Origin of the sequence: Alkalimonas cellulosilytica (genome assembly GCF_036325985.1) — a bacterium.
Lineage (GTDB): Bacteria > Pseudomonadota > Gammaproteobacteria > Enterobacterales > Alteromonadaceae > Alkalimonas > Alkalimonas cellulosilytica.
The window spans coordinates 57,672-173,014 of record NZ_JAUHLI010000003.1 but is presented as its reverse complement, the minus strand read 5'-3'; the positions used below and the strand labels follow the sequence as shown (position 1 = coordinate 173,014).

The window sequence follows — 115,343 nt, the reverse complement described above, 5'->3', positions numbered from 1 at the left end:
CATCTCGATAGTCGATGGTCCTCAGGGAGAGGCTTTCTTGCCAGTTTGTTATATCGCCAGCGATTCAGAATTAAGCCGCCTTGGCAGAGAAACCGACTGGCGTCAGCTCGGAGATCATCTGGTGACCGGCGTTGGACAGAAAATGCTGTTGGTCGATGAGCAGGCTTTACCATTAACCCAACTGCGCCAGTGGCATGCTGTCAGCGCCGTAAGTCATTGAGCTTGTCATCGTGGTAAAAGTTCGCAACAAGCAACCGCTGCAGCAATCATTGCTGGATCGGTTAATTGACGAAGCTCCGGGTGAGAAAGAGTCAAAACGTGTTCGGCGTGGCTTTGATCTGCGGGCATTGCGGGCCAGTGTGCGACGGGATTTACAAAACTTATTGAATACGCGCGTGCAATGGAATATTTGGCCGAAAGAGTTTACCGAACTCTCGCAAAGCTTGATGAATTATGGACTGCCGGATTTTTCAGTGATGGTGGTGGACTCTCAGCATGGTCGCGAACAGCTGTGCAAAACAGTCGAGCTGGCTATCCGTCGGTTTGAGCCGCGCTTTGTCGATGTCGAAGTGCTGCCGCTTGAACCGCGCAATGAGGTGGAGCGGGTTGTTCGCTTGCGGATCCAGGCGCTGTTGCACGCAGATCCTGAGCCTGAGCACGTCTTGTTTGACTCCGAGGTTGAACCGGTCAATTTAGGCCTCAGAATTGTGGAATCTGCCTGATGAACGAAGATTTACTGAAGTACTACAATCGGGAGCTCACTTTTATTCGGCGGATGGGCACTGAGTTTGCAGAAAAGTACCCCAAAGTCGCTGGCCGGCTCAGGATCAGTGATGAGCAAGTGGAAGATCCACATGTTTCACGATTAATCGAAGCCTTTGCATTGTTAACGGCGCAAATTCGCCAAAAGCTGGATGACAGTTTTCCAGAATTGACCGATGCCTTGCTGGGACAGCTATACCCAGATTATCAGGCTCCGATCCCGTCTTTTTCTGTGTTGCAATTAACCTCGCAGAACTTGTCTGACTCCGGCATCACGATTAAGCGAGGAACCGAGTTTAAAACGAAAGTCGATGGAATGAAGCCGTGCATGTTTCGTTCGTGTTACGATACCGACGTGTGGCCTATGACAATAGACCATGCCGAGTATAAGAACAGCCCTTTCAATGCACCTCAGCCACCAAGCCATCAGTCAGCTAAAGCGCTGCTACGGCTGCAATTAACGACCGAGTTTGATAATACGGCCATCGATGAGCTTGGGGTGGGTAAGTTGCGCTTTTACCTCAATGGTCAGCGACATCATGTGTATAGTCTGTATGAAATGTTGAACCGGCAATTACTGCGGATAGGCATTGCAGCGAAAGAAACGCCGAATGATGTGTGTTATCTGGCGCCAGAACAATTAAAAGCTGTTGGTTTTGATGATGCTGAGCGTGTCGTGCCATACACGCACCGCAGTTTCACGGGTTACCGACTACTGGTAGAGCAATTTCTGTTTCCGGAGAAGTTTCTATTTGTCGAGCTTTCTGGCTTAGAACAAACATGGCCAGAGAAAGCCAGTAGTTGCTATATCTATCTGTATTTCAGCGAACCGAATGCCGAGTTAGAGCGGCATATCACCAAAGACAGTCTGCTGCTTGGCTGTACTCCAGTATTGAATATTTTTGAACAAAAGCTCGAGCCTATCAATTTTGAGCGCTCACATTACGAGTATCGGCTTGCCCCGCAGTATCTGGATGCGGATATCTGTGAAGTATTGCAGATAGAACAGGTGCAATTACTCGACTCAGATGGGCAAAAGACATCGGTACATCCTTATTACAGCCAGGGGCATCCAAACTATGTTCAGCAAGAGAATATGTTTTGGCATAGCCGGCGCGAATTCGCCGACTGGGCTGGTGGTTACAGTGAAGCGGGAACGGAAGTATTTCTTTCGCTGGTAGATAGAAGCTTTCAACACAGTCAGGGCCAAGGCGGACGACATGATCAAGTGATCCAGGTGACGGCCTTATGTAGCAATCGAAACCTGCCTAATCACTTGCCATTTGGTGGTGGCGAACCAGGTTTCCAGATTCTTCAGCATGCGGATGTTATCAAGCAAAGTCGATGCTTGTTGGCACCAACGATGCCGATCCGTCCAGCGCTTGGCGATAGTAGTCGTTGGCAGCTGGTGAAGCACTTGACCCTGAACTACTTTACTGCCGAGGATGCTGAGCAGCGTCTGAAAGAGACACTACGCCTGTATGATTTTCGTTGTACCCCCGAATCAAAAGCTTTGATCGATGGTATACACAAAGTTCACATTCATCCAGGAACAGCGCGGGTCAATGACAAAGGCCGTGTTGCGGTATGCAGTGGCAGTGAGATCCTCATTGAAATGACGCAGGCTGCTTATGCTGGTAGCAATGTGTTCTTTTTTGCCTCGGTGCTGGATCATTTCTTTGCCCAGTTTGCTGCCGTTAATTCGTATACACGATTAACAATCAAACTAAAAGAGCATGAGCAGCACTATCACACCTGGCCAGCCAGAGTTGGTAACAAGGTGCTGTTATGAGTGTTTGGCCTGCCACAATCAACCCAGCGGATATGGATTTCTATCAAGCTGTTTTTGCCATAGAACAGCAATTGGGAGCAGAGCAAAAGCATTGGCATGGCGTGGGGCGTGATAGCTTTCCACGCGATGAGCTGATTCGGTTTAAAGCGGTGCAAAACCTTGGCTTTCCGGGAAATCCTATTACGGCAGTACAGCAAAAAGCCTGTCAGGATGCAAGTCTGGCTGCTTTTGAAATGGTGGTAAGTTTTTTTGGCCTTACCGGCCCGAGTGGCGTGTTACCCATTCATTACAGTGAGCTGGTACTGGAACGTTTAAAGCAAAAAGATCCGACCATGCGTGATTTTTTTGATCTGTTTAATCATCGATTGATCTCTTTGTTTTACCGGGCTTGGGAAAAGTATCGTTTTGCCTGCCAATACCAGGCCAGGCCAGACAGTATTGACCCTTTTAGTTTTGTACTGCAGCAACTGACCGGCCAGGAAAGCAACCCCTGTCTGTTTTATGGTGGCTTTTACAGCCGAAGTGTACCAAGTGCACAGCAGTTAAGTTTGCAACTCAGTCACTTGCTATCCGCTGAGGTTGAGGTTTTGCCATTAACCGGTCGTTGGATTCATCTGGCTCGTACTGAGCAAAGCCGTTTAGCCAGTGTGCATCAACCAGATGGACAATATGGCCAATTGGGCCGTTCCAGCATGCTTGGCAGCAAAGTGTGGGATATCAGCTCGGTGGTGGAACTCTGTATTCAAGCCGAAGCATCCATCATTCAGTCGCTATTACCTGGCAAGCCGGGTTATCTGCGCATGCAGCAACTTCTTAGTCACTATCTGGAGCCGTCCATGCAATGTCGGGTGCGATTAAAAGCCCGGGTTGCTGATTTTCTGGTGGCGAGCCTGAATGGGCGAAGCCAGTTAGGGATGGGGGGCGTGTTAATGGCAGCCGATGCCAGAAGCAGTTCTACTACGCATGTCAGCTTCAGGCTTACACGCAAACATGATCATTAAGGTAAATAACTATGTCCAACACCTCTTTGAAAAGCTTGGTTGAAAAGCTAAATCCTGTCTGTCGCCAGGCACTCGAGGCGGCAACGGCGCGTTGCCAGTCCCGCAGCCATTTCTCTGTCGAAATAGAGCATTGGCTTGATGCCATGCTGGACATGCAGGCAGGGGATTTGCAGTTAATTTTAGCTGCATTCAGTATCGATCCGGATCAGCTTCGCCAACAGCTGCACCGTGCGTTGGAAGGCTTAAAAACCGGCAACAGTAGCTTACCAAGCATCTCTACCAACCTGGTGGGTTTATTGCGTCAAACCTGGCTAAATTGCACCATTGAGTTTGGTGATCAGCAGATCAGAAGTGCATATTTACTCTACAGTGCTTTAAAAGATGAGAGCCTGGCTGCTTTGTTATTACGCCGCCTGCCCATGCTGGAGAAGCTTGATACTGCTCAGCTGCTGGCAGCCTGGCCACAGTTGCAACAGCGTTCTACCGAGCAAAGCAGTTCCGGGCCAACCAGTGCACCAGCAGTCGCAGCGAATGGTAAAACTCCGGCTTTGGATCAATTCACCCAGGATTTAACCGCGCAGGCTCGGGCCAACAAACTCGATCCAATTATCGGCCGCGATTACGAAGTACGGCAAATGATTGACATCCTGACCCGACGTCGTCAGAACAACCCAATACTGACCGGTGAGGCTGGTGTTGGTAAAACGGCAGTAGTGGAAGGATTAGCACTGCGTATTGCTTGTGGCGATGTGCCAGACAAGTTGAAGTCGGTCTCACTTCGGGTACTGGATTTGGCATTGTTGCAAGCGGGTGCCGGCATGAAAGGTGAGTTTGAGAATCGCCTGAAAAATGTGATTGCCGAAGTAAAAGCATCCCCTGTTCCTGTGATTCTATTTATTGATGAAGCCCATACCATGATTGGTAGTGGTGGTCAGGCAGGACAGAACGATGCCGCAAACTTGCTAAAGCCTGCTTTAGCCCGGGGTGAGTTAAGAACCATAGCGGCCACGACCTGGGCTGAGTACAAAAAATATTTTGAAAAAGATGCTGCATTAACCCGGCGCTTTCAGGTCGTCAAGGTTGAGGAACCTGAGCCTGAAAAAGCAGTGACCATGTTACGTGGACTCTTGCCGGTGATGGAACAACACCATGGTGTACATTTGTCTGAAAACGCCTTGGTGGCCGCTGTACATTTGTCACATCGTTACATCAATGGCCGGCAATTGCCTGATAAAGCGGTAGCACTGCTTGACACAGCTTGCGCCCGTGTAGCCATGAGCCAGGATGCTATTCCGGGTAAACTGGAAGATCAACAGCGGTTGGTTGAGCAATTACAAGCCAAACTGCAGGTCGCAGCGCGTGAGCATAAGCTGCATGGCACTGAGCAGGCCACCATGGCTGCATTGCAAGCAGAGATTGAACAGGCCCAACAACAGTTGAATACCTTGCATGCCGAATGGCAACAACAAAATGAGTTGGTGGCTCAGGCTAAAGCGCTGATGCTTTCTATTCAGCAGCAAACGGATGAACAGGAATTGCAGGTACTGCAGGCTGATTTGCAAGAACTTCGTTCACGTTATCAAGCCATAGCTGAGCCGATGGTGTTTTGGCAAGTTGATGACCAATTGGTTGCTCAGGTGGTCGCGGATTGGACTGGTATTCCGCTTGGTAAAATGCAGAACGATGAAATCGCAGCGGTACTCAATCTGAAGCAGGTGATGCAACAACGGGTGATTGGTCAGGATCATGCACTGGAGTTGATTGCGAAAACCGTGCAGACATCCAGAGCACAATTGGCTGATGAAAAAAAGCCGAATGGGGTTTTTCTGCTGACAGGCCCAAGCGGCGTTGGAAAAACAGAAACTGCCTTAGCCTTGGCTGAGCAGGTGTATGGCAGTGAAGATCACCTCACCGTGATCAACATGTCTGAATTTAAAGAAGAGCATAAAGTCTCAATGCTATTGGGCTCTCCGCCAGGTTATGTCGGCTATGGTGAAGGTGGGGTATTAACCGAGGCGGTCCGTCGTAAGCCATACAGTGTCATACTGTTGGATGAAATGGAAAAAGCTCACCCCGGCGTGCAGGATATTTTTTATCAGGTCTTTGATAAAGGCTTGATTAAAGATGGTGAAGGCCGTGACATCGACTTTAAGAATACCACCATCATCATGACATCCAACGTGGGCACGGATAGCACGATGCGGCTGTTTGAAGACCCTGAAACTGCCCCCTCCATTGCTGGCTTGTCCAAAGCATTGCAACCAGACTTACTGGAATATTTTAAACCTGCATTCTTAGGTCGGGTTAATGTCATTCCTTACCTGCCACTTGATAACAGTAAGTTGCAGCATATTGCAACCTTGCAATTAAACCGGATTGCAAATCGCTTGCAGGAAAACCATCAGATAGCGCTTAGTTATGGGGAAGAACTGCTCAGCCTGATCACCGATCAATGCCAGGATGCGGGTTCCGGAGCCCGAACTATCCATAATGTATTGCAAAATAAGTTATTGCCAGAGTTGTCGGTCCTGGTATTAGAGCAATTAACTCAGGGCCTAAAACCTAAAGAAGTTCAAGTTGTTACAGATGATGCTGCCATCGTTTGCAAGGCAATATATTAGCAACGATATAAATTAACAAATAATAAATTTATAAAATATATATTTAAAGCGTTGAGTCATTAAGTTTATAAATTTATAATGATAGTGGTTTGAGGTAGTTAATTAGGTTAATGCACGGTTGATTTATGTTTCGATGGATGCAGAGCCTTCATTCACCTGAGACACTGCTTTAAACAGCTAAAAAACCAGGTCCTGTTGGACTATTTCTTAATATGCATAAGGAGCATAGCATGCAAGCGAATACGTATCTGCAGTACGCAGGCATCAAAGGTGAAGCGACTGCCGAAGCCTTCAAAGACATGATTACAGTCTTAAGCATGGAGTGGGGTGCGCACCGTGAAGTCAGTTCTTACACGGGTACTTCTATGGATCGTGAAGCGAGTTCTACGCGTCTGAACGATATCGTAATTACCAAGCTGCAAGACTCAGCTTCACCGGATCTGTTTAAGGAAGCAACCATCGGTAAAGGTGAAAAAGCAGTATTCCACATCACCAAGCAAGGCGATGAAATCGAAGAGATCATGAAGATAGAGCTGACCGATGCAATGATCAGCAGCTATCAGATGTCTGTCTCAGGCGATCGTCCTATCGAAACTATCGTGATCAGCTACACCGAGCTGATGATGACAGTGAAGCCTTCTGATGATAAGAACAACATCACTGCACCTCTGGTTTATGGTTACAGTGGTGCTAAAGGTAAAAAGCTGTAAGTAGTTGTCAGCCCTGTCACTTATGGTGGCAGGGCTTTCTGTATACCCCGCTAGGCAGAGTTGAGGCGAATGGATGCAAAAAGCGACCCAAGAAGAAAACAGCATTGAAATCATGACTCCTCTCGGTAAGGATGCGCTCTATCTGACGCGTTTCTCCTTAAAAGAAGGAATTTCAAAACAGTTTGTCGTCACATCCGATGTTTACACCAACGGTCAGACCATTGCTGCTGCCGATTTAATTGGCAAAGAGGTGACTATCCGTCTGGAGCTTGGCTCTCATCAACAGCGGTATATTCACGGTAAAGTTGCGGATTTGCATGCGCTTGGACTTCGGGTTAATAAAGATGCAACCGGCAATGATTATCGGGATTATCGACTTACCATAGTACCCGCCAGCTGGTTTATGCAGCACCGGGTCAACAGCCGTATCTTCCGTGAAAAGAATGTACTGCGGATCATTGAGCTCCTGGCGGCTGAACATGGGGTGGATATAGATACCACCACGCATACCTCAAGTTACCCGGATTACGATTTCAAAGTGCAGTATCAGGAGTCGGATTTAAACTTCTTACAGCGCTTAATGGAAGAAGAAGGCTTGTTTTACTTCTTTGAACATACAGACAGTAGCCATACCATGGTGCTTGCCGATAAAGCATCGGCATACAAGCCTTGCCCCAAAAATGCCAGCGTTAAGTTTCATACCGGCTCTCTGGCAGACGATCATATTGTCAGCTGGCAAAATCAACTAACCATGGTTCCCGGGCAGTATATTCAACGGCACTATGACCTGCAAAAGCCTAAAGCTTTGCCTACGGGTCAGTACCAGCATGGCAATTTGGTACCCGGGCATGCAAATTATGAAATTTTCTCTTACGGCGCAGAAGCTGAGTCGTTGGACAGGGCCCAGGCCATTGCCAGCATCCGCCTTGAGAGCCTGCAAAAAGATATGGAGGTTCGTGCCGGAACCAGCAATTGCCGTGACTTTGCAGCAGCCAAAACCTTTACCATCACTGAGCATGAAGATGACGCTGAGGTAGGCAAACACTATGTGATCACTGACGTTGAATTGATTGCTGCAGTCAGTAATCAATCCGGAGCAGCCCAGGCTGGCCAGTGCAGTATTCACAACAGCTTTAAATGTGTTCCTAAAAAAATTGTCTACCGGCCTTATGCATCAGCCTACAAGCCACTCATTACCGGTGTACAGACCGCTACGGTCACTTGCAAAGGCGATGAAGAAATCTCTGTCGATGAGTTAGGGCGCGTCACCGTCAAATTTCATTGGGATCGTAGTGACATCACAGATCATGAAAGCTCATGCGCCATTCGGGTAAGTCAGCATTGGGCGGGTAAGAACTGGGGAGCATTTTTCTTTCCCCGGCGTGATCAGGAAGTATTGGTCGAGTTTATTAACGGTGATCCTGATCAGCCTATCATCACCGGGGCTGTTTACAACTCAGATCACATGCCACCTTACAATTTGCCGGATGATAAAACCCAAAGTGGTATAAAAAGTCGCTCCAGTAAGAAGGGAGGGGCTGACAACTTCAACGAAATTCGGTTTGAAGACAAAAAGGGGGAAGAGCTGTTTTACCTGCATGCAGAAAAAGACATGTGCACGCAGGTTGAGCACGATTTCACTTTGCATGTCGAGAACGATCAACATGACACCATTGATAACGACCGTACGACCCTGGTCAAAGCAAACGACAAGCTGGATGTGAAAAAAGAGCGGGTCAGTAAAATTGGTCAAACCGATACACTGGATGTTGGCAAGGAGCTGCTAATCAAGGCCGGCAATAGTATTACCTTAAAAACCGGTGCCGCCTCCATCACTCTGAAAAGTGATGGCAGTATTGATATTAAAGGTGTCAACATCAGCATAAAAGGTGCCAAGATCGGTCTTAACTGATTTGCACTTGTTACTTCATGCCAGGAGGCTGAATATGTCAAAACCTGCAGCTGTCATTGGTTCTATGCATCTATGTCCGAAAGTGACTTCCAAAGTACCGCATGTTGGTGGCCCGGTGGTGCAGGGTTCGCCCAATGTTTTTTTTGGCAATATTCCGGCTGCCCGGGTGGGTGATAAATTAGTCTGTGTTGGACCGCCAGACACTATTTCACAAGGCTCGTCTTCAGTATTGATTAATGGCAAACCAGCAGCCAGGTTGGGAGACTCTACCCAGCATGGTGGAAAAATTATTGTTGGTAACCCTACGGTTCTGATTGGTGGTTAGCCATAAGTTATGTTGACCACCACATCAATACCAGACCAAGCCAACCTGCTGCTGTTGCAGCGAGAGCAAATGAGTCGTAGCCGCTACGTTGGCTTGCAGCAATTGCGGCAGCAGGATCAGCGGCTGGTCTCGCATTTACGCATCCTGCAACAAGATCAGAATGTCATCGACCACGCAGAAACACCCTGGTTGCACTGGCTGCTGCAACCAGGTGAACAGTTAACCGTGTTGTTTCAAGCGGAATTATCGGCTTGCTTTCGTGCCTATTTGTGGCAATTAAAAGCATACGTTCAGCAATTTCCTGTGACGGCAGCGATACAGCAGTTATTGCTACAAGAGCCAGCCAGTGCCGTAGGCTGGTCGTTGGTCCAACATTGCCCGGAACATTTTCAGCCCATGATGGATCAGCTGCCATTGACGCAGGCACCCGTTCATTTTTTGACTACTTATCGACCACAGCATGCATTGCAACAGATCAGCAACTGGCAGGTTTTTGTTGAGCAACTCTCTTCACAACGAAGTGATAGCCTGTCTCAACTAAGTATTCTGATGATGCATGCGAGCCCACCACAAAAACTAGCCATGATTAATCTGCTCTCCAAGCAACAAGATCATGGCATGACCATGCTGGCGATGGCATTAAGCGGCCAGTTCAAGTATTTGCCTGTACTGGTTGAGCTCGCATCCGATGCTACCTGGTCTGAGGCTGCAGCCAATAGTTTAAGCATTCTATTGGGGGTGCTTGCAGCCGATGCGGTCATCGCCGATGGCTTGACGGCATCAGATCCAGCCTATTTGCAGCATGCCTTTTTACAATCAGGGGCCGTTTATGCTCAGGCTCATGCTGAAGCATCACAGCTGCAGCAGCTCTGGCAACATGGAAATCAGTGGCAACGGCAACTGGCAGCCATCAAAGCAGCTTTGCAGTGGCCAACGGTGCCTGTTCTGAATGGATCAGCTTTATGGGGTGGTACATGGCACACTGCTTTCGCCTGAAAGACTATGGTGCCGTGCTCGGCAAAGCCCCCGATACAGATAGCGCTATGCTGTTGCCGGATCTGAGGCTGGCACCTCAGCAATGGCTGAGTGAAGAACTTTGGTCGGTTGGGCTGGACCCGCTTATTGATCAAAGCGATTCGATGGCCGTGCAGCTATTTCGTTTACTGTCTTTTCTGCTGGCAAAATTACCACAGCCTCTGAGTGCTCAGCCTGTGTATCTGTTGTTGCCTGAGAGCATGGAGGATGCCGGTCAGCTGGCTGCTTTCACCCGCTTAATCCGGCAACAGTATCCGGAATTACTCACGCACAAGCGCAGCAGGATTTTCCCTTACGGTGCCTGCTCTGCATTAATGGCTCTGAAAACAATCCAACAAGACTGGCAGCACGATCCTACTCTGACACCATGGATGCTTGCCATTGATAGTCCACTGCAACAATTCCGGCTATCGAATCAGCAATTAGCGGCTGAGCCCAACAGCTGTTTGCCAGTTTCACTCAGTGAAGGGGCTATCGCGGCTCAGTGGTCGGCAGACAGCGCTGGTTTGCATTATTGCTTCAATGAAACTGAGTTAACATCTCAACAAGCACAACACGATGAAGGGATGCAGGCTCTCTTTGCGCACATTGCACAGCAGTTGGACAGACCACTAACCACAGTGTACCGACCGGACAATGGCAACGCTGCTGTAGCAGAGGCCTGGTTATCCGCCTGTGGCAAGCTGCATCCATGGCTGAGCGCAGAAACCAGTTATGAATTTTTAGCTTACCAGACGGGTGAGCTTGGCAGTTGTGGCGGGCTCTATCGCTTGTTGCATCTTTATCTGGCACAACAAAATCAGGTGAATACTGCTTTAAGCCTTCAGTCAGAGCAAGGTCAGCTGGGCTTTCGTTCAGCGGCTGTATTTTGTTGGCACCCGGCCGCGGTTATTTAGCAAAGGACGCTTACCTCCATGTCAGAAAAGCAATTAAAACTAAAAGGGATCCATGGCAGTCAGATTATCGTTTGCGCCACTCCGGCCCCTGGCATTGGCAAAGCCATCCATTTTGACAATGTACCGGCTGCTCAGCAGTATTTAAAGCAAAACTTCAGATTGCAGGCGGCTACATCGGGCGGACTACTTGAGCTGTACAGTTGGCTGGGAGGGCAGCAAAGCCCTGTTGCTATTAGTGCCAGTCGGGCAGACAGCATTCGTGAAGCGATTGCCAAAGCGCTGGTTGATAAACAGCTGCACGCTTATGAAGTACCGGCCGTCACTCGCCCAGAGCCGGCCAATAGTTTGTCAGCGGGCTCGGCGGCAGCGGCCAGGAAAAAATCATCCCAGCAGCAAACAGCTTCATCGCAAGGGCAGGCCACAGCCAATGAAACCAGCTCGACACTGAATGACAGCCAGAGCAGCAATGCAACGGGCGGCCCGGATTTACCGAACAAAGACAAAGCCACTTGTGGCGATCCGGTTGCGATGTGCAACGGCGAAGAAATTCTGGAGCTGACCGACTTTATCCTGGATGGCCCGATGCCATTGCACTGGGTACGCTGCTACCGATCCAGTCAAAGCAATCAGGCGGTAGGTTTAGGCTATGGCTGGCGTACCCCGTTTCATCAATCCATTGAACGCAGAAAAAATGAAGATGGTACTTCGTCTTTAGTACTCATCAATGACGAAGGGCGGCATATTTATTTTGACGATATCCAAACAGGGAGTAGTTGCCATCAGTTAACTGAATCGTTAACGCTGCACCATAAAGACAAAGGCAGCCTGGTGCTCTATCAGCAGGATCAGCATTGGGAGTTTGCTCCTTTAGCAGGCAAACCCGGACGCTGGGTGTTGCATAAAGTACTGAACAGTCTGGGGCACAACCTGCAATGCTTTTACGATCAGCAAGGTCGGCTTAGCCGGATAGATTATACCAGTAAGAAAGGCATTGAGTTCTACTACGGCGCTCATCACCAGCTGGAGCGTATTGAAGCGGTAGAAAAAACCTCCGAAGGGCTGAAAGCGCTTGGGTTAACGCTGGCACAGTATCAATACAGTGAAGCCGGCGACATGGTGTCTGCCATCAATCGGCAGCAGCAACAAGAGCTCTACCGTTACGATGGGCATTTACTGGTAGAGCGTCAGCGCGCCAGCGGTTTCCGCCATTATTTTACCTGGGATAAAGCAGGCCCCTCAGCACGCTGCCTGCGTAACTGGGGCGATGATGGTTACTACGATTACCACTTTGAGTACCTGGACGATAAACGTCTGGCCATCAGTACCGATAGCCGCGGCCAGCGCTGGGAATACTGGCACAACGCCCAGAACCGCTTGATCAAAAAAGTTGCGCCGGATGGCGCTACCTGGCACTACCGCTGGACCTTGCACGGACAGAAGCAAAGCGAAGTGGCGCCGGGCGGCGCTGAAACCAGTTACCGTTACAACCGGCAGGGCCAATTGGCGGCAGTTATTGCAGCCGATGGCGCCACCACCCGATTTGAATACAACGCTTTGGGCCAGCGGACCACCATCATCGATGCGGAAGGCGGTGTTTGGCAACGTGAGTTTACCGCTGCGGGCTTGCTTCGTTTAGAACGTCGCCCCGATGGCTCTGAAGTACGTTACCGTTACAATGACAAAGATCAACTGATAGAGCTGTGTCAGCCGGATCAGAGTGTCGAGCAGTTTGTCTGGAGTGATGAAGGCCATTTACTGGCTCGCAAACTGGGTGATTCGGTAACACGTTACAGCTATGATCACCTTGGACGGTTAAATGGCAGCATCGATGCTGTCGGTTTGGTGACCGAGTACATCCGGGATGCGCAAGGCCAGCTCACAGGACAAAAGCACTATCCAAAAGATGCACCAGAGCAAGCCGAGCTGCAGCAGTATCAATACGATGCAGCCGGGCGTTTGATCAAAAGCACCAATGTGCTGGGCCAAAGCACCGAGTGGCGTTATGAAGGGTTAAGTCAACCGGTCGAGCTTCGGCATGCGGATGGCAGCAGCCTGAACTACGAATACGACAAAGAGCGTAACTTAACCGCCATTATGCGCAGCGATGGTGCCCGTTACCAACTCGAATACGATGGCCAGGAGCGGCCGGTGCGCTTGCAGGGCTTTGATGGCCGCGAACAACGGTTTGAGTACGATGCCGATGGCAAGGTAAGCAGCCTGCGTGACAGCAATGAACGCTTTATCAGGGTTAAACGTGATCTGCGCGGCCGTATCATCGAGCAAACAGCGCAGGTGCAGCAGCGGATTGATAGCAACCACTTTCATTACGATAAAGTAGGGCGTTTACTTCGGGCCAATAATGCCCAGCGTAAACTGCGGTTTGGTTACGATAAAGCTGGCCAGTTAACCGATAGCTGGCAGGGCGACTGGCGGCTGCAGCATCTGTACCGTGAAGGCAAGCGTAGCCAGACCATCCTGCCCGATGGCACCCGCCTGGATTACCACTACCATAACAGCGGCCAGCTCAGTCAGCTGGCTGTCAATCAGCAGCCGGTATTGTGGCGTAATTTTGATGCCGCCGGTCGGGAAACCCACCGCGAGTACAGCAGTGGCCTGCAGCAGCATCAAACCTTCAATGCGTTTGGTCAACTGACTGAGCAGCGTTGGCAGGGGATTCAGGCGCAACAGAGCGGCCAGCTACCAAGCCGTGAGCGCCATTACCACTACAGCAGCCTGCACCAGCTTACCGAGGTTCAGGATAGCCAGGAAGGTGATACGCGTTACCGATACAACGCCATTGACCAGCTCATTGCCAAAGAGTACAGCAAAGATACAAGCCTGAACGAAACGCACCAATGGGATAGCTTTGGCAATCCGGTTGGTGAAGACATCGAGCTGCAGCAAGACCGTTTAACCCGTTATCACGACCACAGCTACCAGTACGATGCCAGTGGCAACCAAACGGTGGTGATCCATCCACAGCACAGCCAGCGGCGTGAGTTCAATGGCTTTAATCAGTTGCTGTCTTTAAGTCATAAAGACGGCCTCAGCCGTTATGAGTACGATGCACTGGGCCGGCGCAGCGCCAAAATCACCAGCCAGGGACGGATCGATTACCTGTGGGATGGCGATACGCTGCTGGGCGAATACCAGAATGGCGACTTTAGTTGGTATATTTTTGAACCCGGCACGCACAAACCGCTGTTCCTTATTAAAAACGGCGAGCTGTACAGCTATCAGCTGGACCAACTCGGCACGCCACTATCCGTAACCGACAGCAACAACCAGGTTGTCTGGCAAGCGCAGTACAGCAGCTTTGGTAAAGCGACGGTAACGCTTAACGAAATTGATAATCCTATCCGCTTTCAGGGGCAGTATTTTGATGCGGAGAGTGGTTTGCACTACAACCACTTTAGATACTACGATCCCCATACCGGCCGCTTTATCAGCCAGGATCCGATAGGGCTGCTCGGTGGCATCAACCACTACCAATATGCGCCAAACCACATCAACTGGGTAGATCCGTTGGGTTTAACATGTAAAGAGGGGTATGCTGTTATAAGGCAGTTTGAGAATGGATATGCTGAAGGACACTTTACTGTTGAAGTAGTTTGGAATGACTTAAATTATGCAACGCATCAAGTTATTACTTCAAGCGATAAGTCTACTACTACAATCATTAGAGCTGGTAGTTATAACTCAGGTAAAACACCGGCTCATGAAAGTATCGTAAAACTAGAAGATGCTGAATCTGCTATGAAACTCCAAAAAAATCTGATTAATGAAGAACTCGGTATTTATGATCCTATCGAAAATAGTTGTGTCTCTCACGTCGTAGACATATTGAATGCCGGTAATACCTCGCAAATAGGGAAGTCACCTTTAAGTTATGCAAAGTTCTTGCGTAAAAGTGGATTTAGTCAGCTACCGTCTGACGCGAAAATTTTTGGAGACTAATGCTATGTCACTTTATCCTTGCCCTGTTCATGGTGAAGTTGCTTTATATCCTTACGCATCAAAACAGCTATCAGAACAACTCAACTCACCTGAAACCAGCATTGTGGATGTCCATGAAATAAAAGTTGAATTCTTCGATGGTGATGAACTGATTCAACGCAGCAGCTTTTTTTTCCTTAAAAGAGAACTTTCAGAGTTGCCGACCTATCTTGTTATTCGTAATGAGCAAGACGAAAAGGATCTTTTGGGAAATCTATTGCCGAAATTTAAAGGTGGCGGTTGCTGCCCTAAATGTTTAAATCGATTGTTAGTGAAAGATCGGGCTTAACCATTGCTGCGGTAGATCACTTATCATTGAGCTGATTGTGTAAGAAATCTGCCTTTTAATTAGTTACTGCTGTTAGGTAATCCCTTGCTAACATCTCATGCTGCAAATGAATGTTAATGGTTAAATTTAACTCAATTTATCGTTTCAATTTCTGGTATCCTGGGTTAATATTAGGTATTGTTTTTTGCTGGAAGTCCCATGAAAACCTTGGCTTTGTCTCAAAGTGGTTGGTTGCATCGCTTCGGCTGGCTAGGTCTTGGCGTGCTGTTTCTTTTCTCAACGCAGGTGCAAGCAGGTATGTTTGGATGGTTTAAACGCTACGATGTTCATTTATGCCCTGAAGTGCAGGGGGTGCTCACCCACAAAGGGGAGCCTTTAGCGGGCATCACTGTGTATCGGGAACTGGATTACGACAAATCCTATATGGAGAGTGTAGTCACGGATGCGCACGGTCGTTTTTACTTTTCCGAGAGAAATATCCGCTCCCGCTTACCCGGCAATATGCTTGATCAAAGCACGGTGCGTCAGGTGCTGTCGATTGAGTATCAGCAAAAGAATTATGTCCTTTGGTACAGCTCTACACCCAGTCTGAAACCTCACTCTAGTTTCCGCCGTGCTTTGGCCGGTCTGCAGTGCGAAGTGACCGATCCAGAGCAGCGATACGTGCTGGAAAACGAAGAGTATCCGCAACATCCGCTTGGGGTCGTTGGTATTTGTAAGTTGGACGCCCCTGTCGCCGAGTATTAAATGAAGGAACTGAGTTCATGCAAGCGATCACGCCCAAAATTGCCTCGGATTTAGCTAGTCTGGTTTATGATATTCGCACGCCAACCGCTCGTGGTATTTACCGTTTTAACCGTCACTCTGAAAGCACCCGTTATTTCGATTTTGATTTGTCCGATGGTCCAGTCACAGGCGTTACCGGTACCTGGTTTGACCGGCTGATGAATCGCCGCACAGGCTTTGCGATTATCGGCAAGGGCAAAGACTATTATCGTGATCATATTGCTGTTGCTATCCGTGGTACCAAGATGACCAGTGGCCGGGACTGGTTAACCAATGGCAATGTCGGTATTTCCGGCTCGGACACTGGCTCTTCAGTCCATGCAGGCTTTAATCGTGCCTTTCAGAGTATGAAGCCTTTGTTTGAGCAGTCTCTCTCTCCGTTGGTACAGGCCAGAACCACGGTGCACTGCGTTGGCCACAGCTTAGGGGGCGCTCTGGCTTCATTAACCGCCGATTGGGTGAAAGCCCGCTATGGTTGCAATGTGAACTTGTATACTTTTGGCGCGCCCAGGGTAGGCTTGCGCAACTTTGCCATGAACCATACCGGCAGCCTTGGCGCCAGCAATATTTTCCGCTGCACCCATGGCGCCGATCCAGTACCTTTGGTACCACTGTGGCCATTTCATCATGCCCCTTTGGATGGGCTGGAATACCGGCTGGACTATGGTCAGGGCATTGATGCGGCGGCACATGGCATGCACGCAACGGACACCCCTGGCTATGTGAACACAGCCAATAGCGATGACTGGGGCATTCTGAATGCCCGCTCCAATGAAATTTTCACCCCGGTGGTACTCGATTACGAGCAACGTCATCAGGCTTCTTTTACGTCCTACTGGGCGGAAAAAATAGGTAATGCATTGCTTACGCTGCTAAAAAATGCAGGCAAGTTATCCGCCATCATGGCGCAGGCAACCATCGGTACCGGCCTGACATTTTACGATTTACTGGCAAGAACCTTAGAAGAAGTGGCAGCTGCCTCTGTGCAGTTTGCGGAGCAAACCAGAGGCTTGCTTGGTCATATGCTGGTATTTGCCCGTCAGGCGGTGACCACAGTACGCGACCTGTCGTTTTCATTTATTCGTTGGGTTTTTGACCGCACCTTAGGTTCACTCTATCGTGCCGCCAGAAATGCCATTGATTACCTGAGTTAGTACACCATTTGCTGCAGCCGAGCCGGCGCTTAGCCGGCTGTCTGCTTTTACCCAAGTAACCTCAGAAGCCCAGTGCTTTAAAGTCATCGCCGCTGTGGCGTTCAGGCAGGGTGCTGCCATCCTCCGAATTGCGGTTCACCAGGCGGCCACGTTGCACCGCAGGGCGCTTATTGATTTGTTTAGCCCAGCGCTGCAGGTGAGCGTAGCTTTGCACATCCAAAAACTTGGCAGCATTCTGTTCAGCCGAGCTATACACTTGCCCCAGTGCCAAAGCACCATACCAGGGCCAGATCGCCATATCGGCGATGCTGTATTCTTTACCGGCTATATAGGGCCGACTTGCCAGCCATTGATCCAACACATCCAGTTGACGCTTGGTTTCCATGGCGTAGCGGTTGATGGGGTACTCGTATTTTTCCGGTGCATACACATAAAAGTGACCAAAACCGCCACCGACAAAAGGAGCACTGCCCATTTGCCAGAACAACCAGTTGAGAATTTCGGTGCGCTCCGCCGCCGATTGTCCTAAAAAGCACTGAAACTTTTCAGCCAGGTACAACAAGATAGCACCAGACTCAAATACCCGCTGCGGCTGTGTGGGCTCACTGCGATCCAGTAGCGCTGGGATCTTGCTGTTCGGGTTTAGCTCGACAAAGCCACTGCCAAACTGATCGCCCTGACCGATGTCAATCAACCAGGCATCATACTCAGCTCCTTGGTGGCCCAAAGCCAGTAACTCTTCCAGCAGAATGGTGACCTTAATGCCATTGGGTGTGCCAAGTGAATACAATTGCAGTGGATGCGCTCCGACAGGCAAGGCTTTTTGATGGGTTGCGCCGGCAACCGGGCGGTTGATGGACGCAAATTTACCGCCATTTGAACTGGGTTGCCAGACTTTTGGGGGATGGTACGTGCTCATGAGTTCCTCCTTCTTTGAGTGGGCCAGACGCCAGCGAATGACGTATGCACAAGGTGTTGTTCCGATAGTAAAACAGGAGAGCTATGTCTTCCAGTAGTAAAGTCCCAGCCGGTCGGCTGGCACGCTTGGGTGGATTCGCCAGTTTGGCCGGTAAGCTGGCCGGTGGCATGTTGGCCGAGGGGGCTAAACGTTTGGCAAAAGGTGAGCCCGGTAGCCGGATGGAATTGCTGCTGACTCCTGCCAATGTGAAACGCTTAACCAGTCAGCTGGCGCACATGCGTGGTGCTGCCATGAAGCTGGGACAGTTGTTGTCGATGGATGCAGGGGATTTACTGCCCAAAGAGTTAGCGGATATGCTGGCCCGGTTACGGGATAATGCCAATCCAATGCCTCCCAAACAGTTGGCTGCGGTACTTAGATCAGAGCTTGGCGAAGACTGGCAGCGTCATTTCGCCGATTTTACCTTCAAACCCATGGCTGCAGCCTCAATAGGTCAGGTGCATCGAGCCGAGCATGATAACGGCACACAACTCGCCGTTAAAGTGCAGTATCCAGGGATTCGGCAAAGCATCAGCAGCGATGTGGATAATGCGGCAACCTTGCTGCGTATCAGCGGTTTGCTGCCTCAGGGCGTGGATTATCAAGCCTTGCTGAATGAAGCCAAAGTGCAGCTGAGTCGTGAAGCCGACTATCTGCAGGAAGCGGCCTTTATGGAGCGGTTTCAACAGGCCCTTAGTGATTCACCCTATTTTTTGCTGCCTGAACCATTGATGGACTTGTGCCGCCCGGGTGTACTGGTGATGCACTATGTTGAAGGAGTGCCGGTAGAAAGTCTGCAATCTCAGCCACAGGCAGTGCGAGACAGGGTAGTGACACAACTTTTTAGCCTGCTGTTTCGAGAGCTGTTTGAGTTTAAGTTGGTGCAAACCGACCCCAACTTTGCCAATTACCGCTACAACGAAGACACAGAGCAGCTGGTACTGCTGGATTTTGGTGCTTGTCGTGAGTACAGCCAGGAATTTAGTCAGGCGTATCGACAATTATTCACAGCCAGCCTGCAGCATGATCAGTCAGCTATGGATCAAGCACTGACCATCATTGGCTTTTTTAGTGAGCGGATTGCTGCTGAGCAACGTATGCGGGTATTAGCGCTGGTGGAGCTGGCTTGCGAGCCGTTGCAGCAGGATGCTCCGTTTGATTTTGGCCAGAGCGATCTGGCTGCACGAATACGCGAAGCAGGCACCGCACTGAGTTTGCAGCACAATTACTGGCATACGCCACCAGCGGATGCGATCTTCTTGCACCGGAAAATAGGCGGCTTGTACTTGCTGGCAGCCCGGTTGAAAGCCAAAGTCAATGTACGGGCGCTGCTGCAGCCTTACTTGCTGTAACGAAGCCGCTGTATTTCTGCTGCCAACAGGCTGGCCCACTGTTTGGCGCCTGCAACGGATGGATGAAAGCCATCTTGTGCCAGCATCTCGGGTGTCAGCTCGATGGTGGAGCTGAGCACCCTGGCATTGGGCCATGTTGCCAGCGTATTGACCAACTGCTGATTGAGCTGACTGGCCTTCAGGCCAAGCCAGTGGTTCAGGGGTGCGGGCAGGGCACTAAAATGCTGCATGGGTGGAATGGCACTGAATATGATCTGAGGTGTTGAAAATCGTTGATTAATCAGCTGCACTAAAGCATTGATCTGCGCTCTGAATTGGCGGGCAGAACTAAGCCCGGTCACATCATTTACCCCGATGGACACAACCACCCAGCTCAGTGGTTTTGCTTCCAGCTCCAGCAGGTGCTGCCTGAGCTGTGCACTGTTGATGCCCGTTTGCGCATGCAGTTGCCAGTGCACTTCGGCTTGTTGTGCCAGCAACCCAACTAACTGGCCTGATAAGGCTTGTTGCTGATGGTGGCAACCGACACCTGCCGCTGCAGAGTCGCCGCAAATCAGCAACTGCTGTTTTGGCCCGTGCCCCAGGATACCTGAACGCTCACCGCCTGCCTCCGGTAAACGCAGTGCCAGCTTTCGTACCCGTTTGCCTTGCCAAAGCAGTAACGGCCAGCAACACAGAGCCAATAACCAAAAACGCCAATGCATGAATTTGTCCAATTGCTTGTTATTACAGCATCTTAGCAAAGAGCCAGCTTGCTTTAGAAGCTCAATTCGATACAATCAGAACGTAAATTAAAATTTTCCACAAGGATTTAGGTATGAACGAGCTGTTTTGGTTGTTACCTGCAGTTATCCTTACCGTCGGGCTGGTCATTCTGGTACGCCGTTATCAGAAGTAAACGCAAGCCCGGCGATTGCATATAACCCGGAGCTTGTGATGTTCGAACTCACTATCATAACGGTGGCAGCCTTGCTGCCCATCGTTAATCCTTTCAGTACCGCACCACTTTTTCTGGCAATTACCGAAGGTTACGATCAGCGTACCCGTAACGAGCAAGCGTTGCGGGGCGTATTGTACATGGTCGGAATTTTAACCACCTTTTTGGTGGCCGGTAGTTTGATCATGAACTTCTTCGGCATTTCGCTGCCTGGCGTGCGTATTGCTGGTGGCATTCTGATTGGCCGGGTGGCTTTTCGCATGTTGTATCCACCAGATACAGTGGATTTAACCCCGGATGAAAAGCGTGAAAGCCGCAAGAAAGATGATATTTCGTTTTTCCCATTGGCGATGCCCAGCTTAAGTGGGCCGGGTTCCATCGCTGTAACCATCAGCCTGGCAACCTTATCCACGGCCTGGTGGCAGTATCTGGGTATTTTTATCGGTATACTGGTACTTGCTGCCATTGTGCTGCTGACTTTACGCTTATCCGGCAGGTTACATAGCTTGTTGGGAGTAAATGGTACTCACGCCATGACCAAGATCATGGGCTTTCTGATGTTCTGTATTGCCATCCAGTTTATTGTTAATGGCATTACCGATCCGGAGCTGCTGCAGTTATTCCGCGCTGGCTTGGCTGTGGATGCTGCCGCTTAGTTTTTCAGGGAAGCACCCGGTGCGTGGTAGCTCGGCTAACAATGAGTGCGTCCATCTGGCCAAGCCGTTTCAGGTCTTTGTTAGGATAATCAAACTGGCTAAGCACATAGCGCATCGCATTCAGCCGGGCTCTTTTTTTGCAGTCGGATTTCACCACAATCCAGGGTGCTTCGGCCGTGTCGGTATGCAAGAACATCGCTTCTTTTGCTTTGGTGTAGTCATCCCATTTATCAAGGGATGCCCGGTCAATGGGGCTTAGCTTCCACTGTTTCAATGGGTGCGATTCGCGCTCAATAAAGCGACGTTTTTGCTCATCGCGGGTTACCGAAAACCAGAATTTTATTAGATGGATACCAGAGCGCACCAGGTTTTGCTCAAAACCGGGTGCCTGACGGATAAATTCGCGGTAATCCTCATCACTGCAAAAGTTCATCACCCGTTCAACGCCGGCCCGGTTGTACCAGGAGCGGTCAAACAACACAATCTCACCAGCCGTTGGCAGATGCTGCACATAACGCTGAAAATACCACTGGCCTTGTTCTGCCCGGGTGGGCTTTTCCAGAGCAATCACCCGGGCACCCCGGGGATTTAAGTGCTCCATAAAACGTTTGATGGTGCCGCCTTTACCCGCGGCATCACGGCCCTCGAACAAAATCACCACTCTGGCGCCTGTTTCCTTCACCCAGTGTTGCAGTTTCAGCAGCTCCACTTGCAGGTTGTATTTTTGCTTTTCATAGCTTTTGCGGCGCAGGCGGTTTTTATAAGGGTAGGGGCTTTCCTGCCAATCGGGTAACAGTTCATCATCCGAGCCACTATCAAGGTTAGCGGTTTTTTCAAACTCTTCACGCAGCAGTACTTTACGCAATAAGGCCACATCATCCGGCGATGCTCCTTGCACTATGGATTGCAGCTGCGTGCTTAGCACGTCTACCGATTGATCATTCATCGTCGCGTTACTGCGCTCAGAGATGTCCCGCAATACCACCTCCAAAGAGGCCTGGGCACCGCTCATTTTCTGTTTACTGGTTTCTTCTGCGATCGCTGCCGGCGCAAGATCAGGCAGGGTATCGCCTCTTAAGATGTCACCTCGTTGCTTGATGCTTGATATTTCGTTTTCTGCCACAGATACCCTCCTGTTGTAGACTTCCATTATAGAGCAGGATGTCGGGTGTTGTTTGATCTGAAGCAGATTTATGAGCGATATGTACCAGCTTTACAATGGTTTAGGGCGGTGTTCAAGGCTTGGGAATACATGTTCACGATAGGCGGTATTAAGCATTGAGTGTGTCATCATCGCAATATCATTGGCAAAGAACAGTCGTCTATGGGCATTGGATAGCATATGTGGGTGATCTTTGTCAGCTATTGTAGCCCACACCGAGAAGGCACCGTTTTTCTTATTTTGCTCGGAAGGGCAAAGGTAGGTGATATTCACGTGATAGCCGGTTTGCTCAGCACCTGCCAGTGTTGCTTTAAGCTTATTGCGCAGGTGAACACCTGAAGGATCCTGCCCATTCGTAAAATCCTCGAATGTGTAGATGCACCAGATTTTATTCACATTAATGCCCACCCATAGGTATGCCAGATAATCCCCACTGCGGATTTGTATCGTTTTGCCAAAAATACCAGTCCAGTTTTTATCGACCTCTACCTGGGGGCATTGGTTGTTGGCAAAGTGCAGCTCAATTTTTTCCAGTGAACGCTTTACCTCCTCAGAGATAAACTTATCAGACATTTTGCGAAGTGATGCCGTGGAGTGATCGCGCTCAGAGAAAAAATAAATGAGTAAAAATACAATGCCTGTTAATGCAATTTGTGCCAGGGAAATGGCTACCAGGATCCAATCATGGCGGTTCTTATCCATGTACTGTACAACAACCCAGGCGGCTAACATAAAAGCTGCTACCAACAACAACAAGGAAATCAATTTCACCCAAGCAGGTGCATGCAGCTTGGTACTGTCCTGATTCATGGCTGAACTCCAAGTTTTTTAGAAAATACAGGAAATGAGCAGGGACCAAACTCTGCGACATAATCAAAGAACACTTTGTTCAATGCGCGTTTCAGCCAGAAGTGCTGATAAATCAACTGCTTTTGTTGTTCACTGGCTTCAGTTATACAGCGCACTCGGGTAAGCAACTCAGTATAACCTTGCTCAATTACTTCATAGTTTTGGCTGGTTAGTGAGGTGGGACTTAAATAGTAATGATAACTAGTGTCTGCCAGTACATAAAGCGGAGTGTTAAAAAAACAAATAGCACGAGCATTAAACAAAGTATCTTCAGCAAAACGGACAGTCTCATCAAAACGAAGATCTTTTTGGTTTGAATGGGCAACTTTAATCGGAAAATTTAGCCGCAAAAAGTCAGCTAAGCCAAGCGATTTATCCTGCGACAAATAGGCTGGAATGCGCGTTCCATGAACATCAAAAGTCAGTGGGTAGTCACCAACTAACTTATGGTCCTGTAATGCTTTATAAAACGAGGCCAAACGGTTAGCGGAGAAACAATCATCCGCATCAAGATAACAAACATAATCTCCTTGAGCGGCATCCAGCCCAAGATTTCGAGCCACTGAGGGGCCTGAGCGTGAAGTTGTTGTTCGAAGATAACGGATGTTTAAGTCAAAGGAGCTACCCAAGGGCTCATAATCATAATTATCATCCGCAACTAGTACTACTTCAAAGTCAGAAATACTTTGTGCTGCAAGACTTCGCAAACAACGTTCCAGAGTTGCCCCGGCCTGATAAGCAGGAATGATAATACTAAATTTCACCAGTTGCGCCTGTAAAAAATACTGGAAAGACAATGGGGATGATATCAGACAGGGATACGAACGCAATAAAGCATCAGTTTACCTCCCTTTGTATACTAATTAAGTTGGCGGTACAGGAGCGAAGCCTCGTTATGCTTAAAGAATCTTTATCTTCTTTTGTCTCATCCTGTTTTCAAAGATTACTGGCTGGGCAGGCAGTCTTGATTGATAATAAATCAAAGCTGACAATAGCTAGAAAAGTATCTGTTTGCGGCTAACCCATAGCTGAATGCGAAAGCACGATTTGAGTCTACACAAGATAGTTAAAAGGAGTTAAGCAACCATGGCACGCAGTAAAAACAGCTCCGCTTTTGAAGATCTTTTTAGTCTTGCAACTATGCTGCCCTGGTGGATAGGAGTGACGCTGGCCATCGCGGCTTATGCATTTATCAGTAGCTATGCAGTTATGCCAGAAATAGACCCACAGCGGCCAACCGCTCATATTCAACAGTCGATGATCTACCCGCTAGCATTGTATGGTCAGTACATCGTACCAGGCCTTTTACTGATGAGCGCTGCGAAGTCATTTTATGATCGCCACAAGCGCAAAAAACTACTATCCAATGTGCGTGAGAGCACTGTTTCAACATCTGAGCCATTATCGCCAATAGACTGGCGCGAGTTTGAAATGCTGGTAGGGCAGTACTTTCAGGAGAAAGGTTATCAAGTTCATGAAACGGGCGGTGCCGCAGACGGTGGCGTTGATTTACGCCTTACCGCCAGTGATTCAAATACCTACCTGGTACAGTGTAAACACTGGAAAGCAGGCAAAGTACCGGTGAATGTAGTACGCGAACTGTTCGGAGTAATGACTGCAGAAAACGCTCAGGGTGGCTTTGTGGTAACCTCCGGGCAATTCACTGCAGAAGCTCAAACTTTTGCAGATAAAACCAACATCAAACTCATTGATGGCAAGCTGCTGGTAGGCTCAATAAAAGGGCACTCAACTGACGAAAGCACACAAAATACGAGTAAAACAGAACCAAGCTGTCCGGTTTGCAATAGCAGCATGGTCCTCAGAACAGCACGTAAAGGAGTAAATGCAGGCAATCAATTTTATGGTTGTTCACGCTTTCCTGATTGTAGGGGAACAAGAGCTTATGAGTAACCCAATCAACGGCGGTGGATAGCTTGGGCTGTTGCTTATTTAACTTAAATACTCAATTTAACATAATATACATTATGGGATATTATGTGTTAGGCCGAATAAGCCTGTTTTTAGACTAAATCGGTCCAAAGCTTAATGTGCTTCGTATTAAGGCAATACCTAATGACAGGATTAAACAATGCCGGAGCACTACTGCCATGACACTTTTGCTTCGATGGTTTGGCCTTGCTGCATTGTGGATTTGTTTTGCTTTGCAGGCGGGAAACATATTGATGTCCGTGCATCCTAATCAGCCTGGTACTGTGCGTTTGCAATTTGCCAGTGCTAACGACTTTAGTTATGTGCAATTGGTGCATGATACGGTTATGGGTGGTCGTTCGCGCGGGACTTTGCAGACAGAAACCACAGCGCTGCGCTTTAGTGGTCATCTATCGCTGGCGAATAACGGTGGCTTTGCCTCGGCGCAATTTAATTTAAAGCAGCCATTACCTGCTTTGAATTTCCAGCAGATCAGATTGCAATTAGCTGCCGATGGCCGTCGCTATCAGTTGCGGCTTAAAACACCATTTATCCCGGACGGTGTTGCTTATGTCGCGCACTTTGATAGCCAACCCGGCAAAGCCAGTTATGAATTTACGGCCAGAGATTTCAATGGGCAGTTTCGTGGCCGTGCTGTCGCGAATATGCCGGTACTTCACTTTGCCGATGTGTATCAGGTCAGCATAATGCTGGCGGATAAAACCACAGGTAACTTTGACATTTTGCTCTATGACATTGAGTTCTCAGCGCTGCAGTCCATTTAAAAAACACTTGGAAAATCAACTGTCACCGGGCTTGATGCCAACCTGTTTAACATTACCCTGATCGTCTAACTGACGGACTGTAAGCACCAGAGCATCCAGTTTTACCTGATCGCCGACCACAACCCGGCGGTGAAAGCGTTCGGTAATGTAATCAGCCAGGGTGACGTGGCTCTCATGCTCTGGCAAGGTAATGCTGTAAAAGGCATCCAGTTCATCCAGCGTGATTTGCCCGTTGAGGACAAAATCTCCAAAGAAATCACTGGCGGTCATACTGCGGCTGCTGGCGGCACTGGCCAGCACGGTACTGATCGCGGGTACATCGACCATTTTGCACAAGACCAGCACGCTGTCTTTGAGTTTGAATACTGGTTTCTCGCTGCTTAACAGCCATTCGCCGTTACGGATCACGCCTAAAAACTCTGCATTGTGTGGCACGGTAAAGTCCTGCCATTGCTTATCCAGCATCGGCGAGTCGGCTTTAAGATTGAATGAAATCACTTCAATCACATCATTGCTATCGATAGCATCCAGCGGCATGGTTTGATCCGGCCCGGACTCTTTTGGTACTTCCAGTTTTAACCAGCGTGCGACCGGTGAAATACTCCAGCCCTGGAACACCAGCGAGACGATCACAATTACAAAAGCAACGTTAAAGTACAGGTGCTCATCCGGTACACCAGCCAACCAGGGAAAGAGTGCCAGAATAATCGGCACGGCACCGCGAAGACCTACCCAACTGATAAACAGCTGATCTTTTGCCGGGAAGTGAAATGGGATCAAGCTTAAAAGAACGGCTAACGGCCGGGCGATGAAAATCAGTATGCCAGCGATGGCCAGTGCTGGCAGCAGATGCTCCAGCAACTGGCTGGGCACCACCAACAAGCCGAGCATTAAAAACATCACAATTTGGCTGAGCCAGGCCAGCCCATCGTGCACCCGCAAAATATAAAGCACCTGTGGCAAACGGGCGTTACCAACAAAATAGCCCATTAAATACACGGCCAGAAAGCCACTGCCTTCAAATTGGGTGGTGACGGCATAAACCGAGATACAGCAAGCCACCGCCATTAATGGAAAGAATGCAAAACTAAGCGGCAGTTTGCGGCACAAAAAGACGAACAGGCGCCCTGCTCCATAGCCTACGGCACCACCGATAATCGCTTGCTTTAAAAATACCATCAGCACCGACCAATCCAGCGCGGTGTATTCTGCCAGAACACCGACCAGGGTGACCGTAAGCATCACCGCCATAGGATCGTTGCTGCCGGACTCAATTTCTAAGGTCGATGCCACCCGATCTTTGATGCGAATACCGCGGGATTGAAAAATGGAGAAAACAGCTGCGGCATCGGTCGAGCTGAGAATAGCGCCTAGCAACAGCCCCTGCAGCCAATGCAACCCCAGGATCCAGGCTGCAGCAAGACCAGTCACGGTGCAGGTAATCACCACGCCAAGGGTGGCGAGCATAGCAGCAGGTGCCAACGCCACCCGGAAGCGCTCTGGATGAGTGCGCATACCACCATCAAACAGAATAATCACCAGCGCGATGGAGCCAATCAGAAATGCGACTTGCGGGTTATTGAACGTGATGCCAAGCAAGCCCTGCTCACCAGCCAGCATGCCGATAATCAGAAACACCAACAGGATAGGCGCTCCAAGGCGGGCAGAAATCAGTGTGGCAATAATGCTGATTAAAAACAAAGCCCCGATAACCAGGATGGTAAGATTAATGGCCTCCACGCGCTAAGATCCCCTCCCCTAATTATGCCAGCTCGTTCAGTATAGCCTGCAAAGCAGCTGCAGGATCCACTGCTTTGGTAATGGGCCGGCCAATCACCATGTAATCCACTCCCACGGCTTTGGCTTCAGCTGGGGTCATGATGCGACGTTGATCGTCCTGGCTGCTGCCTGCAGGGCGAATGCCCGGAGTGACCAGACGAAACCCCTGCCCCAGTTGCTGCTTGAGCAAACTGGCTTCTTGTGCCGAGCAGACGACACCATCCAGGCCAGAGCTTTGTGCCAAAGTGGCTAAACGCATTACTTGCTGCTCAGGCGATTGCTCAATACCAACCTCCAGTAAGTCGCTTTGCTCCATACTGGTGAGCACCGTCACCCCAATCAGCAAGGGTTTATCACTGCCAAACGACTGCAAGCTTTGAACCGCAGCGTCCATCATTCGACGACCGCCACTGGCGTGCACATTCACCATCCAGACACCAAGATCAGCGGCTGCGGCAACCGCTTTAGCGACCGTATTTGGGATATCGTGAAACTTCAAATCGAGGAAGACATCAAAGCCCCGCTGGTGCAGCTGTTTCACAAAAGCAGGACCAAAGTGAGTGAACATTTCTTTGCCAACTTTCAAGCGGCACAAGGTGGGATCCAGTTGGCTGACAAAATTCAGCGCCGCTGGTTGCTCGGCAAAATCCAGTGCAACCACCACCGGGCTAAGTGAAGACATGAGAACTCCTGTTTAACGACCATCGATGCCACTGATTGGCTCCACCGTTTCCCATTGCTGGCACGATGGACACAACCAGTAGTGCTGCCGGGTTTTAAAGCCGCAGTTCCGGCAGCTATATAATACTTTTTTATTCAGATAGTTAGCAACCAGCTCTGTCACAGAGTCCAACACCTCAGCCGCTTCCTTTGAACTCTGCTTGCGCTGCTCCAGCAACGCCTGGAATAAACGGATATTAGGCTGCTGCTGCAATTTTTCCAGGAGCAATTGTTCCGCCGCTTTGTCTGAGCCGTGCTGCAGCAACCAGCAGGCCAGCTCAATATGGGCACTGATGTTGTTGTGCTTGTGGCTCAGCTGAGACAACAGCTGGTACCAATCTTCATCCGGCTGCTGGCAACTTTTGGCCAGAGGCAGAATATCTGCGCTCCACTGTGGCTTTTCCAATACTATGGCTTTGTACAACACAAAGGCTTGTTGTGGCTGCTGCTCTGCCAGAGCCACCCTCGCCAGCTCAAATCTGGGCCGAATAGCCTTAGGATAACGGGTTGCCAGCTGCTGATAAGCCTTCCATGCACTGGCTGGCTCTGCCTGCTGTTGCTGTTCACAGCCGATATTTGCCAGCGCCAATCGTAAACTGCCAGAGTTGGTTTGCTCCACCGCATCACTCAGCAACATGGCTTTTTCCCATTCATGGGTACTGATGTACAATGCTACCAGATGCTTCAGAGCCAGTTCACGCAGTGCTTCTTGCTTAACCAGCGGGGTCAGTAATTTTTCTGCCCGGTCATACAAACCGGCCGATTGATAATCTTTGGCCAGTTCGAATTGTATTTGCTGGGCCTGAACTTTGGGTAATTTCAGCTGATGCAGCTTTTCATGAATACGAATGGCTTTGTCCCAGTCACCGCGGCGGCGAAATAAGTTAGCCAGCGCCAGGTAGGTGTCGATGGTGGCCGCTTCGATGTCCAGTAAGTGCAACAATTGTTCAATGGCTTTATCTTCCTGATCGGTGAGCAGAAAGTTTAATCCGGACGATAAGTTTTTGGTGATATGGGTACGGTCTTTCAGTTCCTGGTGCTTTACGCTATTGCGCCCCATAAACCAGCCATAGGCAGCGGCAACAGGAAGCAGCAAAAACAAAAGTTCGAGCATAGGTCAGCTGGTCGAAGTTGGCTGCTGGCTATTTCTTCTCAGCCGGCGGCGTATACGGAACAGCATGGTAAGCAGAAACCCTGCGAGTAGACCGATCAGTAAAAACAATACGGCTACATCAACCAGTCGCAATTGGTACTGCGTATAAAGAAGATCAAGTTCAACCTGTTGTTGATTGGCTGCACCAAACAAAAAACCAGCCACCATCACAATTGCAATTACAACAGCATAAACAAGATTAACCAAGGTTCACTCCATGGCATAAGATGGTAAAGCAAGCACAGATTAGCGGATGTTGTCTTTTACTCTGTCGCGCAGCTCTTTACCTGGTTTAAAGTGCGGTACGTATTTGCCATCCAGATCGACACGTTCGCCGGTTTTTGGGTTGCGACCAATACGGGGGGCACGGTAATGCAGTGAAAAACTACCAAAACCACGGATTTCGATGCGTTCGTTGGAAGCCAGCGAGTGCACCATTTGCTCCAGAATTTCTTTGACCGATGACTCCATATCCTTGACCTGGATATGAGGAAAATCCGTTGCCATTTTCTCTATCAATTCAGATTTAGTCATACTATCTCCTAGGCGGTCATAGAGTGGGCTGACACTTTGCCAGCCCACACATCAAGCCAGATTACTGATCTTTTTGAGCAGCTTTAAAGGCTTCAGCCATGGCATTGGCACCAAAGTCAGATTCTTCCTGCTTATTGATGCTATCCAGAGCTTCTTTTTCTTCCGCTTCGTCTTTCGCACGGATTGACAGGCTGATCACACGGTTTTTGCGATCCACACCCATCAGGCGAGCTTCAACTTCTTCACCCACTTTCAGGGCAGAAGTTGCATCTTCGATGCGCTCACGAGCGATATCAGAAACACGGACGTAGCCTTCAACGCCACCTTCCAGTGCAACGGTTGCGCCTTTGGCATCAACTGCGGTCACTTCACCTTTAACAATAGCACCTTTCTTGTTGTCAGCAAGGTAGTTATTGAATGGATCGTCATCCAGTTGTTTGATACCTAAAGAAATACGCTCGCGCTCTGGGTCAACTTGCAGCACAACGGCGTGTACTTCGTCACCCTTTTTGAACTCACGAACAGCTTCTTCACCAGTGGCATTCCAGGAAATGTCAGACAGGTGAACCAGGCCATCAATACCACCGTCCAGACCGATAAAGATACCGAAGTCCGTGATGGACTTGATTTTACCGCTGACACGATCGTTCTTGTTGAAGCCTTTCGCAAACTCTTCCCATGGGTTTGGTTTGCACTGCTTCAGGCCCAGAGAAATACGACGACGCTCTTCGTCAATTTCAAGTACCATCACTTCCACAGAGTCACCCAGGTTGACAACCTTGGATGGGTGGATGTTCTTGTTGGTCCAATCCATCTCAGACACGTGTACCAGACCTTCAACACCTTCTTCGATTTCCACGAAGCAGCCGTAGTCAGTCAGGTTGGTGACGCGACCAGTGATTTTTGCACCTTCAGGGTAACGTGAAGCGATAGCGGCCCATGGATCTTCACCCATTTGCTTCAGACCCAGAGAAACACGCTGCTTCTCACGGTCAAACTTCAGGACCTTCACCGGGATTTCGTCACCAACATTGACGATTTCGCTTGGATGCTTCACGCGCTTCCATGCCATATCGGTGATGTGCAGCAGGCCGTCAACGCCGCCCAGATCAACGAACGCACCGTAGTCAGTCAGGTTCTTAACGATACCTTTGACTTCCATGCCCTCTTCCAGGTTTTCCAGCAGTTGCTCGCGCTCTGCGCTGTTCTCAGACTCGATCACGGCACGACGTGAAACCACCACGTTGTTGCGCTTCTGATCCAGCTTGATTACTTTGAATTCTAGCTCTTTGTTCTCCAGGTGCAGGGTGTCACGTACCGGACGGACATCAACCAGAGAACCAGGCAGGAATGCACGAATACCATCAACTTCAACCGTGAAGCCACCTTTCACTTTACCGGTGATTACACCGTGTACAGTGACTTTGTCTTCACAGGCTTTTTCCAGGCGCAGCCATGACTCATGGCGTTTCGCTTTTTCACGAGACAGCAGAGTTTCACCGAAGCCGTCTTCGATAGCGTCCAGAGCAACGTCGATGATATCGCCGACATTGACTTCCAGCTCACCACTGTTGTTCTTGAATTGCTCAACTGGGATGGCTGCTTCAGACTTCAGACCAGCGTCAACCATAACGACGTCTTTCAGTACAGCAACAACGGTGCCTTTTACAATGGCGCCCGGGCGAGTTTCGATGGCTTTGAGGCTTTCCTCAAATAATTGTGCAAAATTTTCAGTCATAGGTTAGTTTTCAACATGTTTGCTCCACATTACATCCTGTGCAGTGGGGTTACCAGTTTGTCCCGGCCGGTTCCGTGGCGCGGGATTTTCACTCAGAAATTAGCCAGCTTGCAGTTTGCTTTTGGCATACTGAAAGACTTCATCCAATACCTGGGTAATGTCTTTATCTGACGAGTCCAGTTGAAGGGCATCAGCAGCGGGAACCAGTGGCGCTGTGGCTCTGTTGGTATCACGCTCATCCCTTGCCTGGATATCGTGCAAAAGGTCGCCGATTTTAACATCGAACCCCTTATTTTTCAACTGCAAAAAGCGTCGCTCGGCACGAACTTCAGCACTTGCTGTTAAAAATATTTTAACCTTGGCTTGTGGAAACACCACAGTGCCCATATCGCGGCCATCCGCCACCAGGCCTGGTGCTTCACGAAACGCACGCTGACGGCGTAATAAGGCTTCACGTACCCTGGGTAAAGCGGCTACTTTCGAAGCTACCGCCCCTACTTCCTCGGTACGAATGGTGGAGCTGACGTTCTCGCCTTCCAGAATAATTTTCACCTCACCGTCTTCATCGGTGTCAAATTGCACATCCAGGTGAGCTGCCAGCGGTTGTACCGCATCTTCATCTTCCGGATCAATTTGATGGTGAATCGCAGCAAGCGCCAGTACCCGATAGATGGCGCCGCTATCCAGAAAGTGCCAGCCCAGCTTCTGAGCCAGCAAGCGGCTGAGGGTTCCTTTGCCGGAGCCACTTGGACCGTCTATGGTAATGACAGCAACGTCTTGTTGCATTCAGGCCTCCAGGGTCATATCTCGAAATTCAGCGACGTAGTATACAAGCTTTTATAGCAAAAAGCCTGTGAAGTTTTTAAGCAAACCATTTAGACCCTGGCATGAACCAGGGCCTAAATGGTTGAAATAATGAAATAACTAGCTTGAAAGCGACTGAAATAACCGGAAGTAGTCAGGAAATGTTTTACGGGTGCACTGTGGATCTTCAATGGTAACCGGGGTATCACTCAGCGCTACCAATGAAAAGCACATGGCCATACGATGATCATCATAAGTTGCAATACTGGCATGTGTCAGCCGGGCTGGTGGCGTTATTTTCAAATAATCCTGGCCTTCCTCTACCTCAGCGCCCACTTTTCTAAGCTCAGTTGCCATGGCAGCCAGCCGGTCCGTTTCTTTCACCCGCCAGTTGTATACATTGCGGATGCAGGTCGGTCCTTTGGCAAACAAGGCTGTGGTGGCAATGGTCATGGCCGCATCGGGGATGGCATTAAAATCCTTATCGATGCCATGCAGCTGGTTACGCGTGACTGAAATGAAGTCATCGCCCCACTGCACATCCGCGCCCATCTCGGCCAGCGCATCAGCAAAGTGAATATCACCCTGTACGGCATTCTTACCAATACCGGTTACGGTAATGGTACCGCCGCGAATCGCTGCTGCAGCCAAAAAATAAGACGCCGAAGAGGCATCGCCTTCCACCAGTATACTGCCCGGGCTTTGGTAACGCTGGTTACCACGAACCACAAAGCGCTGATAATTGTCGTGCTGAACCTGCACGCCAAAGCGCTGCATCAGCGCCAGGGTTATATCGATGTAGGGTTTTGATACCAGTTCGCCAACAATCTCGATGCTGCTGTCGCCGTTTAGCATCGGCGCTATCATCAGCAAAGCGGTTAAAAACTGGCTGGAAATACTGCCATTCACCCGCGCCACCCCACCTTGCAGCGCCTGCCCACGAATGGTCAAGGGGGGAAACCCAGGCTCTTTTTCGTACTCAATATCCGCCCGCCATTGCTGCAAGGCTTCTACCAAATGGCCAATCGGCCGCTCGTACATGCGGGGCTCACCTTTGAGGTGTGCTGTGACATTGGAGGCTGCTAAAGCCGCGGTAAGCGGTCGCATGGCTGTGCCGGCATTGCCTAAGAACAACTCAACCGGCGTGCTCGCCTGAAAGAAACCACCCAAGCCATCGACCACACACTCGGTGCGATCCGGACTGAGTTGGTAGCTCACCCCCAGGGCTTGCAGTGCATTGAGCATATGACGAATGTCGTCACTGTCCAGCAAGTTGGTGATCCGGGTCTGCCCTTTTGCCAGCGCAGCCAGCAATAACACCCGGTTGGAAATGCTTTTCGAGCCAGGCAAATGCACCGTGCCTTCGACCCGGCCAATGGGTTGCAATGTTAAGGTGTTCATCCATGGCTCCGTTCAAAGGCTTGCATAAAGGCGATCAAGGCTTCGACACCTGCCATCGGCATGGCATTGTAAATACTGGCGCGCATACCACCCACCAGGCGATGCCCTTTTAATGCCAACAAGCCATTCGCTTCGGCTTCTTTGACGAAACGGTCATTGAGGCTGTCATCGGCCAGCAGAAAAGGCACGTTCATCCAGGAGCGATTGGCTGGGGCCACATCGTTGCGGTAAAAGGCGCTCTGATCGATAAACTGATACAAGCGCTCGGCTTTGGCCTGGTTGTGCTGGGCCATTGCTGCAACACCACCTTGCTGTTTTAACCACTGAAACACCAGGCCGGCCAGGTACCAGGCAAAGGTGGGAGGGGTATTGAACATGCTGTCGTTACCGGCTGTCAGCGCATAATCCATAATGGAAGGAATGGCTTTGCCTTGCCCGCGCGCCAGTAAGTCCTCCCGTACAATAACCAGAGTCAGGCCAGACGGGCCTATGTTCTTTTGCGCCCCGGCATAGATTAGACCAAAGCGGCTGACATCAATCGGCCGGGATAAGATGGTGGAAGACAAATCGGCCACCAGCGGTACATCCGTGTGCGGTAGTTCGGTGAACTCCAGACCATCGACCGTTTCATTCGGGCAAAAGTGCACATAATCGGCGGTTGGATGAATGTCCCAGTCCTTCGCAGCAACCAGGCTGCGCTGCCCATCCTGATTGCGGCGAATATCCAGCGTGCGGACCTTGCCAAATTTTTGCGCCTCTTCAACGGCTGCTTTGGACCAGGAGCCGGACACCACATAGTCTGCTTCGCCGTCTTTGCTCAGTAAATTCAACGGCACCGCTGAGAACTGGCCACGGCCACCACCATGCATGAAAAGTACTTTGTAACTATCCGGAATGGACAACAAATCACGTAAATCCTGCTCGGCTTTCGCTGCGATTGCCATAAAGGATTTACTGCGATGGCTTACTTCCATCACAGAGCAGCCATGCTGCTGCCAGTTAATTAATTCAGCTTGCGCTTGTTGCATTACCTCGACCGGCAACATAGCCGGACCGGCACAAAAGTTATAGGTGGTCATGCTGTGTTCTTACTCCACACTCTGCACTGTAAACAGAAACGAGCGCTGCTGCGCTCGTTCATTTGAGTGTTATACCTGTTCGTTATCCGCCGCTTGGTCCGGCGTTGTGCCTGTATCAGCACTGTCTTCGGCTACCTCAGCTTCATCAGTGGGTAACTCTTGCTCTTCAATTTCATCGATGCGCTGCACCCCTACCACAGACTCATCGTCTGAGGTGCGGATCAGGATCACGCCCTGGGTATTACGACCGACCTCCGACACTTCCTGTACCCGGGTACGAACCAGCGTGCCTTTGTTGGAGATCAGCATAATCTCATCGGACTCATTCACCTGTACGGCACCAACCACCAGTCCGTTGCGCTCCGATACTTTGATCGAGACCACACCCTGGGTTGCCCGGCTCTTCGCCGGGTATTCTTCCAGCGCGGTTCGTTTACCGTAGCCGTTCTCGGTCACCGTCAGTACAGCCCCTTCACCGTGCGGGATGATCAAGGAGACCACAGAGCCATTTTCACGCAGCTTGATACCGCGAACACCGGTGGCGGTACGGCCCATGGCACGGACCTGGCCTTCATCAAAGCGCACTACTTTGCCATCGTCTGAGAACAGCATAATCTCGCTGTTGCCATCGGTCAGGCCGACACCAATCAGCTGATCACCTTCATTGAGGTTCACCGCAATGATGCCGTTGCTGCGAGGCCGTGAGTAATCGGTCAATGGGGTTTTCTTCACCGTGCCTTTGGCGGTGGCCATAAAGACAAACTTGCCTTCTTCGTATTCACGTACCGGCAGAATGGCTGTAATACGCTCTTCCGCTTCCAATGGCAGTATATTCACAATCGGCTTACCGCGGGAGATGCGGCTGGCTTGTGGCAACTGGTATACTTTTAGCCAGTACAGACGACCCCGGTCTGAGAAGCACAAAATGGTATCGTGGGTGCTGGCCACCAGCAGTTGATCGACGAAGTCTTCATCTTTCACTTTGGTTGCTGCTTTGCCTTTACCACCACGGCGCTGCGCTTCGTAATCGGTCAGCGGCTGATACTTTGCGTAGCCCAGGTGCGACAAGGTAACCACCACGTCTTCTTCGGTGATCAAATCTTCTAAATTGATGTCCAGTTCGTTTTCTAAGATTTCGGTGCGGCGGGCATCACCATACTGCTCTTTGGCGGCAAGCAACTCTTCGCAAATTACTTCCATCAAGCGCTCTGAACTGGCCAGAATATGCAGTAGCTCGGCAATCAGCTCCAGCAGATCCTTATATTCTGCCAGAATCTTCTCGTGCTCCAGGCCGGTAAGCTTGTGCAGGCGTAGATCCAAAATGGCCTGAGCTTGTTGTTCAGTCAGGTAGTAATGGCCATCACGAATGCCAAAGTGCTCTTCCAGCCACTCAGGCCGTGCTGCATCTTGCCCCGCCCGCTCCAGCATCGCGCTGACACTGCCCAGTTGCCAGCTGCGCTCGGTCAGGCCAATTTTTGCTTCTGCCGGGCTGTTGGAGGTTTTAATCAGCTCAATGATTTCATCGATATTGGCCAGCGCTATCGCCAGACCTTCTAAAATATGTGCCCGGTCGCGAGCCTTGCGCAAATCATAGACAGTACGGCGGGTAACGACTTCACGGCGGTGCAGTACAAAGCACTCCAGCATCTGCTTTAAGCCGAGGATCTTAGGCTGGCCCTGATCCAGTGCCACCATATTGATACCAAACACCGTTTGCATCTGGGTATTGGTATACAGGTGATTCAGCATCACGTCGCTAGACTCGCCACGCTTAAGCTCAATCACAATACGCATGCCGTCTTTATCGGACTCATCACGCAGTGCCGAAATGCCTTCAATGCGTTTTTCTTTCACCAGCTCGGCGATTTTCTCAATCAAACGCGCTTTATTTACCTGATACGGCAGTTCATTAACGATAATGGTTTCGCGGCCGGTTTTCTCATCGGTTTCAATTTCGGTACGGGCACGGATGTAAATTTTACCCCGGCCTGTACGGTAGGCTTCTTCAATGCCCTTACGGCCATTGATAATGGCGGCCGTTGGAAAGTCTGGGCCTGGGATCAGCTGCATCAGCTCAGGAATGCTGATTTCCGGGTTAGCGATTAACGCCAGACAGGCATCAATCACTTCGGTTAAGTTGTGCGGCGGTATATTGGTCGCCATACCAACGGCAATGCCTGAGGAACCATTGATCAGCAGGTTCGGTAAACGGGTTGGCAAAACGCCCGGAATTTGCTCGGTGCCATCGTAGTTCGGCACAAAATCGACGGTTTCTTTGTCGAGATCGGCCAACAGCTCGTGAGCAATGCGAGCCATCCGCACTTCGGTGTAACGCATCGCTGCCGCAGAGTCGCCATCGATGGAACCAAAGTTGCCCTGACCATCCACCAGCATATAACGCAATGAAAATGGCTGAGCCATCCGGACGATGGTGTCGTACACGGCACTGTCACCATGCGGGTGGTATTTACCAATGACGTCACCGACTACACGGGCAGATTTTTTGTAGGCTTTGTTCCAGTCATTGCCCAGTTCTTTCATCGCAAAAAGAACTCGGCGATGCACAGGCTTGAGGCCATCCCGGACATCCGGCAGCGCACGGCCGACGATGACGCTCATGGCGTAGTCCAGGTAGGAATTCTTCAGTTCGTCTTCAATATTGATGGGAACGATTTCTTTTGCCAGCTCAGTCATATTCGCGCTTTTTCCCTTAAATCATGGAGATAACCCGCATTTATCGCAGTTCTTAGTTGCGGGGCAACGTCGGATTCTACCACATAAAATGGCAGTTGCCATGGCCGATCGGTGCTGTTGTACGAAAAGTAAACTGAAGCGGTAGCTCTGCTTGCAGTGATGCTGCATCGCCCTATAATAGCGAAAACTTTTTGGAGACTTCCCCGATGGCCGATATCCCTGTTCAGCCGCTGCCTGCCAATGTAGATGCCGCTGAAATTGCCAAGTTTAATGACATCGCCTCACGCTGGTGGGATCCGGACGGTGAATTCAAACCCTTGCATCTGCTAAACCCTACCCGGCTGGGTTACATCAGTGATCAGCTGGGTGGTTTATTTGGTAAAACGGTAATTGATGTGGGTTGTGGGGGCGGTATTCTGGCTGAAAGCATGGCCCGTGCCGGCGCTAAAGTCACCGGCATTGATATGGCCGATGAAGCTTTGATGGTTGCCCGGCTGCACGCGCTTGAAGCTGGCATTGCCGTCGATTACCAGCAATCAACCGCCGAGCACTATGCGTTACAGGCAGCCGGCCAGTTTGAGCTGGTAACCTGCATGGAAATGCTGGAGCATGTGCCCGAGCCTGCTTCTGTAGTGCAGGCATGTGCAGATTTAGTAGCACCCGGCGGCACGGTGGTGTTTTCTACCATTAATAAAAGCTGGAAAGCCTATGCCATGGCCATTGTAGGCGCGGAATACCTGCTACGATTGGTCCCCAAAGGCACCCATGAATACGCCAAGTTTATTCGCCCTTCGCTGTTGATGCGCTATGCAGAACAGGCAGGCCTTACCATCACAGGTGCAACCGGCTTGCACTTTAATCCGCTGAGTAACACCTTCAAAGTAGGCCCCGGGCTGGATGTGAATTACTTTGTGGTGGCGAAAAAACCGCTGAATTGATGCTTATTTAACTGGTCAGAGGGGCTGATAAGAATAGTTTTTTTCAGTAAAAAAAAACTTGCATTCCAGCGAAGCCAGTCAGGCTTTGGCCTCGCTGCGTATCGCCCCAAAAACATAGCAAACCCCGTACCAAAACTATGGTTTTTTGTGACTTGCAAATCGGCCAAATCCACACTATCTTGTGATCCAGTTAGCCGCCAACCCTATATATTGTGTATCGAAGCAGCAATCAGGGTGTAAAAAATAATCAAGTGCTTAACAAGGCAAGGTCGGGCGGCGGCATCAATTTAAATGGACGCAACAAAGTGGGTACTACAGCATGACGACATTGTATGTTACGAAGCGGGATGGCAATCGGGAGCCATTGGATTTAGATAAAATTCATCGCGTCATCACCTGGGCTGCCGAAGGCTTGCAAAGTGTTTCGGTGTCGCAGGTTGAGTTAAAATCGCATATTCAATTCTACGATGGCATCAAAACCGAAGACATCCACGAAACCATCATCAAAGCTGCCGCCGATCTGATTTCGAAAAACACCCCGGATTACCAGTATCTGGCAGCCAGGCTGGCGGTATTCCACTTGCGCAAAAAAGCCTATGGTCGTTTTGAACCACCGGCCTTGTACGATCATGTGGTGCGTATGGTGGAAAATAGCCGCTACGATGCGCACTTGCTGCAGGATTACAGCAAAGCCGAGCTGGAGCAACTGGATACTTTCATCGACCATAGCCGGGATTTGAATTTCAGTTATGCCGCTGTGAAGCAACTGGAAGGTAAGTACCTGGTGCAAAACCGGGTCACCGGCCAGATTTTTGAAAGTGCCCAGTTCCTGTACATGCTGGTAGCTGCCTGCTTGTTTGCCAATTACCCGAAAGAAACCCGCTTGGGCTATGTGCGCCGTTTTTACGATGCGATTTCTTTGTTCAAGCTGTCGCTGCCTACGCCTATTATGGCTGGCGTGCGCACCCCTACCCGTCAGTTCAGTTCTTGCGTGCTGATTGAATGTGGTGACAGCCTCGACTCCATCAATGCCACCTCCAGCGCCATTGTTAAATACGTCAGCCAGCGCGCTGGTATTGGTATTAATGCCGGTCGCATCCGGGCATTGGGTAGCCCTATCCGCCATGGTGAGGCTTTCCATACCGGTTGTATTCCGTTTTACAAGCACTTTCAAACCGCCGTCAAAAGCTGCTCACAAGGTGGTGTGCGCGGTGGTGCTGCCACCTTATTCTTCCCGCTGTGGCATCTGGAAGTAGAGTCGTTACTGGTTTTGAAAAACAACCGCGGTGTGGAAGAAAACCGGGTCCGCCACCTCGATTATGGTGTGCAGTTTAACCGTCTTATGTATCAGCGCCTGATCAAAGATGAAAGCATTACCTTATTCAGCCCATCCGATGTGCCGGGCTTGTACGATGCCTTCTTTGAAGATCAGGAAAAGTTTGAACAGCTGTATGTGCAATACGAAGCGGATGACAGCATCCGTAAAAAGCGCATTAAAGCGGTGGAGCTCTTCACCCTCTTTATGCAAGAGCGGGCCAGCACTGGTCGTATCTACCTGCAAAACGTCGATCACTGCAACACCCACAGCCCCTTTGATCCGAAAGTGGCACCAGTGCGTCAGAGCAATCTGTGCCTGGAAATTGCGCTGCCTACCAAACCGCTGCGTGATGTCAATGACGAAGAAGGTGAAATCGCCCTTTGCACCCTTTCCGCGTTTAACCTGGGCGCGCTGGATAGCCTGGACGAACTGGAAGAATTATCGGACTTAATTGTACGGGCACTGGACAGCCTGCTGGATTATCAGGACTACCCCATTCCGGCAGCCCGTAATGCCACCATGGGCCGGCGTACCCTTGGGGTTGGCGTGATCAATTACGCCTATTACCTGGCGAAAAATGGCGTGCGCTACTCCGATGGTTCGGCCAATGGGTTGACGCACCGTACTTTTGAAGCCATTCAATATTACTTATTAAAAGCCTCGATGCAGCTGGCGAAAGAGTTTGGTCCTTGCCCGAAATTCAACGAGACCACCTACTCGCAAGGCATTATGCCGATTGACAGCTACAAAAAAGATTTGGATAAAGTCTGTACAGAAGCGCTGCAACTCGATTGGGATCGGTTGCGTCAGGATGTGATGGCCTTCGGATTACGGAATTCCACGCTATCCGCGCTGATGCCATCGGAAACCTCGTCGCAGATTTCCAATGCCACCAATGGCATTGAGCCACCACGCGGCCATGTCAGTGTCAAAGCCAGTAAAGACGGTATTCTAAAACAGGTAGTGCCAGAGTACGAACGTTTAAAAGCTCAGTACGAGCTGCTGTGGGATATGCCCAGCAACGACGGCTACCTGGCGCTGGTCGGTATTATGCAGAAGTTTGTTGATCAAACCATTTCTGCCAATACCAATTACGATCCAAACCGTTTCGACGGTGGTCGGGTCCCGATGAAGCTGTTGCTAAAAGATTTGCTAACCGCCTACAAGCTTGGTGTCAAAACCCTGTATTACCACAACACCCGTGATGGTGCCTCGGATATGCAGGAAGACATGCCAGAAGCTGAAGACGATGGCTGCGCAGGCGGCGCCTGTAAGATTTAATCTGTACCGCGGGCTTAGCAAGCCCGCTTTTTTCGGTTATTGGACTTAGGAAGAGAATCACGCCATGGCGTACACCACCTTTAATCGCGAGATTAATGATCAAATGAAAGAGCCGATGTTCTTCGGCAATCCGGTCAATGTTTCCCGCTACGATCAGCAAAAGTACCCAATCTTTGAAAAGCTGATTGAAAAGCAATTGTCTTTCTTCTGGCGCCCGGAGGAAGTCGATGTCAGCAAAGACCGCATCGACTTTCAAAATCTGCCAGAGCATGAAAAGCATATTTTCTTAAGCAATTTAAAGTACCAGACCTTGCTGGACTCAGTGCAAGGTCGCTCACCGAACGTGGCGCTGCTGCCGCTGGTGTCTTTGCCGGAGCTGGAAACCTGGATTGAAACCTGGGCCTTTAGTGAAACCATTCACAGCCGCAGTTACACCCACATTGTGCGCAACATTTCGTCCGAGCCGCACAAGGTGTTTGATGACATTATGCTCAACCAAAACATTATGGAGCGGGCGGAAGATGTTACGCGTTACTACGATGACCTGATTGAGTCCTTTAACCTGTACAATCTCTGCGGCAACGGAACACATAGCGTCAATGGCGTCAGCAAAAGTGTTAGCCTGCGCGACTTAAAAAAGAAGCTCTACCTTTGCCTGATGTCGGTCAACGTGCTGGAAGCCATTCGCTTCTATGTCAGCTTTGCCTGCAGCTTTGCCTTTGCCGAACGCGAACTGATGGAAGGCAATGCCAAAATCATCAAACTGATTGCCCGCGATGAAGCCCTGCATTTGACCGGCACTCAGCATATGCTCAATATCATTGCTGCCGGTGAAGACGACCCGGAAATGGGCCAGATCGCTAAAGAGTGTGAACAGGATGCCATCGCTATTTTCAAAAAAGCAGCCGAACAGGAAAAAGCCTGGGCCGCTTATTTGTTCAAAGATGGTTCCATGATCGGGCTGAACAAAGATATTTTGTGTCAGTATGTCGAGTACATCACCAACAACCGTATGCAGGCCATTGGCTTGAAACCGATTTACAGCACCAATCAGAACCCTATCCCCTGGATCAATGCCTGGCTGGTATCCGATAACGTGCAGGTTGCGCCACAGGAAGCTGAGATCAGCTCTTACCTGGTTGGTCAGATTGATAATCAGGTCGACTCGGGTGACTTTGGTGATTTCGATCTCTGATGTGATCTTTCATGCCTAAAGTGCAGGTAAACTCAACCACACTTCTTGAGTACAACAACCAGGGCAATCTGCTGACTGCCCTGGAGCAAGCAAAGTTCGATGTACATTACCAGTGCCGGCAAGGCTACTGCGGGGCCTGCCGCTGCCGTTTGGTCAGCGGCGAAATCCGCTACCTGCAAGAGCCGCTTGCCTTTGTCCGACCTGGTGAGTTCTTGCCTTGTTGCAGTGTACCCACCAGCGATATTGCTATCGAGCTACCCGATTAAAATCGCTTTATTGCCGGATCCCTTCTACTGTCAAATCCAGGTAGACATGGGTTGCGGCCGGTCCCAAATCGTAGTTAATGCCAAAATCTTTTAAAGCAAACTTAGTGGTACCAGCAAAGCCAGCGCGGTAACCGCCCCAGGGATCAGTGCCCTCACCCATTTTCTCTGCATCAATCACCACGGCTTTGGTGATGCCATTCAACGTTAATTCACCATGGACAGCCAGCCTGCCATTCTCAGTCGCTTTAATCTGTTGGCTACGAAAATGCGCTTGCGGGTGCGCTTCGACATTTAAAAAATCAGCACTACGCAGATGTTGATCACGTTCCTGATGGTTACTATCAATACTGTTGGTATCAATCGTCAGAGCGATATGGGCACTGCTAAGATCGTTGGCATCGTAATGGAAGCTGCCTTCAAATTGATTAAATCGACCATACAACCAGCTGTACCCCAGGTGATTCACCCGAAACTGAATAAAAGCATGAGCTCCTTCAGTATCGATTTGATAATCAGCGGCCTGGCTGGTAGTTGACAGGAAACTGGTAGCGGCACCAAGCAGAATTGCTGAACTAAATAAGGCAACTTTCATAAAATTCTCCGTGATTAAAAGCTCGGAATAAGCTTAGCCTACGGAAAAATAGATAAATAGCGCAAAAATAAACAGGTTTTATTCTAAAAAATAGCATGATAAGCGATCAAATGACTCATCATGCCGTAGTCGCTTAAGGCAGAATGATCCGCTGAGTGCTATGCAGACTGGGATCCGGTCGGATCAGTACCTGCTGCTCACGAGCAAAATCAATAAAAGCCTGGGCATAATTGATGTAAGTATCCTGATACCGCTCCGATGCCATCACCTTGCCAAAAGTGGTCCAGCCATCCTGACCTGAGGCAATAAAGCTGTTGGTCACCACGATATAGCTTTCATCCATCAGCAGAGGTTGCCAGCTTCCATTACGCTGCACTTCCAGCGCACTAACCCGTTGGTTCACTGGCTTGGTCATATCGACCGTGAAACGGATCCCTGCTCCATGTGGATAGCCCCCAGTCGAAGCGCCCGGTGTAATGGAGTACTCAATGGCATCTTCCAGCACTTGCCTGATTTCATGGCCATGCATTTGCAGATGGATCAAGGTATTGGAAAAAGGCAGTAACTGATAGACCTGAGCAATACTCAACTCGCCAGCGGGTAAGTCCGTGCGAACGCCACCGGCGTTTTGCAGTGCTATATCGGCATGACGACTCTGATTGAGGAATGCCTTGCTGACTACATAATGCAAATCGGATTGGCTGGCATCGCCGCAGCTTTCTTCACGAACCTCGCCCGGGTCCATCCGACACAAACGCTCGGGTATATAGGCAATACGCTGGGCGGACAACTCATCAATGCGGGTGCTGTAGTCCTCCAGCAGTTGTTGTAGCTTTGGCTCAGGTTCAACCAGACTCAGCACATCGGACGTAGTGATGTAATGGAGCACTTCAGCACGCTCAGTGCCTGTTAACAGTTCGCCGTTTCGGTTAAAGTTATCACCAACCAACAGATGGGGCCGGCCCTCGCAGCGCTCGACTATATCACCACGAAAGTGCACCACTAACTCACCAACCACTTGAGCGTAATCTTTGCCTTGCACAATACACACTGGATCACCGTCCAGGTTGGTGACCATGGTTGGGTAATCGCCATCCGCTGTCAAACCTACCTGAGCAAAGTCACCCAGCAGGCTGTGTGAGTCGCCACCGACAATCACATCCACTCCAGGTAAACGCTGCGCCAGCAGGATGTCATTGACATAGCCATAGTGCGTTAACAGCACGATTTTACCAATGCCTTGTTGCTGCAGTTTATCGATGTAATAACGGGCGGTTTCCAATTCATCCAAAAAATGCGTACTTGGCAGTGGCTGCGACGATTGCCGGGTTTTCTGCGCGATAGTCAGGCCAATAATGGCAACCTGATGACCGGCAATATCATGGATCACATACGGCTGGAACAGCTCCCAGTCATGATTGGGAGCCAAGGGGGTGCCCACCTCAGGGCGTACATTGGCAGATAATACCGGTATCTGGCACTGCTCATCCTGTAGATTGCGGATAAAGCCAGCCAGATGTGCATCGCCATCATCAAACTCGTGATTGCCAATGGTGAAGGCATCAAAGCAAATTTCACGCATCAGGTGCGCATCTGCATCGCCCTGAAACAAGCTGTAATACAGATCACCGGTAATAGCATCACCGGCATGCAGTTTTAATAAATCAGGATGGCGTTGCTGCAAACGAGCCATTTTAGTGGCTACCCGCGGAAAGCCACCGACCTCAACATCGGTAAACTCACCGGCGATACGCAGTGAAATTTGCTGCTTAGCAGCCAGGTTGGAGTGATGATCGTTGATATGAGCTATGGCCAGGGTTAAATCGGTACTTTCTTGTTCATGATGAAGCGTGCTCTGGCTGCAGCCAGTCAGGGCAAATAACAAGGTGCATCCAAGCAAAGTGGTATGTCGCATAGAACCCTCAGAACAATAAAAGCCAGCAAAGCTGGCTTTTATGACAAAATAAAGACAGTTGCATTATGGCTCAAGTTTACCATCACGGATATGTTTTTCACCCCGTTGTTTTGCCAGCTGGACCTGTTTTTGTCGCTCAGCAAAAGCTGCTTTTTGTTCTGCCGTGGTTTTATCATGGCAATGCGGGCAACTTAACCCTTTAATGTAATGCTCCGACTGCATATCTTGCTGCGACAGTGGCATACGGCAGGCATAGCACTGATCGTAACTGCCCTGCTCCAGGCCATGTTTTACAGCAACACGTTGATCGAATACAAAGCACTCGCCTTGCCACAGACTTTGCTCAGCCGGCACTTCTTCCAGATACTTCAGAATGCCGCCATCCAGATGATAGACCTCTTCAAAACCCTGTTCTTTTAAATAAGCGGTGGACTTTTCGCAGCGGATGCCGCCGGTACAAAACATGGCGACTTTCTTGTGTTTAGCCGGGTTTAGGTTGGTCGCCGCCCACTCAGGAAACTCGCGAAACGAGGTGGTGTTAGGGTTCACCGCATTTTTAAAGGTACCAATCGCCACCTCGTAATCATTGCGGGTATCAACCACTATGGTATCAGGATCACTGATCAACTGATTCCAATCGTCGCCTTTGACATAAGTTCCGACAATATGCTTTGGATCGACACTCGGGACCCCCATGGTAACAATTTCTTTTTTAAGCTTCACTTTGGTGCGGTAAAACGCGGGTTCATCGGCAGTGGACTCTTTGTAACTTAAGCCATCAAAGCGCCCTTCAGCGGCAAGCCAGGCGCGAACGGCATCAATACCGGCTCTGGAGCCACAAATGGTACCGTTGATGCCCTCTTCGGCCAGCAACAAAGTGCCTTTGACCTGATTTTCTACCAGCAATTGATAGACTTTGTCTCTGAGTTGCTGATAATCAGCTAAATGAACAAATTTATACAGTGCCGCTACTACGTACATAAACAACCTTTTTTGCCAGTCTGGATCGCAAATCCAGCGCAAGTTGAACGAGGGCCGGCATTATAGCCACTTTTGGGGCGGGAGAAAAGAAAGCACAACTTAGTGTGGGTGCTGACACTGAACCGTGAGTTCAAGATGTTGCTTGCCATCGGTCAGCAAAATAGTGTCGTCTTCGCGCCAAACACTGAGCTCCATATGGGATTGGAACATGGTGCATAACTGCTGCAACTGCTCAGGCTGAAACACACAGCTACTGGACTTGGCAGAATACGGCATGGAAGTGAGTTGTCGTTGCTCATCGGGGCTTAAAAAAAGCACCACCTGATCGGCCAGGTGACAAGCCCGGCGCAGATATTTCTCTTCTAATAACTCAACACTGGCCCATAATTGAAAGTGCTGTTGTTCATCCTGAATGAACACGTCCGGATCTTTACCTGTCCGATGCAAACCAGCCATCACCGGCTTACTTTCATACAAATGCAACCAGGCCAATACCCGTCGGGCAAAGTGCTCGGCAGGCTCTTCCGGATAGGGCGCCAAATAGTGACGCTGCTGCGCAAAGTGATGATGCTCAGCGCAGCTGTAATTCAAATCCAGTTTGATGACCTTGGCATTCATCAACATCGTATTTTCCTTCCCGCAGAATTCTGCGGCCTTATCTAGGTTGTCATTCAACCGATGCAACCATTTAAATCAGGCTCCAAATCAGATGCAAAGCAAGTGCCAACAAAGCAATACCCATCGCCCGATCAAACCAATAGCCTTTTAACAGCAAAAAACCCCGAACCTTTGCTTGTGTTAACAAAAAAGATAGCAAACAAAACCACAAAGCGGTAGCAACGGCCATATAACCACCGTAGAACAATTTAATACTTAATGGCGTATCTGCGGATATCACCACAGCAAACAGCGACAAGAAAAAAAGCGTTGCTTTGGGATTTAAGCCATTGGTAATAAAACCTGTAAGCAACGCCTTCCTGGTGCTTAACTGCTCTGAGACCTGCTCTTTCGCTACGGCGTCGCTCACGGCCGGAGGCTTCGCCCGAATGGCTTGCTGGCCAAGATACCCCAGATAAAAAGCTGCCAATACACTAAATGCCATATACAGCCAGGGCGTGGTTTGGATCAATAAACCGATGCCAACCAATGAATAGGTGACATGCAGTAAAATACCAAGCCCTATCCCGAAGCTTGCGGCTAAGGCTGCTTGCTTACCGAAACGAACCGCATAACGAAGCACTATGGCAAAATCGGGCCCGGGGCTGGCTACAGCCATAAAATGGACCACAGCAATCAAGGCAAACTCAGACCAAAAACTCATTACTATCACGCCTATGTCTATGTGAGCTGCATTGTACGCTGCTGGCAAAGCGCAATTCAAATAAATGCTTACGCTGTATTTCGTGGTTATCTATGTAAGGAGCTAGTTTGACTGAACGCGAAAAATACGCCATTCGTCCAATTTCAGCAAAAGCCAAACGGCCTAAGGCTTGATGCGAAGCCAGAAAACTGTAAAATGTTATAACATAACAAACATAACATCGATTGAAAGAAGGAAAACCGATGCGCAATTCGAAGTCGATCCTCAAACCCTCTGCTCTGGCCATGATGATAGCCTGCTCATTTTCTTCCCAAGCTATGGCAAACCAGCAAGTCAGTGGCACTGTGCTGAATGCTCAGGGGGAACCGGTCAAAAATGCCCGCATCCATGTGCACGGTCGTCAGCAGTACATTTACACCGATGCCAATGGCCGCTTTCAGTTAAATGCGCCTGCCAATGCCGAGCTGCACATCAGTGCGCCAGGCTTCGATGGTCAATACTTGCAAGTCACCGACCCTGGCAGTGCACTGGCAATTACTTTGCAGCCAGGTGGTCAGATTGAGCGAATGATAGTATCGGCATCTGGCATTCATAAATACAATCTGGATATGGCCACGCCGGTCACCGTGTTATCCGGTGAGCAACTATCCCGTCGTGCTGAGCCAACCATTGGCGAAACCTTGAAAAAACAACCGGGAGTCCATGCCAACTACTTTGGTCCTGTCGCTTCAAGCCCGGTGATCCGCGGCCTGGATGGCCCGCGCGTGCGCATTCTGAACAATGGTCTGGATACCGGCGATGTCTCCCGGATTGGTCCGGACCACGCCATCATGGCTGATGCCCTCACCACGGAGCAAATCGAAGTACTGCGTGGCCCTGCCACCTTGTTGTATGGCAGTGGCGCCATTGGTGGCGTGGTGAATGTGGTGGATAACCGTATTCCCCGTCAGCTTCGTCCACAAGCCGATACCGTGGTTGAAACCCGTTACAACACTGTATCCGATGAAAAAACCGTCGCTCTAAACCATGATGGCAGCCGTAACCAAATCGCCTGGCACCTGGATGGTTTGCATCGCAACGCCGATGATTACAAGGTGCCGCACTTTACCAACAGCGATGGTGAGCATGAAGATGAAATCGAGAACAGCTGGGTAGAAACCACAAGTATCAATGCTGGTTTAAGTTACATTGGCAATCGCGGTTTGATTGGTTTTCATGCAGGACGTACCGACTCCGAGTACGGCATCCCCGGCCATGACCATGCACACGGGCATGACGATCATGATGATCATGATCACAGCCATGGGCACGACCACGGACATGGGCATCATGACAGCCACGGTGGCCATGACGATGATGTCTTTGCCAAAGCCCGCCAGAACCGTTTTAACCTGGCTGGTGAGTATTACGATCCCTTTGCCGGTATTGAAACCATCGCTTTTAACCTGGGCTACACCGATTACAAGCACAGCGAGATTGAAGATGGCCATGTGGCTACTTTCTTTGGCAGTAAAACTCTGGAGTCACGCCTCACGCTGGAGCATGAACCGCTGGCAGGTTGGCATGGTATTTTCGGCTACCACCTGACGCGAAATGATTATACCGCTTCGGGCGAGGAAGCTTTTACACCGGATACTGAAACCACCAGTCATGCGTTGTTTGTGCTGGAAGAAAAGCGCTTTGGTGATCTTACCCTGCAACTGGGAGGTCGTTTAGAGCGGGTAAAATACCATGCCGATGGCATTGAGTTCGGCCACCAGGACCACGATCACAGTCATGGACACGATCATGGTCATGGTCATGGCGATCATGATGATCATGAGCATGTAGAAGCTAGCTTCACCGCATACAGCCTGTCGGCTGGCCTGGTGTGGGAGTTTCAACCAGGTTTCTCCTGGGCTTTGGCAGCCAGTCGCTCAGAGCGGGCTCCAAGCGCGGCAGAACTCTATGCCAATGGCGCGCATTTAGCTACCGGTACCTATGAACTCGGCTTGGCTTATGTGCTGGATCATCACGATGGCGATATCGAACCAAACCGTGAGCGCTTCCATAAAGAGGTGGCGAACAACCTGGACCTGACCTTCCGTAAGTTTGATGGCAACCTGAGCCTGACCTACAACTTCTTCTACAACCGGGTCAATAACTACATTTATCTGGCCGATACAGGGCTGCACCTGGATGATTTAGGTCATGGTAACCATGGCCACGATCACGGGCATGATCACAGCCATGGCCACGATCATGGGCATGACCACGGCCATGACGGTCACAGCGACCATGGTTTCCCGGTACTGCACTACCGTCAAGACAATGCGGTGTTGTACGGCTTTGAATTTGAACTTGGTTATTATCTGGATCAAGCGCAATCAGTGCATCTGTTTGCTGACCAGGTTCGCGCTAAAGTCCGCGGTGGCGATGACTTACCGCGTATCCCGCCAATGAAGTTGGGCGCCGAGTACCGCTATCAGGCCCAGAACTGGAGTGGTGAAGTCGGCTTAACCCGTTATGCTCGTCAGAACCGGGTTAGCCCGCTGGAAAGTCGTACTGCTGGTTACACCTTGCTGGATGCAACCTTCAGTTACTTCTTTGATTTCAGTGATGTGGAAATGACGGCCTTTGTCCGCGGTACCAACCTGACCAACCGGCTTGGTTTTGTCCACAGCTCCTTTATTAAAGAAGATGCGCCTTTACCTGGCCGAGCGATCACCGTAGGTGTTCGCGCCCGCTTCTAATGGCTGGCTGTTAAACCCAAAGGCCTCGCTCTTCGTGAGGCCTTTTTTATTTGAACTCCAACACCATCTCTGCCGCAGTGCAATGGCACTGATGGCCACAAACCGGACAATCATAGCCACTGCTTTGCAAAGACAACTCCAGCCACCTATCCTGATGCACTGCCAGCAAGCGCCCACCCGCCTTGGTAAAATAACGTACCGCGCTATTCCCCGGGCTTTGCATCCACAAGTGTGCCAAACCAGCTTTTGCACCTTGTTGCTGCAATACCTGAATAGAAGCCTGCAACAAGCTGCTACCGATGCCCTTCCCTTGCACTGAGGGATCAACCGCAACCGACTTAAAATAAGCCATTTCATTGGCTGCAACAGGCCATAAACTCTGGCTACACCACTCATCGGTTTGCCATTTTCCGGCAGAAAAACTCAGACGATAGCCAACCAGCTGCCCATCCAGGTAGGCAACAAAACTGGCATTAAGCCCTGCTGACAAACCACGCTGCAGATAATCCTGCAAGGTGGCTTTATTCAGATAGCCAGCACCATGGACTTTGTTTGCCAGAATCAACAGTGATTTTTCATCCACTGCCCGATAGGGCCGAATTTGCATGACATGACCTCTTATCAAAACCTAGCAATGCAATCGATTGCTTAACTTTTAACCATTACCGTACCTAAATAAGCAAATTTCATACCCATAACAGGGAAAATGCGACTAATGACATTTAAAATAGGATAGGCAATGAATTCTAAATCACCTATGTTAAATCCGGGAATAATAACAATAAGCCCAAAGTACTATAAACAATAATAGAAACCAGGAAGAACTACTATGCAAACTAAGAACTATAGTCGTTTATCGACCTGTATCCGCTGTGCCATTGCCGGTGTTACCTCACTGGCTTTGACAGCACCTGTGTGGGCAAACACAGAGGAACAAACCGAAGCTGCAACGCAAGAACGCGTCGAGCGTATCGCTGTGGTCGGAAGTCGTTCGGCACCACGTTCGGTAGCCGACTCACCAGTACCAGTGGATATCATTGGTGGTGATGAACTGATGAAAACTGGCAGCACAGACATGCTTAATATGATGGCGACCACAGTGCCGTCGATGAACGTGCACTCTCACCCTATCAGTGATGCAGCTACTTTGATCCGCCCATTGAATCTTCGAGGTCTCTCTTCAGACAGCACCCTGATTCTGGTCAATGGCAAGCGCCGTCATCGCTCAGCCGTCATCACTATGCTTGGTGGCGGTCTGAATGATGGTGCTCAGGGACCGGATATTTCTGCCATTCCCGGCGCTGCCATCAAACAGGTTGAAATTTTGCGCGATGGCGCTGCCGCACAGTATGGTTCCGATGCCATTGCTGGCGTGGTTAACTTTGTGCTGAATGATCGGGATGAGGGTGGTCATATTGAAGTGCGCCGTGGTGAATTTTACGCCGGTGATGGCACTTCGAATGAAATCAATGCCAACATCGGCATGCCGCTGTCTGATGCAGGATTCTTTAATGTCAGTGCACAGTATAAATCGTCCGATCCAACCAGCCGCAGCGTCCAACGTGGCGATGCATTGCAGCATATCGCCGATGGCAATCCCAATATTTTGCAGCCAGCAGTCCAGATCTGGGGCTCACCCAAGATCAGCGATGATATCGCTATTTTCGCCAATGCGGGGCTGGATTTAGGCAATGGCCGCGATGCTTATTTATTTGGTAACTACTCTGAGCGTGATGTACTGGGTGGTTTTTACTACCGCGATCCTTATACCCGTGGCGGCGTATTCTCCAATGATGGTGGTGAAACGCTGCTAGTCGCGAATACCAACCCTGCCTTAGGGGGGTGTCCGACCGTTTCATTGGCAGATCCAAGCTTTAATGCGGTCAACAGTCAGGTCAATGCCCTGCCGGCGCATTGCTTTACCTTCTTTTCCATGTTCCCTGGCGGCTTTACCCCGAACTTCGGCGGTAATATCACCGATACCTCGCTGGTTGGTGGCACCAAGGGTGAGTTTTTATCCGGCCCGCTGCAGGGCACCATGTATGATTTTAGTGCCACCGTTGGTCGCAGTGAAGCCAGCTTTAGCATTGTCAACACCGTCAATGCCTCGCTTGGCCCGGATACACCAACTGAGTTTGAACCTGGCAAATACATCCAGCTGGAAAAGCACTTCAATGCCGATTTCTACCGCTTTGTACCGGTTGGCTTGTACGAAGATCTGGCGGTTGCCGGTGGTTTGCAGTGGTCTGAAGAAAGTTTTGAAATCGTGGCTGGTGATGTTGCCTCCTGGGAAATTGGGCCTTACATCGACGATGGCATGAGTATCGGCTCCAATGGTTTCCCTGGCTTCAAGCCTGACGATGCCGGTGTTTATACACGCCGGCACTGGGCGGCTTATGTAGATTTGGAAGCTGAGTTTTCAGAAAACTTCCTGGCTGGCTTTGCGCTTCGCCATGAAGATTATGAAACCTTTGGTACCACCACCAATTACAAGCTAACCGGCCAATACCGCTTAACCGATGATCTGGCGTTCCGTGCATCGACCAGTACCGGTTTCCGCGCACCAACCGTTGGTCAGGCCAATATCAGTAACGTGCGTACTGCGGTTGCCGAAGGTGAGCTGGTTGATATTGCCCTGTTGTCACCCACCAACCCGGTATCGCAGTTATTTGGTGCCACTGAGCTAACCCCTGAAACCTCCACCAGCTATGCTCTGGGTGTAGTGTATTCAGGCTATGACTTCTTTATGACTGCAGATCTGTACCGTATTGACGTGGATGATCGCATCAGTCAATCTGCTGAGATTCCAATCACCGAAGAGCAAAAAGAACAACTGCGTGCTACCGGCATTCGTGGAGTAGACTCTTTGTCACTGATTTCATTTTATACCAATGATTTCTCGACCAAGACCACTGGCCTAGATGTGGTGATGAACTATGGTGCCGATTTATTCAATGGCCGCTCTACCTTCAGTTTGGCGTACAACTGGAATAAAACCGAAGTGACTAAGTTCTCCGACATTACCGGAGCGTTTAAAGTGTCACGTCTGGAGCAGGATTTGCCACGGCACCGTGCTACGCTGGGCTGGAACCAGCAGTGGAATGATGTATCGATGTTCGTTCGAGGAAACTACTTCGGTAAGTACCAGGGGGTCCATGCCGACTCCGATGGTCTGAATGTGAATGCATCGGCAAAAATCACTTTTGACGTCGAAGTGAACTATGCCATTAATGATGCTTTCTCGGTTGCTGTCGGTGCACAGAATGTGTTCGATACCAAGCCTGAGCGCTTGCCTGCTGATATGCAAAGCATTCTTGGTGCCAAGTACTTTGAGACCTCACCCATGGGGATCAATGGTGGCTTCTGGTATGTTCGGGGTCGCTACAGCTTCTAACGCGAATCGAAGCTAAATCAAAAAAGCCTCCGGACCGGAGGCTTTTTTATCAGACAGCAATATTTACACTGATGCCAGTAGCTTCACCAAAAATATTGATGGCAGCTGGCTCTGATGGTTGTTGTTCTTCCTGCGGCTCATTGGTATTGCTTTGAATAATGGCGCTAAATTGCTGGTCCAGTCGTTCAAACAAATCTTCCGGCGGCAGACTAGCCCGCGCTCTATCCGCACGATTTTGTGCCTGACCAGACTCCAGTTGCAATTCACGCGCTGTTTGCGCCATCTCACGCGCTTCTTTGCGCTTATCATCCGCCTGAGACTTTAACTGCTCCGCCTCGCGTTCAGCCTGATCCGCCACACGTAAAGCCATTTGCTGCTTCAGTTCAGCAAAAGCAGCTGAACTGACCGCATTCGCTGTGTTGATCATAAAGCCCCCTTAGCATCTGCTTGAGACCAGCCTCAACTTAATAGATAGCTAAAGTATACTGCAAAAATAGCCGCTGTTCAAAAATTAAGCAGTCGATGCATTGAAAGCCTGCAGCAACTGCTGCAACGGATGTTTAGGTTTCTCCCCTATCAGTCGTTTAACCTGGCTGCGGCAGGAAAAGCCAGTGACCAGAATCGCATCGGTACCATGTTGCTCCACAGGGGTTTGCCAACTCATGGCAAAGAGTGCCTTGCTGTTCGCCAGATTCTGCTTTTCATGACCATAAGTACCCGCCATGCCACAACAACCGACACTAATCGGCTTTAACTCAAGGCCAGCTTTGGCAAAAATCTGCTGCCAGCTTTTTTCAGTCGCCGGCAAGGCGGTCTTTTCGGTGCAGTGTGCCAATAACGCAAAGCTGCCACCCTGGCTTGCTTTTGGCAGAGCTTGCTGCTGCAGCCACTCGTGAAACAAAGCCACCTCGTAGTCACCGCGTTTATCGCCCAACAGTTTGCGATATTCATCCCGGTACACCAGCACCAATGAGGCATCTAAACCCAGCATCGGTACCCGATACTGATGCAGTTGCTGTAAAAACTGCGATGCTTTGCTGGCTGTTTTGACAAAGTCACGCAGGAAACCTTTCACATGCTGCGGTTTACCATTGGGTAAAAATGGCAATAGCATCGGTTTTTTACCCAGCTTTTCCAACAGTTTGAGTGCATCATCAACCAGTTCGGCTTCATAAAAGCTGGTAAAAGGATCCTGCACCAACAATACCATCTGCGCACGCTCTTTATCGGTTGCCTGGGCCAGTTTTTGCAGATCAAAAGAGTATCGTTGTTGCACCCGCTCAGCCAGGGTGGGCGAAGATAACAATGGGGTATCGACATAACCTAACGTATGGCCCAGCAGGCGCTGCAGCCAAGACTGTTGCAGAAAGAAATTCACGGCCCGGGGCATTTTTGCCAGCAAAGGTGCTGTACGCTCAATATTGCCAACCACATAGTCTTTTGCCGGTCTCAAATAACGGCTGTGGTATAGCTGCAAAAACCGGGCGCGAAACGAAGGCACATCCACGTTAATGGGACACTGACTGGCACAGGCTTTACACGCCAGACAACCTTCCATCGCTTCTTTGACTTCATGGGAAAAGTCCTGTTCACCTTGTTTGTGTGCCCAGCTATTGCGGATCCGCTGCCAAAGGTTACCAAGCCCAGTCCCTTCGGTCTGTAACCGCTGCTCCATTTTTAGTAAATCCAGCTTCTGCTGCTCGGCCAGCCGCAGCCATTCCCTCATCAAACCGGCACGGCCTTTGGGGCTATGACGCCGGTCTTTTGTGACCTTACTGGATGGACACATTGGTGAATTGGCATCAAAGTTAAAGCACAGGCCATTGCCGTTGCAATTCAAACTGCTATCAAAGCTTTCTTTCACCTGCAGCGGAATTTGCTTATCAAACCAGGCCCGTTTGGGACCATCCACACTGACCAAAGCATCAGGGCTTTGATACGGTGTGCAAATTTTGCCCGGGTTCACTCTGTTGTTCGGATCAAAAGCTGCTTTAATTTTCCGCAGTTCGCTAAAGAGTTCTTCACCAAAAAATTCGGGGCCATATTCACTGCGGTAACCTTTGCCATGCTCCCCCCACATCAGGCCGCCGTACTTGGCAGTCAGGGCCACCACCTGATCGGAAATGGTGCGCATCAGCTTTTCCTGCTCAGGATCGCACAGATCGAGCGCCGGGCGAACATGCAAGACACCGGCATCGACATGGCCAAACATGCCGTAGTGCAAACCATGGCTATCCAACAGCTGACGAAACTCCATAATAAAGTCGGCCAGCTTCTCAGGGGGAACTGCCGTATCTTCAGCAAAGGCAATGGGTTTTTGTGTTCCCTTGGTATTGCCCAATAAACCAACCGCTTTTTTACGCATGGCATAAATATGGCCGATAGCCGCTGTATCGTAGGTGAGTTGATAACCAATAATGCCATGCTGGCGCTTGGCAATCGCTTCATCCAACCGGGCAGTCAAATCCGCAATTTTTTGCTCGATATCGGCTTGTTCTTCGCTGTTGTACTCCACCATATTCAGGCCTTGCATCTGCTGGCCCGGCACATCGGTGATCAGCTCTTGCACCTGTTGCCAGATAATATCGTTGCGGGCCAGATCCAGCACTTTGCTGTCGACCGTTTCCACCGAGGTGGCATCGGCTGCCACCAAAAAAGGCGCGTTACGCAGGGCACTTTCAAAGCTATCGTACTTGATATTGACCAGGCATTTGTGACGGGCAATCGGTGTAATGGACAGTTTTGCTTCGGTAACAAAGCCTAAAGAGCCTTCAGAACCTGTGATCAAACGCGATAAATCAAACTCCGTCATCGCCTCGTTGAAAACATGCTCTAAATCGTAACCGGTTAAAAAGCGGTTCAGGCGCGGAAACGTTTGTAGAATTTGTGGCCGGAAGTCGCGACAGCTAGCCAGTACCTGACGATAAATCTGGCCAATGCTTCCTCCTTGCTGTGCCTTGGCTTCTGCTTCTTCCAGTGGCTCTTTGTGCGTTCTTAATACCGTGCCATCCATCAGTACCGTGGTAAGCGCCAGCGTATGATCGCTGGTTTTACCATACACCAAAGAACCTTGACCGGATGCATCGGTATTGATCATGCCGCCAATAGTGGCACGGTTGGAGGTGGATAAATCCGGCGCAAAGAAAAAGCCATAGGGTTTTAAGAACGCATTCAGCTGATCTTTAATCACGCCGCTTTGCACCCTCACCCAGCGCTCTTCAAGATTGATCTCAAGGATACCGCGTAAATGACGGGACAAGTCCACCACCAGATGCTCGGTCAGCGACTGACCATTGGTGCCGGTGCCACCACCGCGCGGGCTGAACTTTAAATGCCGGAAACTGGAGGTTTGCGCCAGGCTGGTTAACAGCACCACATCATCACAGTGCTTTGGTAAGAGCACTGCCTGAGGCAGTGTCTGATACACACTGTTATCTGTTGCAACAGCCAGGCGACTGCCATAACTGGTTTCAATATCACCAGCAAAACCGGCGGTACGCAGGGCGTTGCAAAATGCCAGTACACTGGCATCCAGAGCAGCTTCAGGAGCGAGACTTGGGATCATGGTGGTCGCGTTAGATAATCAGTCAGTGGTGACCAGTATATCATTAACGACCGCTATTTATTAACACTTGAAGCGGTGTAACCAGCCGATTAAGGCATATGGCCCATTTTTGCCGCCTTGGTTGCCAGATAACGATGACTGTGCGCGGTGGTTTTCACCCGGTGTTGGACGCGCTCCAGAACGTTGACCCCAGCATCCTGCAAAGCTTTTAATTTGCGCGGGTTGTTGGTGAGCAGCCGTAATTGCTTAATATCTAAGAGTTGCAGCATCTCTGCTGCAATATCGTATTCGCGCATATCGGGTAAAAACCCAAGGATTTCATTGGCTTCTACCGTATCCAGGCCTTTATCCTGCTCAGCATAGGCGCGTATCTTATTAATGAGCCCTATACCCCGCCCTTCCTGGCGTAAATACAAGATAACCCCACGGCCTTCGTTGGCAATTTTTTGCATTGCAGCCTCCAATTGAGGCCCGCAATCGCAGCGCAAACTAAAAAGTGCATCTCCGGTTAAACACTCCGAGTGCACCCGACCGAGTACTGGCTCTGCCGTGGTCACATCACCAAGCGTCAAAGCAACATGCTCTTTGCCATCCGGGGCTTCAAAACCGTGCAATTGAAAATCGGCAAAAGGCGTTGGTAAAACAGTGGATGCAACCAGTTTCAAAGTCATTTCAGCTCTCGGTACAAACAAAATCAGCGCTATATTATCACAGCCCTCCATACTTTTAGCCATTCTTGCGTTAAAATAGCCGCTTGTTGTTGCCAGAGAATGTACTGATGCTTGGATGGTTTGAACGCCTTACCCGCCCCTTTCCCGCTCACGAGCCAGAGCAGCCACCACAGGGCATTGTTGCCTTTTGCCGCCATTACACCCGCGGCATGGAAAGCTCCTTAGTGGTGATGGCTATCTTATCGGCGGCATCCGCTGTGCTGGAAGTTATGCTGTTCAGCTTTATGGGGCAACTGGTCGACTGGCTGGTGGGCCAGGATCCGGAGACATTCTTTACAGATGAAGGCACAACCTTACTTTGGATGGCTCTGGTCACGGTATTGTTATTGCCACTGATCGCCTTTTTGCACTCGGCGGTCGTGCATCAAACACTGCTGGGTAACTACCCCATGTCTATCCGCTGGCTGTCGCATCGTTATTTGCTGCGGCAAAGTGTCAGCTTTTACCAGAATGATTTTGCCGGGCGCATTGCAACCAAGGTGATGCAAACTGCGCTGGCCGTGCGCGAAACCGTGATGAAGCTGCTCAATGTAATGGTCTATGTGCTGGTGTACTTTGGCGCCATGCTCTATTTTGTGGCGGACTCTGATCCACGGCTGATGCTGCCGATGCTGCTGTGGCTGGCTTGCTACATTGGTTTGCAATTTTACTTTGTACCACGACTAAAAAATGTGGCCAGTCGCCAGGCCGATGCACGCTCTGAAATGACCGGCCGAATTGTCGATAGCTACACCAATATTGCTACGGTCAAGTTGTTCTCGCATACCCAGCGCGAAGAAAGCTATGCCAGAGACAGTATGGGGATCTTTCTGAAACCGGTCTACCAGCAAATGCGACTGGCCACCTGGCTGAATGTGACCGTGCAAACGCTGAACTACCTGCTGGTGTTTGCGATTGCTGCCCTGGCTATTTGGTTGTGGAGCCACAGCGCCATCACCGTCGGTGCTATTGCCATTGCAGTTAGCCTGGCGCTTCGGCTCAATGGCATGGCGCAGTGGATTATGTGGGAAGTCAGTAGCCTGTTTGAAAACATTGGTACTGTGGCCGATGGCATTGCCACCTTGTCTCAGCCAGCCAGTGTCACAGACGTGGCCAATGCATCGACTTTGCAGGTAAGCAAAGGCGAAATTGAGTTTAAAGCCGTTGGTTTTAATTATGGTAAGACAGGCAGCAACGATAAAGCAGCGGTTTTAAACCAGTTGAACCTGACAATCAAGCCGGGTGAAAAAGTTGGCTTAGTAGGCCGCTCCGGTGCCGGTAAATCGACACTGGTCAATTTATTGCTGCGTTTTTACGATGTCGAGTCCGGTCAAATCCTGATCGATGGTCAGGACATCAGCCAGGTCAGCCAGGAGAGCTTGCGCCGTCACATTGCCATGGTGACGCAGGATACCTCCTTGTTGCACCGCTCGGTTCGCGAAAACATCAGTTATGGCAAACCCGATGCGACCGAGCAAGAGCTGCTTGCAGCGGCCAGCAAGGCCGAGGCTCTGGATTTTATTGGTGAACTGACCGATCCTAAAGGCAACCGAGGGCTGGATGCACAGGTGGGTGAGCGCGGCGTCAAGCTATCCGGTGGGCAGCGCCAACGCATTGCCATTGCCCGGGTTTTGCTGAAAAACGCCCCAATCCTGATTTTGGATGAGGCGACTTCAGCCCTCGACTCCGAAGTTGAGGCGGCGATACAGGCCAGCCTGAATACCTTGATGGATGGCAAAACCGTGATTGCCATTGCGCACCGTTTATCCACTATCGCGGCGATGGACCGGTTGATAGTGCTTGACCAGGGCCGCATTGTCGAACAAGGCACCCATGCTGAACTGATCGCCAGTGGTGGTATCTATGCACAACTTTGGGCGCATCAGACCGGTGGTTTCATCGGCGTGGAGTAAGCAAAAAAAAAGCCCCTGACCAGCAGAGGCTTTTTTAGTAATCAGCTATCAGGGTTCAACGGTTTTGCCTGCTGGCTGCTCTGCTGAGTTGGGGACTGACTGTTGTTGCTTCGCCAGCCGCTTTTCCCAGAAGGTGGCATTCTTAATCCCCAACTTCACCGGATCGAAGCTAATATCACCACCGGCTTTTTGTTGCTGCTCGTAATCACGCAGGCAGAGAATGGCAGGCTTGGCGACAAAGAAAATCGCCAGGATACCGACAATGTTGATCCAGGCCATCAAGCCAACCCCAATGTCACCGATGTCCCAAATGTAGCCGGCAGCATTGACCATGCCGTAGGACACCATCGCCATAATCACAATTTTCACCAGCACCAGCGGGATATTGAACTTAAAGTAGCGGTTCAGGTAGGCCACATTGGTTTCGGCAATGTAGTAGTAAGCCAAAATAGTGGTAAAAGCGAAGAAGAACAAGGCGACACCCACAAAGCCCTGGCCAAAGTTGCCAAACACACTAAACAGCGCCATTTGCGTAAAAGCTGGCGAGCCTATTTCTGTGGCCGCATCGATGTTTTGTACAATGAAGCTGCCATCGGTCAGTTCACCCACAACATTGTATTGCTGGGTGATCAGGATCATCAGCGCCGTAGCAGTACAAACAAACAAGGTATCAACATAGACCGAAAATGCCTGCACCAGCCCTTGTTGGGCCGGATGATCAACCTCGGCTGCCGAAGCCGCATGCGGACCGGTGCCCTGGCCGGCTTCATTCGAGTAGATACCCCGCTTCACGCCCCATCCAATGGCAGCACCAAAGCCAGCCTGAGCGGTGAAAGCATCGGTAATAATCAGCGCAAATATACCCGGCACTTTATCCATGTTTAAGAACACGATAATCAAGGCCATCACGATGTAACCCAGCGCCATAAAGGGCACCACGATTTGGGTAAAATTGGCGATGCGTTTGATACCACCAAAGATGATAAAGGCCAGCACAATCAGGATAACCGCTAAGGCAACCAACTTGTTGGTGCCAACCTCACCGAAACTGGTGACCACCATATTGCCGTCGCCAAACACCTGGGTAAAGGCATTGCCAACCGCATTGGCCTGAACCCCCGGCAGGAAGATACCACAGGCAATGATGGCGGAGAGTGCAAAAAGCACAGCCAGCCACTTCTGGCCCAAACAGCGCTCAAAATAGTACGCCGGGCCACCACGGTACTGGCCGTCTTCTTCGACTTTATAAATTTGGCCTAAAGTCGACTCGGCATAGGCGGTACTGGCGCCTAGAAAAGCCACCACCCACATCCAAAAAATGGCACCAGGGCCACCAAAACCAATCGCTGCGGCAACCCCTGCGATATTACCTACCCCGACCCGACCGGATAATGAAACAGCCAGTGCCTGAAAAGAAGAAATACCTTTTGAGGAGGAATTGCCGCTGAAAAGCAGTTTACACATTTCTTTAAAATGACGGACCTGGGCGAAGCGGGTTAGGATGGAATAGAACAATCCGGCCCCAAGACACAGATAAATCAAGGCATTGCTCCAGATAATGCCGTTGACTGCGCTGACGAAAGCTTCCATGAGATTCCCCTGAAAACATTGATTTTTTTATTGTACGGAAGCGGTACTCTGCCACAGAACAACACTTTGTACCAGCCCCATACGCACCCAGGGCGCTGCTGCGCCCTGGGTATTGGATGAACAACGACTTATGCTTTGTTGCCGTATTTATCTGCCAGATAAAGCCAGGTTTCCACCACGGTATCCGGATTTAATGACACACTGTCGATGCCCTGCTCCATCAACCAGGCGGCAAAATCATCGTGATCCGATGGTCCCTGACCACAGATCCCCACGTACTTTCCTTCGGCTTTGCAAGCCTGAATAGCCATCGAAAGGAGCTGCTTAATCGCCGGGTTGCGCTCATCGAATAAGTGCGCAATCAAACCACTGTCTCGGTCCAGCCCCAAAGTCAGCTGCGTTAAATCATTGGAACCAATAGAAAAGCCATCGAAATACTGCAAAAACTCTTTGGCCAGCAGCGCGTTTGATGGCAGTTCACACATCATGATCAAGCGCAGGCCGTTGTCACCGCGTTTCAAACCATGCGCGGCCAGCAGTTCAGTTACCGCTTTGGCTTCTTCTAAGGTACGAACAAAAGGAATCATCACTTCCACATTGGTGAAGCCCATCCGATTGCGAACCCGCTTCAAAGCTTCAACTTCAAGGGCAAAACAATCTCTAAAGTCTTCAGAAATATAGCGAGACGCACCACGAAAACCAATCATCGGGTTTTCTTCATGCGGCTCGTAACGGCGTCCACCAATCAGATTGGCATACTCGTTTGATTTAAAGTCTGACATCCGCACAATGACTTTTTGTGGTGCAAAAGCGCAGGCTAAAGTAGCAATGCCCTCCGTCAACTTGGCAATGTAAAACTCGGTCGGGCTGCTGTACCCTGCCATTAATTGATCGATGCTGGCTTTGGTTTCAGGGTCTTGCTCTGTGTAGTTTAGCAAGGCTTTGGGATGCACTCCTATCATGCGGTTGATAATGAACTCAAGCCGTGCCAGGCCAACACCGGCATTGGGTAGCCTGGAAAAAGCAAAGGCCCGCTCCGGGTTGCCGACATTCATCATCACTTTCATAGCCAGTTCCGGCATGCTCTCGACATTACTGCTAACCAGTTGGTAATCCAGCAAGCCCTGGTAAACAAAGCCGGTATCCCCTTCGGCGCAGGAGATGGTAACTTCGGCACCATCCTGAATTTTAGCGGTTGCATCACCACAGCCAACCACCGCAGGGATCCCAAGCTCACGGGCAATAATGGCAGCATGACAGGTACGGCCGCCCCGATTGGTGACAATGGCTGCAGCCCGCTTCATAATCGGTTCCCAATCTGGATCTGTCATATCGGTTACCAGCACATCACCGGGCTCGATTTGATCCATCTGATGGATGCCATCCAGCACCCGGGCAACGCCAGAGCCAATGCGCTGTCCAATAGCCCGGCCTTCTACCAGCAAAGGACCGGTTTCATTCAATTGAAAACGCTCCAGCCGGGTTTGATCTTCACGGCTTTTCACCGTTTCTGGCCTTGCCTGCACAATATACAACTGCCCATCGATACCGTCTTTCGCCCACTCGATATCCATAGGTCGCTGATAATGCTGCTCAATGATCATGGCCTGGTGTGCCAACTGCTCGATTTCAGCATCAGTCAGTGAGAAATGACGGCGCAGCTCGGCAGGAACCTCTTCCACCACGACTTGCTTACCATGACCCTGTTCGCTGGAGTACACCATCTGCACCAGCTTACTGCCCAGATTACGTTTCACCACCGCCGGGCGACCTGCCGCCAATGTTGGCTTATGCACATAGAATTCATCCGGATTGACAGCGCCCTGCACTACCATCTCCCCCAAGCCATAGGAGGACGTAATAAAGACCACATCGTCAAAACCCGACTCGGTATCCAAGGTAAACATCACACCAGAGGAGGCACAATCGGAGCGAACCATCCGCTGCACCCCGGCCGACAGGGCGACGCCACGATGATCATAGCCCTGATGGACCCGATAGGAGATGGCCCGGTCGTTGAACAAAGAAGCAAATACATGCTTAATAGCAACAATCACTGCATCGTAGCCACGGACATTAAGGAAAGTTTCTTGCTGACCGGCAAAAGAAGCATCCGGCATATCCTCAGCCGTAGCAGAAGAGCGAACCGCGAAGGATAAGTCTATGCTTTGGTCCGGGTGCAATTGCTGATAAGCAGCGCGAATGGCTTGCTCAAAGGCGGTATGAAATGGCGTATCAATGATCCATTGACGGATTTCAGCACCAGCTTGGGCCAGTTGCTGCACATCCTCTACATTCAGGCTATCCAGCCGCTGATAAATACGCTCATTCAGACCACTTTGCTCAAGAAACTCATTGAACGCATCCGCGGTCGTGGCAAAACCACCTGGTACCTGAACACCAGCGCCAGCCAGATTGCTGATCATCTCACCAAGAGACGCATTCTTGCCACCGACCTGTCCAACATCTTGCATACCAAGGTCTTGATACCAGCTAACGTAGTTTTGCACTGTGATTCTCCGTAATTTGTTGCAAGCCTTGTAAACTTACATTCTGGGTTACAGAATGATTTTACACGCTGACGAAAGGCAAATAAACTCTTGAGAAAAAGCATTTTTGTCATAGGCTATAACAAAACACTGTTTGAGGAGTGCTTGTGCGCACTGCATTTTATATTTCCGATGGTACCGCCATTACCTCCGAGGTATTTGGTCATGCCTTGTTGTCGCTTTTTCCAGCCGAGTTTGAGCATGTCACTATCCCTTTTATTGAAACGGTCGCTCAGGCTGAGCAAATGAAAATTGTGATCAATGATCGCTTTGTCGCAACAGGTCAGCGCCCGCTGGTATTCCAGACGTTTGTGGATGAAGCCTTGCGCGATGTGATCCGAAGCAGCGATGGTGTTTGTTACGATTTTCTGGATACTTTTGTTCCCTCCGTGCAGAAAGAGCTGGCCATTGATCCGGTACCCAAAACGCATCGCACCCATAGCATGCACGAGAAAACCTATGATTACCGCATTGACGCAGTGAACTATGCACTGGCGAATGACGATGGCGCCAATATGAAGGATTTTGATAAAGCCGATCTGATTTTGGTCGGGGTCAGCCGTTCCGGCAAAACGCCAACCAGTTTGTACCTGGCGCTGCAATATGGCATCAAGGCTGCGAATTACCCGTTCGTTGACGAAGATATGGACAGGTTAGTCTTGCCTGAAGTACTGAAACGTAACAAGAACAAGCTGTTTGGTTTAACCATCAGTGCCGAACGCTTGAGTGACATACGCCAACAACGCCGGGCAAACAGCCGTTATGCGTCACTGGCACAATGCAGGTTGGAGCTCAATGAGGTTGAGCAGTTGTACCGCCGTGAACAGATCCCGTTTTTAAACTCTTCTCAATTATCGATAGAGGAAATGGCAGCAAAAATCCTGGCCATTACCGGCCTGAAACGTCATCGCCATTAAAAAAGCTCTGGCTTGGCCAGAGCTTGGTTGAACACAAGAGCTCACGCTAATTAAACAGAGTCAGTGCGCAGGCTGTCGGCAATTAAAAACGCCAGCTCTAACACCTGATCGGAGTTTAGCCGTGGATCGCACTGGGTGAAATAGCGCTGCGCCAGGTCCTGCTCACTTAAGCCATAAGCGCCACCGGTGCACTCAGTGACATGCTCACCGGTCATTTCCAGATGGATACCACCGGCATGAGTGCCTTCCGCCTGGTGTACGGCGAAGAATTGCCGTATTTCACGCAAAATAGCTTCAAAGTCGCGGGTCTTATAGTTGTTGCTGGCCTTCACCGTATTGCCATGCATTGGATCCGAGCTCCAGACCACTTTACGACCTTCACTTTGTACCCGACGCACCAGTTGGGGCAGCTTTTCGGCCAGTTTGTCAGCACCCATTCGGGTAATTAAAGTCAGGCGTCCGGCTTTGTTGTCCGGGTTTAAGGCATCAATCAAGCGGATCAATTCATCACCATCAATACCCGGCCCCACTTTCACCCCAACCGGGTTGTGAATGCCGCGGAAAAACTCAACATGCGCATGATCCAATTGCCTGGTGCGCTCACCAATCCAGAGCATATGAGCAGAACAGTCGTACCAGTCACCGGTCAGAGAATCACGGCGCGTTAACGCTTCTTCGTAATTCAGCAGCAGCGCTTCATGCGAGGTATACAGCTGAGTTTCCCGGATCGACGGTGCCGTTTGAGAGGTAATGCCACAGACCTCCATAAAACGCAGTGCTTCCTGAATCCGCTGTGAAATATCCTGGTAGCGCTCTTTTAGCGGATTGCTCTCGACAAAGCTCATATTCCAACGATTGACCTGGTGCAAATCTGCCAGACCACCCTGAGCAAAAGCCCGCAATAAATTCAGCGAGGCAGCTGAATGGTGGTAAGCAGTGACCAAGCGGTTTGGGTCCGGCTCACGCGCTTCCGCGGTAAACTCGGATGAGTTAATGATATCACCGCGGTAACTGGGCAGGCTGACACCGTCAATGGTTTCGAAGTCACCTGAACGCGGCTTGGCATACTGGCCAGCCATCCGCGCTACTTTGACAACAGGGCTGCGGCCAGCAAAAGTCAGTACCACTGCCATTTGCAACAAAACTTTGAAGGTGTCGCGAATTTTTGGCGCATGGAAATCAGCAAAACTTTCAGCACAGTCGCCCCCCTGGAGCAAAAATGCATCACCATTGGCAACCTGTGCCAACTGACTGAATAAATCACGCGTTTCCTGGGCAAACACCAGTGGCGGGTATTTGTGTAATTGCTGCTCTATTTGAGCTACCAGGGCTTTATCCTGATAACTTGGCTGCTGCTGGATGGGGAAGCTTCTCCAGCTTTGCGGCGTCCATAAACTCACGTAGTTTTCCTCATAGCATCACTTGTTTTCTCAGGCTACAAAGTAAATTTATTACCCAAGAAAAGCAATCTTTACGGCTAAATAAAGTAGCTATATGCTATTCCACTCTGGATTCATCCGTTACGAACATGTTTCCGCTGTAATTCTTCAAGTAAAGCCAAGGCTCCCTGCTCGATTAAATCAAGTACCCGCTCAAAACCACGTACTCCACCATAATAAGGATCGGGGACCTCTCTGGTTAGATGAAAATCAGGATGATGCTGCAAGAATAGCAACAACTTGTGCTGGTATTCGGCCGGGCAACGCTGCTTAAGGTCGTGCAGATTTTGCATGTCCATGGCGTAAATGCGATCATAATAAGCGAAGTCACTGTCCTTGACTGGCCGGGAATAAATACCATCAAACCGGTAGCCGCGTGATAAACCCACCGACTGGCTGCGCTTATCAGGCAGTGCTCCCTGATGGTAAGCGCTGGTACCCGCAGACTCAACCTCTACATCCACACCCTGCTGCTTCGCCATATCCCGAAACACGGCATGAGCCGTTGGCGAGCGGCATATATTGCCTAAACACACAAAAAGTACTTTCAGCATAACGAACCTGAGCGACTAGAGTTGGATGCATTTTACCATGGTCCGACACCATTCAGAATATAAACTGACTGCAGGAATGTTCATTTGTTAAGTTAAATTTAATGCTTGCAATATCTAGGACATAAGTTCAATATTTAATTGCAACCATTAGTAGCTTTGAACTAGGGAGTTGGTGAAGTAATTTATGGATCCATTTAATCGGCTAATTATCATTACAGACCGTGAGAAAGCAACCAATCTTTCATTGCTGGCTGAGTCCATTCACATTAAAGTAGACCAGTTAACCCGGTCCGAGTTTGAACAAAAGAGTATTCGCGAGAACATGCTAATAGGTTTTCCGTTTATTGGCCGTCAGCTTGGCAAGCGAGGGATTCCGGATGAACTTATTCAGTGCATGGCTAAAGGGGCAACCTTCCTCTATCAAGCTGAACGAAATTTGGTCGACCCAGGCTTTGCACTGAATATGGGGCTACGGGGGGTTGTTTACCGTGATGAGCAGTTGGATCGGGTGCTGAACGCCTTAAAAACCATGATGTCAGGTGAGCTTTATTACCCAAGAACTGTGATGTCAGGTATGGTCGATGAAATGTTGCAACAACGCTTTAAACAGGGGTTTAATACGGATACGCTGAGCTCAATCCAATTACTGACACGCCAGGAAAAGCGTATTATTCAACTGGTTGCTGAGGGCTCTCGCAACAAAGAAATTGCGGTGACTCTGAATATCAGTGCCCATACGGTGAAAGCACATTTGTCCTCTATTTTTCGCAAAACCAAATCAAGAAACCGGGTAGAACTACTGCGTTGGATACAGCAATCAAACCCGGTTCAGGCTTCCGACACACTGGTAAATTAACTCATTAATAGCGGTTACTCAAAACGTTTAGCTGGCGCCAGACACAGCATTAGCGCCGTCTGGTGAGCCAGGCCGCCAGAAACCACGCTGAACGCCCTTTTCGATTAAGTCAGCCACAGCGGTTTCCATCGCTTGCCGGACAGAAAATTGTACCGGTTCGTTGGTTGAAAAGCCTGTTTCCATTTCAGCGAGCCGGTCAATGGCAACATAACGAAATAATCCAGCACGCATTTCATGAGAAAATACTTTCTTAGTGGCAGATACCGATAGTAACACCTGGCCAGTATGAACATCGATGGCCCGCAGGTAGACAGTGACCTGATCTTCGCGAAATAGCTCCGAAGCACCAATACCAAAATACTCGACACCAAAACCACCTGTAGTCAGGTTGGTTTCGTAACTAATAATACCGCCTTCAAACAACAGCCTGGCTTCACGTAACGGGGGTAACTCCTGACCACTTCGACTGGAGCCATGTATTTTGCGTTCAGTCAGTAAATTCTGCAGCCCCTCACGCTCCAAAGGTGCAAACCAGCCTGTATCCAGCAGGATTTGCGTCAACATTGAGGTACCGCCCTGGGTCACCGCTGTCGAGAAGCTGGAAACGTTCGCCTGAGGCTTGTACTGACCAGTCTGATCACGAAATGAATACACCGATACTGGAATGGCATGTTGCGGTTTTGGCTGTTGCCACAACTGCTGCATCAATGAACTAGGCTTATCTACTTCAGCCGGACTAATATGAAAACGTGGCTTTGGCATTGCAGAGCAGCCAGCCATTGCAATAATGGCGGCAAGAATGATTAATTGTTTCATGCTTAACCACCTATACTTGGGATCACAAGAATGGTGATTTCACCAGTCAGTTGGTTGGTGATTTCAACCCGAATACTGCCATCAGTCCCGGTGCTAACATTTACCAAAAACTCACCGGTATCGTAGATACCATCAATTAAATCACCATCCGCAATGCGACGGGTAAGTGTATTGATGATATTACGTTCTAATGCTTCTCTGAATTTATCAACAAAGTTTTTTTCTGCTCTTCTTGGCTGATGTATTTGCGCTTTTTGCAGTAAAAAAGCGCCATTCAGTGGATTGCCACCAAAACTGGGGTTAATAGGGGTATATACTAACTCTGTACCATGAGCTGTGCCCATGAGAAGAGTGAAGAACAACAACTTGTACTTCATGGTCATTCCTTTAAAAAAGTTCACCGGCCGACTCGCCGAGGATACGATCTGCTTGAATTCGCGCCAGCTCGGTAAGGCTCTGAAGCACAGCCTGCTCAGCAGTTTCTTTCACATCGTTGTAGCGCCTGCCGAAATAGGTCTGATAAATCCGCCGATCATTCATTTCAACCCACAATACAGTACCTGCTTGAGGATACACCTGTTCATAAATGACCACGGTAATGTTGTCTGTTGCGGGTATATCACGCCAGTAACCGGAATAGTAAAAAACAAAATCTTTACCAAAGCGGGTAATGGTGCGATCCAATACCAAGCCACCCAAAGTTATGTCTCTGGACACGACCGTTGTAGGCAAAGAGGTAACAACGAATAACAGCAGATAAATTATTATTTTCATAAGGGCATAAAGGCGGCCGAAGCCGCCTGTGTTACATCATCGACAAATTAATGTTGAATCACAGTCGCAGTGTTGAAATCACCCACCTGATTGATGGTCATAACATTGCCTGCGCCCATTTGTGAGCCCATAACCAGGTTATCATTACCCAACTGCGAAATGGATACAACGCCAGCACTGCCGCCTTGGACAAATGATGGCCCGGTATTACCAGTCACCCAGTTACCATTTCCGACCTGTAAAATATTCATCACATTATCACTGCCAGCCAACAACACATCAACCAAGTTGAAGTCGCCTTGCTGCTGTGCTGTGAACTGTTGGTCGAACACGATACCATCACCAGTGGCAATTACTTCGTTGAAATCACCGGATTGGTCAATCGAGAACTGATTGTCCGCACCCATAAATTCAACATAAGCAAAGTTCTCAACGCCATCCTGATGGATTTCAATCACGTTGTCAAAACCAAACTCAACATTACCCAGTGCAAAGTTGTCGCTGCCATTTTGCTCAATGATGATGGTGTTGTTGTAACCAAACGCAGCTGCACCCGCGTAGTTAAATTCCCCGGCGCTTTGAATAAAGGCCTGATTCATGCCACCATCCAGAATAACTTCACCAACGTTCTGGCTGCCGTCCTGATAAATTTCAATATCGTGACCATCGCCGAAAGTAGCAAAAAATGCCACGTTGTCATTGCCCTGCTGCCACACATCAATCACGTTGTCATTACCGGTCACGCCAATCGGCGCATCAACCACGTTGGCAACGCCTTCTTGTTGTACCCAGATAATGTTATCCACACCAGCCAGCGGCTCCAGAATGAACTGGTTTTGTGAACCATCCTGATACACATCGACCTGGTTACCCTCACCGCTAACATCAAACGCGATAAAGACGTTGTCAGAACCAAACTGCTGAATATAGAAGGTATTGTTATCGCCATTCACGCCAACAACACCGCCTACGTTACCATCACCATACTGCTCTACTTCCATGATGTTGCCATCACCAAACAGCTGGAACATGCCAGACTCGTTAAAGCTGCCTTCCTGAACACTGAACAGCTCATTGTTATTTCCGGTAAAGCCGGCATTACTCCAGTTGGCATCGCCTTCCTGGATGATTTCTACAAAGTTGGCATCACCTGTCAATACAATGGTTGCTTCGCTCTGATCACCATTTTGAAAAACAGCCGCATCGTTTACATCACCAGAAATTGCGATTTCAGCGACATTCCAGAAGCCTTCTTGTGTCACCGTTGCCGTGTTTTCGTTACCGGCGATATCGACAAAAGCAATGTGCCAGTCATCTTGTTGTTCCAGACGAATCCAGTTATCTTCACCAACACTAAAAGCAAAAGCTTCATGCCAAACGCCGTCTTGATTGACCTGGGTATCATTCAATCCACCATCTTGATCAACGATAGCTAAGTTGATGCTACCTCTTTGTTCAACATAAGCCTCATTGCCTTCCAAAGCGCCTGCAACAGAGGTTTGTAATACAAGAGCTTCGTTATCAGCAAATGCTGTTCCGGTTAAAGCCAGCGCAATAGCCATTCCCAAAACGTGTTTACGTGGATTTTTAAAATTCATTGTTATTCTCCGATCTTTATTGTTTTTACTTACATGTAGTGAAATTGAATCAGTACTGAACGATTGAGAGTTCAGCATTGTTGCCTATTTGCTGAATGCTGAAGCCGGAACCACCCAATTGCTGGATTTGGATCAAATTAAAGTCACCCTGCTGCAACACATCAACTTGGTTATAGGCTCCAACCTGCTCAATTTCAGCCCGATTACCTACACCCATTTGACGAAGAGCCAGTTGATTCATGTAGCCAGCCTGTTGAAGCAAAGCAACATTGCCCTGTCCAAGCTGTTCAACCAAGATGTCGTTAAAAGAGCCGTTTTGCTGCAATATGGCTTGATTTGCCAGTTGCTGACGTTCCAGCAATGAAGCGAGCGGTAGCGACAGTTCAGCTGACAGCCAGGGGCTAAATAACAGCGTAGCCAGAAGACATCCTTTAGCAGTTGTTAACAAAACGACTCACCTTTAAAACTTACACACCAGGCTAAACTATAAGATTTCCAGCTTGCTGCAATTGGATGAAAGAGTTATTTTTTTTCGGCTTATAGTTAATTCCAAAACAATCTTTACTATTAAAAACAGCTGGATAAATCACATCTATTTACAATGCACCCACCCTTTAGGTTAGTACATTTATACTAATTTTTATTCAGCTTCAGCATATCAAATCCAATTTATGGTATTGATTACTAGTGCTAATAAAAAGCGCAAAAAATTTACTATAATGAAAAAAATAAGGTACCAACTTATGCGACAACTCAAAAAATTGGCCCTTGCTGTCTCTGCAGCTTTGGTCGCTGGAAGCGTAATGGCTGCACCGCACCAGGCAGCTGAAGACTCCATCTTAGTCGTATTCAAACCAGGTGTAGGTAAAGCAGAGCGGGAAATGGTGATGCGCCGTTCTGGTGTTTCATTGCGCGAGCTGGATGCAGAAGGTCGTGATATCCGCATGAAACATGTGGCAGATGGTCGTATCGCGAAAGTTCGTTTGCCGAGCGGCGTGCATCGTGATCAGATGATTAAAAAACTGAGCCAGCATCCAGCGATAGAAATTGCCGAGCCGAATTACATTGTTCAGCCGCTGGCTTCACCATTATCTCCAAATGATCCTCGCTTTAATGAGCTATGGGGCCTGCATAATACCGGTCAAAGCGGTGGTACTCCTGGTGCTGATATCAGTGCTCTGGAAGCATGGCAAACAACCACAGGTAGCCGTGACATTATTATCGGTGTGATTGATACCGGTATGGATTACAACCACCCGGATTTGATTGCCAACCGCTGGGAAAACGATGGCAGCTATCCAGGTCATCAGTTTGGTTGGTCTACCTTGAATGCCAGTGGCGATCCGATGGACAGTGGTAGCCATGGTACCCACGTTGCCGGCACCATTGGTGCGGTTGGTGATAATGGCGTTGGTGTTGCCGGTGTCAGCTGGAATGTCACTTTAATCCCCTGTCAATTCCTGGGAGCTGGTGGTGGTTCAACCGCAGGTGCCATTGAATGTATTAGCTACTTTACCGATCTAAAACTGAACCATGGTGTCGACGTAAAAGCGACCAACAACTCCTGGGGCGGTGGTGGCTTTTCTGAGGCTTTAAAGCTGGCCATTGAAGATGGTGGTGATGCGGGTATTTTGTTTATTGCGGCTTCCGGCAATGATGGCCGTAACGCTGATGTTAGCCCAATGTATCCTGCTGCTTACGACTCAGATATTATCGTTTCTGTTGCATCGACTGATCGCAATGACAACTTATCTGGGTTCTCTAACTTTGGTGTAGTCAGTGTGGATCTCGGTGCTCCGGGCTCTGCTATTTTGTCTACAGTTCCAGGTGCAGGCTATGGAACCTTCTCAGGCACATCCATGGCATCTCCGCATGTCGCAGGCGCTGCAGCTTTGGTTTGGTCATTAGACCCAAGCATTCCTGCCCTTGAGATGAAAGATATCCTGATGCAATCTGGTGACGCTCTGGCATCGCTGGATGGTCGTACGGTTTCCGGCAAACGCCTGAATGTTGCCCGTGCCTTGGAAGAAGCTGATCCGGCACCTGGGTTCCGCATGAGCCTGGATCCGCGCAATCAGGAAATTGTCGCTGGTGAACAAACTGCATACAGCCTGGAGTTCATCTCGGTAGCCGGTTGGAATGATGAAATTCAACTGTCTGTTGAGGCAACCCCTGCCCTGCCAGGCGTTAGCTTCTCATCGGAACTTGCCTACCCAGGTGATATGGTATCTTTATTGATTGATACCGATGCTGATACGCCATGGGGTCCTTATCAGTTCCTGATTACAGCGACCGACAGTGCTACCGGAGATTTGGTTCGCCAGACCACGGCAAATCTGAATGTGGTGCCGCAAGGCTTGATGGACTTCCCGTATGAAAATACCACGCCGATCGCTATCCCTGATAACAACCCTACTGGTATTCAAAGCATTATTTCGGTAGCTGAGTCAGGCCATGTGTTTGGTGTTGAAGTGGGTGTGAACATTACTCATACCTGGCGTGGTGATTTGATTGTGCGCCTTACTTCACCTGAAGGGACAGTGCATACCTTGCATAACCGCACCGGTGGTAGCGCAGACGACCTGATCCAAAGCTGGGAAGTCGATGTTTATAACGGCGAAGCCATGCAAGGTGACTGGACGTTGTTTGTTTCAGACAATGCAGCGCTGGATACCGGTACATTAAACTTCTGGAACCTGACACTGACTGCACTGCCAGATGGTGACATTGTTGATCCAGATCCAGAAGCGCCAGAGGCCGGCTTTAGCTATGCAGCTTCAGGCCTGCTGGTGAACTTCAGTGATCAGAGCAGCGAAGGTGATGATGCCATTGTCAGCTGGGATTGGAACTTTGGTGATGGCAACAGCTCATCTCAACAAAACCCATCGCACCTGTACAGCGCTGCTGGTAGCTACAATGTCACACTGACGGTAGCAGATGGCAATGGTCTGACTGACAGCACCTCACAAACCGTGACCGTAAGCGATGTAATCAGCTCCATTGATCTGTGGGTTCATCGCGCGCAGCAAGCACGCACAGGCTCCAGCATCGTTGACCTTCGCTGGTCAGGTGCCGACAGCCGGGTCGATCTGTATCGTGATGGTGTCAAGGTGGCTACTCTTGAGAACCAGGGCAGCTACCGTGATCGCTTCAACACCTCTGCCAGCCAGGTGGTGTATAAGCTTTGTGCTGAAAACACAGAGCAATGCTCAGCAGAAATTGTTGCGCAATTCTAACTAGTTTCATAGCTTAGTTAGAAGTACTAAATCAAAGGCGACCGCTTGGTCGCCTTTTTTATTGGGTGCTAACTTGCTATCTTACAGTATCCAGAACATCTTGTTGTAAGGAGCTACTGTGCTCGCAGAGTTTCAGGCCATAGAACACCATCTGAACCGTATTATCCTTGGCAAAGAAGCACAAATTAAGTTAGCGCTTTGCTGTTTGCTGGCCAAAGGTCATCTGCTGCTGGAAGACTTACCCGGTATGGGCAAAACCACGCTGGCCCATGCCCTGGCGGATAGTCTCAGCCTTTCTTATCGCCGGGTACAATTTACCAGTGACTTATTGCCGGGCGATCTGCTGGGCATGAGTATCTATGATACCCGCTCTCACCAGTTTAATTTTCAGCCAGGCCCGGTGTTTAGTCATTTACTGCTGGCTGATGAGATCAACCGTGCCAGCCCCAAAACCCAAAGTGCCTTGCTCGAAGCGATGGAAGAGCAACAGGTGTCCATCGATGGTAAAACCCGAGCTCTGCCCTCGCCCTTTTTTGTGATCGCTACGCAAAACCCACTGGATCAGTCCGGTACCTCCGCTTTACCGGAGTCACAACTGGATCGTTTTTTAATGCGCTTATCGCTGGGCTTTCCCGATAGAGCAGCTGAGTTTGAATTACTGGACTCCGATCGCGGTCAATCCAGATTAAAGCTGCTGCAGCAGCAACTGAGCATCGAGCAGCTGATGGCGTTGCAAGCCAAGGTACCTCATATTCATGCCTCTGAAGCCTTAATCAACTATGTGCTGGATCTGGTTGCTCACAGCCGGCAGCACCCGGATATGCTGCCCTTATCCCCACGAGCGGCCAAGGCCTTACTGCAGGCAGCCAAAGCCTGGGCTTTGCTGCAAGAGCGCGATTATGTGACCGCGGACGATGTTCAGGCGGTCTTTCCCAGTGTGACTGAGCATCGACTGGATCCTAAATCACGAGCGGCGCAACCGCGCTGGAGTTTGCTGTTATTGCGTGAAACGCCTTGTGCCTTATAGGATCATCCATCGGTGGCTCAAATGACTGTGATACTCCGACAAAAGCTGCGTCAACGCTTGCAGCACTGGTTGGCGAAGAAATTTACTGATAATAAAAACTTTCAATTAAATCACGGCACCTTGCTGGTTTTTCCCACCCGCTATGGCTTGTGGTTTGTGGCCTTGATCGTCCTGCTCTACTTACTGGGTACCAACTACCAGAATAATTTGATTTTACTGTTGGGGTATCTGCTGCTCAGCGTATTTATACTCAGTATCTGGTTTGCCTGGCGAAACCTGGCTGGTTTAACCATCCAGGCGTCACCGCCTGCTGCGATTTATGCCGGTCAGCAAGCCCAGTTACCACTGACGGTGCAGCAGCCAGCCTCCTATCAAGCCGTCCAGTTTGCGTTTGCTACGGCGAAAACTAAAGTGAGCTCTGGCGAGCAGGCCAGCCTGCAATGGCCTACTGTAAAAAGAGGTCATTACCTGATAGACAGTGTGTTGATACAGACCGAGTATCCGCTGGGGCTGATCCGCTGCTGGAGTTACTTGCCGCTGCAACTGCATTACTGGGTTTACCCCACACCTGTTGCGCCAAACATTTTATCGACAGGGGCTGATACGAAAGCGGATAGCAGCCAGCAGAGCGCTGCTGAGCTGCCTGATCAGTTAAAAGCTTACCAGGCCGGTGACTCAATTCGGCGCTTGCACTGGAAGCGACTGGCTCGCCAGCCAGACTCGCCAGTGGTTAAAGTCTCCGAGCAACAACCAAAAGCGGATCCACGCTGGCTGGAAGTCCCACCGTTGCATGGCGCGGCCCTTGAGCAGTGTTTATCCGAAGTGTGCTACCAGCTGCTGGAGCTCGAAGCTAAGCAGTTGAGTTATGGACTACGGACACCGGTCGGTGATCTGCCGCTTGGTCAGGGCCAACAGCATCTGCAGCAATGCCTGCAAAGGTTGGCACTATGCTGAATCAACAGCGTTTTTTTCAGTTTGCTCCAGCCTTGCAACTGCTGTTGATCGTGCTGATGCTGCCCGCCTGGCAAAGCTGGAGTCTTGCCCTGCTGTTAATGCTCAATGCCATGGCCTGGCTGCAGGCTTACCAGAAAATCCCGGTACTGAGCCTGCGGCTGGTCAATGTGATCGCCGCTATAGCAGTGGTTATTTTGCTACTGGCTATTCGTCAGCTGGGGGCAATGCACTTTCTGATGCATATTTTGCTGCTATCGGCTTTGCTGCGTTTGCTGGCGTTATCAAGACAAAGTGAAGCCCGTCAGCTGATCTGGGTGCAGTATTTCATTCTGGGCTGTAGTTTTTTATTTCATCAGTCGATGGCAATGGCGGTGCTGATTTTCTCAGCCACAGCGCTGAACTTACTGCTGCAATACTTACTGTTTGCAGAGCAACTGCCCAGTCGTAAGCAATTGGCAGCGGATAGCCGCTTCTTGCTGTTGCTGATCCCTCTTTGGCTTGGCAGCTTTTTGTTGTTTCCTCGGCTGGCGCCATTGTGGCAACTGCCAAGTGCCCAACAAGCCACCACCGGGCTGGCCAATGAGATTGAGCCTGGTACCATCGAGCAACTGGTGCAAAGCAATGCGACCGCTTTTCGGGTGCGGTTCGACTCGGAGCTACCCGCTCAGGCCGAGCGCTATTGGCGCGCCAAAGTATTTGAGCAGTTTGATGGACGGCGTTGGTCAGTTCAGCAAGGTTTTCATCGCACTAGCCGGGTTCCCCGCCCCGCTGTTGAGCCGGCTGAGCTGCTGCACTATCAGGTGATAGCCGAGCCGAGTTTTCAGCGTGCTGTCTTTAGCCTGGGTACGCCTGTCCGCTGGGGGCAGGAGCTGGAACCCTTAGCGGCCGGGCTGCTGCGCACCAATCGCCCAATCAGTCAGCGTATCAGTTATCAATTGAGCAGTGCTCTGCAACCTGTGCCTTTAACGGATGACAATGAACGGCGCTGGAATCTGGTGACCGGTAATCACAATGCAAGAAGCCAGCAGTTTGCCGATGAATTGCTGGCTGCTCATCCAGAGCCACATCGCTTTGCCGATGCCGTGCTGGAGCATTTTCGTCAGCATGATTTTTACTACACGTTAAATCCGCCCTTGCTTGGGCGTCACAGCGTGGATGACTTTCTGTTTGAAAGCCGTGCCGGTTTTTGCAGTCATTATGCCTCGGCCATGGCTTTGTTACTGCGCCAGGCCGGGATCCCGGCCCGGGTCGTGGGGGGCTATTTAGGAGGCGACTGGTACCCGGAGCAACAGTACTTACTGGTACGTCAACGCGATGCGCATGCCTGGGTGGAGTATCTGGTGGATGATGTCTGGCACCCGGTGGATCCAACCGCCGCTATTGCGCCAGAGCGGGTATTGGATGGCCTGGACAGCGCTTTATCGCCAGACGATATGGCTCTGCTTGGCCGCTCCCTGTTTGGTGAGTTGCCGTTGTTTGCTCAACTGCGGCTGCAACTGCTGCATCTGGATTACTACTGGTCAGTCTGGGTGTTGGGTTTTAACCAGCAGCGGCAAGACGCGCTCTGGCAGTCGTTGCGCCAGTTTTTTCGCAACTGGCAGCAATGGCTGTTGGCGCTAGTGGTGGTGTTCGCCCTGTTGCTGGTGATATTGGCTGGCTATCAATGGCGGCGAAAACGACCGTTCAGCCTTTCTCAGCACCTGCTTAAGGCTATTCCCCAGTTAAGTACCAGGCCACCGCAAAGTAGCCTTGGCCATGGCTTGAACTTACTGGCTGAAACGAATACCGATGAGCAGCTTTTACTGACACAAATCGCCCACTGGTATGAACGCAGTGTCTTTGCCTCAGATAAGACCGCAGAGCAACAGCTGCTTCAGCTGCTGAAGCAGCAAAAACACCGCCTTAAAAAACTAAGCCCAATAAAAAAGGGCAGTGAATAACTGCCCTTAACATCAGCGACTGGTAAAACCAGCTAGCGACGGATATCCGCGGCAGGGCCAGGCTGCAACGGCTCGGCTTTAAGCTCTGGTATCGGCTCACGCTGGACTTTGCCGCGCAGATAATCAATGGCAAAGTTGAGCTGAGCGTCTTCACCGCGGAAGGTAGCGACCGGCATGTTGCGCACTTCATAATCCGGCGCCACGCCATAGCCCTCGATGATGTAGCGACCGTCCATCGCGAACTGCGGGGTTTCAGCCACCCGCGCCACGCCACGATCCGTTAGTAAGTTGCGTCCGGTTAACCAGACACCGGCCCCGGCTGTGCGCATTCCAACCAAAGGTCCCAGTTCCAATGCTTTGACACCGGCGGCAAAAGTTTCCCCATCGGAGTAGGTCAGCTGATCGGTCAACACCACTAAATGACCACGGAACGTCTGCTGCATATTGGTGTAAGGCCCCCCCTGGGTCGGTTGCCAGAAAGCCCAGGCCCGGCGCAGCAGTTTTTCGATGATCCAGCTGTCGATGTTACCACCACGATTGCGCCGTACATCAATGATCAAGCCATCTTTGTCGACATTGGCATAAAACTCCCGGGCAAAATTGGCAATATCATTCGGGCCCATCGCGTACAGATGCAGGTAGCCAAACTGTCCTTCTGAAGCGGTTTGTACCTTAGCCGCATTGTTAAATACCCAGTCCTGATAGCGTAACTGGTGATCACGACCGGCATTGACCGGTACCGCCACCGTTTGCAGGCGACTATTACCACGGCTTAAATCCAGCAGCACCTGGCGACCAACCTGGTTGCGAAGCTGCTGTTGCACATCTGCTACCGTTTGCACGGTGCGGCCATTGACCGCCCGGATCAGATCCCCTACCCGCGCATTGACCCCGGGTTGTGCCAAGGGCGCCGCCTGCGCTGGCAACTCAGGATCGGTGCGATAAATATGGGCAATACGCACACCCTCGGCGGTAGTTTCCAGGCTGGCACCCAAACTTGCTGCGGCCGGTGTTGGCCGCAGCGTCGGGTAATCGCCGCCACGCACCTGCGAGTGCAGAGCATCCAGCTCGCCCATCATCTGGGCCAGCACATCATCGAGCTCATGGCGGTCGGAGACCCGCTCTACCAGCGGCAGATAGCGAGCCTTGGCATCCTGCCAATCCAAACCACGCATCGCTTTATCAAATAAAAACTCGCGCTGCATCAGCCAGGCATCACGGAACATCTGCTGCCATTCCTGCTTAGGATCCAATGCCAGTTGCCATTGCCGGCTGTTCAGTAGCGACGAACTCAGATCAGCGGGTTCTCTATCGCCGATATCCACCACATACATCGGCCCGGTGCCATTGCCTTGCTGCTTTCGCAAATACAGCAGTTTGCCATCGTGCGAGACCCGGTAATCGGCAATGGCTGCACCATACTGCTCAATTTTAGCATCGCGGTTATCCACTTTGATCACTTTCAAATCCGGGCTGCTGCCGGCATCATGGCTCCACTCGCGTACAAACAACCGTTGCTCTGTTACGCTGAGCTGGGTGTAGTTGCCAGCTGTTACCGGCACCTGCCATAAGCGCTGATTTAGCCCTTGCCAATCGACCCGACTGACCGCTGCCGCTCTGCGGCCACGCCGTGCTGGCTCTTCCGTGCTAACTGCTTCGGCCACCGGTAACTCTGTCGGTGGCTGAAACGGGAAGGCAGCGCCCTGCTTCAGGCTGACGGCAAAAATTTCACTGCGCCGGTCAAACATCGGCCCCAGATTGCGATCACCCCAGGGGTGACCCGGCGTGGCCCTGAAATGCCGGTTGGATAAAAAATACAGCCAGTTGCCATCCGGGCTAAACGCCGGGGAGAACGACTCGTACTTGCTGCTGGTAATCAGTTGATGCTTTTGTTCGGCCAGTGAATACAGCAGGATCTGACTGCGTTGCTGGCGATTTTCAACATGAGTTAATGCAATCAGTTGGCTGTCGTGCGACCAGACGATATCGGCAAAAGGTGCCAGACCCACGCCCCCGCTAAATGCCAAGCGGTTTTCCAGCGTTTGCAGATTCAGCAGCCAGAGGTTACCGGCTTTATCGTCATGTGCCAGCCAGTTGCCGTCGGGCGATAACGCCAACTGCCAGCGAAAGCCATTGCCATCTTTGGTTAATTGCTTCGCTTCATTGCGGCCATCGGCGGCGTAACGCCAAATTTCCAGCTCACCGCTTTGGTCGCTGATGGCATAAACCCATTTGCCATCCTGGCTCAAAATCGCTTCGCGGATCCGGCTGTTCACCGGGGTATCAATCTCAACCAGCCGGGCCGGCGACTTGGCGGCAATCGCCACTTTGCCCCGGGCGGTTAACACTACCTGATCGCCAAAGCCGGCGTAATGGGCACTGGTCAGGTAATTCAGCGGCTGATCCAGCCAGCGCTCACGTTGATGCGGCCGATCCGACTGAATACTAAGCTCCAACAGGCGGTCCTGACCGCTTTGCAGATCCAGCAGATGAATATCGGCCCCCAGCTGATACACAATGCGGCCCTGATTCAGATAGGCCTGCCGTACCTGCCAGTCCTGATGCTGACTGTGCTGCTGCAGATCCGTGCCATCGGTTTGCATCGACCAGATATTCGGGTTGCCGCTGGCATCGCTGACAAAATACACCCGATCCTGCCACAGCATCGGATTTCGCACCGAGCCCTGATGGCCGGTGCTTAATAGCTCGGCTTCCTGCGAGGAACCCAAGCGATAACGCCATAACTCGCCCATGGCGCCACCGCGATAGGTTCGGGCATTGTCACCGGTGGCTTGCAGGCCATGCTGCACAAAGTACAGCCACTCGCCATCGTTATCCAACACGCCTTCAATGGCGTCGGCGACCGGCAAGGTTTCGGTTTTTAGGCTGGTGGGATCCACGGTTTTCAATAACCAGAAATTGGCAGGCCCTGCCACATGGTCGGTGGCATACAGCAGCTGGCCATCTTTGGTCCAGCCTTGCAGCCGCACCCGGCTATTTTCAAAGGTCACCCTTTTGGCCACGCCTCCCGAGGCGGCTTTCACATAAAGCTCTGGAGTTTGCTCGTAACTGGCCACAAAGGCCAGCCACTGGCCATCCGGCGATAAGCGGGCCTGCGTTTCTTCGGTGGGGTGCGTGGTTAAACGATGGCCACGCAAACTGGCTAAATCAGCCTGCCAGATATCGCCTTCCGAGGTAAACAGCAGGCTGTCTTGTTGCAGTGAGGGCGAGCGGAAATAACTATCGGACGCCAGCGCCCCGGTGGTGAATACAGCAGTAATGGCAAATGCCAGAGTGGTCTTTTTGAGCATCGCTTGGTCTTATTGTTAGCACAGAGTAAAACTACGCTACCAGAACCAGGGCAACAGGGCCAGAATCAATGCGGCTAATTCAGGTTTTAGGAAGGTGGATAACAGGCCGAAACGACAGTGGTGCCGTTTCGACCTGACAATGACATAAAAAACGAGCGAAGCCCAGATACTAGCGAAGCTCTGTTACTAAAGCAGTTCAGTGCGCAGCTTACTGACGCAAGCCTTAGCTTTGTCTATCGCCTCTTCGGTGTTATCACCCAGTGCCAGTGCTACGCCCATACGGCGCTTGCCCTGCACTTCTGGTTTGCCAAACAGCCGCACTTCGGTATCCGGCACCGCCAGCGCTTCATCCAGCCCCTGGTAGCGAATATCCGCGCTTTGCCCTTCTACCAAGAGTACCGCCGATGCGGCCGGGCCGTACTGGCGAATATGCGGAATGGGAAGGCCCAAAATAGCGCGGGCATGCAGCGCAAATTCGCTGTATTGCTGCGAAATCAGGGTCACCAGGCCGGTATCGTGTGGCCGTGGGGAAACTTCACTAAACCAGACGTCATCGCCTTTGATAAAGAGCTCGACACCAAAAATACCAGCCCCACCTAACGCCTGCACCACCTGGCGGGCAAACTGCTGGGATTTTTCCAAAGCGGCGGCCGTCATCGCCTGGGGTTGCCAGCTTTCACGGTAATCGCCATCTTCCTGGCGGTGCCCTATCGGTGCACAGAACTGAATGCCCTGGGCCGATTGCACAGTCAGCAAGGTGATTTCGTAATCAAAATCAATAAAGCCTTCCACAATCACGTGGCCTTTGCCGGCCCGGCCGCCTTCCTGCGCATAGGCCCAGGCGGCGGCTAAATCATCGGCGCTTTTCAGCACCGTCTGGCCTTTGCCGGAGGACGACATGATGGGTTTGACCACACAAGGGTAACCAATGGCGGCTACCGCGGCTTCAAAGCTGGCTTTATCCTGAGCGAACTGATAGCTGGAGGTCGGCAGCTTTAACTCTTCGGCAGCCAGCCGGCGAATGCCTTCGCGGTTCATGGTTAAATTGGCCGCGCGGGCGCTTGGCACCACGGTAAAGCCGGCTTGCTCCAGTTCCAGCAACTCGGTGGTGGCGATGGCTTCTAATTCCGGCACAATAAAGGTTGGTTTTTCTTTGATCACCAACTGGCGCAGTGCCGCATTATTCAACATCGAAATCACCACCGCTTTATCCGCCACCTGCATGGCCGGCGCATTGGGGTAGCGATCCACCGCGATCACCTCGCAACCATAGCGCTTTAATTCAATGCACAGCTCTTTGCCAAGCTCACCGCTGCCAAGCAACAAGACCTTGGTGGCACTGCTGCTACCCGGGGTTCCAAGGGTGCTACTCATTATTTGATCCTCGTCATTGGCCGGCCTTGCTCACTCCAGAGCACATGGAAGCTTTTGCCTTTCGGCTGATCGGTGCGTTCAAAGGTATGGGCACCAAAGAAATCGCGCTGGCCTTGCAACAAATTCGCCGGCAGCACCGCAGTTCGGTAGGCATCGTAGTAGCTGAGCGCCGAGCTGAGTGCTGGCACCGGAATACCGGCCAGGGTGGCATTGGCCACGGCCTGGCGCCAGTGCTGCTGAAAACCGGAGATTTGTTTGGCGAAGAAGGGGTCTACCAGCAAGTTCGCCAGCTCATCGTTGCGCTGATAGGCTTCGGTGATGGACTGCAAAAACACTGCCCGGATGATACAGCCTGCCCGCCAGATTTTGGCGATCTCGGCAAAGTTCAGCTCCCAGCCCTGCTCGGCTGCAGCCGTTTTCATCAGGTGAAAACCCTGCGCATACACACAGACTTTGGCGCAATAGAGCGCATCGTGCAGTGCTGCGACCCTGGCTTGCTTTTGCGCATCATCCAGCAATTGCGGGCTAGGTCCGGCCAGCACGCTGGAGGCGTTTACCCGCTCTGTTTTTAGCGCCGATAATGAACGGGCGTAGACCGCTTCAGCAATACTGGGCGCCGGGCTCCCCAGTTGCAAGCTGCTGACCGCGGTCCAAAGACCGGTGCCCTTTTGGCCGGCTTTATCCAGAATCACATCCACCAACGGCAGGCCGGTGTCCGAGTCGGCGGTGGCCAGTACCTCGGCACTGATTTCCATCAGGTAGCTGTTTAAGATGCCTTGATTCCACTGTTTAAACACGCCGGCGATTTCCAGCGGGTTCATATCCAGTTGATCGCGCATCACCTGGTAAGCTTCGCAGATCAGCTGCATATCGGCATACTCAATGCCATTGTGTACCATTTTGACGTAATGGCCTGAGCCGGTTGGGCCGATGTAGGTGGCACAAGGCTCGCCCTCCGTGACTGGTTTGCCAGGTGTGTTACTTTCAATTGGCTTCCCCGTCACCGGATCGACTTTGGCAGCAATGGCCTGCCACACTGGCTTAATCCGGGTCCAGGCGTAAGGATCGCCACTTGGCATCAGGGACGGACCAAACCGGGCCCCTTCTTCACCGCCAGAGACGGCAGTACTAAAGAAAATAAACTTGCCTTCGTAGGATTTTTCCCGCTCGACCGTGTCGGTCCAGAGGCTGTTGCCGGTATCCACCACAATGTCATCGGCCTGAATGCCGGCATCGATCAGCTTATGGCAGATATCATCGACCGGTTTACCGGCCGGTACCGACAACACTATCAGGTGCGGTGCTTTTAACAGACCAAGCAATTCGGTGTAGGAGCTGCAGGCAATCACCCGGGCTGGCTGATCGCCACGCTCGGCCGCATCTTGCGCCAGTAAGGCGTCCAAACGCTGACGGTCCAAATCAAAGGCAGCCACCCGATAGCCGTTGTCGGCCAGATTCAGGATAAGGTTTTTGCCCATAACACCGGCACCAACAAAGCCGATATCGCAATGACGAGTGGGTTCTGACATGAAGTGTCCTAATTCAGTCGAAGAAATCGGCGCGAAGTATAGCAAGTTCGCGTGATAATTGCAGTCTTCGTCTTGTACCTAACCAGGTTGACCAGCTTTGCCCTCAAGCCACTGCAACTTAGGTCACTAATGAGGCTTGGGGAACTGGTGCAAAGCGGCAATATGGTAAAATGCCAGTTCTGGCAGCTATGAGCACCTTACCGGCAACGAGGTTAACTGCCGTCTGCTGTGTAGCGGATCTGTATTTTATTGATAACACCCAAGCTGCTCTCAGCTTTAAACTCAGTGCCATCGAGTTCCCTGTGTATCAGTAGCTCTGTGTTTGATAGCCAGGTTAATTCCGGTGCATGCGTATCCGGGTGGCCTCTGGTCACGAAAATATTGCCGCTTTTATTTTTCAGCTCCGCATTCATTTTCAAAACAGATATCTGGGTACTGAAATCGGTGGTGGCCCCGCAGTCACGCTGAAAAATAATGGCTTTATAACGATGGTCTGGCGAGTGAACTTCGGCATAAGCATCATTACCGCACATGCCGTTTCCAGCCAGAAAAAGCAGCAAGGCAATAAACAGGATTGGCCCCACTATAATAACTAACAGGAGGATGAGGAACGATCTTGTCTGCATTTACAGGTAGCCTCTGGGTAGTTCATGATCACGACAAAGGCGAGCAGTGTGCTGCAAACCACGCCATGCGGTAATGTTTTGATGGCCTATACGCCCTGCTCATCTTTGAAACGCCTGCGTAATAAAGTAGCCGGAACGAAACTAAGTAATTTGTCAGGCCTGTTTACCACTTAAAACTGACCACTGCTGCCATGAACCCAGAGCAAACAGGCCGCCAATAAACAAACAGATACCAGAACTAATCAGCCAGAACGTCAGGCTATTTTCTGGAAACATGGGCATGATCGCTACGAAGGAAACGCCACGAAGTAAAAATATGCTGGTAATGAGGATTAGCGCCAATCTTGTAAGCGGTAAACGTTTAATAGTGCCTGCGCCCGACAGAGCGTAAAGCGCCCAAACCAGAAGTACCAATACAATGCCAGATGTCACGATTGTTGGATACCAAAGCCCTTGCTCTGCCATCCGAGCCATCTGCTCACCTGCACCAAAAAAGCGATACCAATCGCCGCCAAAAACAATACAGCCAAGATGGGCAAGTGCAGCAGCAAAGCAACAGAATGCTGCAGCAAAAAGATACTTATTATTACCAGCAGAGTGCATATTTCTTCCTTAAATGCCTGACGCCCGAAATAACCGGCGTGCGTTAGCACGTCCGGCGCCGCAGGCGCGCAGTTTATTGACTTGTTATCTTCTTTCCATGATTGCCCAACAAAATACCGTTCACACTCAGATCTTCATCCAACTGGGGCCAATGAATCCCCTCCCCGTCACCGAGTATCTCCCAGTCTTTCAGTTGAGACTCCGTTGCTTGGGACAATGAAGGAAACCACGTCAGCGGAACTGAAATGGTACGCCCGTCCACGAGCTCTACGATAAGCGAATCCGTGTCAAAGCTGACTGACTGTGCGAGGGGATGATGTTCAACTGCTAAAGTAGCCATTCCAAGCCTCCAAAAACGTATCTCTATTTTCGACAACGAGTTGCTCGAGTTTTCTCAACTCTTTCGGCGCAAACCTTGTAGAGCTCGCTAGGGCTACTGGTTTTAACCAGAATTTGGCAAGCATCTTCTCACGCTGAATATGTATATGGGCGGGTTCCGCATTCTCATTACTGTAAAAAAAGAAGCGGTAAGGCCCTATTCTTAATACTGTTGGCATGCTTAAAGATTATCCTAGAAAGAACACAATGCCAAATTGAAGATAACGAGCGGCCATCAGCCGACGCCAGAGGTGGTCGGTTGAATGGCCTTGTTATGGCTTAGCACGTTTATTACAGCGCTCTATCCGTTTATCCCAGTCACCAGCCCAGCCTTGAGATTTCGCTTTTTCACATAATGAAATTGCTTCACCATAACGTTTTTGCTTTTCTAAGACGATTGCTAACTGAGAGTACCCTTTGTGCGCTGGCAAATCTCCACCGTGTTGCTGTTTAAATGCTATGGCTGCCGCCGGTGAATTTTCAATTTGCTGTTCGCATGCTTCAATTGCAAGTTCAAGTCCATTTGGGTGTAAATCACGATCTTTGTAGCAAACTTCAATTTTTTCGCCATAGAGAAAATGCACATCCAAAGGAGCTGAATTTTCATCAATCAAAGACTCGGCTTTTGTAATTAATTTATATGCAACATATCTTAGGTCCGGTTTATTGAACCAGCCAATTAACCCCCAGAAGAAGTGAAGCTGTGTCTGGCTGCTACTGTATATTTCACCCTCAATTATTGAATTTTCATCACCCATTGGAGAATAAGTATTAAGGATGATTTCACGCTCTTCATCATTCAGTTCATTCAGCCACCAATCTTCTAGGCTCAAATACTTGATAATTCCGTTTACCTTTGGCTTTTTCTTGAAAAAATGGAAAATGCCCATTGTTTACTCCTTTGAGGCATAACGCCCCGAATGACGCGGTTTGTTATACGAATTGCTTAAGTATCCCATGCAATCCAAGAAACTTTATCCCGAGTACTTTATCGTGTTTTACAACCGTCTCAAGTGAATCTCTCTCGTACAAAATGTTACTCGCATTAATCGAGCCATTCCATGATGGCATTAACAATAAAGCTGAAGTATCTATATCAATACCCCACCAGTCGTTAACGTAACTATTTAGAAAATTCACGACAGCTTTGAGTGCGACCAAAGCATCCTCATCCGTATACATATCAGGTGCCTTGGAAAATTTCGATAACTTATTCCGAGCACTTTCAGAGCCACTCTTTAACTTATGTACATATCCTAAACTCCCAGATCCTACCTCAGTCGAAATACCCTCAGAGCAAGTTTCTATCTTAGGATGAACAGCAGTATTTCTTTTATCTATGAGCTCTTTAACAACCTGAACCTCAGTGTCCCCTCTTGGAAGAGCACTGTCTTTGTGCCATTGCAGCACAAAGTCGAACTTGTCCAATGTAGAAAACCTGTCAATCTGATTCTTTAACGAAGATGTCACTTCTACAGTTGAAATAAAAGAGTTTGCAGCTGCTTCAAGAGCATAATTAACTGATAATATACATGATTTCGCGAGAGCTGCTTTAGCAGATACCCTACTTTCAGATAGCGAAATTTCGTAAAGCAAAACCGCGTCTGAAAAGATTTCAAAAAATCGGTTTTTGGTAATTTCTACAGTTCTTTCCATAGAGCTCTCACTTCTTATCGCTTTGCTAATGGGCTGCCGCAGCGTAGTGTAGATAGTCCCGTGGAGGCCACGCTTTTTGTGGCCGGAACGAAATCAAGCAATTTGTTATGTTTTTTTATATGGATGCCCAAATTTCTTGTTGATATATTTAACATAGTAAATTTCCAGCTCAATACTTAGTTTGTACACATTAAAAATGCAAGAAGACCAAGATGACATATCAGTATTGTTTAGTTTGTCTATGTCTTTCAGCATTCCAATAGTTTGTCCGAGACTTGCACTTCTAATCTTATTGAGGATTTTTACGACTCCCGTATCGACATAAGGCAGAAAATGCATAACTTCATTTATATTTCTTAAAACATGGTCCCAGTTATTAGAGCAAACATAACCAAAATGAAGTTGATAAATTCCTGCTCCGCCGTTATGGAACTTGTGGAATAGGTTGCAGGGGTTAACCGCCTTGCAAGCCTCAAGAAATTCATCTTCTTTCAATCTTTCAATTTCAAACCCTTTTCCGGAATGATTGACTGTCTCGGAAACTAATATCCAAGTCTTAGCAATTATTTCTGAAACATGCTGATCAATCTGAGGCAAAATATCATTTTTCTTTTGTTTTTCAGGAAGGTAGACAACTATAAAGTAGAATAGTGAACTAACAATAATCCCCATTGATAAATTAAATAGAATTGAATTCCCAGACAGAGAATTTACAAAAAAAACCTCAAAGACGCTATCGGACAAGGCCGGTATTAAATTTTCATCGGATGCCGCGAATACCGTTAATACTGATACGATGTTTACGAACAAAAACAACCAACCGCTTAGGGTTCGCACTTGATTCTCCTAAAAAATATAACGCTTTGCTAATTGGCTGCCGCAGCGCAGCGTAGGCAGTCCAGTGGAGGCCACGCTTTTTTGTGGCCGGAACGAAATTAAGCAACTTGTTAAATTGCTATTCTCTTGGTAGCCAACCGCTTTCGTTTCGTTCAGGAACTTTAATACCCTTTTCTTTAAGGTGTTTAAGTATTTTCTGTTCATAGTGCGGTGCCCAACCATCATGATTACTGTCATAACAAGTACGGCAGACCGTCAATTCATAAGTATGGATAACCTTACCATTATAAATATGGCGCCCGAACTGAAATTGTTGACCACAAATATCACAAGGAAGCATGATTTTGTCCGGATCGTTCATTTAGCACCTCTCTAGCGAGCCATTTAACGCTTGAATTCAGTGGCCGCTGCTTGAAGCGGTCCGCTGGAATGAATTGTTATTCCATATGTTGTGCAAAGTTTCCAAAGTATCTCTTCAATGCCTTTGCTATTTCGTCTCGGCCGCTACCTTTTGCGAGGCGAACTACAAACTCAGGAAGGCTACCATTAGCAAGGCCGAGCGCTGAGCTTGCTTGTGCAGATAGCGACTTACGATTGTATATAGCCAAGAGGCGGTCAAAATCTTTTGCAGACAATACATCGTTAAACTCTGCAAGTGATTGAGAGTAGATGGCGTTGGCGTCAATTCCTGTAACAAGCGAATGTAAAGCAGAAGCCAGCCCGTCAGCACCCTTTGCTTTTTCGTTAAACATATTGAGTTGAAACTTTATCTCACCTGCAGCGCGAAGCGAGGCCTGAACTTCTAGCTCACCTTGTAGGCGAGAGAATATTGCAGACGAAACGGATTGGAAATCGGCATTAACATCACGCTCCAATCGAGCGCTAACTAACTCAAGAATTTCTTTGGTGCAAAACAGGTTTTCTACCTCTGCAACGGATAGGACGAATATTGAATCTTGCTCGAGCCTTTCGATTTCAGCGGGAACCCGCCTATCTCTATCAATGATGCCAAATACCTGTAGGTGATGAAGCTGAGTATTATTTTTAAGAGCCTTAACTGATTGTATTACTTGGCTGCAGCTACCAACCGGTATAACTAGGTAGTTATTCAGGATTGCTGCATAAAGAGCGGAATCAAAGCTACCGACTACCCCTTCAACAAATACAACAGGATGCCTGCTGCCAAGCACTTCCAGCAAAAGATCCTCTGGAATGCTTGCGTCTTGCCTTATTAAATCCCAATCCCATTTTTCACCATCGTAAGACTTTAGCCAAACTTTTGTTGCCTCTTCCATTGCCGAAGCAAAATCTACATCATGGGTAAGGTATATAAAAAAGCAATCAGGTCTTGCTTGCTCAATCTGATCCCAAAGGGGGGCCTGAACTGACTTGTGGAGGTGTAACTCTGGTTCATCAATGATGATTATTGCGTTGGAAGGTGCCGCCAAACATTGGCCGATGAGATAAAAAATGACCCGCTCACCATCACTCATTTCTGAGGAGTTGTATATTTTTTCTTGCGCATCTCTTGTCTTTGTTTGAATCCGCAGTCCACCAATTACCAGTTCCCTGTGTGGAAGTATTCTTTCCCAAACCTCCTTAACTACATCAAGCTTGGTTTTTGGCGGTTCAACTCTGTTAGTGGTTGACTTTGATGCTGCTAGATATTTTGCGCTCTCCTCAGTGTGATCTGAGAAAAGAAAAACCATTAACTGATGATAGTCATTTAGCAGGCTTACCGCTGGTTTGCTTTGCCAACGGTGCCCTTGCTTGTATCCGTGAATATTTTTCTCCTCAATTGCACGCTCATAGCCCGTCCACAGCTCGGAGGTTGCTAAATCGATAGATTTAGGTGTCGTTGAGTCAGGCATTGCAAGAGATTTTTGTGCAGAAATCCGATGCACCTTATCTCTATCTGGAGAGTTAAATTCAATCCAAGTACCCAGTCTTGTTTTGCCTGCGCCATTAGCACCTACGACCAAAAGACTCTTTTGTGACTTAACTATTGATTGCCCCGAGTTGTTTTCAGGGAGATGAATTTCTTTTTCCATGGTTTGACCGTTATTTGGGCTCAATTGGTAAGGCATAACGTCTTAGTGTTTTATTCGGCACGCAGTTCAGTGACGGATAAACTCCTGTTGAACGGGCCGGCTCACTTAATTTTTGGTATAACTGATGCTAATGGAATTTGTTTTTTAAGGGAACAGCTTATTTACAGATTTAGGCTCGTTGTGTTGCGTTTTTTTCTCAAGCCTGAGCTGCTCAGCCTCTTTATTTTTGAGCAACCCTGGCTGTGTTAAAGCTCCGGGCTTTCAGTCTAAGCTTTGCTCTCACTGGCAGCAGGCTTTGAGCGCTCTGCATCCAACTGCCACAACGAGATACTAAAAGCCGGCTGCTGGTACTGGCCATGGTGCCGGTTGGCTGCTTGCAGCAGGCCTTTATCAAGCGCTGTATCGAACAACAAGCCCCACTCGCCTGCTGGCAGGCTGATCGTTTGCTCATGGTGGGCGGCATTGAACACAAACAGCAAGGTGTTGCCATCGCGGGTGTTTTGAATGCTGAACAAACAGCAGGCCCGCTCCGGATCGTGCCAGTCGTGGCTTTGTTTCAACTCCCCGCTGGGCAGATACCACTGCACCTGATGTTTATCACCATGCCATTGGTACTGCTCATCCAGCAACGACAGTTGCTGCAAACAGGGGTAGCGCTTACGCAGCGCCATCAGTTGCTGCACAAACTGCAGAAAATCCTTCTGCTCACTGTCCAGTTGCCAGTTCAGCCAGCTGATGTCGTTGTCCTGGCAATAGGCATTGTTGTTGCCCCGCTGCGTATGGCTGAGCTCATCGCCGCCCAGCCAGTGCACGATGCCCTGGCTCAGCAGCAAGGTGGCGGCCAGATTACGTTTATGCAAAAAACGCAGAGCAATGACTTTTGCATCGCGGCTTGGGCCTTCCACGCCATGATTGCAGCTGAGATTATGGCCATGGCCATCGCGATTCTCTTCGCCGTTTAGCCAGTTGTGCTTCTGCTCATAGCTCACCAGGTCCTGCAGGGTAAAGCCATCGTGGTAACAGAGGTAATTCACGCTGCAACTGGCCGGCATGCGGTGTTTTTGAAAGATATCGCGCGAGCCAAGCAACCGGGTAGTAAATTCAGCCAGGCTGCCTTTATTGCCACGCCAAAAAGCACGGAAACTGTCGCGGCATTTGTCATTCAGCTCGGCCCAATTTGCCGGAAACTGCCCCAGGTGATAGCCAAAAGGCCCCACGTCCCAGGGCTCGGCGATTAACTTGGCTTCACTGATCACCGGATCCTGCGCAATGATTTGAAAGAATGCGGCATACGGATTAAAGCGCTTGTGCTCACGGCCCAGGGTTACCGCCAGATCAAAGCGAAAACCATCCACCTGCATTTCGGTCAGCCAGTAACGCAGCGCATCCATCACCAGCTTTTGCGTGACCGGCTGCGCCACATTCAGCGTATTGCCACAGCCGGTAAAATTGCAGTAGCTTTGAAAATCGGTGATATCGGCGTGGTTATGAAACAGATAATACTGCCGGTTGGCCAGGCCGCGAAAGCTCAGCACCGGGCCATCATCACCGGCCTCGGCACTGTGGTTAAACACCACATCCAGAATCACCTCGATGCCATGCTGATGAAAGGTGCGCACCATGGTTTTAAACTCGGTCACCGCATCGGTTAGCTGATAGCGGGGATCAGGCGCAAAAAAATTGACCGGGTTGTAGCCCCAGTAATTGGTCAGTTGCATCGCTTCGAGCCTCGGCTCGCTCATAAAGCTGGCCACCGGCAGCAACTGAATGCTGGTAATTCCTAATTGCTGTAAGTGTTTGATAATGGAGGGATGACACAAACCAAGATAGGTACCGCGTAACTTTTCCGGCACCTCCGGGTGCAACATGGTCAAACCTTTGACATGGGCTTCGTAAATAATGGTTTGTTCCGCCGGTACCTGCGGTTTGGCCACGCCTTGCCAGTCAAAATCTGTCTCTGTGAGCACCCCTTTGCTGATAAAAAGCGGGCTCTTTTGTTGGTACAGATGCTCCTGAAAACGCTGCGGCCGGTTTAGCCGCTTGCAGTAAGGGTCTATCAGCAAGCGCTCTGCATCAAAGCGCAGGCCCTGTGCCGGGTTGTCTTCACCGGACGCCGCCAGTGCATACAAGGTGCCTGCCGGAATACCGGAAACGGCCAGATGCCAGATATCGCCGGTACGGCCGGCAAACGCCAGCTCCGCAATCGGCTCCTCGGTATCCGGCTGGAATAACCACAGCGTAAGCGCCCTGGCATCCGGAGCATAGACCGCGAAATTCCACTCATCAGTAGCGACAGATGAAGGGCCCAGCGGTTTGGGCTGGCCCACCTGCGTTTTTAGCAAAGGCACCTGCAGTCCCATCATCACCCCCGGCGGCGCAGATACAAGGTGGATAACGGCGGTAAATCCAGCACCAGGCTGGCGGGCTGCCCCTGATGCGGCTGAGCCGCTGCATGCAACACAGAGCCAACCGCAAAATTACTGCCCCAGTAATAGCTGCTGTCGGTGTTCAGGATCACCTCAAAGTCTCCCTCAGTGGCAACGCCTAACCGATATTGGTTACGCGGAACCGGCGTGAAGTTAGACACCACATAAATGCGCTCACCAGCTGCATCCTGCCGGTAAAAACTGAGCACCGAATGCTCGGCATCGTTGTGATCCAGCCAGCCAAAGCCCTGGCTGTCGTAATCCAGCTGGTACAAAGGCGCACAGCGTTGGTAACTCAGATTCAAATCACGAAACAGCTGCTGAATACCACGGTGTTTGTCGTAATCCAGCAGATGCCAATCCAGGCTACGCTGATGGCTCCACTCTGCGGCCTGTGCAAACTCCATGCCCATAAAGTGCAGTTTTTTGCCCGGATGGGCAAACATATAAGCAATATAGGCCCGCAGGTTGGCCGCCTGCTGCCATTCATCGCCCGGCATTTTATGCAGCAAGCTGCCTTTACCGTGCACCACTTCATCGTGCGACAATGACAGCACGAAGTTTTCGTTGTAATGGTACACCATGGCAAAGGTCAGATCGTTGTGATGAAACTTGCGATAAGCCGGATCCTTGCTGATGTAACGCAGGCTGTCGTTCATCCAGCCCATGTTCCATTTAAAGCCAAAACCAAGGCCACCCTGATCAACCGGTTTCGAGACACCGGCAAAGGACGTGGACTCCTCCGCAATGGTGATGGCATTCGGGAACTGACGGTACACCTCGGTGTTTAGCCATTGCAGCAGGCTGATGGCTTCGTAGTTGTGATTGCCGCCATCGACATTGGGCACCCACTCGCCCGCCTTGCGCGAATAATCCCAGTACAGCATGGAAGCCACCGCATCGACCCGCAGACCATCGATATGAAAGTGTTCCAGCCAGTACAAGGCGCTGGCGACCAGGAAATGCCGCACGGTGTCTTTGCCAAAATCATAGATGCAGGAATTCCAGTCCGGGTGCCAGCCCCGGCGTGGATCTTCGTATTCATACAGTGCCGTGCCATCAAACCGGGCCAGGCCGTGGCCATCATCCGGAAAGTGCGCCGGCACCCAGTCCAGGATCACCCCAATGCCAGCCTGATGGCAGGCGTCGACCAGGGCTTTAAACTCATCCGGGCTGCCAAAGCGTGAACTCGGCGCAAACAACCCCACCGGCTGATAGCCCCAGGAACCATCAAAAGGATGCTCCATCACCGGCAACAGCTCAATGTGGGTGTAGCCCATATCCAGCAAGTATGGGATCAGCTGCTCTGTTAATTCCAGGTAATTCAGTGGCTCGTTGTTGTCTTTGCGCCGCCAGGAGCCCAAATGCAGCTCGTAAATACTCATCGGGGCCTGATAAGGCGGAACTTGCTTGCGACTTTGCCAGGCCTGATCCTGCCACTGATAGCGGCTGTGATCATACACCTGCGATGCATGCGATGGGTATTGGTCGGCAAAGAAACCGACCGGATCGGCTTTATGCGGCAGCAAATGCCCTTGCCGGTCTTTGATTTCAAACTTATACCGCACTCCGGCAGCAATGTCCGGCATCACCAACACCCAATGACCGCAATCGGTTTTCTGCATAGGGTGGCAGCGGCCATCCCAATCGTTCATATCGCCGATCAGGCTGACACTGCTGGCATTGGGCGCATAGACGGCAAAGCGGGTTGCTGTTAGCTGCTGCTTGCCCAGCGCCAACTCCATCAGTTGAGCACCCAACTGGCGGTACAGGTTTTGCGGCTGGCTGTGAACAAAATGCACCGCGTGGTAGGCTTCTTGCTGGAACTGATAAGGATCGACCAGCCGGAACTGATGCTTGCCCTGAGTGACCAGCAACTGATACGGCGTGGTCTTGCGTTTGCGCGGCAGCATCAGGGTAAAGAGCCCTGCCACCACGGCATCCGGCTGACAAACGCCAAGGGACTTGCCCGAAGCCAAATCCAACACTTCCACCTGCTCTGCCTTTGGCAAAAAGCAACGCACCAACCAGCCCTTTTGCTGGCCTTGCCCGTCATGATTGGGCTGCCAGCCCAGTAAAGAAAATGGTTGTGCACAACGCACTGCTGCCAAGTCTGACGCCTGAGTCATCCTGCTTCCTTTTTTAGTTATAGCCTGCTTAACTAATGCTGATTTACTGATAAAGCCAATCCGTCCTGGCCTGGCTCAGCTGCTGCATCAATGCCAGTTGCTCTGGCTGCTCTGCCAGGTGTTCCAGTGTCTGGCTGAGCTTACGCCGCCAGTTCGGGTACTCATCGCTGGTGCCCGGCACATTGACCGGCTGGGTCATCTGCATCCAGTCTTCCAGCTGCAAACACAGCAACTGGCTTTGCCCCTTAGCCAGGTGAAGTTGCAAGGCGCGGGCCAATACCGGCTCCATCCCCACCTGCTCCACTTGCCTTGGGTAATCCGACGGCAAAGCGCCATGGCCATGCAAGGAGTCCAGGATGCGTTGTTTGTTGCGGTGACGCTGCTCAAACAACTGCTGCAACTGGGCGGCATCCGGATACAAACCCAGCTGCTCACCAAGTTTTAAATCATCGCAATGCCAAAAGCCAATCAGCGTTGGTAGATCGTGCGTGCACAGCGTGGCCATCGCCTGCAGCGGGTAATGGGCCGGAGAGATAAAGCCGCCATCTGCAGCCTGTTCAAAGAAATACACCCGATACGAATAGACGCCGTGCTGCTGCAAAAAATCCCGAATACCATCCGGCACCGTGCCGAGATCTTCCCCAATCACCAGCACCTGATTGCGCTGACTTTCCAGTGCTACAATGCCCAGCAAGTCCATGATCGGGTAATACAAATAAGCACCACCCCGCGCATCATCGGCGGTTTTAGGCACCCACCACAACCGTAGCAACGCCATCACATGGTCAATGCGCAGTGCACCAGCATGCTGCATATTGCTCCGCAGCAGGTCAATAAATGGCTGATAGCCTTGCTGAAACAGTTGCAGCGGCGACATTGGCGGCAGACCCCAGTTTTGGCCCTGTGGGCCTAATGGATCCGGCGGGGCTCCGATGCTGGCATCACGGCAATACAAATCCGGGTTGGCCCAGATCTCCATCGAGGCTTCACTGACCCCCACCGCCAAATCACGGTAAATACCCAGCAACATGCCCGCTTCTTTGGCGGTTTGCTGAGCCGCGGCCAACTGTCTGTCGGCACAAAACTGCAGGTAACTGTAGTAATCCAGCGCTTTTGCCTGTGCTTTGGCAAAAGCTTTCACCTTCGCAGAGGCCGGATCCTGGTATTCCACCGGCCAGGCTGGCCAGCCCCAGTACTCACTATTTTCGGCATACAAGTGCGCATGCAAGGCATCGTACAAAGCCTGCTGCTGCAAGCTCGAGCCGCCAGCCTGCTTAAAATCAGCAAAAGCGGCCTGCTCATCCGCTGTCGCATGCTGTACAAACCACCGATACGAGGCATGCATCACCGGCTGTTTCAGCTGCATCACGCCGCTATAATCGACCCAATCACGGCTGCGCTGCTCAGCAAGTTGCTGTTGAAACGATGCTGCAGCGACCAATTGCTGACACTCTGCCGACTCGGCAAAGCCTGGCATGGCAGTCACGTCCAGATAGATGCCATTGAGCCAGCGCCGGGACGACGGGCTGTAAGGGCTGGCATGTTCCGGCATGGCCGGATAGAGTGCATGGATCGGGTTCAGACCCACAAAGTCAGCGCCCTGCGCAGCCAACAGTTGCAGCAGTTGCTGAAGGTCGCCAAAATCACCAATGCCCCAGTTGCGCTCCGAGCGCAAGCCGTACAGCTGCACACTGACACCCCATTGCTTGTTACTGGCAAAAGCCTCTGGCTGATAACAACGCGTCGGTGTCACAATCAGCGACTGCTCACATTTAAGCGTGGCAGGGCTGGTTACCCGCAGGCGGTGATAGCCAGGCTCCAGATGAGTTGTAATGGCATGCTGGTATAAATGGTATTCCTGCTCATCCTGCTGGTAGACCTGCAGCAGCTCGCCATCGACCGGCGTAAGCGACAAGCGATGCTGCTTGCCAGCTTCGGTGATAAGATTCAGTTTCAGTGGTTCATTGGCCAACGCCAACGGCAGCCGCAGCTCCAGATGCAGCGGCTGATCCTGCTGCTGCACCGAGACCGGCAATAACAGTTGCTGCCACAGTGCCTGCTGATGGTGCTGCAAACTCTCATCCAGGCTGTCTTCACTGCTGGTATCAAACCCCTGCGCTGCCAGTAAAGCCAGCAGATTGGCTTCGCTGACGTGTTGCAACTGCCCATAGGCATCGGTGTAACTGGCTTCAATGCCGGCAAATGCCAAAGCCTGTTCTACAAGCGCTGTGTTCATGGCGTCCTTCCTGCTTATTTTCTTTGCTATGCTGAGAATACTCTGAATTCGGGCTTTTTGCGTTATTTAATTACAAGAATTCGTATGCAACTGCATTTACCGCTTGAATATTTCGCCAAATAATGTAATTTTACTACAAAATAACGTTTAACCAAGGGGTGTTCTATGACCATTCGTGTTGCAATTAACGGTTTTGGCCGTATCGGCCGTAATATTTTACGGGCTCTGTATGAAACGAATAAGTCGTACGACATAAAAATTGTCGCAATCAATGATTTAGGCGATGCCGCCATCAATGCGCACTTGCTGAAGTATGACACAGCTCATGGTATTTTTCCGGCTCAGGTTGAACATTCTGACAGTGCTATTTTCGTTAATCAGGATGAAATCCGTACTTTAAGCGAGCGCAACCCGGCCAATCTGCCGTGGAAAGAGCTGCAGGTGGATGTGGTGCTGGAGTGTACCGGCCTGTTCACTGATCGCAAAACCGCTGGCGCACACCTGACTGCCGGCGCGAAAAAAGTCATTATCTCCGCCCCGGCCAAAGAGGTGGATGCTACCATTGTGTATGGCGTGAACCACGACATCATTACCCCGGATATGACCATCATTTCCAACGCATCCTGCACCACCAACTGCCTGGCTCCTATCGCTAAGCCACTGAACGATGCACTGGGTATTGAATCCGGTCTGATGACCACCATTCATGCCTACACCAACGACCAGCGGTTAAGCGATGTGTACCACACCGATGTCCGCCGGGCTCGTGCTGCAGCCATGTCGATGATCCCGACCAAAACCGGCGCCGCTGCCGCCGTTGGTTTGGTGGTCCCTGAGCTGCAAGGCAAGTTTGATGGCCTGGCCGTACGGGTCCCTACCCTGAACGTTTCGTTGGTGGATTTATGCTTTATTGCTGGTCGCAATACCAGCGTAGAGGAAGTCAATGACATTATCCGCAAAGCAGCGGCCACTTCACCACTAAACGAAGCCTTGATGGTGAACGATTTGCCACTGGTTTCGGTTGATTTTAACCACAACCCGATGTCGTCCATCTTTGATGCCAGTGAAACCCGGGTCAATGGCCGTCTGGTGAAAGTAATGTCCTGGTACGACAACGAGTGGGGCTTTAGCAACCGCATGCTGGACAATACTGTCCAGATGATGAAGTAACCAAGCAAACTCCATGCGAAGCAGCATCCAGCCACAGCTTGGTTTTGCCCACCTGGCCGAGCTGCCCTGTTGGCAGCTGCGCTGCGGTGAAGCCAGTGCTGTGGTCAGCAGCTATGGCGCTCAAGTGCTGTCGTATCAACCAAGCCCTGGCGATGAACTGTTATGGCTCTCGCCTCAGGCGAACTGGCAGCAGCAAGCCATTCGCGGTGGCATTCCACTGTGCTGGCCCTGGTTCGGGCCCGCCGATCCCAGCATCCTACCTGACGCGGCCTCACAGCCCGCGCATGGCGTTGCCCGAACCCGGCACTGGCAACTGCTGCAGCAACATTGCACCGAAAGCGTCGCGGCACTGACTTTGCACAGCATTTTTACAGATTTACCGCATTGCCCTGCCCCCATCGAGTTACAGCTAGCAGTCCGCTTGAGTAAAGAGGCACTAAGCGTCACACTAAGCTCTGAACAGCCCCTGCCACAGCAAGCGGCTTTGCACAGTTATTTTAAGCTCACTAGCCCGCAGCAGCTAAGCGTGCATGGACTTGGCAACCACTACCTGGATAAAGTCAGCCAGCAAGAATGCCTGGATGGCGCTTCGCCTGCCCGACTGGAGAATGAAACCGATCGCATCTACCTGCAAGCTGGTTCGCAGCTGCTGGTTCAGGATGGTGCTCAGGGAGTGGTACTGCAACAGTCAGGCCATGACAGCTCAGTGCTGTGGAACCCTGGTCCGGCGAAAAGCAAGGCACTCAAAGATGTCCCTGATAATGCTTATCAGCACTTTGTCTGTGTGGAAACCGCCAGCCTGAACTGGCAGACAGCGCCGTTGCAGTTAAGCCAAACCATTGCCCGACAGGCAGCCAGCCGTTAGCGCCAACTGCTCTGAAAAACCTCCGAAATCAGTAGTACCCGGCCATCTTCATACTGAATGCGAATGGTTAGTCGCCACAGCATGTTAGGATCAGTACAGGCCCCCAGTAAAAACTCCGCCTGCCATAGCGATGGTTCAATCGGTTCAAACCGGATCGGTACCCGCCCCATGTACATCGACTCGCCGGTGACCTCAGCGGTGATGGCAGCAATGGCTGCCACCGTTTGCAGTTTTAACGTAAGCAAGGACTCAACCGGAATGCTTTCAGGGCTTATCGACAGTTGCTCTGCTGTGCTATCATAGAGCAAAAGCTCGGATTGATCAGCCACTTGCGCTGGCTTACAACCCAATGCCATAACCACAAGCAATAGCAACACGGGCAGACACAATGCTGAGGTATTCACCATGGGTGGGGGCTTGCCTGTTTGCCAAAATAAGTAGTTTATTCTACCTCGAATACAGCAAGAGGGCCAAAGACAACCTACACTTGTTTACTTAGTAAACAAGGACTTTGTTCTAAATCATAAAAGCGGCGGATTCAACTATCTTTTGCAAAGTGAAATCTTTATCATCCGCAACCAGAATAGCCCTAAGTGGGTACAGCACAGTGAGGTGTGTACCGGCTTAGAGTGATAAAAAAAGGGCCACTTCCCGCAAGTGGATAATTTGTAACCAGCGAAACTGCAGTGGAACTCGATATGAGCCAGACTAAATCGTTAGAAGTTGACTACAACTATAGCGTTGTCCGCCTCTTTACCCTTGCTACCATTCTATGGGGCATTGTGGGTATGGCGGTAGGTGTACTGATTGCAGCCCAATTGTATTGGCCTGCCCTGAACTTTGACATCCCATGGCTGACTTACAGCCGTCTACGTCCTCTTCATACCAATGCGGTGATCTTTGCTTTTGGTACCAGTGCCTTGATGGGGACTGCTTATTATATCGTGCAACGAACCTGTCAGGTCCGGCTATTTGCTGAAAAGCTGGCGATGTTCACCTTCTGGGGCTGGCAAACAGTGATTGTGCTGGCTGCCATTACCCTGCCCCTGGGTATTACCCAGTCCAAAGAGTACGCCGAGCTGGAATGGCCGATTGATATTCTGATCACTGTGGTCTGGGTCTCGTTTGCGGTGGTGTTCTTTGGCACCCTGGTGAAACGCAAAACCAGCCATATTTACGTCGCCAACTGGTTCTACGGCGCCTTTATTATTACCGTGGCGGCCCTGCACCTGGTCAATAATATGGTGATCCCACTGAACCTGGTCAAATCCTACTCCATCTATGCCGGCGCTGTGGATGCGATGATCCAGTGGTGGTATGGCCATAATGCGGTAGGTTTCCTGCTCACCGCTGGTTTCCTGGGCATGATGTACTACTTCGTTCCGAAGCAGGCTGGTCGTCCGGTCTATTCGTACCGCTTATCCATTGTGCACTTCTGGGCTCTGATTGCACTGTATATTTGGGCTGGCCCGCACCACTTGCACTACACCGCCTTGCCGGACTGGACTCAGTCGCTGGGTATGGTGATGTCGGTGATTCTGTTTGTGCCCAGCTGGGGTGGTATGATTAACGGTATCATGACGCTGTCAGGTGCCTGGCATAAACTGAAAACCGACCCGATTCTACGTTTCCTGATTGTTTCTCTGTCCTTTTACGGCATGTCGACCTTCGAAGGCCCGATGATGGCTATCAAATCGGTGAACGCCTTGTCGCACTACACCGACTGGACCGTTGGCCACGTGCACTCCGGTGCTTTGGGCTGGGTTGCGATGATTACCATTGGTGCCACCTACTACTTGATCCCTACCCTGTTTAATCAAGGCCGGATGTACAGCATTAAACTTATCAATACACATTTTTGGCTGCATACCATCGGTGTGGTGCTTTACATCGTGGCCATGTGGATCTCCGGTATTATGCAAGGCATGATGTGGCGCGCGGTCAATACCGACGGCACCCTGACCTACAGCTTTGTAGAAAGTGTTGAGGCGTCCATGCCGTTCTATCTGATGCGCTTTGTCGGTGGTGTCTTCGTGCTGGTGGGGATGTTTGTGATGGCGTACAACACCTACAAAACCCTGCGTGCAGAGAACCACTCTCTGAAGCCTGTTGCTGAAGCTGTGGCCTAAGGAGCGAGCAATGTCGAATAAGAATCATCACGAAAAAATTGAAAAGAGTGTTGGCTTGCTGGGGATCTTCACCATCATTGCCATCAGCTTTGGTACCCTGGTGCAAATTACGCCCCTGATGTATCTGGAAGAAACCACCACCCCGGTCCATGGCTTGCGCCCTTACACAGCACTGGAAATGGAAGGTCGGGATATTTACATCCGTGAAGGCTGTAATAACTGCCATAGTCAGATGATCCGCCCGTTTCGCTCGGAAGTGGAGCGCTACGGCCACTACTCGGTAGCAGGTGAACATGTGTGGGAGCACCCGCACCTGTGGGGCTCGAAACGGACCGGACCGGATCTGGCCCGGGTCGGTGGCCGTTACAGCGATGACTGGCACTATGCTCACATGATGGATCCACGCTCGGTAGTTCCTCAATCCAATATGCCGGCTTACCCCTGGTTGGCCGACAGAGTATTGGATGGTCGCTACACAGCGCGTAAGCTGGAAATTTTCCGTAGCCTTGGCGTGCCCTACACCGACGAAGACATTGCCGGTGCAGCCGATGCCGTTCAAGGTAAAACCGAAATGGATGCTCTGATTGCCTACCTGCAATCGCTGGGCACACACTTGAAGTGATTACGATGGAATTTGCAACCTTACACAGCATTTTAACCGTCATTTTATTTGTAGGTTTTGTTGGCCTGATTATCTGGGCCTACGGCAAAGGCCGGAAAAAAGATTTCGATGAAGCAGCGAACCTGGTGTTCGATGATGAGCCGGAACTGACAAAGCCAGAACAAAAACAAAAACAGGAGTCCGATCATGAGTAGCTTCTGGAGCGCTTGGATCATCATTTTCACGCTGGTTGTACTGGTTGGCTGCCTGGTGCTGCTGACCTGGAACCTGAAAAATTACGTCGGTGTATCGGAAGATGAAACCACAGGCCATGAACACGATGGCATCTCCGAGTTGAACAATCCACTGCCAAAGTGGTGGACTTACATGTTCTACATTACTCTGGCCTGGTCTTTACTCTATCTGGCGGCTTACCCAGGCCTTGGTAATTACAAAGGCTTTTTGAACTGGACCAGTTCGAATCAGGGTATTTTATCGCTGGCAGAGTCGGAGCAAGCGGTGATTGCTGCCCGCGAAGCTGGCATGAATGTGCAGCTGGACCGGGAAATGGTCCGGGCCGATGAAGTCTATGGCCCGGTGTTCCGTCAGTTTGCCGAGCGCGATATCCTGGATTTAGCCTATGATCCGGAAGCGCTACGCATTGGTCAGCGGCTATTCCTGCAAAACTGTGCCCAGTGTCATGGTTCGGATGCCCGTGGTCAGCGCGGTTTCCCTAACCTGACCAACAACGACTGGCAATGGGGCGGTACGCCGGAGAAAATCAAAGAAACGCTACTGTATGGTCGCAAAGCCGCCATGCCTGGTTTCAAAGATGCCTTAGGCGAACAAGGGATTCGTGAAATGACCGCCTTTGTGCTCAGCTTGTCTGGCCGTACCGTCAATCAGCGTGATGCCGAAGCAGGTCAGGCCAAGTTTGCCATGTGCGCGGCTTGCCATGGCAACGATGGCAAAGGCAGTGTCGCCCACAACCTGCCGTTCGGTGCGCCAAACCTGACCAACAACATCTGGCTGTACGGTGGTTCAGCAGCCGATATTACCGAGACACTGGTACAGGGACGCTTTGGCGAAATGCCAGCCTTCCGTCACACTCTGGGCGAAGATAAGGTTCATATTCTAACCGCTTATGTCTACCGCTTATCGAACCCAGAACCGAAACAAAACTGATCCGAACGCTGGATTAGGATAGAATAAACCCCGGCTTCGGGGTTTATTTTTACGAGGAGTTCCTTGATGCAAACCGATACCAAACCCTGGTACAAGCAGCTGTGGCCGTGGATTTTAATTATGCTGCCGGTGTTCGCTTTTGCCCGTGGTGGCTGGGCCTTTTACATCATGATGCAAAACCAGCCGGAAATGGTGGTGGACGATTACTATCGTGAAGGCCGCACCATCAACAACCGGCTGGAAAAATACCGTGAAGCAGCGCTGCGGAACCTGGAGGCCCATGTGCTGGTGATTGGTAACCGGGCTGTGGTCCGTTTTGCCGAGAACGCCGTTCTGGGTGACAGTATTCATTTAGATTTTTACCACACAACGCTTGGAGCCCAGGATTTTGAAGTCGATGCTGAACGTAGCGGTGCCTTGCTTTATGTGGCTACCCTGCCCCATACACCACGCGGACGCTTTCGGCTGGTGGTGTCGGATGACAGTCAGGAATGGCGTTTACGTGTCACTCTGGATGTTCCTGCCGAGCAGGAAGTGAAGCTGGGTTACTAAGCGATTTATGTCCGCAGAACGCTGTTTTCATTGCCATGAGCCGGTGCTGACCGGCCAGCAATTTGTGCTGGAGTTTGAACAGCAGCCACGCACTTTCTGCTGTCTTGGCTGTCAGGCCGTAGCAGAGACCATCATTCAGCAAGGGCTTAGCGATTATTACCGCTTTCGCACCGAGCCCGCCACCAAGGCCGATGCCATGCCGGCCGATTTGGCTGCAGAGCTGGCCAGCTTTGACAGCCCGGATGTGCTGGCTGATTTGGCCAGCCAGCAGGGTGAGCGCAGTAAAATCGAGCTATCCATCAGCGGCATTAGCTGCGCCGCCTGCGCCTGGCTGATTGAGCGGCGTGTAAAACAGCTCACTGGCCTGGTCAGTATCCGGGTGAACTCCGGCACCCAGCGGGCTCAGATCGAATGGCTGCCAGAACAGCTGAAATTAAGCCGTATTTTGCAGGAAATCAGCAAGCTGGGTTATCAGGCCAGTCCTTTTGCCGCGGATCAGGAAGAAAAAGTACACAAAGCTGAGCTTGGCCGCTACTTAAAGCGGCTGGCCGTATCGGGTATCTTGTCAATGCAGGTGATGATGCTGGCTGTTGCGCTGTATTTTGGCGAGTGGACCGGCATCGACCCTGAGCATCAGGATTACCTGCGCTGGATCAGCATGCTGCTCACCACACCGGTCGCCTTTTATGCTGCCCTGCCCTTTGTGACCAGTGCCTGGCGTAGTATTGTCAACCGCAAAATGAACATGGATGTGCCGGTCAGTCTGGCCATCTACTACACCTACTTTGCCTCCGCTTATGCCACGGTGACCGAAACCGGTGAAGTGTATTTTGAGTCGGTCTGCATGTTTGTATTCTTTTTGCAGCTGGGCAAATTTTTTGAATACCGGGCCCGGGCCAGAGCCAGGGATGCCACCAGCAACCTGCTGAAGATTATGCCGGTAACCGCCACCCAACTGATCGACGGCCAGCCGCAAAGCACTTCGGCCAGACGGCTGCAACCTGGCGATCTCATTTTGGTCAAAGCCGGTGAAACCCTGCCCGCCGATGGCGATGTTATTGATGGCAACAGCAGCGTGGATGAGTCCATGCTGACCGGTGAGTACCAGCCGATTGCCAAAACGGTGGGCAGTGCGGTACTGGCCGGCAGTGTCAATCATGACGGGGTGTTGCAGGTGAGAGTAAGTCAGCCGCTGGCATTGTCCCGGCTGGGTCAGATCATAGCGCTGCAACAGGATACGCTGAATCAAAAACCGAAGCTGGCGGAGAAAACCGATGAGCTGGCGCAGTATTTTGTCGAGCGCTTGCTGCTGATTGCATTGGCCACCTTTTTAGTCTGGTTTTTCTGGATTGATGCCAGTCGCGCTTTTTGGGTTACCTTATCTGTACTGGTGGCTACCTGCCCCTGCGCGCTGGCACTGGCCACCCCAACCGCCATTACCTGCTCATTGGCGCGTTTAAACCGCAAACACATTTTGATTAAAAACAACCAGGTGCTGGACAGGCTGCCGGATATTCAACAGATAGTGTTTGATAAAACCGGCACCCTCACCCAGGGCCGCTTTAGTGTGCATCAGGTGCAGCTGCTGGATGAAAATCACAACAAAGCCAGCTTACTGAATTTAATCGCGAATATTGAGCGCCATTCAGAGCACCCGATTGGCAAGGCCTTTCAGCCCTATTTGCAACAGGAACTGGAACTCAGCGAGGTAGAAATCAGCATAGGTGCCGGCATTTCGGCGCTGTGGCAGGGCCAGCATGTGCAGGTAGGCAATGCTGCCTTCTGCCAGGCCGAGGCTATCCCTGGCGCCATGGTCTACCTGAGCGTTGACCACAAAGTTCTGGCTGCTATCGAATTGCAGGACGATCTGCGACCGGAAGTTCCTGCTTTGCTGCAAGCACTCAAAGCCAGAGGCTATCAACTGGGGTTATTGACCGGTGACAGCTCCAGTCAGGCGGAGCGGGTAGCAGAACAGCTTGGTTTTGACTGGCTGGAAAAAGGCTGCAGCCCCGAGCAAAAAGTTGCGGTGATCCAGCAACTGACCGCACAGCAACAAAAAGTCATGATGGTCGGTGATGGCATCAACGACAGCGCCTGCTTTCATGCGGCGGATGTCTCTGTTACCCTGCAAGGAAGCACCGATTTGGCCAAAAATCAGGCCGATGTGCTGATTCTACGCAATGACTTGAGCCTGTTAACCACCCTGCTGGCGGGAGGCGATTTAGCCGCCCGTACCATCAAACAAAATCTGGCCTGGTCAGTTGGTTACAATGTGATCATCATTCCATTGGCGGTGGTGGGCCTGGTCTCTCCCTACATCGCTGTGCTTGGCATGTCATTTAGCTCCTTGTTGGTGGTATCCAACTCTCTGAGGTTACTTAAATCATGAGCGTGATTTATGTGTTAATTCCCATTGCAGTGCTGTTTGTGATGATAGGCCTGGCAATTTTTTTCTGGGCGGTCAAAAGCAAACAGTTCGAAGATCTGGATAAAGAAGGCTTTAGCATTTTATTTGATGATGAGCCCAAATCCCCCGCCGATCCCAGCGTAACCGATCAGGCCAGCCAGCAGCACAATCGCAGTGACGATGAACCCCGCTGATCTGAGTGCAGCCCTGCTGATAGGGCTGATTGGCAGCAGTCACTGCCTGGTGATGTGTGGTGGCATTGTCGCAGCCTTGCAACTGTCGATGCCGGAGATGTCGGGCCCTCGCCGCTTTGCCTACCAACTGTTACTTAGCCTCGGCCGCTTAAGCAGTTATGCTTTTTTCGGTGCTGTGGTCGGCTACTTTGGCGTTGTTGCCATGCAACTAAGTGGCGCTTCGATGGTGTGGCTGCGTTTGCTGGCGGGTCTGCTGTTAATTGCTATGGCGCTCTATATTGCCAGGCTGTCGACAGTTTTAATTTATCTGGAGCGGTTAGGTCAAGGCATTTGGCGGCGGGTTCAGCCAATCAGCAGCAAGCTGATGCCCCTAAATAGCCCCTATAAAGCCTTTGGCTATGGCCTCTGTTGGGGCTGGTTGCCCTGCGGCTTGGTCTACAGCACCTTAAGCTGGAGTCTGGCCAGTGGCAGTGCTGCTGCTGGCGCTGGTATTATGCTGGCTTTTGGCCTTGGCACCCTGCCTGCCATTTTGCTGACTGCAACCCTGGCTGCTCGCCTGAACCAGTTAAAGCAACAGAGCTGGTTTCGTAATGGTACCGCTATCCTGCTCGGTAGTTACGGTTTTTATACGGTTTATCTTGCCTTGGCGCGGCTAGTTTCTTAAGCTATCACCAATATTGCGACAACTATGGATGTCTTATGGCGCACTCGTCAATCAACTGTCAGGATTGTGGCTTCAGTCAGCTTTGTTTACCCTTTACGCTGAATGACAACGAATTGGATACACTGGATGACATCATTCAGCGTAAAAAGCCGCTGCATAAGGGCGACTACCTTTTTGAAGCTGGCCGACCGTTTCAGGCGCTGTATGCCATTCGTACCGGCTCCTTTAAAACCTTTACCCTGACTGAGCAAGGCGAAGAGCAAATCACCGGCTTTCATTTGCCGGGCGATGTGCTTGGCTTTGAAGCAATCAATACCCAACAGCATGTCAGTTATGGCCAGGCGCTGGAAACAGCCATGGTGTGTGAAATTCCTTACCATAACCTGGAGCAATTGCTGGGTGAGCTGCCCAAGTTGCGGCAACAAATGATGCGCTTGATGAGTCAGGATATTTCTGCTGATCAACAGCTGATGCTGCTGCTGAACCGGAAAAATGCCGAAGAAAAGCTGGCAGCATTTTTAACCAATCTGGCGCAGCGCTTTCAGAGCCGGGGCTTCTCCGGTAAAGAGTTCCGTCTGACCATGACCCGCGGTGAAATTGGCAACTACCTCGGATTGACGGTTGAAACCATCAGCCGGTTGCTGGGCCGCTTTCACAAAGAAGAGCTGATCCACGTAGACGGTAAGTTTATCACCATTACCAATGCCAAAGGGCTGGCCGGCCTTGGTGGCATGGCTGCCATAGCCAGTTAACAGCTCCCGCAGAAACGGCGCCCCGCCGTTTCTCTTTTTTTGCTTTCTGTTTGATACAACGCATGTTTTGAGTTCGGCATTGCTCTGATTTTTGTCTACACTGATAGGTAGGCAATGCACCCAAAGGAGCAATACTGTGTCCAAACCTCAACACATCATGGTGGTGATCGATCCCACCACGGAGCAACAAAAAGCCCTGCACCGAGCTGTAGAATACGCCCGTTATCAAGACTGCAGCCTGACGGCTTTTTTATCCATTTACGATTTTTCCTACGAGATGACCACCATGTTGTCTGGCGAAGAGCGCGAGTCGATGCGTCAGGCCGTAATTAAAGATCGTGAGCTGTGGATCAGCGAATTGGTTGCCCCTTACCGCGACAAAGGACTGGTGGTTGATATTCATGTTGAATGGCACAACCGCCCCTTTGAAGCCATGGTCAAAGCCGTGTTGGAAGAAGGCTACGACATGGTGTTCAAAGGCACTCATGACCATGATGTACTCAAATCGATGATCTTCACCCCAACCGACTGGCATCTGTTGCGTAAGTGCCCCTGCCCGGTGTTGCTGGTAAAAGATCATGATTGGCCTGAGGGCGGCAATGTACTGGTTGCGGTCAATGCCGGCAGCGAGCAGGATTACCACAAATCGTTGAATAGCCGCCTGATCAATAAAGCCAAAGCAGTGGCCGGTATGCTGTCTGCCCAGGTCCATCTGGTCAATGCTTACCCCGGAACACCAGTCAACATAGCCATAGAAATTCCGGAGTTTAATCCGGAGGAATACAACAGCACTATGAAGCGCCATCATGTGGATGCCGTTAAAGAGCTGGCACGCCAGCATGGCATTGATGATGAACGTACTCATGTACTGGAAGGTATGCCGGAAGATGTGATCCCGAAAGTGGCACGGGAGCTCGATGCGGAAATGGTACTGATTGGTACCATAGGCCGTACCGGCTTCTCAGCGGCTATTATCGGCAATACCGCTGAGCATGTGATTGACCGGCTGGATTGCGATGTTCTGGCCGTCAAGCCCGCAGACTTTGTCAGCCCGTTGGAGAAATAGCATTTAGCCAGCCCTGCTACTATGGAAACGGCGCCAATTCCGCTATACTGAGCGCCGTTTTTTCCCAGGGTGGTGTTATGTCGCATTCTGCTCAAGCCAAAGTACAGTACAGCCTTAATAAGCTGCACAAAAAACTCCGTCGCGGTGTCGGCCAGGCCATTGCTGACTTCAATATGATTGAAGCCGGCGATAAAGTCATGGTGTGTTTATCCGGTGGCAAAGACAGCTATACCTTGCTGGATATTCTGCTGAATCTGCAGCTGTCGGCTCCCATTGATTTTTCCATTGTGGCGGTCAATCTGGATCAAAAGCAGCCAGGCTTCCCAGCCGAAGTGTTGCCGGGGTATCTTAGCCAAATCGGTGTTGACTTTAAAATTGTCACCGAAGACACCTACGCTATTGTGAAAGAAAAAATTCCGGAAGGCAAAACCACCTGCTCATTGTGCTCACGACTGCGTCGCGGCATCTTGTACCGCACTGCCAAAGAGCTGGGAGCGACCAAAATTGCCCTCGGCCATCATCGCGATGACATGCTGGAAACGCTGTTTTTGAATATGTTTTACGGCGGAAAAATGAAATCCATGCCACCGAAGCTGCTCAGTGATAATGGAGAACACATGGTGATCCGGCCACTGGCCTATTGCCGGGAAAAAGACATTGTCCGTTATGCTGAAGCCAAAGCCTTTCCGATTATTCCCTGCAACCTGTGCGGTTCGCAAGATGGTCTGCAGCGCCAGGTGGTAAAAGACATGCTGCAAGACTGGGACAAACGTTTCCCTGGTCGCATCGAGACCATGTTTCAGGCGCTGCAAAACGTGGTGCCTTCACATTTGGCTGATAACGAGCTGTTTGATTTTAAGCAGCTGTCAAAAGCTGATGCCAGCTACGCCATCGATACGGCTTTTGATCCAGTCACCTTGCCTACTCTGCCTCTGATGGTTGACGAGGATGAAAGCACTGACGCAGCAAATAATGTACAGATCGTGCAGTTAAACTAGGCCCCCGCGGAGCTAGCGACAACTGCAGCCACAAAAAAAGCCAGCTTTTGCTGGCTTTTTCATGCTGAAACGCTGTTTAGCAAGACGGTGTAATCGCCACCACTTGCTGCACTTCCTGCATAATAGGGCAATTAAAACGAATCATGCCACTGATTTCAGCGATGTAATCTTCACCGCGCTCAGAATAACGCAACAGGCCTCGCGCTAAGTCTTCACCCCGTACGGGTTTATTCCGACTGCGTAACTCTGCCCGAATCTCACGCAGCTCTTCATAGCTGTGAAAGGTATTCAGGTTGTAAAAGTAACTGCGAATACTGGCAGCGGCGGTCTCAAAACGAGCTACCTCATGAAACTGATCTTCACCACGGTATAAAGGCACCAGGCCACACCCTTCCCGAAAGCACCACTGACCAAAGAAGTTGAGCCCTTCGACCGCAAAGCGGCTGGTACCCCAGGCCGACTCATTGGCTGCCTGCATCAGCACCAATGAAGCCGGTAGTATATCTACCCGCTTTAACAACTCGTTGAAACTGTCGTCATCTGTGTGGGCCACATCCATCCGAAACTCATCGTACAAGGCATATAAAAATGCATAGTCCTGTACAGTCAGTGGCTGATTTCTTTCAAAGTGGGCCTGCATCTCCAGCAGCTGCTTGCGCAAGGCCCGTAACCGGTTATTTTCACGGGCGACATGAGGGCCTAAAAAGGCAAAAAACGCCTGCTTTTTTTCATTGATATCAGCAATGGCATCAAAATCTGGCAAGGGCTTTTTTGCCGGTGCCGGTGTTGGGTAAGCCAGCCGCTTACGTACCTGTTCGGAGCGGACATAGCTCATCACATCCGTGCGCAGTGGATGCTCCAGCGGCTCAAGCCAAACCACCGGTTCTTCTTCAGGCTCGACAGTATCGATAAAAGGAAAATAAAGCGCATACAGCACCAAAGCTGTCACTGCCATCAGTAATGGGTACTTCAACAATCGCATCTATCACCTTTTTGCAGCTTCACAATCATCGCTGTTGCTTATCAGGACCAACTTGTCAGTCTGGCCCTTTTGCTTTACTTTAAAGCATCAACAGCACTCTTGTGGTTTATTTTACCCTGAATTCATCAAATGCACGAACTATTCTGTACACTTGATGCACAGTTTTCAGCCTTAAATTGCACTACATTGTTGATAAAAAACAAAAAAATATTATTGGTACAATTTGTGCTTAATAGCTATAAATCCATGCTTTTTAGCACTGTAACCAAAGGGAATCATCATGAAAAGATTGCTGTTTATCGCCTTTCTGTTGTTTTTTACACTGCCATTATCGGCACTTGCCGATGAAAAGCAGCTTGCACTTGAACTGGATGCATCAGCTCTGAACCAACTGATGGTAGAGGTTGGGGTTGGCCAGATCCAAATTGAAACTGCCGATACGGATCGGATTACACTCAAAGTGACTGTCCGCGGCGAAAAGCGCTGGTGGTTTTTCAGCCATAAGGTCGGCGATGTTGAGCTCAAACAACAGCTGGCGAATGGGCAATTGCAGCTCAGTATCCCCAAAGACAACACTAAGCAGCATTGGCAATTAACAGTGCCGGCCAGTTTGGCTGTAAAAGCAGAACTGGGTGTCGGCCAGTTTTATGCCAACCATATCCGCAGCAGTTACGAGGTAGATGTCGGTGTTGGCCAGATCAGCAGCAGCTTGAATGCCGAGCAGTTTCAGCGTATTGAGCTATCGGCTGGTGTCGGTAATGTCAACCTGCATAATGCTCCGAGCAGCTTTAAAACCGATCGCCATCTGGTGGGTGGCAGTCTGGAATGGAGCGGCCCTGGCAGCACCACCTTCAAGGCCAATGTCGGCGTGGGCGACATCAGCTTGACCCATCAGAACTAAAAAATTTTCTGCATTCCAGCCAAAAGCCTTGCTTTTGGCTTTCTTTTGCAGCGTTACTTCAGGTAGTATCTGGCTATCCAGACGTATAAAAACTGAAGCAAAAAGTCTATGAAGCTTATTCAGCGTTCCAGCAAACTCGAAGGTGTTTGCTACGATATCCGTGGCCCGGTGGCGCAGGAAGCCAAACGGATGGAAGAAGAGGGCCACCGTATTTTAAAGCTCAATATCGGCAACCCCGCTCCTTTTGGCTTTGAAGCCCCGGATGAAATCTTAAAGCACGTCATCCACAACCTGCCAACCGCTCAGGGCTACTCCGACTCTCAGGGGATCTATCCGGCCCGGGTGGCGGTGGCTCAGTACTATCAACAACGTGGTATTCGCGGTGCCGATGCCGATGATGTGTTTATTGGCAATGGCGTGTCAGAACTTATCCTGATGGCACTGCAGGGGTTACTGAATAACGACGATGAGGTCTTGATCCCCTCGCCCGATTACCCACTCTGGACTGCGGCGGTGAATTTAGCCGGTGGCAAAGCCCGGCATTATCGCTGCGATGAGCAACAGGATTGGGCGCCGGATCTGGATGACTTGCGCAGCAAAATCAGCAAAAAAACCAAAGCGCTGGTGCTGATTAACCCAAACAACCCCACCGGAGCGGTTTATTCAAACGAAGTGCTGCTGGCCTTGCTGGAAATTGCCCGTCAGCACCAGCTGGTGGTGCTTAGCGACGAAATCTACGACAAAATTCTGTACGATGGCACCGAACATACCAGTACCGCTTCTTTATGTGATGATTTGTTGCTACTGACCTTTGGCGGTTTATCAAAAAACTACCGCATCGCCGGCTTTCGGGTCGGCTGGCTTTTTATCTCTGGCGCCAAGCGGCAGGCGCAGCACTATGTTGATGGCCTGCGTATTCTGGCTTCAATGCGTCTATGCGCCAATGTGCCCTGCCAGCATGCGGTGCAAACCGCTTTGGGCGGCTACCAGAGTATTTTTGAGCTGACCGCCCCCGGCGGCCGTTTGTACGAACAGATGGATGCGGCCTGGCAGCAGGTCAATCAAATACCGGGGTTAAGCTGCACCCGTCCCAAAGGGGCCATGTACCTGTTCCCGAAGATTGATCGCAGCAAAATCAAAGTCAAAGACGATGAGTTGATGGTGCTGGATTTTCTAAGACAGCACAAAGTATTGCTGGTGCATGGCCGGGCTTTTAACTGGCCGGAGCCGGATCATTTCCGTATTGTGTTTTTGCCGCATAAAGAGCAGCTGGAGCAGGCGATTCATCGTTTGCAGCAGTTTTTAGCCAGCTACCAACAATAAGGTTTCTCATGAGTACTGAACCAGGCTTTCGCTACGCCTTTGAATGGTTTACCAACCAGTTATCGTCCATCGTGTTTTATGCCATTCCGGTTGGCGGCGCCGAACTGCCGATTGTGGTGGTCTGGCTGATGGCTGGCGCTTTGTTCAGTACTTTTTATCTGGGTTTTATCAATGTGCGCGGTTTTGGCCATGCCCTCAAAGTGGTGTCTGGCCGATACAAAGACCCACGCCAGCAAGGTGATATCACCCCGTTTCAGGCCCTATCCACCGCTTTATCGGGTACCGTTGGCACCGGCAATATTGCCGGTGTGGCCGTGGCCATTACGTTGGGAGGTCCAGGCGCCACCTTTTGGATGATCCTGGCTGGCTTGCTGGGGATGTCGCTGAAATTTGTCGAATGTACCCTTGCCGTTAAATACCGCCATCAGGCCGCCGATGGCAGCTACTCCGGCGGCCCCATGTACTACATTGAAGTGGCGCTTAGCAAATTTAAGCTGCCACGCCTTGGCAAAGCCCTGGCGATTTTCTTTGCCATGGCCTGTGTCTTTGGCTCGGCCGGTTTTGTCCATGTCAATCAGGGCTATGCCCAGGTCAAAGGCGTAACGGGCTTTGACAATGCCTGGCTGTTTGGTGCTATCTACGCCCTGCTGGTGGCGGTGGTGATCATTGGTGGTATCAAAAGCATTGCCAATGTTACCAGCCGGCTAGTACCCCTGATGTGCGCTATCTATCTGCTGGCGGCGCTGGTGATTATTGGCAGCCACCTGGATGCCGTGCCCGCGGCTCTGATGACCATCGTCTATGGCGCCTTTGCCCCTGAAGCCGCCTATGGTGGCTTTATTGGGGTGCTTATTCAGGGATTTCGCCGGGCTGCCTACTCCAACGAAGCAGGGATTGGCTCTTCACCGATTGCCCATGCAGCAGCACAAACCAGGCACCCGGTGTCACAAGGCTTTGTCGCCCTGCTCGAACCCTTTATCGATACAGTGGTGATTTGCACCATCACTGCTCTGGTGATCATTTTAACCGGTGCTTACCTCGGCAGTGATCTGGATGGCGTGCGCCTTACTTCCAGTGCTTTTGCCAGCGTATTTGACTGGTTTCCACTGGTGCTGATGGTCGCACTGCTGCTGTTTGGCTTTTCCACCGTCATCAGCTGGTCTTACTACGGCCTGAAGTCCTGGAGTTATATCTTTGGTGAAACCAACCGGGTACAAACGCTATTTAAAGTGCTGTTTTGCCTGGTGGTCTCCATTGGCGCCGTGCCCAATATCCTGGCAGTGTTTGATTTTATCGACTCGATGATTTTCCTGATGGCGGTACCGAACATTCTGGCCATTTACCTGCTGATGCCCGAGGTAAAGCGCGACTTAAAGGAGTACTTGCGACAACTGAAATAATTCAGGCTCACTTTAAGTGAGCCCGGATTTTGGCCGATGCATAGTCCATCAGCCAGACAATGGCCGCAATCACAATCACCAACATGCCGACATCATTCCAGCGGGCCAGGCCCTGATACTGCATCAGCATGGTGCCGATGCCGCCGCCCCCAACCAAACCAATCACCGTCGCCATCCTGACATTAATATCCCAACGATAAATGGTATAAGACAAATACGGCAGCACAATTTGTGGCACCACACCGTACCAAATGATTTGGATCGGATGAGCTCCAGTCGCCGTCATAGCTTCAACCGGCCCATCCTGAATGGCTTCAATTTGTTCCGAATACAACTTAGTCAAAGAAGCAACCGAGTGCAGAAACAGAGCCAACATGCCTGAAAATGGCCCTATGCCCACCCACACTGAAAAAATAATAGCCCACACCAGCGGCTCGATAGAGCGGGTGAGATTCATTAGAAAGCGCAGTACTGCATAAATAGCAAAGCTTAAAGCCGAGTGTTTCATTAAGTTACGGGCGGCAAAAAAAGCCAGCACAAAGGCGACAGGAATAGCCAGAGCAGTGGCAATAAAAGCCATATACACCGTTTCAACAGCCGCAAACAGCGCCTCTTCAAGAATCGCAAAATTTGGGTTTAATAAGGCTGTAAAAATGCGTTGGGCACCAGCCAGGCCAGAGTCTGAAAAAAATTCCCGCATCGAAACCTGGGATACCTGCAAACCGGCAATAAAGGTCAACAACAGAAATAGCAGACCAAGCCGAACTGAAGCCGCACGAAATAAAGAGCGTCCTTCTTCAAAAGCAATCAGACCATAG

98 protein-coding genes (2 of these 98 cut by a window edge) are annotated in these 115,343 nt (G+C 50.5%); 47 read left to right on the top strand and 51 right to left on the bottom strand.

Going from position 1 to position 115,343, the window contains the following annotated elements; all coding sequences use genetic code 11:
• The 14 genes from QWY20_RS04125 to QWY20_RS04060 form a co-directional block, all read left to right on the top strand.
• On the top strand, positions 1-220 hold the 3' end of the coding sequence (locus QWY20_RS04125) for a type VI secretion system accessory protein TagJ (protein WP_330127771.1). 578 nt of this gene lie to the left of the window's left edge; the window shows 220 of its 798 coding nt (coding positions 579-798); its start codon lies off the left edge, out of view; its stop codon occupies positions 218-220.
• 10 nt (positions 221-230) lie between these two features.
• Entirely contained in the window at positions 231-722 is a 492-nt protein-coding gene (gene tssE / locus QWY20_RS04120; RefSeq protein ID WP_330127770.1) for a type VI secretion system baseplate subunit TssE, read from the top strand.
• Positions 722-2,554 (top strand): type VI secretion system baseplate subunit TssF, encoded by a 1,833-nt coding sequence (gene tssF / locus QWY20_RS04115; RefSeq protein ID WP_330127769.1) that lies wholly within the window; start codon positions 722-724, stop codon positions 2,552-2,554. The genes tssE and tssF overlap by 1 nt, the downstream gene beginning before the upstream one ends.
• Positions 2,551-3,555 carry a type VI secretion system baseplate subunit TssG gene (tssG, locus tag QWY20_RS04110; protein WP_330127768.1) on the top strand — a complete coding sequence of 335 codons (1,005 nt, stop codon included), beginning with the start codon at positions 2,551-2,553 and terminating at the stop codon, positions 3,553-3,555. Before tssF ends, tssG begins: the two co-directional genes overlap by 4 nt.
• An 11-nt stretch (positions 3,556-3,566) precedes the next feature.
• Positions 3,567-6,176, top strand: a complete 2,610-nt coding sequence (gene tssH / locus QWY20_RS04105; RefSeq protein ID WP_330127767.1) for a type VI secretion system ATPase TssH — start codon at positions 3,567-3,569, stop codon at positions 6,174-6,176.
• Positions 6,177-6,406: 230 nt separating this feature from the next.
• Positions 6,407-6,886: an Hcp family type VI secretion system effector gene (locus QWY20_RS04100; protein ID WP_091339634.1), complete on the top strand. Its 480-nt coding sequence runs from the start codon at positions 6,407-6,409 to the stop codon at positions 6,884-6,886.
• A 73-nt stretch (positions 6,887-6,959) separates the two neighbouring features.
• Positions 6,960-8,798 carry a type VI secretion system tip protein TssI/VgrG gene (gene tssI / locus QWY20_RS04095; RefSeq protein WP_330127766.1) on the top strand — a complete coding sequence of 613 codons (1,839 nt, stop codon included), beginning with the start codon at positions 6,960-6,962 and terminating at the stop codon, positions 8,796-8,798.
• Between the two features lie 34 nt (positions 8,799-8,832).
• Positions 8,833-9,123: a PAAR domain-containing protein gene (locus QWY20_RS04090; RefSeq protein WP_228594170.1), complete on the top strand. Its 291-nt coding sequence runs from the start codon at positions 8,833-8,835 to the stop codon at positions 9,121-9,123.
• A 9-nt stretch (positions 9,124-9,132) separates the two neighbouring features.
• Positions 9,133-10,119, top strand: a complete 987-nt coding sequence (locus QWY20_RS04085) for a hypothetical protein (protein ID WP_330127765.1) — start codon at positions 9,133-9,135, stop codon at positions 10,117-10,119.
• The gene (locus tag QWY20_RS04080) at positions 10,098-11,054 is read left to right on the top strand and encodes a hypothetical protein (protein ID WP_330127764.1); all 957 of its coding nucleotides are present in this window, start codon (positions 10,098-10,100) and stop codon (positions 11,052-11,054) included. Before QWY20_RS04085 ends, QWY20_RS04080 begins: the two co-directional genes overlap by 22 nt.
• An 18-nt stretch (positions 11,055-11,072) precedes the next feature.
• On the top strand, positions 11,073-15,011 hold the full coding sequence (locus QWY20_RS04075; RefSeq protein WP_330127763.1) for an RHS repeat-associated core domain-containing protein: 3,939 nt from the start codon (positions 11,073-11,075) through the stop codon (positions 15,009-15,011).
• Positions 15,012-15,015: 4 nt separating this feature from the next.
• The gene (locus QWY20_RS04070) at positions 15,016-15,339 is read left to right on the top strand and encodes a hypothetical protein (RefSeq protein ID WP_330127762.1); all 324 of its coding nucleotides are present in this window, start codon (positions 15,016-15,018) and stop codon (positions 15,337-15,339) included.
• Positions 15,340-15,537: 198 nt separating this feature from the next.
• Positions 15,538-16,086, top strand: a complete 549-nt coding sequence (locus QWY20_RS04065) for a DUF6795 domain-containing protein (protein ID WP_330127761.1) — start codon at positions 15,538-15,540, stop codon at positions 16,084-16,086.
• A gap of 17 nt (positions 16,087-16,103) precedes the next feature.
• The gene (locus QWY20_RS04060) at positions 16,104-17,279 is read left to right on the top strand and encodes a lipase family protein (RefSeq protein WP_330127760.1); all 1,176 of its coding nucleotides are present in this window, start codon (positions 16,104-16,106) and stop codon (positions 17,277-17,279) included.
• A 61-nt stretch (positions 17,280-17,340) separates the two neighbouring features.
• On the opposite strand, the gene yghU is transcribed toward QWY20_RS04060, so the two are convergent.
• Entirely contained in the window at positions 17,341-18,198 is an 858-nt protein-coding gene (gene yghU / locus QWY20_RS04055) for a glutathione-dependent disulfide-bond oxidoreductase (protein ID WP_330127759.1), read from the bottom strand.
• Positions 18,199-18,281: 83 nt separating this feature from the next.
• Between yghU and QWY20_RS04050 the strand changes: the two genes are divergently transcribed.
• Entirely contained in the window at positions 18,282-19,589 is a 1,308-nt protein-coding gene (locus QWY20_RS04050; protein WP_330127758.1) for an ABC1 kinase family protein, read from the top strand.
• On the opposite strand, the gene QWY20_RS04045 is transcribed toward QWY20_RS04050, so the two are convergent.
• Positions 19,577-20,293, bottom strand: a complete 717-nt coding sequence (locus tag QWY20_RS04045; protein ID WP_330127757.1) for an SGNH/GDSL hydrolase family protein — start codon at positions 20,291-20,293, stop codon at positions 19,577-19,579. The genes QWY20_RS04050 and QWY20_RS04045 overlap by 13 nt on opposite strands.
• A gap of 232 nt (positions 20,294-20,525) precedes the next feature.
• On the opposite strand from QWY20_RS04045, the gene QWY20_RS04040 reads away from it, so the two are divergent.
• Positions 20,526-21,182 (top strand): MarC family NAAT transporter, encoded by a 657-nt coding sequence (locus QWY20_RS04040; RefSeq protein WP_330127756.1) that lies wholly within the window; start codon positions 20,526-20,528, stop codon positions 21,180-21,182.
• Positions 21,183-21,186: 4 nt separating this feature from the next.
• On the opposite strand, the gene ppk2 is transcribed toward QWY20_RS04040, so the two are convergent.
• From ppk2 to QWY20_RS04025, 3 genes are all read right to left on the bottom strand, one after another.
• Positions 21,187-22,305: a polyphosphate kinase 2 gene (ppk2, locus tag QWY20_RS04035; protein ID WP_330127755.1), complete on the bottom strand. Its 1,119-nt coding sequence runs from the start codon at positions 22,303-22,305 to the stop codon at positions 21,187-21,189.
• A 90-nt stretch (positions 22,306-22,395) separates the two neighbouring features.
• Positions 22,396-23,076: a hypothetical protein gene (locus QWY20_RS04030; protein WP_330127754.1), complete on the bottom strand. Its 681-nt coding sequence runs from the start codon at positions 23,074-23,076 to the stop codon at positions 22,396-22,398.
• Between the two features lie 74 nt (positions 23,077-23,150).
• Positions 23,151-23,957, bottom strand: a complete 807-nt coding sequence (locus QWY20_RS04025; RefSeq protein ID WP_330127753.1) for a glycosyltransferase family 2 protein — start codon at positions 23,955-23,957, stop codon at positions 23,151-23,153.
• Between the two features lie 322 nt (positions 23,958-24,279).
• Here QWY20_RS04025 and QWY20_RS04020 point away from each other — a divergent pair, with 322 nt between their 5' ends.
• Together QWY20_RS04020 and QWY20_RS04015 are read left to right on the top strand one after the other, a co-directional pair.
• A complete protein-coding gene (locus tag QWY20_RS04020) occupies positions 24,280-25,104 on the top strand; it encodes a restriction endonuclease (protein ID WP_330127752.1) in 825 nt (274 codons plus the stop codon).
• Positions 25,105-25,376: 272 nt separating this feature from the next.
• Positions 25,377-25,907: a CIA30 family protein gene (locus QWY20_RS04015; protein ID WP_330127751.1), complete on the top strand. Its 531-nt coding sequence runs from the start codon at positions 25,377-25,379 to the stop codon at positions 25,905-25,907.
• A gap of 15 nt (positions 25,908-25,922) precedes the next feature.
• On the opposite strand, the gene QWY20_RS04010 is transcribed toward QWY20_RS04015, so the two are convergent.
• The 10 genes from QWY20_RS04010 to gyrA all read right to left on the bottom strand — a co-directional run bounded on the left by QWY20_RS04010 (position 25,923) and on the right by gyrA (position 37,809).
• Complete coding sequence (locus QWY20_RS04010; protein ID WP_330127750.1) at positions 25,923-27,647, bottom strand: potassium/proton antiporter; 1,725 nt, start codon at positions 27,645-27,647, stop codon at positions 25,923-25,925.
• Positions 27,648-27,669: 22 nt separating this feature from the next.
• Complete coding sequence (gene pyrF / locus QWY20_RS04005) at positions 27,670-28,368, bottom strand: orotidine-5'-phosphate decarboxylase (RefSeq protein WP_330127749.1); 699 nt, start codon at positions 28,366-28,368, stop codon at positions 27,670-27,672.
• 12 nt (positions 28,369-28,380) lie between these two features.
• Complete coding sequence (locus QWY20_RS04000) at positions 28,381-29,520, bottom strand: N-acetylglucosaminyl transferase (protein WP_330127748.1); 1,140 nt, start codon at positions 29,518-29,520, stop codon at positions 28,381-28,383.
• 3 nt (positions 29,521-29,523) lie between these two features.
• The gene (locus tag QWY20_RS03995) at positions 29,524-29,766 is read right to left on the bottom strand and encodes a LapA family protein (protein WP_330127747.1); all 243 of its coding nucleotides are present in this window, start codon (positions 29,764-29,766) and stop codon (positions 29,524-29,526) included.
• Between the two features lie 39 nt (positions 29,767-29,805).
• A complete protein-coding gene (gene ihfB, locus QWY20_RS03990; protein WP_091345029.1) occupies positions 29,806-30,093 on the bottom strand; it encodes an integration host factor subunit beta in 288 nt (95 codons plus the stop codon).
• A gap of 61 nt (positions 30,094-30,154) precedes the next feature.
• Positions 30,155-31,831 (bottom strand): 30S ribosomal protein S1, encoded by a 1,677-nt coding sequence (rpsA, locus tag QWY20_RS03985; protein WP_330127746.1) that lies wholly within the window; start codon positions 31,829-31,831, stop codon positions 30,155-30,157.
• A gap of 99 nt (positions 31,832-31,930) precedes the next feature.
• On the bottom strand, positions 31,931-32,617 hold the full coding sequence (gene cmk / locus QWY20_RS03980; protein WP_330127745.1) for a (d)CMP kinase: 687 nt from the start codon (positions 32,615-32,617) through the stop codon (positions 31,931-31,933).
• Between the two features lie 138 nt (positions 32,618-32,755).
• Entirely contained in the window at positions 32,756-34,036 is a 1,281-nt protein-coding gene (aroA, locus tag QWY20_RS03975) for a 3-phosphoshikimate 1-carboxyvinyltransferase (RefSeq protein WP_330127744.1), read from the bottom strand.
• A complete protein-coding gene (gene serC / locus QWY20_RS03970; RefSeq protein WP_330127743.1) occupies positions 34,033-35,115 on the bottom strand; it encodes a 3-phosphoserine/phosphohydroxythreonine transaminase in 1,083 nt (360 codons plus the stop codon). Before serC ends, aroA begins: the two co-directional genes overlap by 4 nt.
• A gap of 69 nt (positions 35,116-35,184) precedes the next feature.
• Positions 35,185-37,809 (bottom strand): DNA topoisomerase (ATP-hydrolyzing) subunit A, encoded by a 2,625-nt coding sequence (gene gyrA, locus QWY20_RS03965; protein WP_330127742.1) that lies wholly within the window; start codon positions 37,807-37,809, stop codon positions 35,185-35,187.
• A gap of 206 nt (positions 37,810-38,015) precedes the next feature.
• Between gyrA and ubiG the strand changes: the two genes are divergently transcribed.
• The 4 genes from ubiG to yfaE all read left to right on the top strand — a co-directional run bounded on the left by ubiG (position 38,016) and on the right by yfaE (position 42,807).
• A complete protein-coding gene (gene ubiG, locus QWY20_RS03960) occupies positions 38,016-38,747 on the top strand; it encodes a bifunctional 2-polyprenyl-6-hydroxyphenol methylase/3-demethylubiquinol 3-O-methyltransferase UbiG (RefSeq protein WP_330127741.1) in 732 nt (243 codons plus the stop codon).
• Between the two features lie 319 nt (positions 38,748-39,066).
• The gene (gene nrdA / locus QWY20_RS03955; RefSeq protein WP_330127740.1) at positions 39,067-41,346 is read left to right on the top strand and encodes a class 1a ribonucleoside-diphosphate reductase subunit alpha; all 2,280 of its coding nucleotides are present in this window, start codon (positions 39,067-39,069) and stop codon (positions 41,344-41,346) included.
• Positions 41,347-41,410: 64 nt separating this feature from the next.
• Positions 41,411-42,541: a class Ia ribonucleoside-diphosphate reductase subunit beta gene (gene nrdB / locus QWY20_RS03950; protein ID WP_330127739.1), complete on the top strand. Its 1,131-nt coding sequence runs from the start codon at positions 41,411-41,413 to the stop codon at positions 42,539-42,541.
• A gap of 11 nt (positions 42,542-42,552) precedes the next feature.
• Positions 42,553-42,807: a class I ribonucleotide reductase maintenance protein YfaE gene (yfaE, locus tag QWY20_RS03945; protein WP_330127738.1), complete on the top strand. Its 255-nt coding sequence runs from the start codon at positions 42,553-42,555 to the stop codon at positions 42,805-42,807.
• A 7-nt stretch (positions 42,808-42,814) separates the two neighbouring features.
• Here yfaE and QWY20_RS03940 read toward each other — a convergent pair whose 3' ends face one another.
• The 5 genes from QWY20_RS03940 to QWY20_RS03920 all read right to left on the bottom strand — a co-directional run bounded on the left by QWY20_RS03940 (position 42,815) and on the right by QWY20_RS03920 (position 47,616).
• Entirely contained in the window at positions 42,815-43,399 is a 585-nt protein-coding gene (locus QWY20_RS03940) for a YceI family protein (RefSeq protein ID WP_330127737.1), read from the bottom strand.
• A 133-nt stretch (positions 43,400-43,532) separates the two neighbouring features.
• Positions 43,533-45,314: a 5'-nucleotidase C-terminal domain-containing protein gene (locus QWY20_RS03935; protein WP_330127736.1), complete on the bottom strand. Its 1,782-nt coding sequence runs from the start codon at positions 45,312-45,314 to the stop codon at positions 43,533-43,535.
• Positions 45,315-45,377: 63 nt separating this feature from the next.
• The gene (gene trhO / locus QWY20_RS03930) at positions 45,378-46,295 is read right to left on the bottom strand and encodes an oxygen-dependent tRNA uridine(34) hydroxylase TrhO (protein WP_330127735.1); all 918 of its coding nucleotides are present in this window, start codon (positions 46,293-46,295) and stop codon (positions 45,378-45,380) included.
• A 99-nt stretch (positions 46,296-46,394) separates the two neighbouring features.
• Positions 46,395-46,919, bottom strand: coding sequence for a YaeQ family protein (locus QWY20_RS03925; protein ID WP_330127734.1), 525 nt, complete (start codon positions 46,917-46,919; stop codon positions 46,395-46,397).
• A gap of 64 nt (positions 46,920-46,983) precedes the next feature.
• Complete coding sequence (locus QWY20_RS03920; protein WP_330127733.1) at positions 46,984-47,616, bottom strand: LysE family translocator; 633 nt, start codon at positions 47,614-47,616, stop codon at positions 46,984-46,986.
• 242 nt (positions 47,617-47,858) lie between these two features.
• Between QWY20_RS03920 and QWY20_RS03915 the strand changes: the two genes are divergently transcribed.
• Positions 47,859-50,348 (top strand): TonB-dependent receptor, encoded by a 2,490-nt coding sequence (locus tag QWY20_RS03915; RefSeq protein WP_330127732.1) that lies wholly within the window; start codon positions 47,859-47,861, stop codon positions 50,346-50,348.
• 46 nt (positions 50,349-50,394) lie between these two features.
• On the opposite strand, the gene QWY20_RS03910 is transcribed toward QWY20_RS03915, so the two are convergent.
• Positions 50,395-50,955, bottom strand: coding sequence for a GNAT family N-acetyltransferase (locus QWY20_RS03910; protein WP_330127731.1), 561 nt, complete (start codon positions 50,953-50,955; stop codon positions 50,395-50,397).
• Positions 50,956-51,177: 222 nt separating this feature from the next.
• Here QWY20_RS03910 and QWY20_RS03905 point away from each other — a divergent pair, with 222 nt between their 5' ends.
• Positions 51,178-53,742 (top strand): TonB-dependent receptor plug domain-containing protein, encoded by a 2,565-nt coding sequence (locus tag QWY20_RS03905; protein WP_330127730.1) that lies wholly within the window; start codon positions 51,178-51,180, stop codon positions 53,740-53,742.
• A 49-nt stretch (positions 53,743-53,791) separates the two neighbouring features.
• On the opposite strand, the gene QWY20_RS03900 is transcribed toward QWY20_RS03905, so the two are convergent.
• The 3 genes from QWY20_RS03900 to ribA all read right to left on the bottom strand — a co-directional run bounded on the left by QWY20_RS03900 (position 53,792) and on the right by ribA (position 57,978).
• A complete protein-coding gene (locus QWY20_RS03900) occupies positions 53,792-54,169 on the bottom strand; it encodes a hypothetical protein (protein ID WP_330127729.1) in 378 nt (125 codons plus the stop codon).
• A gap of 84 nt (positions 54,170-54,253) precedes the next feature.
• Entirely contained in the window at positions 54,254-57,307 is a 3,054-nt protein-coding gene (gene ydiJ, locus QWY20_RS03895) for a D-2-hydroxyglutarate dehydrogenase YdiJ (RefSeq protein ID WP_330127728.1), read from the bottom strand.
• An 89-nt stretch (positions 57,308-57,396) separates the two neighbouring features.
• Positions 57,397-57,978, bottom strand: coding sequence for a GTP cyclohydrolase II (ribA, locus tag QWY20_RS03890; RefSeq protein ID WP_330127727.1), 582 nt, complete (start codon positions 57,976-57,978; stop codon positions 57,397-57,399).
• Positions 57,979-58,085: 107 nt separating this feature from the next.
• Here ribA and QWY20_RS03885 point away from each other — a divergent pair, with 107 nt between their 5' ends.
• The gene (locus tag QWY20_RS03885) at positions 58,086-59,930 is read left to right on the top strand and encodes an ABC transporter ATP-binding protein (protein ID WP_330127726.1); all 1,845 of its coding nucleotides are present in this window, start codon (positions 58,086-58,088) and stop codon (positions 59,928-59,930) included.
• Between the two features lie 48 nt (positions 59,931-59,978).
• On the opposite strand, the gene QWY20_RS03880 is transcribed toward QWY20_RS03885, so the two are convergent.
• Together QWY20_RS03880 and ppsA are read right to left on the bottom strand one after the other, a co-directional pair.
• Complete coding sequence (locus QWY20_RS03880) at positions 59,979-61,520, bottom strand: alanine/glycine:cation symporter family protein (RefSeq protein ID WP_330127725.1); 1,542 nt, start codon at positions 61,518-61,520, stop codon at positions 59,979-59,981.
• A gap of 128 nt (positions 61,521-61,648) precedes the next feature.
• Positions 61,649-64,030, bottom strand: a complete 2,382-nt coding sequence (gene ppsA, locus QWY20_RS03875) for a phosphoenolpyruvate synthase (RefSeq protein WP_330127724.1) — start codon at positions 64,028-64,030, stop codon at positions 61,649-61,651.
• Positions 64,031-64,176: 146 nt separating this feature from the next.
• On the opposite strand from ppsA, the gene ppsR reads away from it, so the two are divergent.
• Positions 64,177-64,986 (top strand): posphoenolpyruvate synthetase regulatory kinase/phosphorylase PpsR, encoded by an 810-nt coding sequence (ppsR, locus tag QWY20_RS03870; RefSeq protein WP_330127723.1) that lies wholly within the window; start codon positions 64,177-64,179, stop codon positions 64,984-64,986.
• Between the two features lie 50 nt (positions 64,987-65,036).
• Here ppsR and QWY20_RS03865 read toward each other — a convergent pair whose 3' ends face one another.
• Together QWY20_RS03865 and QWY20_RS03860 are read right to left on the bottom strand one after the other, a co-directional pair.
• Complete coding sequence (locus tag QWY20_RS03865) at positions 65,037-66,386, bottom strand: class II 3-deoxy-7-phosphoheptulonate synthase (protein WP_330127722.1); 1,350 nt, start codon at positions 66,384-66,386, stop codon at positions 65,037-65,039.
• Positions 66,387-66,499: 113 nt separating this feature from the next.
• Positions 66,500-66,979 carry a low molecular weight protein-tyrosine-phosphatase gene (locus QWY20_RS03860; RefSeq protein ID WP_330127721.1) on the bottom strand — a complete coding sequence of 160 codons (480 nt, stop codon included), beginning with the start codon at positions 66,977-66,979 and terminating at the stop codon, positions 66,500-66,502.
• Positions 66,980-67,163: 184 nt separating this feature from the next.
• Between QWY20_RS03860 and QWY20_RS03855 the strand changes: the two genes are divergently transcribed.
• Entirely contained in the window at positions 67,164-67,835 is a 672-nt protein-coding gene (locus QWY20_RS03855; RefSeq protein WP_330127720.1) for a response regulator transcription factor, read from the top strand.
• A gap of 27 nt (positions 67,836-67,862) precedes the next feature.
• Here QWY20_RS03855 and QWY20_RS03850 read toward each other — a convergent pair whose 3' ends face one another.
• Genes QWY20_RS03850 through QWY20_RS03830 form a run of 5 tightly spaced genes read right to left on the bottom strand, consistent with a single transcriptional unit; the run spans position 67,863 to position 71,471 of the window.
• The gene (locus tag QWY20_RS03850; protein WP_330127719.1) at positions 67,863-68,651 is read right to left on the bottom strand and encodes a CsgG/HfaB family protein; all 789 of its coding nucleotides are present in this window, start codon (positions 68,649-68,651) and stop codon (positions 67,863-67,865) included.
• Positions 68,652-68,653: 2 nt separating this feature from the next.
• Entirely contained in the window at positions 68,654-69,034 is a 381-nt protein-coding gene (locus QWY20_RS03845) for a curli assembly protein CsgF (RefSeq protein ID WP_330127849.1), read from the bottom strand.
• Positions 69,035-69,038: 4 nt separating this feature from the next.
• The gene (locus QWY20_RS03840) at positions 69,039-69,425 is read right to left on the bottom strand and encodes a curli production assembly/transport protein CsgE (RefSeq protein ID WP_330127718.1); all 387 of its coding nucleotides are present in this window, start codon (positions 69,423-69,425) and stop codon (positions 69,039-69,041) included.
• A 47-nt stretch (positions 69,426-69,472) separates the two neighbouring features.
• Positions 69,473-71,101: a hypothetical protein gene (locus QWY20_RS03835; protein ID WP_330127717.1), complete on the bottom strand. Its 1,629-nt coding sequence runs from the start codon at positions 71,099-71,101 to the stop codon at positions 69,473-69,475.
• Positions 71,073-71,471, bottom strand: a complete 399-nt coding sequence (locus tag QWY20_RS03830; protein WP_330127716.1) for a curlin subunit CsgB — start codon at positions 71,469-71,471, stop codon at positions 71,073-71,075. The genes QWY20_RS03835 and QWY20_RS03830 overlap by 29 nt, the downstream gene beginning before the upstream one ends.
• A 295-nt stretch (positions 71,472-71,766) precedes the next feature.
• Here QWY20_RS03830 and QWY20_RS03825 point away from each other — a divergent pair, with 295 nt between their 5' ends.
• The 4 genes from QWY20_RS03825 to QWY20_RS03810 all read left to right on the top strand — a co-directional run bounded on the left by QWY20_RS03825 (position 71,767) and on the right by QWY20_RS03810 (position 78,180).
• Complete coding sequence (locus QWY20_RS03825; protein WP_407935394.1) at positions 71,767-74,259, top strand: S8 family serine peptidase; 2,493 nt, start codon at positions 71,767-71,769, stop codon at positions 74,257-74,259.
• Positions 74,260-74,377: 118 nt separating this feature from the next.
• Positions 74,378-75,286 (top strand): AAA family ATPase, encoded by a 909-nt coding sequence (locus QWY20_RS03820; protein ID WP_330127714.1) that lies wholly within the window; start codon positions 74,378-74,380, stop codon positions 75,284-75,286.
• A 21-nt stretch (positions 75,287-75,307) separates the two neighbouring features.
• Positions 75,308-76,240, top strand: a complete 933-nt coding sequence (locus QWY20_RS03815; RefSeq protein WP_330127713.1) for a DUF58 domain-containing protein — start codon at positions 75,308-75,310, stop codon at positions 76,238-76,240.
• Positions 76,234-78,180, top strand: a complete 1,947-nt coding sequence (locus QWY20_RS03810) for a transglutaminase family protein (protein WP_330127712.1) — start codon at positions 76,234-76,236, stop codon at positions 78,178-78,180. Before QWY20_RS03815 ends, QWY20_RS03810 begins: the two co-directional genes overlap by 7 nt.
• Before the next feature lie 32 nt (positions 78,181-78,212).
• Here QWY20_RS03810 and QWY20_RS03805 read toward each other — a convergent pair whose 3' ends face one another.
• From QWY20_RS03805 to malQ, 15 genes are all read right to left on the bottom strand, one after another.
• Entirely contained in the window at positions 78,213-81,491 is a 3,279-nt protein-coding gene (locus QWY20_RS03805) for a S41 family peptidase (protein WP_330127711.1), read from the bottom strand.
• 186 nt (positions 81,492-81,677) lie between these two features.
• Positions 81,678-82,865, bottom strand: a complete 1,188-nt coding sequence (gene purT / locus QWY20_RS03800; RefSeq protein WP_330127710.1) for a formate-dependent phosphoribosylglycinamide formyltransferase — start codon at positions 82,863-82,865, stop codon at positions 81,678-81,680.
• Positions 82,865-84,394, bottom strand: a complete 1,530-nt coding sequence (gndA, locus tag QWY20_RS03795; protein WP_330127709.1) for an NADP-dependent phosphogluconate dehydrogenase — start codon at positions 84,392-84,394, stop codon at positions 82,865-82,867. The genes purT and gndA overlap by 1 nt, the downstream gene beginning before the upstream one ends.
• 212 nt (positions 84,395-84,606) lie before the next feature.
• Positions 84,607-85,020, bottom strand: coding sequence for a DUF5412 family protein (locus tag QWY20_RS03790; RefSeq protein ID WP_330127708.1), 414 nt, complete (start codon positions 85,018-85,020; stop codon positions 84,607-84,609).
• 153 nt (positions 85,021-85,173) lie between these two features.
• Positions 85,174-85,623, bottom strand: coding sequence for a hypothetical protein (locus QWY20_RS03785; RefSeq protein WP_330127707.1), 450 nt, complete (start codon positions 85,621-85,623; stop codon positions 85,174-85,176).
• 73 nt (positions 85,624-85,696) lie between these two features.
• On the bottom strand, positions 85,697-85,963 hold the full coding sequence (locus tag QWY20_RS03780) for a DUF2442 domain-containing protein (RefSeq protein ID WP_330127706.1): 267 nt from the start codon (positions 85,961-85,963) through the stop codon (positions 85,697-85,699).
• The gene (locus tag QWY20_RS03775) at positions 85,944-86,180 is read right to left on the bottom strand and encodes a DUF4160 domain-containing protein (protein ID WP_330127705.1); all 237 of its coding nucleotides are present in this window, start codon (positions 86,178-86,180) and stop codon (positions 85,944-85,946) included. Before QWY20_RS03775 ends, QWY20_RS03780 begins: the two co-directional genes overlap by 20 nt.
• 93 nt (positions 86,181-86,273) lie before the next feature.
• Positions 86,274-86,891, bottom strand: a complete 618-nt coding sequence (locus QWY20_RS03770; RefSeq protein WP_330127704.1) for a hypothetical protein — start codon at positions 86,889-86,891, stop codon at positions 86,274-86,276.
• A gap of 43 nt (positions 86,892-86,934) precedes the next feature.
• Complete coding sequence (locus QWY20_RS03765; RefSeq protein ID WP_330127703.1) at positions 86,935-87,657, bottom strand: hypothetical protein; 723 nt, start codon at positions 87,655-87,657, stop codon at positions 86,935-86,937.
• A 105-nt stretch (positions 87,658-87,762) separates the two neighbouring features.
• A complete protein-coding gene (locus QWY20_RS03760; protein WP_330127702.1) occupies positions 87,763-88,494 on the bottom strand; it encodes a hypothetical protein in 732 nt (243 codons plus the stop codon).
• Positions 88,495-88,612: 118 nt separating this feature from the next.
• Entirely contained in the window at positions 88,613-88,855 is a 243-nt protein-coding gene (locus QWY20_RS03755) for a hypothetical protein (RefSeq protein ID WP_330127701.1), read from the bottom strand.
• Positions 88,856-88,931: 76 nt separating this feature from the next.
• Entirely contained in the window at positions 88,932-90,545 is a 1,614-nt protein-coding gene (locus tag QWY20_RS03750; RefSeq protein ID WP_330127700.1) for a DUF4435 domain-containing protein, read from the bottom strand.
• A gap of 266 nt (positions 90,546-90,811) precedes the next feature.
• Positions 90,812-92,905, bottom strand: coding sequence for a glycogen debranching protein GlgX (glgX, locus tag QWY20_RS03745; RefSeq protein ID WP_407935396.1), 2,094 nt, complete (start codon positions 92,903-92,905; stop codon positions 90,812-90,814).
• A 2-nt stretch (positions 92,906-92,907) separates the two neighbouring features.
• Complete coding sequence (glgB, locus tag QWY20_RS03740) at positions 92,908-95,100, bottom strand: 1,4-alpha-glucan branching protein GlgB (protein ID WP_330127698.1); 2,193 nt, start codon at positions 95,098-95,100, stop codon at positions 92,908-92,910.
• Between the two features lie 43 nt (positions 95,101-95,143).
• The gene (gene malQ / locus QWY20_RS03735; protein ID WP_330127697.1) at positions 95,144-97,336 is read right to left on the bottom strand and encodes a 4-alpha-glucanotransferase; all 2,193 of its coding nucleotides are present in this window, start codon (positions 97,334-97,336) and stop codon (positions 95,144-95,146) included.
• Between the two features lie 165 nt (positions 97,337-97,501).
• On the opposite strand from malQ, the gene gap reads away from it, so the two are divergent.
• Positions 97,502-98,506, top strand: a complete 1,005-nt coding sequence (gene gap, locus QWY20_RS03730; RefSeq protein ID WP_330127696.1) for a type I glyceraldehyde-3-phosphate dehydrogenase — start codon at positions 97,502-97,504, stop codon at positions 98,504-98,506.
• A gap of 13 nt (positions 98,507-98,519) precedes the next feature.
• Entirely contained in the window at positions 98,520-99,371 is an 852-nt protein-coding gene (locus QWY20_RS03725; RefSeq protein ID WP_330127695.1) for a D-hexose-6-phosphate mutarotase, read from the top strand.
• Here the strand turns inward: QWY20_RS03725 and QWY20_RS03720 are convergent.
• Positions 99,368-99,748, bottom strand: coding sequence for a hypothetical protein (locus QWY20_RS03720; RefSeq protein WP_330127694.1), 381 nt, complete (start codon positions 99,746-99,748; stop codon positions 99,368-99,370). The genes QWY20_RS03725 and QWY20_RS03720 overlap by 4 nt on opposite strands.
• A gap of 321 nt (positions 99,749-100,069) precedes the next feature.
• Between QWY20_RS03720 and ccoN the strand changes: the two genes are divergently transcribed.
• The 11 genes from ccoN to ttcA all read left to right on the top strand — a co-directional run bounded on the left by ccoN (position 100,070) and on the right by ttcA (position 109,919).
• Positions 100,070-101,500 carry a cytochrome-c oxidase, cbb3-type subunit I gene (gene ccoN / locus QWY20_RS03715; protein WP_330127693.1) on the top strand — a complete coding sequence of 477 codons (1,431 nt, stop codon included), beginning with the start codon at positions 100,070-100,072 and terminating at the stop codon, positions 101,498-101,500.
• 10 nt (positions 101,501-101,510) lie between these two features.
• The gene (ccoO, locus tag QWY20_RS03710) at positions 101,511-102,122 is read left to right on the top strand and encodes a cytochrome-c oxidase, cbb3-type subunit II (RefSeq protein WP_330127692.1); all 612 of its coding nucleotides are present in this window, start codon (positions 101,511-101,513) and stop codon (positions 102,120-102,122) included.
• A gap of 5 nt (positions 102,123-102,127) precedes the next feature.
• Complete coding sequence (locus tag QWY20_RS03705) at positions 102,128-102,316, top strand: cbb3-type cytochrome oxidase subunit 3 (protein WP_228611266.1); 189 nt, start codon at positions 102,128-102,130, stop codon at positions 102,314-102,316.
• On the top strand, positions 102,309-103,286 hold the full coding sequence (gene ccoP, locus QWY20_RS03700; protein WP_330127691.1) for a cytochrome-c oxidase, cbb3-type subunit III: 978 nt from the start codon (positions 102,309-102,311) through the stop codon (positions 103,284-103,286). The genes QWY20_RS03705 and ccoP overlap by 8 nt, the downstream gene beginning before the upstream one ends.
• 66 nt (positions 103,287-103,352) lie before the next feature.
• Positions 103,353-103,838: a FixH family protein gene (locus QWY20_RS03695; protein WP_330127690.1), complete on the top strand. Its 486-nt coding sequence runs from the start codon at positions 103,353-103,355 to the stop codon at positions 103,836-103,838.
• A 7-nt stretch (positions 103,839-103,845) separates the two neighbouring features.
• On the top strand, positions 103,846-106,227 hold the full coding sequence (locus tag QWY20_RS03690; RefSeq protein ID WP_330127689.1) for a heavy metal translocating P-type ATPase: 2,382 nt from the start codon (positions 103,846-103,848) through the stop codon (positions 106,225-106,227).
• A complete protein-coding gene (ccoS, locus tag QWY20_RS03685) occupies positions 106,224-106,439 on the top strand; it encodes a cbb3-type cytochrome oxidase assembly protein CcoS (protein ID WP_330127688.1) in 216 nt (71 codons plus the stop codon). The genes QWY20_RS03690 and ccoS overlap by 4 nt, the downstream gene beginning before the upstream one ends.
• Entirely contained in the window at positions 106,426-107,103 is a 678-nt protein-coding gene (locus QWY20_RS03680; RefSeq protein ID WP_330127687.1) for a sulfite exporter TauE/SafE family protein, read from the top strand. The genes ccoS and QWY20_RS03680 overlap by 14 nt, the downstream gene beginning before the upstream one ends.
• Before the next feature lie 35 nt (positions 107,104-107,138).
• On the top strand, positions 107,139-107,855 hold the full coding sequence (fnr, locus tag QWY20_RS03675; protein WP_330127686.1) for a fumarate/nitrate reduction transcriptional regulator Fnr: 717 nt from the start codon (positions 107,139-107,141) through the stop codon (positions 107,853-107,855).
• 136 nt (positions 107,856-107,991) lie between these two features.
• The gene (uspE, locus tag QWY20_RS03670; protein ID WP_330127685.1) at positions 107,992-108,921 is read left to right on the top strand and encodes a universal stress protein UspE; all 930 of its coding nucleotides are present in this window, start codon (positions 107,992-107,994) and stop codon (positions 108,919-108,921) included.
• 77 nt (positions 108,922-108,998) lie between these two features.
• Entirely contained in the window at positions 108,999-109,919 is a 921-nt protein-coding gene (ttcA, locus tag QWY20_RS03665) for a tRNA 2-thiocytidine(32) synthetase TtcA (protein ID WP_330127684.1), read from the top strand.
• Between the two features lie 76 nt (positions 109,920-109,995).
• Here the strand turns inward: ttcA and QWY20_RS03660 are convergent, their stop codons facing one another.
• A complete protein-coding gene (locus QWY20_RS03660) occupies positions 109,996-110,901 on the bottom strand; it encodes a glucosaminidase domain-containing protein (RefSeq protein WP_330127683.1) in 906 nt (301 codons plus the stop codon).
• 280 nt (positions 110,902-111,181) lie between these two features.
• On the opposite strand from QWY20_RS03660, the gene QWY20_RS03655 reads away from it, so the two are divergent.
• From QWY20_RS03655 to QWY20_RS03645, 3 genes are all read left to right on the top strand, one after another.
• Complete coding sequence (locus QWY20_RS03655) at positions 111,182-111,802, top strand: hypothetical protein (RefSeq protein ID WP_330127682.1); 621 nt, start codon at positions 111,182-111,184, stop codon at positions 111,800-111,802.
• Positions 111,803-111,910: 108 nt separating this feature from the next.
• Positions 111,911-113,125: a pyridoxal phosphate-dependent aminotransferase gene (locus QWY20_RS03650; RefSeq protein WP_330127681.1), complete on the top strand. Its 1,215-nt coding sequence runs from the start codon at positions 111,911-111,913 to the stop codon at positions 113,123-113,125.
• 8 nt (positions 113,126-113,133) lie between these two features.
• Positions 113,134-114,525, top strand: a complete 1,392-nt coding sequence (locus QWY20_RS03645; RefSeq protein WP_330127680.1) for an alanine/glycine:cation symporter family protein — start codon at positions 113,134-113,136, stop codon at positions 114,523-114,525.
• A gap of 7 nt (positions 114,526-114,532) precedes the next feature.
• Here the strand turns inward: QWY20_RS03645 and phnE are convergent, their stop codons facing one another.
• Positions 114,533-115,343: the 3' portion of a phosphonate ABC transporter, permease protein PhnE gene (gene phnE, locus QWY20_RS03640; RefSeq protein WP_245785775.1), read on the bottom strand. Its footprint extends 251 nt past the window's final position; 811 of the gene's 1,062 nt are visible here — the last part of the coding sequence; the start codon falls outside the window, past its right edge; the stop codon is at positions 114,533-114,535.

Coding starts and splice junctions, on each gene's coding strand:
- QWY20_RS04080 (WP_330127764.1), top strand. CDS start 10,098: ATGGCACACTGCTTTCGCCTGAAAGACTATGGTGCCGTGCTCGGCAAA.
- QWY20_RS03840 (WP_330127718.1), bottom strand. CDS start 69,425: ATGAAAATAATAATTTATCTGCTGTTATTCGTTGTTACCTCTTTGCCT.
- QWY20_RS03790 (WP_330127708.1), bottom strand. CDS start 85,020: ATGCAGACAAGATCGTTCCTCATCCTCCTGTTAGTTATTATAGTGGGG.
- QWY20_RS03755 (WP_330127701.1), bottom strand. CDS start 88,855: ATGAACGATCCGGACAAAATCATGCTTCCTTGTGATATTTGTGGTCAA.
- nrdA (WP_330127740.1), top strand. CDS start 39,067: ATGACGACATTGTATGTTACGAAGCGGGATGGCAATCGGGAGCCATTG.
- nrdB (WP_330127739.1), top strand. CDS start 41,411: ATGGCGTACACCACCTTTAATCGCGAGATTAATGATCAAATGAAAGAG.
- QWY20_RS03655 (WP_330127682.1), top strand. CDS start 111,182: ATGAAAAGATTGCTGTTTATCGCCTTTCTGTTGTTTTTTACACTGCCA.
- QWY20_RS04015 (WP_330127751.1), top strand. CDS start 25,377: ATGTCCGTGCATCCTAATCAGCCTGGTACTGTGCGTTTGCAATTTGCC.
- QWY20_RS03910 (WP_330127731.1), bottom strand. CDS start 50,955: ATGCAAATTCGGCCCTATCGGGCAGTGGATGAAAAATCACTGTTGATT.
- QWY20_RS03850 (WP_330127719.1), bottom strand. CDS start 68,651: ATGAAACAATTAATCATTCTTGCCGCCATTATTGCAATGGCTGGCTGC.
- ihfB (WP_091345029.1), bottom strand. CDS start 30,093: ATGACTAAATCTGAATTGATAGAGAAAATGGCAACGGATTTTCCTCAT.
- cmk (WP_330127745.1), bottom strand. CDS start 32,617: ATGCAACAAGACGTTGCTGTCATTACCATAGACGGTCCAAGTGGCTCC.
- QWY20_RS03805 (WP_330127711.1), bottom strand. CDS start 81,491: ATGCTCAAAAAGACCACTCTGGCATTTGCCATTACTGCTGTATTCACC.
- QWY20_RS03815 (WP_330127713.1), top strand. CDS start 75,308: ATGACTGTGATACTCCGACAAAAGCTGCGTCAACGCTTGCAGCACTGG.
- tssG (WP_330127768.1), top strand. CDS start 2,551: ATGAGTGTTTGGCCTGCCACAATCAACCCAGCGGATATGGATTTCTAT.
- QWY20_RS03885 (WP_330127726.1), top strand. CDS start 58,086: ATGCTTGGATGGTTTGAACGCCTTACCCGCCCCTTTCCCGCTCACGAG.
- QWY20_RS03695 (WP_330127690.1), top strand. CDS start 103,353: ATGCAAACCGATACCAAACCCTGGTACAAGCAGCTGTGGCCGTGGATT.
- QWY20_RS04040 (WP_330127756.1), top strand. CDS start 20,526: ATGTTCGAACTCACTATCATAACGGTGGCAGCCTTGCTGCCCATCGTT.
- QWY20_RS04085 (WP_330127765.1), top strand. CDS start 9,133: ATGTTGACCACCACATCAATACCAGACCAAGCCAACCTGCTGCTGTTG.
- fnr (WP_330127686.1), top strand. CDS start 107,139: ATGGCGCACTCGTCAATCAACTGTCAGGATTGTGGCTTCAGTCAGCTT.
- QWY20_RS03905 (WP_330127730.1), top strand. CDS start 51,178: ATGCAAACTAAGAACTATAGTCGTTTATCGACCTGTATCCGCTGTGCC.
- ribA (WP_330127727.1), bottom strand. CDS start 57,978: ATGACTTTGAAACTGGTTGCATCCACTGTTTTACCAACGCCTTTTGCC.
- QWY20_RS03940 (WP_330127737.1), bottom strand. CDS start 43,399: ATGAAAGTTGCCTTATTTAGTTCAGCAATTCTGCTTGGTGCCGCTACC.
- ccoS (WP_330127688.1), top strand. CDS start 106,224: ATGAGCGTGATTTATGTGTTAATTCCCATTGCAGTGCTGTTTGTGATG.
- QWY20_RS03750 (WP_330127700.1), bottom strand. CDS start 90,545: ATGGAAAAAGAAATTCATCTCCCTGAAAACAACTCGGGGCAATCAATA.
- malQ (WP_330127697.1), bottom strand. CDS start 97,336: ATGAACACAGCGCTTGTAGAACAGGCTTTGGCATTTGCCGGCATTGAA.
- QWY20_RS03690 (WP_330127689.1), top strand. CDS start 103,846: ATGTCCGCAGAACGCTGTTTTCATTGCCATGAGCCGGTGCTGACCGGC.
- pyrF (WP_330127749.1), bottom strand. CDS start 28,368: ATGTCTTCACTTAGCCCGGTGGTGGTTGCACTGGATTTTGCCGAGCAA.
- QWY20_RS03855 (WP_330127720.1), top strand. CDS start 67,164: ATGGATCCATTTAATCGGCTAATTATCATTACAGACCGTGAGAAAGCA.
- QWY20_RS03780 (WP_330127706.1), bottom strand. CDS start 85,963: ATGGCTACTTTAGCAGTTGAACATCATCCCCTCGCACAGTCAGTCAGC.
- QWY20_RS04060 (WP_330127760.1), top strand. CDS start 16,104: ATGCAAGCGATCACGCCCAAAATTGCCTCGGATTTAGCTAGTCTGGTT.
- QWY20_RS03835 (WP_330127717.1), bottom strand. CDS start 71,101: ATGCTGAACTCTCAATCGTTCAGTACTGATTCAATTTCACTACATGTA.
- trhO (WP_330127735.1), bottom strand. CDS start 46,295: ATGTACGTAGTAGCGGCACTGTATAAATTTGTTCATTTAGCTGATTAT.
- gyrA (WP_330127742.1), bottom strand. CDS start 37,809: ATGACTGAGCTGGCAAAAGAAATCGTTCCCATCAATATTGAAGACGAA.
- yghU (WP_330127759.1), bottom strand. CDS start 18,198: ATGAGCACGTACCATCCCCCAAAAGTCTGGCAACCCAGTTCAAATGGC.
- ccoN (WP_330127693.1), top strand. CDS start 100,070: ATGAGCCAGACTAAATCGTTAGAAGTTGACTACAACTATAGCGTTGTC.
- QWY20_RS04030 (WP_330127754.1), bottom strand. CDS start 23,076: ATGTTAGCCGCCTGGGTTGTTGTACAGTACATGGATAAGAACCGCCAT.
- QWY20_RS04070 (WP_330127762.1), top strand. CDS start 15,016: ATGTCACTTTATCCTTGCCCTGTTCATGGTGAAGTTGCTTTATATCCT.
- QWY20_RS03810 (WP_330127712.1), top strand. CDS start 76,234: ATGCTGAATCAACAGCGTTTTTTTCAGTTTGCTCCAGCCTTGCAACTG.
- purT (WP_330127710.1), bottom strand. CDS start 82,865: ATGAGTAGCACCCTTGGAACCCCGGGTAGCAGCAGTGCCACCAAGGTC.
- QWY20_RS03845 (WP_330127849.1), bottom strand. CDS start 69,034: ATGACCATGAAGTACAAGTTGTTGTTCTTCACTCTTCTCATGGGCACA.
- QWY20_RS03680 (WP_330127687.1), top strand. CDS start 106,426: ATGAACCCCGCTGATCTGAGTGCAGCCCTGCTGATAGGGCTGATTGGC.
- QWY20_RS03765 (WP_330127703.1), bottom strand. CDS start 87,657: ATGGAAAGAACTGTAGAAATTACCAAAAACCGATTTTTTGAAATCTTT.
- QWY20_RS04075 (WP_330127763.1), top strand. CDS start 11,073: ATGTCAGAAAAGCAATTAAAACTAAAAGGGATCCATGGCAGTCAGATT.
- QWY20_RS04065 (WP_330127761.1), top strand. CDS start 15,538: ATGAAAACCTTGGCTTTGTCTCAAAGTGGTTGGTTGCATCGCTTCGGC.
- QWY20_RS03900 (WP_330127729.1), bottom strand. CDS start 54,169: ATGATCAACACAGCGAATGCGGTCAGTTCAGCTGCTTTTGCTGAACTG.
- QWY20_RS03770 (WP_330127704.1), bottom strand. CDS start 86,891: ATGGGCATTTTCCATTTTTTCAAGAAAAAGCCAAAGGTAAACGGAATT.
- tssF (WP_330127769.1), top strand. CDS start 722: ATGAACGAAGATTTACTGAAGTACTACAATCGGGAGCTCACTTTTATT.
- QWY20_RS04050 (WP_330127758.1), top strand. CDS start 18,282: ATGTCTTCCAGTAGTAAAGTCCCAGCCGGTCGGCTGGCACGCTTGGGT.
- QWY20_RS04045 (WP_330127757.1), bottom strand. CDS start 20,293: ATGCATTGGCGTTTTTGGTTATTGGCTCTGTGTTGCTGGCCGTTACTG.
- QWY20_RS04000 (WP_330127748.1), bottom strand. CDS start 29,520: ATGCTCGAACTTTTGTTTTTGCTGCTTCCTGTTGCCGCTGCCTATGGC.
- gndA (WP_330127709.1), bottom strand. CDS start 84,394: ATGTCAGAACCCACTCGTCATTGCGATATCGGCTTTGTTGGTGCCGGT.
- glgX (WP_407935396.1), bottom strand. CDS start 92,905: ATGGGACTGCAGGTGCCTTTGCTAAAAACGCAGGTGGGCCAGCCCAAA.
- glgB (WP_330127698.1), bottom strand. CDS start 95,100: ATGACTCAGGCGTCAGACTTGGCAGCAGTGCGTTGTGCACAACCATTT.
- QWY20_RS04090 (WP_228594170.1), top strand. CDS start 8,833: ATGTCAAAACCTGCAGCTGTCATTGGTTCTATGCATCTATGTCCGAAA.
- serC (WP_330127743.1), bottom strand. CDS start 35,115: ATGACCACCTATAACTTTTGTGCCGGTCCGGCTATGTTGCCGGTCGAG.
- tssH (WP_330127767.1), top strand. CDS start 3,567: ATGTCCAACACCTCTTTGAAAAGCTTGGTTGAAAAGCTAAATCCTGTC.
- ydiJ (WP_330127728.1), bottom strand. CDS start 57,307: ATGATCCCAAGTCTCGCTCCTGAAGCTGCTCTGGATGCCAGTGTACTG.
- QWY20_RS03660 (WP_330127683.1), bottom strand. CDS start 110,901: ATGCGATTGTTGAAGTACCCATTACTGATGGCAGTGACAGCTTTGGTG.
- QWY20_RS03785 (WP_330127707.1), bottom strand. CDS start 85,623: ATGCACTCTGCTGGTAATAATAAGTATCTTTTTGCTGCAGCATTCTGT.
- ubiG (WP_330127741.1), top strand. CDS start 38,016: ATGGCCGATATCCCTGTTCAGCCGCTGCCTGCCAATGTAGATGCCGCT.
- rpsA (WP_330127746.1), bottom strand. CDS start 31,831: ATGACTGAAAATTTTGCACAATTATTTGAGGAAAGCCTCAAAGCCATC.
- gap (WP_330127696.1), top strand. CDS start 97,502: ATGACCATTCGTGTTGCAATTAACGGTTTTGGCCGTATCGGCCGTAAT.
- QWY20_RS03725 (WP_330127695.1), top strand. CDS start 98,520: ATGCGAAGCAGCATCCAGCCACAGCTTGGTTTTGCCCACCTGGCCGAG.
- QWY20_RS03825 (WP_407935394.1), top strand. CDS start 71,767: ATGCGACAACTCAAAAAATTGGCCCTTGCTGTCTCTGCAGCTTTGGTC.
- QWY20_RS03775 (WP_330127705.1), bottom strand. CDS start 86,180: ATGCCAACAGTATTAAGAATAGGGCCTTACCGCTTCTTTTTTTACAGT.
- aroA (WP_330127744.1), bottom strand. CDS start 34,036: ATGAACACCTTAACATTGCAACCCATTGGCCGGGTCGAAGGCACGGTG.
- QWY20_RS03645 (WP_330127680.1), top strand. CDS start 113,134: ATGAGTACTGAACCAGGCTTTCGCTACGCCTTTGAATGGTTTACCAAC.
- QWY20_RS04100 (WP_091339634.1), top strand. CDS start 6,407: ATGCAAGCGAATACGTATCTGCAGTACGCAGGCATCAAAGGTGAAGCG.
- QWY20_RS03915 (WP_330127732.1), top strand. CDS start 47,859: ATGCGCAATTCGAAGTCGATCCTCAAACCCTCTGCTCTGGCCATGATG.
- QWY20_RS03935 (WP_330127736.1), bottom strand. CDS start 45,314: ATGCGACATACCACTTTGCTTGGATGCACCTTGTTATTTGCCCTGACT.
- ccoO (WP_330127692.1), top strand. CDS start 101,511: ATGTCGAATAAGAATCATCACGAAAAAATTGAAAAGAGTGTTGGCTTG.
- yfaE (WP_330127738.1), top strand. CDS start 42,553: ATGCCTAAAGTGCAGGTAAACTCAACCACACTTCTTGAGTACAACAAC.
- QWY20_RS03860 (WP_330127721.1), bottom strand. CDS start 66,979: ATGCTGAAAGTACTTTTTGTGTGTTTAGGCAATATATGCCGCTCGCCA.
- QWY20_RS03880 (WP_330127725.1), bottom strand. CDS start 61,520: ATGGAAGCTTTCGTCAGCGCAGTCAACGGCATTATCTGGAGCAATGCC.
- ttcA (WP_330127684.1), top strand. CDS start 108,999: ATGTCGCATTCTGCTCAAGCCAAAGTACAGTACAGCCTTAATAAGCTG.
- QWY20_RS03925 (WP_330127734.1), bottom strand. CDS start 46,919: ATGTTGATGAATGCCAAGGTCATCAAACTGGATTTGAATTACAGCTGC.
- QWY20_RS03650 (WP_330127681.1), top strand. CDS start 111,911: ATGAAGCTTATTCAGCGTTCCAGCAAACTCGAAGGTGTTTGCTACGAT.
- QWY20_RS03920 (WP_330127733.1), bottom strand. CDS start 47,616: ATGAGTTTTTGGTCTGAGTTTGCCTTGATTGCTGTGGTCCATTTTATG.
- tssI (WP_330127766.1), top strand. CDS start 6,960: ATGCAAAAAGCGACCCAAGAAGAAAACAGCATTGAAATCATGACTCCT.
- QWY20_RS04020 (WP_330127752.1), top strand. CDS start 24,280: ATGGCACGCAGTAAAAACAGCTCCGCTTTTGAAGATCTTTTTAGTCTT.
- ccoP (WP_330127691.1), top strand. CDS start 102,309: ATGAGTAGCTTCTGGAGCGCTTGGATCATCATTTTCACGCTGGTTGTA.
- QWY20_RS03705 (WP_228611266.1), top strand. CDS start 102,128: ATGGAATTTGCAACCTTACACAGCATTTTAACCGTCATTTTATTTGTA.